The 112,883-nt window shown below is 67.3% G+C and carries 102 protein-coding genes, 1 tRNA gene, 1 pseudogene and 1 riboswitch; of the genes and pseudogenes, 41 read left to right on the top strand and 63 right to left on the bottom strand.

The genetic code is table 11. From position 1 onward, the window contains the following. Positions 1-80: 80 nt before the first annotated feature. The gene (ssuE, locus tag K0H49_RS16165) at positions 81-665 is read right to left on the bottom strand and encodes an NADPH-dependent FMN reductase (RefSeq protein ID WP_219214526.1); all 585 of its coding nucleotides are present in this window, start codon (positions 663-665) and stop codon (positions 81-83) included. Between the two features lie 28 nt (positions 666-693). Further along, positions 694-1,716: a sulfate ABC transporter substrate-binding protein gene (locus K0H49_RS16160; RefSeq protein WP_183026463.1), complete on the bottom strand. Its 1,023-nt coding sequence runs from the start codon at positions 1,714-1,716 to the stop codon at positions 694-696. 164 nt (positions 1,717-1,880) lie between these two features. On the opposite strand from K0H49_RS16160, the gene K0H49_RS16155 reads away from it, so the two are divergent. Further along, positions 1,881-2,153: an oxidative damage protection protein gene (locus K0H49_RS16155; RefSeq protein WP_219214524.1), complete on the top strand. Its 273-nt coding sequence runs from the start codon at positions 1,881-1,883 to the stop codon at positions 2,151-2,153. Positions 2,154-2,270: 117 nt separating this feature from the next. Then, a complete protein-coding gene (gene mnmC / locus K0H49_RS16150; protein ID WP_219214522.1) occupies positions 2,271-4,094 on the top strand; it encodes an FAD-dependent 5-carboxymethylaminomethyl-2-thiouridine(34) oxidoreductase MnmC in 1,824 nt (607 codons plus the stop codon). A 17-nt stretch (positions 4,095-4,111) separates the two neighbouring features. Here the strand turns inward: mnmC and K0H49_RS16145 are convergent, their stop codons facing one another. The 7 genes from K0H49_RS16145 to K0H49_RS16115 form a co-directional block, all read right to left on the bottom strand. After that, positions 4,112-5,107 carry an aliphatic sulfonate ABC transporter substrate-binding protein gene (locus K0H49_RS16145; protein WP_219214519.1) on the bottom strand — a complete coding sequence of 332 codons (996 nt, stop codon included), beginning with the start codon at positions 5,105-5,107 and terminating at the stop codon, positions 4,112-4,114. A gap of 61 nt (positions 5,108-5,168) precedes the next feature. Then, positions 5,169-6,077 carry an ABC transporter substrate-binding protein gene (locus K0H49_RS16140; RefSeq protein WP_219214517.1) on the bottom strand — a complete coding sequence of 303 codons (909 nt, stop codon included), beginning with the start codon at positions 6,075-6,077 and terminating at the stop codon, positions 5,169-5,171. Further along, positions 6,074-7,216, bottom strand: coding sequence for an LLM class flavin-dependent oxidoreductase (locus K0H49_RS16135; RefSeq protein ID WP_219214515.1), 1,143 nt, complete (start codon positions 7,214-7,216; stop codon positions 6,074-6,076). Before K0H49_RS16135 ends, K0H49_RS16140 begins: the two co-directional genes overlap by 4 nt. 47 nt (positions 7,217-7,263) lie before the next feature. Beyond that, on the bottom strand, positions 7,264-8,376 hold the full coding sequence (locus tag K0H49_RS16130) for an ABC transporter substrate-binding protein (RefSeq protein ID WP_219214469.1): 1,113 nt from the start codon (positions 8,374-8,376) through the stop codon (positions 7,264-7,266). Continuing rightward, positions 8,373-9,179, bottom strand: coding sequence for an ABC transporter ATP-binding protein (locus tag K0H49_RS16125; RefSeq protein ID WP_257624913.1), 807 nt, complete (start codon positions 9,177-9,179; stop codon positions 8,373-8,375). The genes K0H49_RS16130 and K0H49_RS16125 overlap by 4 nt, the downstream gene beginning before the upstream one ends. After that, a complete protein-coding gene (locus K0H49_RS16120) occupies positions 9,152-9,931 on the bottom strand; it encodes an ABC transporter permease (protein WP_219214463.1) in 780 nt (259 codons plus the stop codon). Before K0H49_RS16120 ends, K0H49_RS16125 begins: the two co-directional genes overlap by 28 nt. Positions 9,932-9,966: 35 nt before the next feature. Then, complete coding sequence (locus K0H49_RS16115; RefSeq protein WP_219214460.1) at positions 9,967-10,737, bottom strand: ABC transporter permease subunit; 771 nt, start codon at positions 10,735-10,737, stop codon at positions 9,967-9,969. A gap of 170 nt (positions 10,738-10,907) precedes the next feature. Between K0H49_RS16115 and K0H49_RS16110 the strand changes: the two genes are divergently transcribed. Further along, positions 10,908-11,597: an XRE family transcriptional regulator gene (locus tag K0H49_RS16110; protein WP_219214456.1), complete on the top strand. Its 690-nt coding sequence runs from the start codon at positions 10,908-10,910 to the stop codon at positions 11,595-11,597. A gap of 21 nt (positions 11,598-11,618) precedes the next feature. Here K0H49_RS16110 and K0H49_RS16105 read toward each other — a convergent pair whose 3' ends face one another. From K0H49_RS16105 to K0H49_RS16095, 3 genes are read right to left on the bottom strand one after another with little or no spacing between them, the layout of a single operon-like run. Next, positions 11,619-12,884, bottom strand: coding sequence for a class I SAM-dependent methyltransferase (locus K0H49_RS16105; protein WP_219214453.1), 1,266 nt, complete (start codon positions 12,882-12,884; stop codon positions 11,619-11,621). Continuing rightward, complete coding sequence (locus K0H49_RS16100; protein WP_374122367.1) at positions 12,881-13,705, bottom strand: DUF1365 domain-containing protein; 825 nt, start codon at positions 13,703-13,705, stop codon at positions 12,881-12,883. Before K0H49_RS16100 ends, K0H49_RS16105 begins: the two co-directional genes overlap by 4 nt. Further along, positions 13,702-15,075, bottom strand: a complete 1,374-nt coding sequence (locus tag K0H49_RS16095; protein WP_219214450.1) for an NAD(P)/FAD-dependent oxidoreductase — start codon at positions 15,073-15,075, stop codon at positions 13,702-13,704. Before K0H49_RS16095 ends, K0H49_RS16100 begins: the two co-directional genes overlap by 4 nt. A 205-nt stretch (positions 15,076-15,280) precedes the next feature. Between K0H49_RS16095 and K0H49_RS16090 the strand changes: the two genes are divergently transcribed. Together K0H49_RS16090 and K0H49_RS16085 are read left to right on the top strand one after the other, a co-directional pair. Continuing rightward, a complete protein-coding gene (locus tag K0H49_RS16090; protein ID WP_257624912.1) occupies positions 15,281-15,841 on the top strand; it encodes a sigma-70 family RNA polymerase sigma factor in 561 nt (186 codons plus the stop codon). Continuing rightward, positions 15,838-16,494 carry a ChrR family anti-sigma-E factor gene (locus K0H49_RS16085; RefSeq protein ID WP_219214446.1) on the top strand — a complete coding sequence of 219 codons (657 nt, stop codon included), beginning with the start codon at positions 15,838-15,840 and terminating at the stop codon, positions 16,492-16,494. The genes K0H49_RS16090 and K0H49_RS16085 overlap by 4 nt, the downstream gene beginning before the upstream one ends. A 36-nt stretch (positions 16,495-16,530) precedes the next feature. On the opposite strand, the gene K0H49_RS16080 is transcribed toward K0H49_RS16085, so the two are convergent. The 5 genes from K0H49_RS16080 to K0H49_RS16060 all read right to left on the bottom strand — a co-directional run bounded on the left by K0H49_RS16080 (position 16,531) and on the right by K0H49_RS16060 (position 20,086). Continuing rightward, complete coding sequence (locus K0H49_RS16080) at positions 16,531-16,944, bottom strand: DUF2177 family protein (RefSeq protein WP_219214444.1); 414 nt, start codon at positions 16,942-16,944, stop codon at positions 16,531-16,533. A gap of 76 nt (positions 16,945-17,020) precedes the next feature. After that, on the bottom strand, positions 17,021-17,650 hold the full coding sequence (locus K0H49_RS16075) for a DUF6134 family protein (protein WP_219214441.1): 630 nt from the start codon (positions 17,648-17,650) through the stop codon (positions 17,021-17,023). Further along, positions 17,647-18,447, bottom strand: coding sequence for a DUF1295 domain-containing protein (locus K0H49_RS16070; protein WP_219214438.1), 801 nt, complete (start codon positions 18,445-18,447; stop codon positions 17,647-17,649). The genes K0H49_RS16075 and K0H49_RS16070 overlap by 4 nt, the downstream gene beginning before the upstream one ends. Further along, positions 18,444-19,046 carry a DUF2878 domain-containing protein gene (locus K0H49_RS16065; RefSeq protein WP_219214435.1) on the bottom strand — a complete coding sequence of 201 codons (603 nt, stop codon included), beginning with the start codon at positions 19,044-19,046 and terminating at the stop codon, positions 18,444-18,446. The genes K0H49_RS16070 and K0H49_RS16065 overlap by 4 nt, the downstream gene beginning before the upstream one ends. Further along, positions 19,043-20,086: an SAM-dependent methyltransferase gene (locus tag K0H49_RS16060; protein ID WP_219214433.1), complete on the bottom strand. Its 1,044-nt coding sequence runs from the start codon at positions 20,084-20,086 to the stop codon at positions 19,043-19,045. Before K0H49_RS16060 ends, K0H49_RS16065 begins: the two co-directional genes overlap by 4 nt. Positions 20,087-20,191: 105 nt before the next feature. Here K0H49_RS16060 and K0H49_RS16055 point away from each other — a divergent pair, with 105 nt between their 5' ends. The 4 genes from K0H49_RS16055 (at position 20,192) to K0H49_RS16040 (ending at position 24,009) form a co-directional block, all read left to right on the top strand. Further along, positions 20,192-21,088, top strand: coding sequence for a transglutaminase family protein (locus K0H49_RS16055; protein ID WP_257624911.1), 897 nt, complete (start codon positions 20,192-20,194; stop codon positions 21,086-21,088). Positions 21,089-21,184: 96 nt separating this feature from the next. Further along, positions 21,185-21,565: a VOC family protein gene (locus tag K0H49_RS16050; protein ID WP_219214429.1), complete on the top strand. Its 381-nt coding sequence runs from the start codon at positions 21,185-21,187 to the stop codon at positions 21,563-21,565. 249 nt (positions 21,566-21,814) lie between these two features. After that, positions 21,815-23,608 carry a nitrite/sulfite reductase gene (locus K0H49_RS16045; RefSeq protein ID WP_219214426.1) on the top strand — a complete coding sequence of 598 codons (1,794 nt, stop codon included), beginning with the start codon at positions 21,815-21,817 and terminating at the stop codon, positions 23,606-23,608. Continuing rightward, positions 23,605-24,009: a DUF934 domain-containing protein gene (locus K0H49_RS16040; RefSeq protein WP_219214422.1), complete on the top strand. Its 405-nt coding sequence runs from the start codon at positions 23,605-23,607 to the stop codon at positions 24,007-24,009. The genes K0H49_RS16045 and K0H49_RS16040 overlap by 4 nt, the downstream gene beginning before the upstream one ends. A gap of 12 nt (positions 24,010-24,021) precedes the next feature. Here the strand turns inward: K0H49_RS16040 and K0H49_RS16035 are convergent, their stop codons facing one another. Further along, entirely contained in the window at positions 24,022-24,828 is an 807-nt protein-coding gene (locus K0H49_RS16035) for a DUF7822 domain-containing protein (protein WP_219214420.1), read from the bottom strand. Positions 24,829-25,027: 199 nt separating this feature from the next. Between K0H49_RS16035 and K0H49_RS16030 the strand changes: the two genes are divergently transcribed. The 5 genes from K0H49_RS16030 (at position 25,028) to K0H49_RS16010 (ending at position 29,408) form a co-directional block, all read left to right on the top strand. Then, positions 25,028-25,651 carry a phosphoadenosine phosphosulfate reductase domain-containing protein gene (locus K0H49_RS16030; protein WP_219214418.1) on the top strand — a complete coding sequence of 208 codons (624 nt, stop codon included), beginning with the start codon at positions 25,028-25,030 and terminating at the stop codon, positions 25,649-25,651. 25 nt (positions 25,652-25,676) lie between these two features. After that, a complete protein-coding gene (gene cysD / locus K0H49_RS16025) occupies positions 25,677-26,627 on the top strand; it encodes a sulfate adenylyltransferase subunit CysD (RefSeq protein ID WP_219214416.1) in 951 nt (316 codons plus the stop codon). Next, complete coding sequence (locus K0H49_RS16020) at positions 26,627-27,958, top strand: sulfate adenylyltransferase subunit 1 (protein WP_219214413.1); 1,332 nt, start codon at positions 26,627-26,629, stop codon at positions 27,956-27,958. Before cysD ends, K0H49_RS16020 begins: the two co-directional genes overlap by 1 nt. Before the next feature lie 75 nt (positions 27,959-28,033). After that, positions 28,034-28,363, top strand: a complete 330-nt coding sequence (gene fdxA, locus K0H49_RS16015; protein WP_183026442.1) for a ferredoxin FdxA — start codon at positions 28,034-28,036, stop codon at positions 28,361-28,363. A gap of 7 nt (positions 28,364-28,370) precedes the next feature. Further along, positions 28,371-29,408: an NAD(P)/FAD-dependent oxidoreductase gene (locus K0H49_RS16010; RefSeq protein WP_219214408.1), complete on the top strand. Its 1,038-nt coding sequence runs from the start codon at positions 28,371-28,373 to the stop codon at positions 29,406-29,408. 9 nt (positions 29,409-29,417) lie between these two features. On the opposite strand, the gene K0H49_RS16005 is transcribed toward K0H49_RS16010, so the two are convergent. Both K0H49_RS16005 and K0H49_RS16000 read right to left on the bottom strand, forming a co-directional pair. Next, positions 29,418-29,855, bottom strand: coding sequence for a GNAT family N-acetyltransferase (locus K0H49_RS16005; protein WP_219214405.1), 438 nt, complete (start codon positions 29,853-29,855; stop codon positions 29,418-29,420). A 61-nt stretch (positions 29,856-29,916) separates the two neighbouring features. Further along, positions 29,917-30,597, bottom strand: a complete 681-nt coding sequence (locus K0H49_RS16000; RefSeq protein WP_219214402.1) for a TetR/AcrR family transcriptional regulator — start codon at positions 30,595-30,597, stop codon at positions 29,917-29,919. Between the two features lie 102 nt (positions 30,598-30,699). Here K0H49_RS16000 and K0H49_RS15995 point away from each other — a divergent pair, with 102 nt between their 5' ends. Beyond that, positions 30,700-31,830: an FAD-dependent oxidoreductase gene (locus tag K0H49_RS15995; RefSeq protein WP_219214399.1), complete on the top strand. Its 1,131-nt coding sequence runs from the start codon at positions 30,700-30,702 to the stop codon at positions 31,828-31,830. Positions 31,831-31,873: 43 nt separating this feature from the next. On the opposite strand, the gene K0H49_RS15990 is transcribed toward K0H49_RS15995, so the two are convergent. Then, positions 31,874-33,232 carry a chloride channel protein gene (locus K0H49_RS15990; RefSeq protein WP_219214396.1) on the bottom strand — a complete coding sequence of 453 codons (1,359 nt, stop codon included), beginning with the start codon at positions 33,230-33,232 and terminating at the stop codon, positions 31,874-31,876. Positions 33,233-33,447: 215 nt separating this feature from the next. Continuing rightward, positions 33,448-34,443 (bottom strand): Bug family tripartite tricarboxylate transporter substrate binding protein, encoded by a 996-nt coding sequence (locus tag K0H49_RS15985; protein ID WP_219214393.1) that lies wholly within the window; start codon positions 34,441-34,443, stop codon positions 33,448-33,450. Positions 34,444-34,638: 195 nt separating this feature from the next. On the opposite strand from K0H49_RS15985, the gene K0H49_RS15980 reads away from it, so the two are divergent. From K0H49_RS15980 to K0H49_RS15970, 3 genes are all read left to right on the top strand, one after another. After that, complete coding sequence (locus K0H49_RS15980) at positions 34,639-36,432, top strand: IlvD/Edd family dehydratase (protein ID WP_219214390.1); 1,794 nt, start codon at positions 34,639-34,641, stop codon at positions 36,430-36,432. Positions 36,433-36,510: 78 nt separating this feature from the next. Beyond that, the gene (locus K0H49_RS15975; RefSeq protein WP_219214387.1) at positions 36,511-37,215 is read left to right on the top strand and encodes a GntR family transcriptional regulator; all 705 of its coding nucleotides are present in this window, start codon (positions 36,511-36,513) and stop codon (positions 37,213-37,215) included. Between the two features lie 161 nt (positions 37,216-37,376). Next, positions 37,377-37,479, top strand: a riboswitch (TPP riboswitch). A 94-nt stretch (positions 37,480-37,573) separates the two neighbouring features. Next, complete coding sequence (locus tag K0H49_RS15970) at positions 37,574-38,929, top strand: purine-cytosine permease family protein (protein ID WP_219214384.1); 1,356 nt, start codon at positions 37,574-37,576, stop codon at positions 38,927-38,929. On the opposite strand, the gene thiD is transcribed toward K0H49_RS15970, so the two are convergent. Beyond that, positions 38,868-39,740, bottom strand: a complete 873-nt coding sequence (thiD, locus tag K0H49_RS15965; protein WP_219214381.1) for a bifunctional hydroxymethylpyrimidine kinase/phosphomethylpyrimidine kinase — start codon at positions 39,738-39,740, stop codon at positions 38,868-38,870. The genes K0H49_RS15970 and thiD overlap by 62 nt on opposite strands. 47 nt (positions 39,741-39,787) lie before the next feature. On the opposite strand from thiD, the gene K0H49_RS15960 reads away from it, so the two are divergent. From K0H49_RS15960 to K0H49_RS15935, 6 genes are all read left to right on the top strand, one after another. Beyond that, positions 39,788-40,879, top strand: a complete 1,092-nt coding sequence (locus K0H49_RS15960) for an FAD-dependent oxidoreductase (RefSeq protein ID WP_219214379.1) — start codon at positions 39,788-39,790, stop codon at positions 40,877-40,879. Beyond that, the gene (gene thiS, locus K0H49_RS15955; protein WP_219214378.1) at positions 40,876-41,073 is read left to right on the top strand and encodes a sulfur carrier protein ThiS; all 198 of its coding nucleotides are present in this window, start codon (positions 40,876-40,878) and stop codon (positions 41,071-41,073) included. The genes K0H49_RS15960 and thiS overlap by 4 nt, the downstream gene beginning before the upstream one ends. A gap of 4 nt (positions 41,074-41,077) precedes the next feature. Continuing rightward, positions 41,078-41,896, top strand: a complete 819-nt coding sequence (locus tag K0H49_RS15950; RefSeq protein WP_219214376.1) for a thiazole synthase — start codon at positions 41,078-41,080, stop codon at positions 41,894-41,896. Positions 41,897-41,900: 4 nt separating this feature from the next. Then, positions 41,901-42,824, top strand: a complete 924-nt coding sequence (locus K0H49_RS15945; protein ID WP_219214374.1) for a thiamine phosphate synthase — start codon at positions 41,901-41,903, stop codon at positions 42,822-42,824. Positions 42,825-42,861: 37 nt separating this feature from the next. Beyond that, positions 42,862-45,012 carry a TonB-dependent siderophore receptor gene (locus K0H49_RS15940; protein WP_219214371.1) on the top strand — a complete coding sequence of 717 codons (2,151 nt, stop codon included), beginning with the start codon at positions 42,862-42,864 and terminating at the stop codon, positions 45,010-45,012. A gap of 81 nt (positions 45,013-45,093) precedes the next feature. Continuing rightward, positions 45,094-45,169 (top strand) — tRNA-Asn (locus K0H49_RS15935). A gap of 390 nt (positions 45,170-45,559) precedes the next feature. Here the strand turns inward: K0H49_RS15935 and K0H49_RS15930 are convergent. After that, a complete protein-coding gene (locus K0H49_RS15930) occupies positions 45,560-46,519 on the bottom strand; it encodes a quinone oxidoreductase family protein (protein WP_219214369.1) in 960 nt (319 codons plus the stop codon). A gap of 200 nt (positions 46,520-46,719) precedes the next feature. Next, complete coding sequence (locus tag K0H49_RS15925) at positions 46,720-47,589, bottom strand: enoyl-CoA hydratase/isomerase family protein (RefSeq protein WP_219214367.1); 870 nt, start codon at positions 47,587-47,589, stop codon at positions 46,720-46,722. 66 nt (positions 47,590-47,655) lie between these two features. On the opposite strand from K0H49_RS15925, the gene K0H49_RS15920 reads away from it, so the two are divergent. Further along, complete coding sequence (locus K0H49_RS15920) at positions 47,656-48,030, top strand: winged helix-turn-helix transcriptional regulator (protein ID WP_219214365.1); 375 nt, start codon at positions 47,656-47,658, stop codon at positions 48,028-48,030. 678 nt (positions 48,031-48,708) lie between these two features. Here K0H49_RS15920 and K0H49_RS15915 read toward each other — a convergent pair. After that, the gene (locus tag K0H49_RS15915) at positions 48,709-49,635 is read right to left on the bottom strand and encodes a LysR family transcriptional regulator (RefSeq protein ID WP_219214363.1); all 927 of its coding nucleotides are present in this window, start codon (positions 49,633-49,635) and stop codon (positions 48,709-48,711) included. 97 nt (positions 49,636-49,732) lie between these two features. Between K0H49_RS15915 and K0H49_RS15910 the strand changes: the two genes are divergently transcribed. Together K0H49_RS15910 and K0H49_RS15905 are read left to right on the top strand one after the other, a co-directional pair. Next, the gene (locus K0H49_RS15910; RefSeq protein ID WP_219214360.1) at positions 49,733-50,497 is read left to right on the top strand and encodes an SDR family NAD(P)-dependent oxidoreductase; all 765 of its coding nucleotides are present in this window, start codon (positions 49,733-49,735) and stop codon (positions 50,495-50,497) included. A 17-nt stretch (positions 50,498-50,514) separates the two neighbouring features. Further along, positions 50,515-51,222, top strand: a complete 708-nt coding sequence (locus K0H49_RS15905) for an SDR family NAD(P)-dependent oxidoreductase (protein WP_219214357.1) — start codon at positions 50,515-50,517, stop codon at positions 51,220-51,222. Between the two features lie 355 nt (positions 51,223-51,577). Here K0H49_RS15905 and K0H49_RS15900 read toward each other — a convergent pair. The 3 genes and pseudogenes from K0H49_RS15900 to K0H49_RS15890 all read right to left on the bottom strand — a co-directional run. Further along, positions 51,578-52,052, bottom strand: a pseudogene (locus tag K0H49_RS15900) (transposase); the annotation flags it as partial. Positions 52,053-52,173: 121 nt separating this feature from the next. Next, entirely contained in the window at positions 52,174-54,732 is a 2,559-nt protein-coding gene (locus tag K0H49_RS15895) for a penicillin acylase family protein (RefSeq protein WP_219214355.1), read from the bottom strand. Positions 54,733-54,821: 89 nt separating this feature from the next. Continuing rightward, positions 54,822-55,622: a helix-turn-helix domain-containing protein gene (locus K0H49_RS15890; protein WP_219214352.1), complete on the bottom strand. Its 801-nt coding sequence runs from the start codon at positions 55,620-55,622 to the stop codon at positions 54,822-54,824. A gap of 413 nt (positions 55,623-56,035) precedes the next feature. Between K0H49_RS15890 and K0H49_RS15885 the strand changes: the two genes are divergently transcribed. Then, on the top strand, positions 56,036-56,893 hold the full coding sequence (locus K0H49_RS15885) for a LysR family transcriptional regulator (protein ID WP_219214349.1): 858 nt from the start codon (positions 56,036-56,038) through the stop codon (positions 56,891-56,893). 19 nt (positions 56,894-56,912) lie between these two features. Here the strand turns inward: K0H49_RS15885 and K0H49_RS15880 are convergent, their stop codons facing one another. Then, positions 56,913-57,437: a TetR/AcrR family transcriptional regulator gene (locus tag K0H49_RS15880; RefSeq protein ID WP_257624910.1), complete on the bottom strand. Its 525-nt coding sequence runs from the start codon at positions 57,435-57,437 to the stop codon at positions 56,913-56,915. A gap of 467 nt (positions 57,438-57,904) precedes the next feature. Between K0H49_RS15880 and K0H49_RS15875 the strand changes: the two genes are divergently transcribed. From K0H49_RS15875 to K0H49_RS15855, 5 genes are all read left to right on the top strand, one after another. Next, positions 57,905-58,408, top strand: coding sequence for a 2,4'-dihydroxyacetophenone dioxygenase family protein (locus K0H49_RS15875; RefSeq protein ID WP_257624909.1), 504 nt, complete (start codon positions 57,905-57,907; stop codon positions 58,406-58,408). Between the two features lie 164 nt (positions 58,409-58,572). After that, entirely contained in the window at positions 58,573-59,574 is a 1,002-nt protein-coding gene (locus K0H49_RS15870) for an ABC transporter substrate-binding protein (RefSeq protein WP_219214344.1), read from the top strand. A 44-nt stretch (positions 59,575-59,618) separates the two neighbouring features. Then, on the top strand, positions 59,619-60,629 hold the full coding sequence (locus K0H49_RS15865) for a zinc-dependent alcohol dehydrogenase family protein (RefSeq protein WP_219214341.1): 1,011 nt from the start codon (positions 59,619-59,621) through the stop codon (positions 60,627-60,629). Between the two features lie 6 nt (positions 60,630-60,635). Then, entirely contained in the window at positions 60,636-61,802 is a 1,167-nt protein-coding gene (locus tag K0H49_RS15860) for an epoxide hydrolase family protein (RefSeq protein WP_219214339.1), read from the top strand. A 38-nt stretch (positions 61,803-61,840) separates the two neighbouring features. Next, positions 61,841-62,950, top strand: coding sequence for a glycerol dehydrogenase (locus K0H49_RS15855; RefSeq protein WP_219214336.1), 1,110 nt, complete (start codon positions 61,841-61,843; stop codon positions 62,948-62,950). Between the two features lie 132 nt (positions 62,951-63,082). On the opposite strand, the gene K0H49_RS15850 is transcribed toward K0H49_RS15855, so the two are convergent. The 3 genes from K0H49_RS15850 to K0H49_RS15840 form a co-directional block, all read right to left on the bottom strand. Next, the gene (locus K0H49_RS15850) at positions 63,083-64,165 is read right to left on the bottom strand and encodes an ABC transporter ATP-binding protein (protein WP_219214333.1); all 1,083 of its coding nucleotides are present in this window, start codon (positions 64,163-64,165) and stop codon (positions 63,083-63,085) included. A 12-nt stretch (positions 64,166-64,177) separates the two neighbouring features. Beyond that, positions 64,178-65,920 (bottom strand): ABC transporter permease, encoded by a 1,743-nt coding sequence (locus K0H49_RS15845; RefSeq protein WP_219214332.1) that lies wholly within the window; start codon positions 65,918-65,920, stop codon positions 64,178-64,180. Positions 65,921-66,145: 225 nt separating this feature from the next. Beyond that, positions 66,146-66,883 (bottom strand): SDR family NAD(P)-dependent oxidoreductase, encoded by a 738-nt coding sequence (locus K0H49_RS15840; protein ID WP_374122366.1) that lies wholly within the window; start codon positions 66,881-66,883, stop codon positions 66,146-66,148. A gap of 133 nt (positions 66,884-67,016) precedes the next feature. Between K0H49_RS15840 and K0H49_RS15835 the strand changes: the two genes are divergently transcribed. Continuing rightward, entirely contained in the window at positions 67,017-67,919 is a 903-nt protein-coding gene (locus K0H49_RS15835) for a LysR family transcriptional regulator (protein ID WP_219214328.1), read from the top strand. Between the two features lie 122 nt (positions 67,920-68,041). Beyond that, positions 68,042-69,025, top strand: coding sequence for a zinc-binding dehydrogenase (locus K0H49_RS15830; protein WP_219214325.1), 984 nt, complete (start codon positions 68,042-68,044; stop codon positions 69,023-69,025). A gap of 12 nt (positions 69,026-69,037) precedes the next feature. Here K0H49_RS15830 and K0H49_RS15825 read toward each other — a convergent pair whose 3' ends face one another. After that, the gene (locus K0H49_RS15825; RefSeq protein WP_257624908.1) at positions 69,038-69,904 is read right to left on the bottom strand and encodes a GlxA family transcriptional regulator; all 867 of its coding nucleotides are present in this window, start codon (positions 69,902-69,904) and stop codon (positions 69,038-69,040) included. Between the two features lie 76 nt (positions 69,905-69,980). Here K0H49_RS15825 and K0H49_RS15820 point away from each other — a divergent pair, with 76 nt between their 5' ends. Together K0H49_RS15820 and K0H49_RS15815 are read left to right on the top strand one after the other, a co-directional pair. Continuing rightward, positions 69,981-70,676, top strand: coding sequence for a DJ-1/PfpI family protein (locus K0H49_RS15820; protein ID WP_219214322.1), 696 nt, complete (start codon positions 69,981-69,983; stop codon positions 70,674-70,676). A gap of 14 nt (positions 70,677-70,690) precedes the next feature. Then, positions 70,691-71,665: a tripartite tricarboxylate transporter substrate-binding protein gene (locus K0H49_RS15815; RefSeq protein ID WP_219214320.1), complete on the top strand. Its 975-nt coding sequence runs from the start codon at positions 70,691-70,693 to the stop codon at positions 71,663-71,665. 32 nt (positions 71,666-71,697) lie between these two features. Here K0H49_RS15815 and K0H49_RS15810 read toward each other — a convergent pair whose 3' ends face one another. The 28 genes from K0H49_RS15810 to K0H49_RS15680 all read right to left on the bottom strand — a co-directional run bounded on the left by K0H49_RS15810 (position 71,698) and on the right by K0H49_RS15680 (position 108,239). Next, the gene (locus K0H49_RS15810; RefSeq protein WP_219214319.1) at positions 71,698-72,840 is read right to left on the bottom strand and encodes an epoxide hydrolase family protein; all 1,143 of its coding nucleotides are present in this window, start codon (positions 72,838-72,840) and stop codon (positions 71,698-71,700) included. Next, positions 72,837-73,916, bottom strand: a complete 1,080-nt coding sequence (locus K0H49_RS30980; RefSeq protein WP_219214316.1) for an ankyrin repeat domain-containing protein — start codon at positions 73,914-73,916, stop codon at positions 72,837-72,839. Before K0H49_RS30980 ends, K0H49_RS15810 begins: the two co-directional genes overlap by 4 nt. Then, the gene (locus K0H49_RS15800; RefSeq protein ID WP_219214314.1) at positions 73,913-74,824 is read right to left on the bottom strand and encodes an alpha/beta fold hydrolase; all 912 of its coding nucleotides are present in this window, start codon (positions 74,822-74,824) and stop codon (positions 73,913-73,915) included. Before K0H49_RS15800 ends, K0H49_RS30980 begins: the two co-directional genes overlap by 4 nt. A gap of 7 nt (positions 74,825-74,831) precedes the next feature. Beyond that, the gene (locus tag K0H49_RS15795; RefSeq protein WP_219214312.1) at positions 74,832-75,377 is read right to left on the bottom strand and encodes a LysE family translocator; all 546 of its coding nucleotides are present in this window, start codon (positions 75,375-75,377) and stop codon (positions 74,832-74,834) included. Between the two features lie 99 nt (positions 75,378-75,476). Next, positions 75,477-76,331: a DMT family transporter gene (locus K0H49_RS15790; protein WP_219214310.1), complete on the bottom strand. Its 855-nt coding sequence runs from the start codon at positions 76,329-76,331 to the stop codon at positions 75,477-75,479. 49 nt (positions 76,332-76,380) lie between these two features. Continuing rightward, positions 76,381-78,663, bottom strand: a complete 2,283-nt coding sequence (locus tag K0H49_RS15785) for a xanthine dehydrogenase family protein molybdopterin-binding subunit (protein ID WP_219214308.1) — start codon at positions 78,661-78,663, stop codon at positions 76,381-76,383. Next, positions 78,660-79,664, bottom strand: coding sequence for an FAD binding domain-containing protein (locus K0H49_RS15780; protein WP_219214306.1), 1,005 nt, complete (start codon positions 79,662-79,664; stop codon positions 78,660-78,662). Before K0H49_RS15780 ends, K0H49_RS15785 begins: the two co-directional genes overlap by 4 nt. Before the next feature lie 3 nt (positions 79,665-79,667). Further along, complete coding sequence (locus K0H49_RS15775) at positions 79,668-80,291, bottom strand: (2Fe-2S)-binding protein (RefSeq protein ID WP_219214304.1); 624 nt, start codon at positions 80,289-80,291, stop codon at positions 79,668-79,670. Between the two features lie 105 nt (positions 80,292-80,396). Beyond that, positions 80,397-81,143: an SDR family oxidoreductase gene (locus K0H49_RS15770; RefSeq protein ID WP_219214302.1), complete on the bottom strand. Its 747-nt coding sequence runs from the start codon at positions 81,141-81,143 to the stop codon at positions 80,397-80,399. 118 nt (positions 81,144-81,261) lie between these two features. After that, entirely contained in the window at positions 81,262-82,155 is an 894-nt protein-coding gene (locus K0H49_RS15765) for an AraC family transcriptional regulator (protein ID WP_219214299.1), read from the bottom strand. Between the two features lie 11 nt (positions 82,156-82,166). Then, positions 82,167-82,418: a hypothetical protein gene (locus K0H49_RS15760; RefSeq protein WP_219214296.1), complete on the bottom strand. Its 252-nt coding sequence runs from the start codon at positions 82,416-82,418 to the stop codon at positions 82,167-82,169. A gap of 71 nt (positions 82,419-82,489) precedes the next feature. Further along, on the bottom strand, positions 82,490-83,281 hold the full coding sequence (locus tag K0H49_RS15755; protein WP_219214295.1) for a hydroxypyruvate isomerase family protein: 792 nt from the start codon (positions 83,279-83,281) through the stop codon (positions 82,490-82,492). A 266-nt stretch (positions 83,282-83,547) separates the two neighbouring features. Beyond that, positions 83,548-84,300, bottom strand: a complete 753-nt coding sequence (locus tag K0H49_RS15750; protein WP_257624906.1) for an SDR family oxidoreductase — start codon at positions 84,298-84,300, stop codon at positions 83,548-83,550. Positions 84,301-84,325: 25 nt separating this feature from the next. Further along, the gene (locus K0H49_RS15745) at positions 84,326-84,817 is read right to left on the bottom strand and encodes a lipocalin-like domain-containing protein (protein WP_219214293.1); all 492 of its coding nucleotides are present in this window, start codon (positions 84,815-84,817) and stop codon (positions 84,326-84,328) included. After that, on the bottom strand, positions 84,814-85,608 hold the full coding sequence (locus K0H49_RS15740; protein ID WP_219214291.1) for a hydroxypyruvate isomerase family protein: 795 nt from the start codon (positions 85,606-85,608) through the stop codon (positions 84,814-84,816). Before K0H49_RS15740 ends, K0H49_RS15745 begins: the two co-directional genes overlap by 4 nt. 2 nt (positions 85,609-85,610) lie before the next feature. After that, complete coding sequence (locus tag K0H49_RS15735) at positions 85,611-86,495, bottom strand: Bug family tripartite tricarboxylate transporter substrate binding protein (protein ID WP_257624905.1); 885 nt, start codon at positions 86,493-86,495, stop codon at positions 85,611-85,613. Positions 86,496-86,688: 193 nt separating this feature from the next. Next, positions 86,689-88,236: an acetolactate synthase large subunit gene (locus tag K0H49_RS15730; RefSeq protein ID WP_219214287.1), complete on the bottom strand. Its 1,548-nt coding sequence runs from the start codon at positions 88,234-88,236 to the stop codon at positions 86,689-86,691. Positions 88,237-89,089: 853 nt separating this feature from the next. Continuing rightward, positions 89,090-89,281, bottom strand: a complete 192-nt coding sequence (locus K0H49_RS30640; RefSeq protein WP_257624904.1) for a hypothetical protein — start codon at positions 89,279-89,281, stop codon at positions 89,090-89,092. Positions 89,282-89,293: 12 nt separating this feature from the next. Further along, on the bottom strand, positions 89,294-89,746 hold the full coding sequence (locus K0H49_RS30635) for a filamentous haemagglutinin family protein (protein ID WP_257624951.1): 453 nt from the start codon (positions 89,744-89,746) through the stop codon (positions 89,294-89,296). Between the two features lie 1,685 nt (positions 89,747-91,431). Continuing rightward, positions 91,432-101,529, bottom strand: coding sequence for a two-partner secretion domain-containing protein (locus tag K0H49_RS15720; protein WP_219214284.1), 10,098 nt, complete (start codon positions 101,527-101,529; stop codon positions 91,432-91,434). Between the two features lie 206 nt (positions 101,530-101,735). Further along, a complete protein-coding gene (locus tag K0H49_RS15715; protein WP_257624903.1) occupies positions 101,736-102,728 on the bottom strand; it encodes a FecR family protein in 993 nt (330 codons plus the stop codon). A 35-nt stretch (positions 102,729-102,763) separates the two neighbouring features. Beyond that, complete coding sequence (locus tag K0H49_RS15710; protein WP_219214279.1) at positions 102,764-103,312, bottom strand: RNA polymerase sigma factor; 549 nt, start codon at positions 103,310-103,312, stop codon at positions 102,764-102,766. 7 nt (positions 103,313-103,319) lie between these two features. Further along, positions 103,320-103,994, bottom strand: a complete 675-nt coding sequence (locus K0H49_RS15705; protein ID WP_219214277.1) for an STN domain-containing protein — start codon at positions 103,992-103,994, stop codon at positions 103,320-103,322. A 763-nt stretch (positions 103,995-104,757) separates the two neighbouring features. After that, on the bottom strand, positions 104,758-104,931 hold the full coding sequence (locus K0H49_RS15700; RefSeq protein WP_219214275.1) for a hypothetical protein: 174 nt from the start codon (positions 104,929-104,931) through the stop codon (positions 104,758-104,760). 64 nt (positions 104,932-104,995) lie between these two features. Further along, entirely contained in the window at positions 104,996-105,313 is a 318-nt protein-coding gene (locus K0H49_RS15695) for a GAF domain-containing protein (RefSeq protein ID WP_219214273.1), read from the bottom strand. A 56-nt stretch (positions 105,314-105,369) separates the two neighbouring features. Continuing rightward, complete coding sequence (locus K0H49_RS15690; RefSeq protein WP_219214271.1) at positions 105,370-106,086, bottom strand: enoyl-CoA hydratase/isomerase family protein; 717 nt, start codon at positions 106,084-106,086, stop codon at positions 105,370-105,372. Then, positions 106,083-106,946: a MaoC/PaaZ C-terminal domain-containing protein gene (locus K0H49_RS15685; protein WP_219214269.1), complete on the bottom strand. Its 864-nt coding sequence runs from the start codon at positions 106,944-106,946 to the stop codon at positions 106,083-106,085. The genes K0H49_RS15690 and K0H49_RS15685 overlap by 4 nt, the downstream gene beginning before the upstream one ends. Before the next feature lie 54 nt (positions 106,947-107,000). Beyond that, on the bottom strand, positions 107,001-108,239 hold the full coding sequence (locus K0H49_RS15680; protein ID WP_219214267.1) for a thiolase family protein: 1,239 nt from the start codon (positions 108,237-108,239) through the stop codon (positions 107,001-107,003). 206 nt (positions 108,240-108,445) lie between these two features. Here K0H49_RS15680 and K0H49_RS15675 point away from each other — a divergent pair, with 206 nt between their 5' ends. Further along, positions 108,446-109,192 (top strand): SDR family NAD(P)-dependent oxidoreductase, encoded by a 747-nt coding sequence (locus K0H49_RS15675; RefSeq protein WP_219214265.1) that lies wholly within the window; start codon positions 108,446-108,448, stop codon positions 109,190-109,192. Positions 109,193-109,202: 10 nt separating this feature from the next. Here the strand turns inward: K0H49_RS15675 and K0H49_RS15670 are convergent, their stop codons facing one another. Next, a complete protein-coding gene (locus K0H49_RS15670) occupies positions 109,203-110,213 on the bottom strand; it encodes an IclR family transcriptional regulator (RefSeq protein WP_219214264.1) in 1,011 nt (336 codons plus the stop codon). Between the two features lie 95 nt (positions 110,214-110,308). Between K0H49_RS15670 and K0H49_RS15665 the strand changes: the two genes are divergently transcribed. The 3 genes from K0H49_RS15665 to K0H49_RS15655 form a co-directional block, all read left to right on the top strand. Next, on the top strand, positions 110,309-111,277 hold the full coding sequence (locus K0H49_RS15665) for a tripartite tricarboxylate transporter substrate binding protein (RefSeq protein WP_257624902.1): 969 nt from the start codon (positions 110,309-110,311) through the stop codon (positions 111,275-111,277). Positions 111,278-111,359: 82 nt separating this feature from the next. Next, on the top strand, positions 111,360-112,340 hold the full coding sequence (locus tag K0H49_RS15660) for an acyl-CoA dehydrogenase family protein (protein ID WP_219214260.1): 981 nt from the start codon (positions 111,360-111,362) through the stop codon (positions 112,338-112,340). Positions 112,341-112,421: 81 nt separating this feature from the next. Further along, a partial coding sequence (locus K0H49_RS15655; protein WP_257624901.1) for a leucine zipper domain-containing protein occupies positions 112,422-112,883 on the top strand: 462 nt, incomplete at its 3' end.

Genomic DNA, 112,883 nt, shown 5'->3' with positions numbered 1-112,883 from the left:
GCTGGTGTTGCCCCCTTGAGGGGGGAAAGCCAAGCGACACGAAGTGCGCGCCGGCTATCGGGGGTGGGTCACCTCGCGGGTCAGAAACTACATCGCACCTGCGAGAACGGCACCGGATCGAAGCCGCGCCGCGGCGGCAACTTCAGGCCTTCGGTGGCCAGCGCCTCGGCCGCGTCGTCGAGCCGGCGTGCCAGGTCCGGGTGCACCTGGTAGGCGCCCTCGGGCGTGAGCGTGACCTGGGCGTCGGTGGCATAGACACCCGGCAGGATCTGCCGCGCCGCCAGCGACTGCAGCACCGGGCGCAGCGCATAGTCCAGCGCGAGCATGTGGTGCGGGCTGCCGCCGGTGGCCAGCGGCAGCACCGTCTTGCCCTTGAGCGCGTCCTGCGCCAGCAGGTCCAGCAGCACCTTGAGCACGCCGCTGTACGCAGCCTTGTAGACCGGGGTCGCGACCACCACCACCTGGGCCTCGGCGACCTGCGCGATCACGCGCTGGACGGCCGGATGGTTCCAGTCGGCATGCAGCAGGGGCTGCGCCGGGAGCTCGCGCACCGCGATGCGATCGATGCGGGCGCCGCGGCCTTCGAGCCGCTGGCCCACCGCTTCGAGCAGCGCCGATGAACGCGAGGGGGCGGTCGGGCTGCCGGCAATCAACAAAACAGTCACACGTGCTTTCTTTGGTTTCTCGGATCGATCACTTGTTGGTGTAGATCTGGTCGAAGGAACCGCCATCGGCGAAGTGCGCCTTGTCCGCCTTCGTCCAGCCGCCGAAGGCGTCGTCGATGGTGAACAGCGTCAGCTTCGGGAACTGCTTGTCGTACTTGGCCTTGGCCTTTTCCGAGGTCGGGCGGTAGTAGTTGCGGCCGGCGATGTCCTGGCCTTCGTCCGAGTAGAGGTACTTCAGGTATTCCTCGGCCACGGCGCGCGTGCCCTTGCGGTCGACCACCTTGTCGACCACGGCCACGGTGGGCTCGGCCAGGATGCTGATCGAGGGCGCGACGATGTCGAACTTGTCCGGACCGAATTCCTTGAGCGCCAGGTAGGCCTCGTTCTCCCAGGCCAGCAGCACGTCGCCCACGCCGCGCTGGACGAAGGTGATGGTGGAGCCGCGCGCGCCCGTGTCGAGCACCGGCACGTTCTTGAACAGCTTGCCGACGAAGTCCTTGGCCTTGTCGTCGCCGCCGTACTTGCGCTTGGCGAATTCCCAGGCCGCGAGGTAGTTCCAGCGCGCGCCACCCGAGGTCTTCGGGTTGGGCGTGATCACCTGCACGCCGGGCTTGATCAGGTCGTCCCAGTCCTTCAGGCCCTTGGGATTGCCCTTCTTCACCAGGAACACGATGGTCGAGGTGTAGGGCGCCGAATTGTGCGGCAGGCGCTTCTGCCAGTCGGGCTTGACCAGACCGCCGTGCGTGACCAGCGCGTCGGTGTCGCCGGCCAGCGCCAGCGTGGCGACGTCGGCGTCGATGCCGTCGATGATCGAGCGGGCCTGCTTGCCCGAGCCGCCGTGCGACTGCTTGATCACCACGTCCTGGCCGGTCTTGCCCTTCCAGTAGGCGGCGAAGGCCTTGTTGTAGTCGACGTAGAGCTCGCGGGTCGGGTCGTAGGAGACGTTGAGCAGGTTCACCGTCTGGGCGAACGACGGCAGGGCCGTGAGGGCCATGCCGCTCGCCAGGACAGTGCCGATGGAAAGCTTGATAAAGTCGCGGCGAATGCTCATGGTGTTCTGCTCTCTGTTCAATGCAAGGGGCATATCAATGAAGCTGCCGATTCTGAATTCGGCATAAGGAACTTGGAACGACCGAGTTCTCAGTTCTAAATAGCGAAATCAACTAAGGGACCCGGTCACGGCCGTCCCGCAACCCACACGCAAAGGCAATCCAAATGGCTCGCATGGTCCAGTGCATCAAACTCGGCAAAGAAGCCGAGGGACTCGACTTCCCCCCCTACCCCGGTGACATGGGCAAGCGGCTCTGGGAAAACGTCAGCAAGGAAGCCTGGGCCGCCTGGCTCAAGCAACAGACGATGCTGGTCAACGAGAACCGGCTCAACCTGGCCGACCAGCGCGCCCGGGAATACCTCAAGCGCCAGATGGAGAAGCATTTCTTCGGCGACGGCGCCGACGTCGCGCAGGGCTACGTCCCGCCTTCGGCCTGACCTGTCTTCTCCTTCCCCCGCCGGGGGAAGGTCGGGATGGGGGCATGGCGTTGTCCATGGACACGCCGTCTGCCCTCACCCCCGCCCTCTCCCAAAGGGAGAGGGAGCAATACCCCCATGACCGAACCCGTCACCTGGCGTGCCGATGGCGTTCCGCTGAGCGAACGCTTCGGCGACATCTATCACACCGAAACCGGTGCGCTGGCGCAGTCGCGCCATGTGTTCCTGGGCGGCTGCGGGCTGCCCGGCGCCTGGGCCGACCAGGCGCAGTGGCGCATCCTCGAAACCGGCTTCGGCTTCGGCCTCAACTTCCTCGCGACCTGGCAGGCCTGGCGCGACGACCCGGCGCGCCCGTCGCTGCTGCACTTCGTGTCGATCGAGGCCTACCCCGTGGGCGCCGAGGACCTGCGCCGCGCCGCCGCCGCCTATCCCGAACTGCATCCGCTGGCCGAGGAACTGGCCGCGCAATGGCTGGAGCTGCTGCCCGGCTTCCACCGCCTGGCCTTCGACGGCGGCCGCGTGCTGCTCACCGTGTGCGTGGGCGACGTGCAGGCCATGCTCAAGGCCCAGCGCTTCGAGGCCGACAGCCTGTTCCTCGACGGCTTCAGCCCGGTGCAGAACCCCGACATGTGGTCGCCGGACACGCTCAAGGCCGTGTCGCGCTTCGCCCGGCGCGGCACCGGCCTCGCGACCTGGACCATCGCGCGCGCGGTGCGCGACACGCTCGCGCAGCTCGGCTTCCAGGTGCGCAAGGCGCCCGGCTTTCCACCCAAGCGTGACTGCCTGCGCGGCGTGTTCGATCCGGCGTGGACCCCGCGCCAGCGCAAGCCCGCGACCGCAGCGGCCACGCCTGGGCGCTGCGCCGTGATCGGCGCCGGGCTCGCGGGCGCCGCCGTGGCCGCGAGCCTGGCGCGGCGCGGCTGGCAGGTCGAGGTGCTCGAGCGCGCCGACCATGCGGCCGCGGGTGCCTCGGGCCTGCCGGTGGGGATGCTCGCGCCGCACGTCTCGTCCGACGACGCCCTGCTCTCGCGCCTCACGCGCGCCGGCATCCGCGCCACCTGGCAGCAGCTCGAAGACCTGCTCGTCGAGGGCCGCGACTGGCGCGCCAGCGGCGTGCTCGAACGCCGGCCGGCGGTGCCGCCGCCGCGGCTGCCGCCGGGCTGGACGCCCGCAGGCCCGAACCTCTCATGGCGGGCCGACGCACCACAACTGCTCGCGGCCGGCCTGCCCGCGGATGCCGCCGCGCTGTGGCACGGACGCGGGGGCTGGGTCAAGCCGGCCGCGCTGGTCGCAGCCTGGCTGGCGCAGCCCGGCATCCGGCTGCGCACGGCGGTCGACGTCGCGCGGCTCGCGCCCTCGGCGCAAGGCTGGCAGTTGTTCGATGCGGAAGATCGCCTGCTCACCGAAGCCGACCGGGTGGTCGTCGCCGCCGGCTTCGACAGCCTGCGCTTCGCGCCCGCGCTGCCACTGCAGCCGGTGCGCGGCCAGGTCGCCTGGGGCACATCGACCGAGGCCCTGGCCGACACCCCCGTCAACGGCGACGGCCACCTGATCCCCCGGGTGCCCGGCCCCGACGGCGCATGGCACTGGCTCAGCGGCGCGACCTACGAGCGCGGCAGCACCGACACCGCGCCGCGCGACGCCGACCACGCGGCCAACCGCGCGCAGCTCGAACGGCTGCACCCGGCCACCGCCGCGGCGCTGGGGCACGCGTTCGACCAGGCCACGCCCTGGGCCGGCATCCGCTGCGCCTCGGCCGACCGCCGGCCGCTGGTCGGCCCGCTGGAAGAACGACCGGGCCTCTGGGTCTGCACCGCGCTGGGCTCGCGCGGCCTGAGCTTTGCCGCGCTGTGTGCCGAACTGCTGGCCGCGCAGTGGCATGGCGAGCCACTGCCGCTGTCAAACGCGCTGGCGAAGGCGCTGTCGACGCAGCGGCGCTGAGAGCCCCGATCAGGCGCTCAGGGCGCCTTGTCGAGGTCCAGGATGAAGGGCTTGAAGTCGGGCTCGCGCGGGATCACTCGGTACTTGACGAACAGCTTGGCCGCGCTCTGCAGCGTCGGCAGGATCGCCGGCGTGACGGGCAGCACCTCGCGCGAAGCGGGCGGTACGAAGATCGGTGCGGTCTGGGCGTCGAGATTGCCCAGCTTCTGCCACAGCACCGCGGTCGCGGCCGGGTCCTTGGCCGATTGCGCGGCCGATTCACGCAGCGCCTCGAACACCGCCTTCAAGGCCTCCGGATGCTCGGCGGCGAACTGTTCGCGCGCGATGTAGATCAGCAGGTTCTCCGAGCCCACGTCGCGGCCGCTCACGAGCTTGACGCCATTGCCCTTGGCTTCGGCGGAGGCGCCGAAGGTGCGCCAGCTCGCCAGCGCATCGACCTGTCCGCCGTTGAACGCGGCCAGCGCATCGGCGGGATCGAAGTGGCTGATCTTCACGTCCTTGGGCGAGATGCCGGCCTTGTCGAGCGCCTTGAGCAGCACGTGATGGCCCGAGCCGCCCTTGTCCGTCGCGATCTTGCGGCCCTTGAGGTCGGCCAGGGCCTTGATGCCGGAGTCTTTCTTGACCCAGATGCCTTCGCCGTCGAGGTCGGGCGCCTGGTAGGCAAAGATCCTGAACTTCGCATTGCCGAGGATGGCCGGCGAGGCGTTGGTGGAGGTGGTGAAGGTCACGTCCACCTGCCCGGCACTCAGCGCCTCGAAGGGCGTGCCCGAATAGGGGCCGCGCCAGACCAGCGCGGTGCCGGCCTCGGCGAGCCGACGCTCGAGCGAGCCGTTCTCCTTGGCCAGATTGGAGGTGGTGAGGCCGCGGATCACGCCGTACTGCAGCTCAACGGGCTTCGCACCTTGGGCGGCGCTGACGCCTGCAAGCACCAGCAGGGCGCCGCCGGCAAGCACGCGGCGCAGTCCGAAGGCCAGGCGCCGCAGCGACGGGAGGGTGTTGGATCGATGGTTCATGAAAGGTCGTTCGTCAGCGAGAGGTTCAGGGAAATCGAAGAAAGAAGAGAAAGGCGCGGTGTCATGCGCCGAGCGCCGCCTCGCGGCGGGCCTCCTGCGCATGGGCCCACACGGCGGCGCTGCCGTTGTCCACGGCATCGCCGATGCGCACGCCCACGAGCACGCCCGCGGCGGCGAGCACGTCGGCCACGCGTTGCTGCTCCTGCGCGAAGGCTGCATCGGCCGGGCCCAGGCCCTCGGCGCCGCTCTGCTGCCGGATGCCTCGCTCCAGTGCATCGCGTGCCACCGGGCTGCCCTGCTCCAGCAAGGCCGCGGCCTCGGCGGGATGGCGGCCAAGCCAGCGGCCGGCGGCGTCGAGCGCGGCGACGAAGCGCCCCAGCACTTCGGGTGCCCGCGCCACGGTCTCGCGCCGCGCGAAGCTCACGCTGCGGTTGCTCCAGACATCGCCCACCGCGACGAGCGTGCGCAGTTCGGGCGCATCGATCTCCTCCGGCCGCGCCACCCATGCGTCGACGGCCGAGGGGTCCACGCGACCGGCGGAGTCGACGAAGCTCACCGGCGTGATGTCACGGAACGAGCGCCCGGCGCCGTCGAGCGCCAGCGCCACGAAGGCGGTGTGCCAGGAGCCGACCGCGAAGCCGATGCGCCGGCCCGCCAACTGCTCCAGCCGCTGCACCGGCGAGTCCTTGGGCACCACGATGGCACCGGAGCGCGGCCGCGGCTGTCCCACCGCGAGGTAGACGATGTCGGCACCGGCCGCCTGGATGGTGATGGGCGGCGTGGCGCCGGTCAGCGCCACGTCGATGGCGCCGCTGGCGAACTGGGCCGGCGTCATCGTGCCGTGCGCGTACCAGACCCACTCCACGTCGTCGGCCAGCGCCTGCCGTGCGGCCTCGAAGGCCGGCGCGCGCAGCAGCACCGGGCCCGCGGGCGACTGGGGATGGATGCCGATGCGGATCCGGCGGCTCATTTCGCCCCCACGCCGTTAAGCTGGTTGTTGAAGGTGCGCGCCTTGCGCTGCGCGGGCTCGCGCTGGCCCGGCACCGGGCTCAGCGGCAGCAGCGGCAACAGGTCGTCGGCCACGCGCATCGCCTCCTCCGGCAGCGGATGGTGCGACAGGATGAACTTGTCGACGCCGGCCTTGTGGTACTCGATCAGGCGGTCGGCCACCTGCCGCGGCGTGCCCACCAGCGTGATGCTGGAGCCGATGCGCAGCAGGCCGTAGCCGGTCCAGACGTTGGGCGAGATTTCGAGGTCTCGCGCATGGCGCGGCAGCTGTCCGCTGTGCAGCGACAGCGCGCGCTGCTGCCCCACCGATTGCCCGGCGCGCAGGCCGCGCTGCAGCGCATCGACCGAGCCCTGGTCGGCATGCTTGAGCATGCTGTCGATCTCGGCCCAGGCCTGCTCCTCGGTGTCGCGCACGACCACGTGGATGGTCATCGCGGTCTCGACCTCGCGGCCATAGCCGGCCGCGCGTTCGCGGAAGGCCGCGATGTGCGCGGCATGCTTTTCCAGCGGCTCGGCCCAGCTCGCATACACGTCGCCGTGCTTGGCCGCCAGGTCCATGGCGACGTCGGAGGAGCCGCCCACCCAGATCGGCGGATGCGGCGACTGGATGGCCGCGTCCAGCGGCTGGCCGCCGCGGATGTCCAGGTGCTTGCCCTTGAAGTCGATCGGGCCGGGGCCGCCGCCCACGATGCGCCGGTAGACCTCGAGGTACTCGTCGCCGTGCGCATAGCGGTCGTCGTGCGCGAGGTGCACGCCCGCCGCGCCCAGGCCGGCGTGGCCGTTGACGATGTTGATGTCGAGCCGCCCGCCCGACAGGTGATCGAAGGTGACGGCCTGCTTGGCCAGCAGCGTCGGCGACAGCAGCGAGGGGTGCACCGCAATCAGGAAGCGCATGCGCTCCGTGTGCGCGGCCAGCGTGGACGAGATGGCCCACGGGTCCCAGCCGCCGCCGGCGCCGGTCGCCACCAGCGCGCCGTGGAATCCCGAGGCGTCGATCGCCGAGCCCAGCGCCTTCAGGTAGCGCCGGTCCACATGCCGCGTCTTGCCGGCGTTCCAGGGGTACTGGCCGTCGACGTAGAAAACATACCAATAGACTTCCATTTCAAAGCTCTCTCGATTGCAGGGGTTGGGGGTGAACGGCTGGCGCTTCAGGCTGGTTCGGGTTGTGCGATTCGCTCCTCGGCATGCCGGGCCAGGGCCCGCGCGAGCGGGCGGCGATCGATCCACTGTTCGAGGTCGAAGGCCTGCCGGATGAAGCCGTGGTGCAGCAGGAAGTCGTGCTGCGACTGCAGCGCGGCGACGTTCTCCTCGCCCAGGTCGATGTTCAGCCCCTCGGTCAGGTCGGCGCCCCAGGCCTGGTCGACCAGCGCCTCCGAGGTCTTGAACTCCTGGGCCATGAGGCGCACCACCTCGGCCCGGTGGCCGCGTGCCCAGTCGCGTGCGCGCAGCAGTTGCAGCAGCACCCGCTCCACGACCTCGGGTCGCTGCTCGACCAGGCTCGCGCTCACCGTCAGCACGTCGGGCGTGTCGTTGTTCACGCGGTCCAGACGTTGCGGAGAGAGCGAGCGATCGAAGATCGTGCGCGCGCCGATGAGTCCTTCGAACTCGACGCCGTAGTGCGCCTGGGTGGCGATGGCGTCGACTTCGCCCCGCACCAGGGGCAGCAGCAGTTCGCGCCGGCGCGCCAGGCTGCGGTCGGTGGTCCAGAGCGAGCCGTCCGGCGACAGCGCGGCCGTGGCACCGCTCTGGGCCCCGACCTGCGAGCGCTGCTCCACCAGCACGACGTCGCGCAAGCCCAGGCCGGCGGACGCGAGCGCCGCCTCGTAGGTGCGCAGCGTGGAAGCGCGCCAGTAGTCGATCGACGCCGTGGGCTGGCGTTGGACCAGGATGCGCTTCCCCGCCAGGTCGGCCGGCGTGCGGATGCCGCTGTCGGGCAGTACCTGCACCTGCTGGCGCATCGTGACCCACGACACGCCGATCAGGCGCGTGTCTGCGCCCTCGGAGCGCGCCCACAGCGGCGGGATGTTGCCGCCGTGGCGGAACACGTCGGCTCGGGCATGCGTGAAGTGCGCGTTGCGGATCGCATCGTCGCGCGACTCGCCCAGCGAACGCCAGGGCAGCGGGTCGCGCCCGGGCGCGGCCTCGAAGGTCTCGTGCAGCCAGCCGAGCTTCAGCGCCACGGCAAAGGGCGTCGGGACCGGGCAGCGCGAGTACCACACGTCCTCCGGTGTCGATGGCGGGGAAAGGGCGACATGGCTCATAGGGGTTGAACTCCGGGGACAAGAGAGGGGGAAGAAACGGGAGGGCGCGGCGCGCGCGCCGCGTCGGGCGCCACCACGCCCAGTTCGGCCAGCAGCCGCTCGCGCAAAGCCTCGAAGCCGGGCGCGTTGCGGCGGCGCGGCCGCTCGAAATCGATCGGTAGGTCGACGGCGATCACGCCCTCGCGCATCACGAGCACGCGGTCGGCCAGCAGCAGTGCCTCGTCGACGTCGTGCGTGACCAGCAGCACGGCCGGGTCGTGGGCCTGCCACAGGTCCAGCACCATCTGCTGCATGCGCAGGCGGGTCAACGCATCGAGCGCCGCGAAGGGTTCGTCCAGCAGCAGCAGCTCGGGCTGCCGCACCAGGGCACGCGCCAGCGCCGCGCGCTGTGCCTCGCCGCCGGACAAAGTCCCCGGCCAGTCGCCGGCCCGGGCTGCCAGCCCCACCTCGGCCAGGGCCGCCTCCGCCAGCGCGCGGTTGCGCGGCAGCCCCAGCACGACGTTGCGCCACACATGCCGCCACGGCAGCAGCCGCGCATCCTGGAACACCACGCCGCGACGCGCGGGCACGTCGATCTGGCCGCCGTCGGGCCGGTCGAGCTCGGCCAGCAGCCGCAGCAGCGTGGTTTTGCCGCAGCCGCTGGGGCCGAGCAGCGCCACGAACTGCCCGGGCGGGATGTCCAGATCGACGTGCCGCAGCACGGTGCGTTCGCCGAAGCGGCGCAACGCACCGCGCACCGAGACCACCGCACGCAGCGGATGGCCTGAAGCGGGCGTCACTGCCCCGCGAATGTCCGACGCCATGCCAACAACCTCCATTCCAGCCAACGAACGAGCGCGTCGGCCGCCAGCCCCATCAGGGCGTAGACGACGACGCAGAGAAAGATCACATCGACCTGGACGAACTCGCGCGCCTGCGCAATCAGCGCGCCGATACCGGTGGGCGCGCCGATGATTTCGGCCGAGACCAGGGCCGCCAGCGCCCACGAGAAGGACAGCCGGGCCCCGACCAGCATCGAGGGCAGCGCGCCGGGCAGCGCGATCTCGCGCACCACGCCCCAGCCGCGCACGCCCACCGCGTGGGCCGACTCGGCCAGCCGCCGGTCGACCGCATGCACACCCGAGATGGTGTTGAGGTACATCGGGAACATCGCGCCGAAGGCCACCAGCGCGATGCGCGAGGCCTCGCCCGCGCCGAACCAGAGGCTGAACATCGGCGCCAGCGCCAGGAAGGGAATCGCGCGCAGCGCCTGCATCGTGCCGTCCAGCAGTTCCTCGCCGCGCGACCACAGCGCGACCAGCACGCCGAGGCCGACGCCCACGCCCGCGCCCAGCGCGAAGCCGGCCAGGAACCGGTAGAGCGAGATGCCCACGGCTTCGAACAACACGCCGTCGGCGCCGAGCCGCAGCGCGGCCGCCAGCACGGCCCACGGCGAGGGCAGGAAGGCCGGCGAAAGCCAGCCCGCCGCCGAGGCGAGCGACCACAGCACGAGCAGCATCAGCGGCACGACGGCACGTCGCCAGCGGGGCGTGAGCCGAAGGCCTGCGCGCGGCACGGCCCGCGCCGGCGCCCGGGGAGCGACCGCGGCCCTCATGACGCACGCACGCCGCTGCGCCAGGACAGCAGCCGCCACTCCAGCAGCCGCACCATCGCGTTGGTGGCCAGACCCAGCAACGCGTAGATCACCATGCACAGCGCCATCACGTCGGTCTGCACGAAGCGCCGCGCATCCAGCAGCAGCGCGCCGATGCCGGCGTCGGCATTGATCTGCTCGGCGATCACCAGCGAGATCACCGACAGCGCGAGCGAATAGCGCAGCCCGACCAGGATCGCGGGCAGCGCGCCCGGCAGCACCACCTCGCGCACCAGTGCCGCACGGCCCAGGCCCAGCGTGCGGCCGGCCTCCAGCAACCGGTTGTCGATGCCGCGGATGCCCGCGTAGGTGTTGATGTAGAGCGGGAACAGCGTGGCGAAGGCGACCAGCGCGATCTTGGCGCTCTCGTCGATGCCGAACCAGACGATGAACAGCGGCGCGAGTGCCACGAAGGGCACCGTGCGCAGCATCTGCATGCTGCCGTCGATCAGTTCCTCGCCCAGCTGCCAGAAGCCGGCCGCCAGGCCCAGCGTCAGTCCCAGCACGCCGCCCAGCGCAAAGCCGAGAGCGGCGCGCCGCAGCGAGACGCCCAGCGCCTCCTGCAACGTGCCGTCGACCGCGAGGGTCCAGGCCGCGCTCAGTGTGCTGCCCGGGGACGCCAGGGTGCCTGGCGGCAACCAGCCCGAAGCCGTTACCCACTGCCACAGGGCCAGCAGCAACAGGGGCACCGGCGCCCGACGTGCCATGGCCGATAATGAATCGCTCATTTCAAACTCAGCTATCGATCACTTTCGACAGCAAATAATTGACTTGAGCGAATGCTATTCATCCATCGCGAAGCTCATACGAAGAATTTCTTCGATGGATAAGCGTTTTTCTTCTCAACCGCGTGATTCAACTACTATAGATTGCGTCAATACTTACGGATAGCGAAAACATGAAGCCTGCTGTTGAACCTGACGCCCCGGTCGCGGACGCTGCGGACGAGGCCTTCATCGCGCGGCTGGGCGAACTGGTGTCTCTGGTCGGCAGCGCCAGCGCACTGGCGCGGCGGGCCGGCATCTCGCACAGCGGGCTGAGCCGCTATATGGCCGGCGGCGACCCTTCACGCCGCGTGCTCACGGCGCTGGCGCAGGCGGCCGAGGTGTCGCTCGCCTGGCTCGCATCGGGCGTCGGGCCGATGCGCACGCCGAGCGCGCCCGCGCTGCCGACGAGCACGCTGCGGCTCGTGCCCTACCTGTCGGAAACGCAGGGGATGTCAAGCCGCGACGAGGTCGGGCCCAGCGCGCGCAAGGATTTCACCGCACAGGCCTTCTGCTTTCGCTGGCTCAGCGACAACGGCCTCGACGACACCCGCCTGTCGGCGCTGGAAGTGCGCGGCGAAAGCATGGCGCCCACGCTGCGGCCGGGCAACATCGTGCTGATCGACACCGACGCGCGCGAGATCGAGGACGACCGCCTCTACCTGCTGCGCGACGACAGCCATCTGCTGATCCGGCGGCTGCAGCTCGAGATCGGCGGCACGGTGCGCGCGCTCGCGGACAACCCCGTGCACCGGGAGTTCTTCGCGCCGCGCGACTCACTCAAGCTGCTGGGCCGCGTGGTCTGGTGTGGGGCGCTGCTCTGAGGCACGCGCCCTCGTCTGTGCTCAGGCCGCGCCCGGCGCGTGCTTCAGGCTGAACAGCCCGACGTTGACCCGGCCCGACCGGAAGCCCGCCTCGCAGTAGCACAGGTAGTACTCCCAGAGGCGCTTGAACGCGTCGTCGAAGCCCAGCCGCTCGATGTCCGGCCAGGCCGCGAGGAAGCGGTGGCGCCACTCGGCCAGCGTCTGGGCATAGCTGAGGCCGAACAGTTCCTCGACCCGCAGCGTGAGGCCGGCACGCTCGGCCTGCGCCTGCATCGCCTCGATCGAGGGCAGCATGCCGCCCGGGAAGATGAAGCGCTGGATGAAATCCGGCGTCCGGCGGTAATGGTCGAAGTGCGCCTCGGCGATCGTGATCACCTGCACCACGGCCGTGCCGTCGGCCGACAGGCGCTCGCGCAGGGTGTCGAAGTAGACCGGCCAGTAACGCTCGCCCACGGCCTCGAGCATCTCGATGGAGACGATGCGGTCGTAGCGGCCGTCGACGTCGCGGTAGTCCTGCAGCCGCAGGTCGACCGCCGGCTCGCGCTGCTCGGCCTCCACGCGCTGCTGCGCATGCGCCAGCTGCTCGGTCGACAAGGTGAGGCCGGTGACCTGCGCGCCCTGCCTGGCGATGGCCAGCGCCAGCGCGCCCCAGCCGCAGCCGATCTCGAGCACCTTCGCGTCGGGCTTCAGATCCAGCAGCTCGACGATGCGCTGCAGCTTGGCGGCCTGCGCCTGCTCCAGCGTCTCGTCGCCCGAGGCGTAGAGCGCGCTCGAATAGACCATGTCCGGGTCCAGCCACTTCGCATAGAAGTCGTTGCCCATGTCGTAGTGGAAGGAGATGTTCTGGCGGCTGCCGCGGCGCGTGTTGGCGCGCGCGCGGTGCAGCAGACGGCCGGCCCAGCGCGCGGGCAGCGAGGCGTCGAACACGCGGCCCCAACCGGCCTCGTTGCGGATGCCGAATTCGAGCAGCGCCGTGAGGTCGGGTGTCGACCAGTCGCCGTCGCGGTAGGACTCGGCCAGCCCGATGTCGCCGCGCAGCAGCATGCGCGCCAGCGGACGCCAGCGGTGCAGCGTGATCGCCGCATGCGGCCCCGATGCCGCGCCACGGCCCTCGACGCGCTGGCCGTCGGGCAGTTCGACGACCAGCGTGCCGCAGGCCATGCCGCGCATCAGGCGCACCAGCAGGCGGCGCAGCGGGTGCCGCGTCCAGCCCGGGCGCAGTGCGGCCGCAGCCTGTTCGAGGGACTCGGCCTGCAGGCCGTTCGACGGAGTGGAGGAAGTGCTCATGAGTCTTTGGTTCCGGCGATGGTCACAGATTGGGCGGGTGCGGCGGGGCAGGCATGGAAGCGCGCGCCCTTGATCCACAGCCGCAGGGCTTCCCAGTGGATGGCGCCCACCACCTTGAGGGTCAGCAAGGGGTGGGAAAAGAAGACGGCGGCCAGCGCGGCATCGCCGAGCGCCCGGCGCTTGGCATCGAAGCGCGCGACCAGCACCGGGCCGGTGTCGTCGGCCACGGTGATGCCGATCGCCAGGCCGGGGCGTGCGGCATCGGGCGCCTGCATCCGGAAGTCGTAGCGCAGGTCGAGCCCGAGGAAGGGCGAGACATGGAACTGCTTGTCGCAGCGCTGGGCGATGTCGCGGCCGTCGCGCCCTGCGGCATCGACCGCGATCAGGTAGCTGTGACGCTGGCCGAAGGTGTTGTTGACCTCGTAGAGGATCGCCTGCAGCCCGCTGCCGTCGGGATGGTCGCAGTAGTAGACGCTCAGTGGATTGAAGGCATAGCCCAGGATGCGCGGCATGCTCAGCAGCCGGATCGCACCGCCCGCGCGCAGGCCGGCGGCGACCAGCTGGCGCTCCACGTAGGGCCGCAGCCCCCGGCCGTCGGCCGCCTCGCCGGCACCGTAATCGCGCTCGTGCAGGCTGAACAGGTTGAAGCGGTTGAGCGAGAACAGCCGCAGCCGGCGCGCCAGTGCGGGCAGCTCGTCGATGTCGAGCAGCAGCGAGAACACGCGGTAGCTGAGCCGGTGCTTCGCCGGCCGCAGCCGCTGGTGCATCACGCGCCCGGCGTAGAGCGCGGACGCGGTGACGGCGCTGGCGCCGGTGGTCACGCGGCGACCTCAGCGGCCGACTGGATGCGGATGCGGCCCGATTCGTTGGCCACGTTCCAGGGCCGGCGCACGCCGCCCAGGGCCTCGGCCACGGCCAGGCCGGCCTGCAGGCCGTCTTCATGGAAGCCGGAGCCGAAGTAGGCGCCGCAGAACCAGGTGCGGCGGCGGCCCTGCAGGCTCCAGAGCTCGTCCTGCGCGCGGATGGCCTTCATGTCGAAGATCGGGTGCTCGTAGATCTCGCTGCGGATCAGGTGCTCGCTGCGCGGCTCCAGCGTCGGGTTGAGCGTGAGGAACATCGGCGTCTGCTCGGGGATGGCCTGCAGCCGGTTCATCCAGTAGGTCACGCAGGGCGCCTCGGCGCGGCTGCGGTCGGCCGCGTAGTTCCAGCTCGACCAGACGGCACGGCGTTGCGGCATCAGTGCCGGGTCGCTGTGCAGAACCGCGCGGTTGCGGCTGTAGTCGAAGGCGCCCAGCACCCGCTTCTCGAGCGCCGTGGCATCGGGCATCAGCCGCAGCGCCTGGTCGGCATGGGTGGCGATCACCACCTGGTCGAAGCGCTGCGCTGCGGCCGCGCCTTCGGTGCGTACCCAGGCGCCTTCCGCGTCGCGCTTGACCTCGGTGACGGCCTGGTCCAGGCGCAGGCCCTGGCCCAGCGCGGCCGTCAGGCGCTCGACGTAGCGCGCGCTGCCGCCGGTGACGGTGCGCCAGGCCGGCCGGCCGCTGAGCTTGAGCAGGTGGTGGTTCTCGCAGAAACGCACGAAGGCTTCGGTCGGGTACTCGCCGACGCGGGCCGCCGAGGTCGACCAGATCGCCGCGGCCATCGGGTACAGGTGGTCCTCGCGGAAGGCCTTGCCGAAGCCGCGCGCATCGAGGTAGCTGTCGAGCGGGATCAGGCCGAAGCGCTCGGCGTCGGCCGGCGCCTGGCGGTAGAAGCGCACCAGGTCGCGCAGCATCGACCAGAAGCGCAGGCTCAGCAGGTTGCCGCGCTGGGCGAACAGGCCGCGCAGGTCGGTGCCCGAATACTCGAGCTGGCCACCGTCCAGGCTCACGGCGAAGGACATCTCGGTGGACTGCGTCGCCACCCCCAGATGGTCGAACAGCGCGCTCAGGTTGGGATAGGCCGGCTCGTTGTAGACGATGAAGCCGGTGTCGACCGGGACCGTGCCGGCGGCGGTCGGCGCGTCCACCGTGTTGCTGTGGCCGCCGGGCCGGTTGTCGGCTTCGAACAGCGTCACGCGGTGGTGCTGCGACAGCAGCCACGCGGCCGACAGGCCCGAAATGCCGCTGCCGACGACGGCGATGTCGAGTGCCGGCTGGTCGGAGCCGCGGTGGGTCGGCAGGGGGCCCTCGGGCGCGGTGGCGATCGTCATGCAGTGCTCCGAAAAGGTGTGTTGCTGCTTGTACGCAGGCTCGGGCGGTTTGGATTTGCCGCACAGACCCTGTGATCTAATTCCGCCGGCGGTGCGTAGGAGCAGCATGAACACCGCCCGACAATCCTCGGCCCCTCTTCCGCACGGGAGTTTGCGGCGCGCGCCCTGGCTGTCGATCGTGACACTGCATCAGAGCCGGAGCCCGATGCCCACAAGCGAGGAACTGAACGGATGGGCCCAGGCGGTCGCGCAAAGCGGCGACCGGCAGGCATTCGCCGCGCTGTTCAAGCATTTCGCGCCGCGCGTAAAGTCCTATCTGATGCGCCTGGGCACCTCCGAGGGCCTGGCCGAAGAGCTGGCCCAGGAAGCCATGGTCAACGTCTGGCGCAAGGCGCAGAGCTTCGACGCCGGGCGCGCCAGCGCCTCGACCTGGATCTTCACCATCGCGCGCAACCTGCGCGTCGACCATTTCCGCCGCCAGGGCAATCGGATGGCCGAAGCCAGCGACGACGAGGAGATCGACCAGCCCGACCCGCTGCCGCAGCCCGATGTGCTGCTGCTCGTGCGCCAGCGCGAAAGCGGCGTGCGGGAAGCCATGGCGCAGCTGTCGGCGGAGCAGGCGCAGGTGCTGCGCCTGTCGTTCTACGAGGACCAGCCCCATGCGCAGATCGCGCGGGAACTGGGCATTCCCCTGGGGACCGTCAAGTCGCGCGTGCGGCTGGCGGTACACCACCTGCGCCGCCTGCTGGGCGGGCTCGAACCATGACGATTCAACACCATCCGGACGACGACCTGCTGCTGGCCCACACGGCCGGCCGGCTGGCGCTCGGTCCTGCCGTGCTCGTCGCCACCCATCTCGAGGGCTGCGCCCAGTGTCGCGAACGCGCCCGGCTGCTCGAAGCCGTGGGCGGCGCCCTGATCGACGATCTGCCGCCCGAGACCCTGGCGCCCGAGGCCCTGGCCCGGACGCTGGCGGCCATCGACGCGCCCCCGAAGGCGCCCCCGCCCCGCCCCGTCGCGGGCCGTCACCCTGCCCTGCCCCCCGGCATGGCCTGGCCGCGTGCCCTGCGCCGCGCCAACGCCTCGCCCTGGCGCTGGCTCGGCCCGGGCATGCGCTGGAGCCGGGTGACCCTGCCCGGCGACCCGAAGGCCAACGTGTTCCTGCTGCGCATCGGCGCCGGCAAGCAGTTGCCCGTGCACACCCACAGCGACTGCGAACTCACGCAGGTGCTGTACGGCACCTTCCACGACGGCCGCGCACTGTTCGGCCCGGGCGACTTCGACGAGGCCGACGGCAGCTTCCACCATCAGCCGACGGTGCAGGCCGGCGGCGACTGCATCTGCCTGGCCTCGGTCGAGGGCAAGGTGCTGTTTCAGGGCGCGCTGGCGCGCATGCTGGGCTCGCTGGTCGGCATGTGAGGCGGATCGGGCCCGCGTGCGGCGGGCCCCTCGAACTCAGCGCCCGCCGAAAGCCATCGTGAGCCGCGCCGCGGCCGCCGCCGACACCGCCGTCACGAAGGTGCCCCAGCAGAGGTCGGCGATGGTCACCTGCCACGACCAGTCCTTGAGCGTGGCCTGGTTGGTCAGGTCGTAGGTCGCATAGGCCAGCAGTCCGAGCAGCGCGCCGAAACCCAGCGCCGTGGCCCAGCGTCCGCTGGCCAGTGCCGGCATCACCGCGAACACCACCACGCCCGCGACGTAGATCAGATAGAACAGCACGGCCGGCCCGACCGTGAAGGGTTCGCGCATCAGCTGGCCGATGGCCGGGCGGTAGAGCCGGTCGGCCATGGTCGTGAGCCAGACGGCGTCGAGCGCCAGGAAGACCACGGCCGTGGCCAGGTAGGCGACGGCGGTTTGCCGGAAGGTCATGCGAAGCTCCTGCGCGTTGGAAAGAAGACGAGGCGCGATGGCCTCGCGCTGCTTACGCATCGGCCTCCGCCCCAGATCACTTGAGCCGGTACGTCAGCAGCCGTCCGCCCTCGAGCGTCGAATCGAGCCCGACCCACTCGCCCTGGGCCGAATACCAGACGTCGATCGGCTGCGGGGGCCCCTCGATGCGCCAGCGCGTGGCCGTCAGCGACTGCCCGCGCACCTCGATCGGCCCGCTGCCGAGCCGGCTCACGCGCACCGCCTCGGCCTTGCCGGTCTGGGCGTTGAGCAGGCGGCTCTGGCTGCGCATGGCCGGGTTCCAGTAGGCGAAGCTCATCACGCAGCCGGGCAGCCCGCGCACAGCCTGCGCCGCCCCGGTCTCGGCCGTCACCGACAGGCCGTCGGCGGCCGGCTCGGTGCGCACGCGGCTGACGGTGCCATCGTCGTCGGTGCTGGCGCTCAGGCTGTCGAGGCAGTCGCCGCGCCAGCGCTCGGTGGCCTGGTGCCGGTAGCGGTAGACCGTGAGGCCCAGCAGCTTGACGTTGAAGCGCGCATCGCTCAGCACCTCGCGCGCCTCGGCCGGGCCGCCGACCACGAAGCGATGCTCGCCGATGGGCTTGCCGTCGAGGAAGGCGGCGAAGTTGGATTCGGCGGCCAGCGCGCTGCCACCGACCGCGCACAGGCCGAGCACCAGCAGCCGCCTCATGGCGCGGGCCTCTTCCCACCGCCGCGCACCGGACCGGGCACGAAGGCGTTGATGCGCGCGATGTAGTCGCGGTAGGCGGGCCGGCGCTCGGCGATGTCCTTCTCGAGCAGCTTCACGCCCGAGACCTTGAGCAGCAGCACCGTCATGAGCAGCGGCGACACGATGCTCCAGGCACCGGCCCAGCCCGCGCCGGCCAGCGCCGCCAGCCACAGGCCCCACCAGATGCAGGCCTCGCCGAAGTAGTTGGGATGGCGCGTGTAGCGCCACAGGCCGCGGTCCATCACCTGGCCCTTGTGGGCCGGGTCGGCCTTGAAACGCGCCATCTGCGCGTCGCCGATGGCCTCGAAGACGATGCCGAAGGCGGCCAGCGCGAAGCCGACGCAGTCCAGCACGTTCAACGGCGGCGCAGCCGCGACCCCCGGCAGGAACGGCGCCGACACCACCCACGCCAGCACGGCCTGCAGCAGGAACACCAGGTACAGGCTCTTGAAGCGGTAGCCCGGCTGGTTGCGTTCGCGGATCGCCTGGTAGCGCCGCTCCTCGCCATGGCCCCAGTTGCGCCAGGTGATGAACAGGGCCAGGCGCAGCGCCCAGGCGCTGCCCAGCGCCAGCATCCAGAAGCCCCGCGCGCCGACGTCCGGCGTGAGCAGCGCATAGACCCAGCCCGCGCCGACGATCAGCAGCGCCCAGACCCGGTCGACCAGGCTCACGTCGTCGTGCCGCAGGCTCGCGAGCCAGGTCAGCACGGCCAGCGCCACGGTCAGCGCCAGGCCGGCAAAGGCGGTCGATGCGCTCATGGCCTGGCGCCTTCGGCGCGGACGCCATCGAAATGCATCGACAGCCGCACCAGCAAGGGCAGCACCCCGCCCCACACCAGCGCCAGCGTGAGCAGCGCCGGCACCGTGTGGACGAAGGCCGCGCCGCCCAGCCGGACGCCCGAGGAAAACGCGATCGGCCCGACGATGGCGCCCAGCAGCGCCGCCAGCCACAGGCGGGGCCGCAGCCAGCGCAGGCTGACGTTGAGCGCGATCGCGAACAGCCCCCACAGCGCCACCATCCAGTAGGGCGCGAAGTGCGGATCGGGCTGGCCCGAGGGGTAACTCACATGGCCCTGCAGCGCCACCACCGTCTCGACCGCGAAGCCGATCGCGCAGGCCAGCGCCACCAGCAGCGCCTCGCGGCACGGCCGTGCCGACACCGACAGGTGCCAGCAGATCACCGCCACCACGCACAGCGTGCCGGCCGGCGCCATGTGATGGGCGGCGCCGAGCACCGCGGCGAACCAGCCCAGCTGCGAGAGCGCGACATTGGCCAGCAGCACCGTGCGCGTGGGCCGGCCGGCCATGGCCGCCGGCGAGGTCGGGGTCGCCGCCATGGGGGCCAGGGCGGCCGTCATGCGCGCCGCTCGAACAGGTAGTGGCTGACCCACCAGCGCTGGCCCTCGTCGTAGCCGAAGAGTTCGGCCACCGACATGAAGAACAGCCGCCAGCGCACCCACCACACGTCGGCGTCTTCGCCGTAGGTCTCGCGGAACAGCGGCATCAGCGTGGCGCGGTGCTGGTCCATGTTGCGCAGCCAGGCCTCGGAGGTGCGCTGGTAGTGGGTGCCGTCCCAGCGCCATTGCTGCAGCAGCCGCAGGTCGTCCTGGCAGCGCAGCGGCAGGTCGTCGCTGGGCATCATGCCGCCCGAGAAGAAGTGGCGGCTCATCCAGTCGCTGGCGTCGCGCTCGACGAAAGGATACGGTGCGCCGCGGTGCGCGAACACGTGCATGAAGAAGCGGCCGTCGGGCCGCAGCCAGCGCGCCACGTTGGCGAAGGCCTGCGGCCAGTTGCGCAGGTGCTCGAACATCTCGACCGACACCACGCGGTCGAAGCGGTCGGCGGTGTCGAACTGGTTGATGTCGCGGGTCAGCACGCGCACGTTGGCAAGCCCGCGGCGTTTCGCCTCGGCCTCGATGTACTCGCGCTGCGAATGCGAGTTCGACAGCGCCGTGATGCGACTGCGCGGGTAGTGCTCGGCCATCCAGAGCGTGAGCGAGCCCCAGCCGCAGCCGAGTTCGAGCACCACCTGGCCGTCGACCAGCCCGGCGCGTTCGCAGGTGGCGGCCAGCGCCGCCGCCTCGGCATCGGCCAGCGTCTCGACGCCCTCGGCCCAATGGCAGCTGCTGTATTTGCGGTGGGTGCCCAGCACCGCGCCGAAAAAGGCGGCCGGCACCTCGTAGTGCTGCTCGTTGGCCTTCTCGGGCAGCGGCGCCAGCGAGGCCGCCTGCAGCTCCTGCACGAAAGCCTGCTTGAGCGCGGCCGATGCTTCGGCGTCGTCGTCCTGCAGTTCGACCAGCCGCTGCGTCAGCAGGCGGCGAATGCCGATGCGCACCAGGCGATCGGGCACCAGGCCCCGTTCGACCGAACGGATGGCGACTTCAGTGGCTTGCGGCATGCGCGTGTCCTCGTTGGGTGGCACCTCGATGGGGTGCCGCTGTGGGCTATACGCAGCAAAGTCCCAACTGGATCAACGTCACGTGACACGCGCAGAATGCAGCGCATGCCCATCCGCTACGACATCACCCACACCACGGTCTACCGCTACAGCACGCCGGTCACCTTCGGCGAGCACCGCGTCATGTTCCGTCCGCGCGACAGCCACGACCTGCGGGTGCTGGCGACCGACCTGCAGGTCAGCCCCGAGGCGATCGTGCGGATGATCCAGGACCCGCATTCCAACTCGGTGGCGCTGGTCCAGCCGATCCAGCCGGCGCTGGAACTGCGGCTGGTGGCCTCGTTCACCATCGAGCGTGCCGACGTCACGCAGGACCTCTCCCTGCTCTCGCCCTCGGCCGAATTCCTGCCCTTCGCCTACTCGCTGCAGGACCGGCTCGACCTGGAGCACTACCTGCGCCCGCACCACGACGACCCCGAGGGCAAGCTGATCGCCTGGGCGCACCAGTTCTTCCGCCACGACGGCCCGACCGGCACGCGCGACCTGATGGGGCGCATGAACCAGCACATCAACCAGAACTTCCGCTACGAGACGCGGGAGGAGGAAGGCACGCAGACGCCGCTGCAGACCCTGGCGCTGGGGGGCGGCAGCTGCCGCGACTACGCGCTGCTGATGATGGAGGCCATGCGCCGCCTGGGCGTGGCGACGCGCTTCGTCTCGGGCTACCTCTACGACAGCGCGCTCGACGTCAACGCCCCCGGCAGCGACGGCGCCATGACCGGTGCCGGCGCCACCCACGCCTGGCTGCAGGCCTACCTGCCCGGCGCGGGCTGGGTGGCCTACGACCCGACCAACAACCTGCTGGGCGGCAGCCAGCTGATCCGCGTCGGCGTGGCACGCGACCCCGCCTTCGCCGCCCCCGTGTCGGGCAGCTGGTTCGGCGACGCAGACGCGTATGTCGGCCTCGAGGCCTCGGTGCAGGTCAAGCGGCACGCCAGCTGACCCGCCACGGGCAAACGCAACAGGGTGCCTGTCCTACGTCGGCGGCGCGCATTCGGCGCTGCAATCGCCTCCCGGAATTTCCGGAAGGAGACCGCCATGCTCGCCAACAAGGAAACCATTGCCAACCTCGCCGTCAAGGACATCGAGACGGCGCGCCGGTTCTACGAGGACACGCTGGGCCTGACGCAGGTCGCATCCGAATGCGAAGACGTGCTGACCTTCCAGAGCGGCGCCTCGCAGTTCTTCGTCTACCGCTCCGATTTCGCCGGCAGCAACCAGGCCACCGCCATGAGCTGGGCGGTCGGCGAGGAGATCGAACAGATCGCGAAGACGCTCGCCGCCAAGGGCGTCCGCTTCGAGCACTACCCGGACATGCCGGACACGCAGCTCGAGGGCGACGTCCACCACTCGCAAGGCATGCGCATCGCATGGTTCAAGGACCCGGACGGCAACATCCTGAGCCTGGTGAGCGGCTGAGCCGGCGCGCCCCCGCTTCGGGCGCCGTACGATCCTGCCCTGCAAACCGGCCCGGGTGCACCGGTCGGGCCACGAATTTTCCTTATCCAGAAACGGGCTTGAAAGGTCCGGAAACCCGCATGGGCGCTGGCGCATAAACTTATCCATATAAGCCGCGAACCAAAAAATAGTTGGTTTCCGTGCCGTGCCCTCCTACAGTCCCGGCTTCTTGGTGGCGCTGGACGCACCGCACTTCAAGACTTTCACACGATGTACCAATACACAGATTTCGATCGCCAGTTCGTGCACCTGCGCGCGGCGCAGTTTCGCGACCAGCTGGAACGCTGGCAGGCCGGCAAGCTTCCGGAGGACGATTTCCGTCCGCTGCGGCTGCAAAACGGCTGGTACGTCCAGCGCTATGCGCCGATGCTGCGCGTGGCCGTGCCCTACGGCGAGCTCTCGAGCCGCCAGCTGCGCGTGCTGGCCCGCATCGCCCGCGAATACGACGAGCCCGAGGCGGCCGTCTACCAGAAGGCGATCGAGACGCAGGGCAAGCTGGGCTCGCTCAAGCTGCCCACGCACTACGCGCACTTCACCACGCGCCAGAACGTCCAGTACAACTGGATCCCGCTGGCCAAGAGCGCCGACGTGATGGACCTGCTGGCCTCGGTCGACATGCACGGCATCCAGACCAGCGGGAACTGCATCCGCAACATCACCAGCGACGAGCGCGCCGGCGTGGCGGTCGACGAGGTGGCCGATCCGCGCCCCTTCGCCGAAATCATGCGCCAGTGGAGCACGCTGCACCCCGAATTCGCCTTCCTGCCGCGCAAGTTCAAGATCGCGATCACCGGCGCCACCGAAGACCGTGCCGCCACCGGCTGGCACGACGTGGGCCTCAAGCTGATCCACGACGAGGCCGGCGCACTGGGCTTCCGCGTGCAGGTCGGCGGCGGCATGGGCCGCACGCCGATCATCGGCACCGTGCTGCGCGAGTTCCTGCCCTGGAACCAGGTCATGAACTACCTCGAGGCGGTGGTGCGGGTCTACAACCGCTACGGCCGGCGCGACAACATCTACAAGGCCCGCATCAAGATCCTGGTCAAGGCCGAGGGCCAGCGCTACATCGACGACGTCGAGGCCGAGTACAAGCAGATCCTCGAACACGACGGCGCACCGCACACCATCACGCAGGCCGAGTACGACCGCGTGGCCGCCTCCTTCGTGCCGCCGACGCTGGCCACCCGCGTGCTGCAGAGCGCCGAGCAGACCGACGCCGCGCTGCGCCAGCAGGCCGCCGACGACGTGCAGTTCGCGCGCTGGCTGGCGCGCAACGTGGCGCCGCACCAGAACCCCGCGCTGCGCTCGGTGACGCTGTCGTTCAAGCGCCTCAAGCAGGCCCCGGGCGATGCCTCGGCCGACCAGCTCGACACCGCGGCGCAGCTGGCCGACCGCTTCAGCGCCGGCGAAGTGCGCGTGACGCACGACCAGAACCTGCTGCTGCCCTGGGTGCATGCCGAAGACCTGCATGCGCTGTGGCTGGCCGCGCGCGAGGCCGGCTTCGCCAGCGCCAACGTGCACCTGCTGACCGACATGATCGCCTGCCCCGGCGGCGACTTCTGCGCGCTGGCCAATGCGCGCTCGATCCCGATCGCCGAGGCCATCACCGAGCGCTACCAGGACCTCGACGAGCTCGACGACCTGGGCGAGATCGACCTGCACATCAGCGGCTGCATCAACTCCTGCGGCCACCACCACAGCGGCCACATCGGCATCCTGGGCGTCGACAAGGACGGCAAGGAGTGGTACCAGGTCACGCTGGCCGGCTCCGACGGCTCCGACCTCAGCGGCCCGGCCCAGGCCGGCAAGGCCGTCGGCCCCTCGTTCTCCGCCGCCGAAGTGCCCGAGGTGATCGAGGCCGTGCTCGGCGCCTACCGCGACAACCGCAAGGTCATCGACGGGAAGAGCGAGACCTTCATCGACACGCTGCGCCGCGTGGGCCACGACCCGTTCAAGGCCGCGGCCAACGGTGCGCGCTTCAAGGCCGAAGAGGTGGCAGCATGAGCCAGACCCTGAAACTTCTTGCCACCGAAGACCACGTCGACGACGGCGATCCGCGCGTGCTGCAACTGGCCAACGATGCCGACCCGCAGGCGATCGAGGTCTGCCTGCAGGACATCGACCGCATCGACCTGCACTTCCCGAAGTTCACCGACGGCCGCGCCTACAGCCAGGCCTTCCTGCTGCGCCGGCGCATGGGTTTCAAGGGCGACATCCGCGCCACCGGCGACGTGCTGATCGACCAGCTGGTGCAGATGGAGCGCACGGGCTTCACCAGCGCCGTGCTCAAGGAAGGCGTCGACGCCTCGGCGGCGCAACGCCAGTTCAAGCGCTTCTCGGCCTTCTACCAGGGCGATGCTGTGCATGTCGCGCCGCACTTCGCGGACGGCACCCAGGGCGCCTGAAAAAGCCCGCGTTCAGCCGCGCTGCGCCTCCTCGAAGGCGGCGCGGTCGAACAGCTCGAAATACAGCACGTCGGACCACTGCAGGCCCAGCGGGTCCTCGGTGGCGCCGCTGCGCGTGCTGTCGCAGTCGTCGTCCAGCCGCAGGCCGAAGAAGGCATCGAGCGGCGCGTCCTGTTCTTCCAGCAGCGCCGCCTGCAGGCGCCGCGCGGCCTGGGCGATGTCGTCCGGCAGCGCGTCGAGCGCCGCCCCCGCAGCGATGCAGCGGGCGATCTCTTCTTCCACGCAGCCGCGCAAGCCCTCTTCCGTTTCCTCGGACATGCAGTCGAGCTCGACGGTTTCCAGCAGCAGGCAGGCGTCGCGATGGGCTTCGAGGAAGGCCATCGTCTCGTCGAGTCCGGCCAGCAACTGCGCGGTCGCCACGGGCTGCGCGACCGCGGCGACCGGCGCCGCTTCGGCCTGCGGCGAGACGAAGCGCTTGAGGCGCTCCGCCAGCGTCGGCGCCTTCGGCACCGGGGGCGGCGCGGGCAGGGGCGGCAGCGTGACGAGATGGCGAACGATCGCGATGAAACGCTGCACGCGTGCAAAGCCCGCGTCGAAGCCGCTGCCGATTGCATGCAGCCGGATCTTCTCTTCGGGCGTGTCGCCTTCGAGGCCGTCGGAGATCAGCGAGGCACAGAGCTGCGGATCGCCGGACATCAGCAGCCGGTACATGAAGGGCACGTCGTAGGGCCACTCGGACAGGCCCGAGATCGTCTCCGGGCGGTCCGCGTAGGAGGCAGGACGGTTGCTCAGGCTGTAGAGATAGGAACGGTTGGCCATCGGGTGCGAGCGGTTGGATGCGGTGCTTTCATTCTAGGGAGCACCGCTGTGCGCCTTATCCGGATCGGCCGCCAAACCGCGCCGCAACCCGCATGGTTGTTGGGGCATTTGCTTATCCGCATGAAGCGCGAACAAAAAGATCGTTTGTTTTCATAAGGCCTCTGCCTAAAGTTCAGGCCTCCACCGACATCTTCGCCCTATGAGCAGCATCGACCTCGCACACGTCAACACCGAACTTGGCCGCAATGCGCCCGGCCTCGTGGACTGGGCCCTCGGCCTGGGCCAGCCCGCGATCATCACCACCAACTTCCGGCCCTTCGAGGCCGTGATCCTGCACCTGGTCACGCGTGCGAAGCGCGACGTGCCCGTGGTCTGGATGGACAACGGCTACAACACCGAGGCCACCTACCGTTTTGCCGACGAAGTGACGAAGCAGCTGGGCCTGGACCTGCACATCTACCTGCCGCGCCGCTCGCGTGCGCACCGCGAGGCCGCGGACGGCCCCACGCCCGCGCTCGACGACCCGCGCCATGCGGCCTTCACCGAAGAAGTGAAGCTCGAGCCCTTCGCCCGAGCGCTGCGCGAGACCGCGCCCAAGGTCTGGTTCACCGCGCTGCGCGCCACCGACACGGCCGTGCGCGCGCAGATGGACCCGGTGAGCATCAACCCCGATGGCCTGATCAAGGTCGCGCCGCTGCTGCACTGGTCGTCGAAGGAACTGTACGACTACTGCGAAGCGCACGGCCTGCCGAACAACTTCGACTACGTGGACCCGACCAAGGGCGAAGACAACCGCGAGTGCGGCCTGCACATCTCGCACTGACGACATCGCTCCCTCCGCTCCCACCATGAACGCCCGCACCGACATCGACATGCTGCAACCCACGCACACAGCCCCGCGCCTGTCCAACACGCACCTCGACGCGCTCGAGGAAGAAGCGATCTTCATCCTGCGCGAAGTGGCCGCGGCCTTCGAGCGCCCGACCCTGCTGTTCTCGGGCGGCAAGGATTCGCTGGTGCTGCTCAAGTGCGCCGAGAAGGCCTTCGGCACCGGCCGCATCCCCTACCCGCTGCTGATGATCGACACCGGCCACAACTTCCCCGAAGTGACCGACTTCCGCGACTTCCGTGCCAAGGAACTGGGCGCCGAGCTGATCGTGCGCAGCGTCGAGGACTCGATGGCGCGCGGCACCGTGCGCCTGGCCCACCCGGGCGAGTCGCGCAACGCGCACCAGTCGGTCACGCTGCTCGAAGCCATCGAGGAATTCCGCTTCGACGCGCTGATCGGCGGCGCGCGCCGCGACGAGGAGAAGGCGCGCGCCAAGGAGCGCATCTTCTCGCACCGCGACGCCTTCGGCCAATGGCAGCCCAAGGACCAGCGCCCCGAACTCTGGACGCTGTTCAACACGCGGCTGGCACCGGGCGAACACTTCCGCGTGTTCCCGATCTCCAACTGGACCGAGCTCGACGTCTGGCAGTACATCGAACGCGAGCAGGTCGCCCTGCCCTCGATCTACTACACGCACAAGCGCGAGGTGGTCGAGCGCCGCGGCCTGCTGGTGCCGGTGAGCCCGCTCACGCCGGCACGCGACGGCGAGACCGTCCAGACCCGCGACGTGCGCTTCCGCACCGTGGGCGACATCACCACCACCTGCCCGGTCGAGAGCCTGGCGGCCGATGCCGGCGACGTGGTGCTGGAGACGCTCACGGTCGACGTGAGCGAGCGCGGCGCGACGCGCATGGACGACATGACGTCCGAAGCCTCCATGGAAAAACGAAAGAAAGACGGTTACTTCTGATGAGCGCGACGATTGCTACCCCTGTGAATACCGACGTCCACGCCGACACCGGCGCCGCGCTGCGCTTCATCACCTGCGGCTCCGTCGACGACGGCAAGAGCACGCTGATCGGCCGCTTGCTGGTCGACAGCAAGACCGTGCTGCAGGACCAGCTGGCCGGCGTGCAGCGCGGCGGCGAGACCGACCTGGCGCTGCTCACCGACGGCCTGTCGGCCGAGCGCGAGCAGGGCATCACCATCGACGTGGCCTACCGCTACTTCGCCACGGCGAAGCGCAAGTTCATCATCGGCGACGCGCCGGGCCACGAGCAGTACACGCGCAACATGGTCACGGCCGCCTCGAGCGCCGATGCAGCCGTGGTGCTGGTCGACGCGACCAAGCTGGCCTGGGCCGCGGAAGTGGGCGACGGCGAAGTGGTCAAGGGCGAACTGCTCGCGCAGACGCGCCGCCATGCGCTGCTGTGCCACCTGCTGCGCGTGCAGTCGATCGTCTTCGCGGTCAACAAGCTCGACGCCATCGCCGATGCCGAACTGGCCTTCGAGCGCATCTCGAACGCACTCCACGCCTTCGCCGAGAACGCCGGCGTGCAGGTCGCGGCCATCGTGCCGATCTCCGCGCTCAAGGGCTGGAACGTGGTGTCGGCGCACCCCGACTGGTGCGGCTACCAGGGCCCGGCCCTGCTCGAGCTGCTCGAGGGCCTGCCGGTCACCGCGCAGGACGAGGACGTGCCCTTCGCCTTCCCGGTGCAATGGGTGGAGAAGTTCTCTTCTTCCGCCGACACCTCGCAGGGCCGCCGCGTGTTCTGGGGCCGGGTCGCGAGCGGCCACGTGGAGCCGGGCCAGCGCGTCACCGTGATGCCCAGCGGCCAGAGCGCGACCGTGGCGCAGGTGCTGGGCCACACGCGCCAGCCCAAGGCCGTGCATGCGGGCCACAGCGCGGGCATCGTGCTCGACCGCGAACTCGACGTGTCGCGCGGCGACTGGCTGCTGGCGCCCGACGCCTTCACGCCGGTGCGCGAGATCACCGCCACGGTCGCCTGGCTCGACGACGAGCCGCTGGTGCCGGGCCGTATCTACTGGGCACTGCAGGGCCACCGCTGGGTCAAGGCCAAGGTGGCGCGTATCGTCGACCGGGTCGACATCGCCACGCTCGAATCGAAGCCCGCGGCGCAGCTGGAAGCCAACGCCATCGGCGACGTGGTGCTCGCGCTGCAGCAGCCGCTGGCGGTGCTGCCGTTCACGCGTTCGCGCGCCCTGGGCTCGCTGGTTCTGGTCGACACGGCCAGCCACAAGACCTCGGCCGCGGTGCTGATTCGCCCTGCCCTCGGCTGATCCCCCCGCAACCCCCCTAAAATGCGGGGTTTCCCCCGATTTCAATTGACCGAGCACCCTCGGCAACAGACCCTCATGACCCACGTCGTCTCAGAAAACTGCATCCGCTGCAAATACACCGACTGCGTCGACGTGTGTCCCGTGGACTGTTTCCGCGAAGGCCCCAACATGCTGGTGATCGATCCGGACGAATGCATCGACTGCGCCGTCTGCATCCCCGAATGCCCAGCCAACGCGATCTTCGCCGAGGAAGACCTGCCGGCAGATCAGCTCGCCTTCATCAAGCTCAACGCCGAACTCGCCCTGGCCGACGGCTGGAAGAGCATCACCAAGCGCAAGGCGCCGCTGCCCGATGCCGACGAGTGGAAAGACAAGCCCAACAAGGTCGCCGAGCTGGTGAAGTAAGGCGTCGATGACGCCCGCCGCATCGGCCGTGCCGACCCCACCGATCGAGACCGACGCGCTGATCGTCGGCGCCGGCCCGGTCGGGCTGTTCCAGGCCTTCCAGCTGGGCCTGCTCGAGATCCGCAGCCACATCGTCGACACCCTGCCCCACGTGGGCGGCCAGTGCGTCGAGCTCTATGGCGACAAGCCCATCTACGACATCCCCGGCACGCCCGCGACCACCGGCCGCGGCTTGGCCGATGCGCTGCTCGCGCAGGTCGCGCCGCTGCAACCGGTGATGCACCTGGGCCAGCAGGTCGCGTCGTTGGCGCGCGAGCCCGATGGCCGCCTGCGGCTGGGCACCAGCACCGGCACCGAGTTCCTGGCCAAGACCGTGTTCATCGCGGCCGGCGTGGGCGCCTTCGTGCCGCGCCGCGTGACCATCGAGGGCATCGAAGCCTTCGAGGGCACCAAGCTTTTCTATCACCCCTCAGACCTGAGCCGTTTCACCAGCCAGTCGGTGGTGGTCCAGGGCGGCGACGATGCCGCGCTCGACACCGCCCTGGCCCTGGTCGATGTGGCTGCCGAGGTCACGCTGCTGCACCGCCGCGACGGCTTCCAGGCGGCCCCCGCCAAGGTCGCCGCGCTGCGTGCGCAGATCGCCGCCCGCGCGCTGCGCTTCGTGGTCGGCCAGCCTTCGGGCTTCGACGGCACCGAGCTGGAAGTGACCTTGCCCGACACGCAGGTGGTCGCGCGCCCCATCGACGCGCTGATCGCCTGCCTGGGCATCTCGCCGCGGCTGGGCCCGATCGCCGACTGGGGCCTGGAACTCGAACGCAAGCAGGTGCCGGTCGAGACCGTGGGCTACCAGACCCGCGAACCCGGCGTGTTTGCGGTGGGCGACATCAACACCTACCCGGGCAAGCGCAAGCTGATCGTCTGCGGCTTCCACGAGGCCACGCTGGCCGCCTGGGCCGCGACCGCCATCGTGTTCCCGGGCAAGGCCGTGCCGCTGCAGTACACCACCACCAGCACCCGGCTGCACGAGCTGCTGGGCGTCGGCTGAACGGCGCGCTCAGGCCCGCTTGACGAAGCGGACCTGGCCGTCGTCCTGGAGGCCGTCGTCGGTCCAGCCCAGGTGGCGATAGAAGCCGTTGGCCCGCACGGCCAGGTCGCTGTCGGTGACCAGCCAGAGCTCCTTGCAACCGCGCGCGAACAGCCATTGCTCGGCTTCGGCCATCAGCAGCCGGCCCAGCCCCCGGCCCTCGCAGCCGTCGCGCACGAACAGCGCAAAGACGGTCGCATCGGCCGCATCCGCCATCGCGAAGGCCAGCACCCGGCCTTCTTCCTCGGCCACCCAGCCGCGCCCGTCGCCTTCGAGCATGCCCGACAGCGTGTCGGGCGTGACGCCGATCTCGGCCAACTCGGCCATCGACATGTGGTTCTCGCGCACCCCGGTGCGGACTTCGAAGACGGCGGGGATGTCGGCGGGAAGGGCGTGGCGGATCTTCATGCGGCAAGGGCCTGGGTCGGGAACAAGGGACGCCGATCGTACGGGAACCCTCGCATCGGCCTCAGCGGCCGTGCGCTGAGGCAATGCCGTCGAGGATCACGTCGATGCCGGCCAGATAGTCGGCCCGGTCGTCGTGCGTCGCCAGGCGGGCGGCGAAGCTGCGCGTGAAGGCAAAGTCGTCCGGGTCGAGCGCCAGCCACCGGGCCGACGTCGCCGCGAGGAATTCGTCCCGGTCGACACCGCGCGTGCGAGCGAACTGCCCGTTGGCCGCGTTCTGGCTGCCCACGCCCAGGATGTAGTTCAGCAGCACCGACACCGTCGCCCACTGCGCCGCCTCCGGCACGCCCAGCGCGCGGACCTGCTGGCCGATGCGCTCGAGGATGCGCACCATCGGCAGCTGCCCCAGCGCCGCCGCCAGGGCCGAGCCGACCCAGGGATGCAGGTCGATCGCGTCGAACATGGCCAGCGCCAGGTGGCGGATCGAATCCCCGGGCGTTTCGCCGACGGTGCAGCCGGCCAGCGTGCGCGCGACGATGGCGTCGCAGGCCGCGTTCAGCAGGTCGTCCTTGTTCGCGACATGCCAGTAGAGCGCGCCCGGGCCGGTGGCGAGCCGCTCGGACAGGCTGCGGAAGGTCAGCCCGCCCTCGCCGCTGCTGTCGAGCAGTTCGATCGCTGCTTCGATGATGCGATCGCGCGAGAGCGATTCCTCCCGCCGCGGGGTGCTGGTTTTCTTGGGCGCCATGCCGCATCTTGACACAAATGGAATGTTGTTCCAATATTCATGGAATGACGTTCCATAGACCGATGGAGCGTCCCTTGAAACGCATTTCCCGAAGGAATCCCCATGCATCCCCCCATCGCGATCGTCGGCGCCGGCCTGGGCGGCCTGGCGCTGGCGCGCGTCCTCCACGTGCACGGCATCGCCGCCACGGTCTACGAAGCGGAGGCCTCGGCCGACGCGCGCACCCAGGGCGGCCTGCTCGACATCCACGAACACAACGGGCAGCTCGCGCTCAAGGCCGCGGGCCTCTACGAGCAATTCCTCGGCCTGGTCCTCCCCGGTGCCGACGCCAAGCGCGTGGTGGACCTGCACGGTCGCATCCTGATGGCGTGGCCGGGCAGCGGCACCCGGCCCGAGGTCGATCGCGGCGCATTGCGCCGGCTCCTGATCGACGCGCTGCCGCCCGGCACCATCCGCTGGGGCCAAAAGCTCAAGGCGGTCTCGCCGCTGGGCGAAGGGCGTCACCGGCTCGACTTCGCCGACGGCACCAGCATGCACACCGACCTGCTCGTGGGTGCCGACGGCGCCTGGTCCAGGGTGCGGCCGCTGTTGTCCGCCGTGCAGCCCGCCTATGTCGGCACCGCCTTCATCGAGACGCATCTGCTCGACAGCGACACGCGGCACCCCGCCAGCGCGCAAGCCGTCGGCGACGGCACCTTGATGGCGGTCGCGCCGGGCCAGGGCATCCTGGCGCACCACCATGCCAATGGCGCGCTGCAGACCTACGTGTCGTTGAACCGGTCCGAGGACTGGATCGCAGGCCTGGACTTCTCCGATCCGGCATCGGCACTGGCCCGCGTCGCTGGCGAGTTCGAGGGCTGGGCACCGGCGCTGAAGGCGCTGATCACCGACGGCGACACCGAGCCCGTGCTGCGTCTCATCCATGCGCTGCCGGTCGGCCACCGCTGGGATCGCGTGCCCGGTGTGACCTTGCTCGGCGACGCGGCCCACCTGATGTCGCCCTTTGCCGGCGAAGGCGCCAACCTCGCGCTCTACGATGGCGCCGAACTGGGCCAGGCCATCGCCGCCCATCCCGGCGACATCGAAGCGGCGCTCGCAGCCTATGAACGCGATCTCTTCCCCCGCAGCGCCGACGTTGCCGCCGAGACCGACCGGAACCTCCGGCTGTTCTTCGACGACAACGCGCCCGGGAGCGTGGTCGACCTGTTCACCCGGTACCGCTCCGGCCAGTAGCCGCCTCAGCGGGCACGGCGTCCTCGAACGCCGACGAATCCGTCTACGACGGCGTCGGGGCCGACGCGCTTCGCCGGGCCTGCGGATGCACGGACGCCATGGCGCGGCCGACCATGTGTTCGGCCAGCGTGTCGTACAAGGGGCGGCTGATCATGCGCGAGACCAGGCTGGCCAGCATGGCCGCGGCCATCAGGCTCAGCACCATGGCATGGCCGTCGACCATCTCCATCACGATGATGAAGGCGGTGAGCGGCGCCTGCGTCACCGCCGCCAGGAAGCCGGCCATGCCCATGGCGATCAGCGCCGGCCCCAGCTCGCCGCTGCTCAGGCGCGCCACGGCATCGCCGATGCCCGCACCGATCGACAGCGAGGGCGCGAAGATGCCGCCCGGCACGCCGCACCAGGCCGTGAGCCAGGTGGCCACAAACTTGAGCACCGTGTACAGCGGCGTCAGCGCATCGCTTCCTTGCAGCATCTGCTTGACCGCCTCGGACCCCGCACCGAAGGTGACGCCGCCCGTCACCAGGCCGATCACGGCCACCGCCAGCCCGCCCACGGCCGCGAAGCGCACCGGGAAGCGCGCGCGCCACCGGCCGAGGCGGCCCGGCGCGCCGGTGAGCGAGGCGATCAGCAGCCGGGCGAACAGGCCGCCGGCCGCACCGCTCAGCAGCGTGACCAACAGACCCGGCCCGAGCGCATCCCAGCCCAGGCGCGGCACATGGATCACGCCGAAGTAGCTCACATTGCCGAAGGCCGACACCGCCACCAGGCCGGCCAGCACGATGGCCGTGATGATCAGGCCGCTGGAGCGCGCCTCGAGCCGGCCCGACAGTTCCTCGATCGCGAACACCACGCCCGCCAGCGGCGCATTGAAGGCCGCCGCGATGCCGGCCGCGCCGCCGGCCACCAGCAGCGCCCGGCCATCGATGGTGGTGTTGGGCGAGAGCCAGCGGCGCGCGTGCTGCATGACACCGGCCGCCACCTGCACCGACGGACCCTCGCGCCCGATCGACAGGCCGGCGGCAAAGCCCGCCACGCCCAGGCCGATCTTGGCCACCGTGAGCCGCAGCGATGCGAACATCGAACGCCGTTCCTCGGGCAAGGCCGGATGGAGCGCCGCCTTGACCTGCGGAATGCCCGAGCCGCCCGCGCCGGGAAAGAAGCGCAGCGTGGCCCAGACGATGCCGGCCGTGATCAGCGGCGTGGTCAGCAGCACGGCCCAGGGCCAGGCGCGGTAGAAGCGGTGGAATGCACCGAAGACCCAGTCGCTGGCGAAGGTGAAGCCCACCACGAAGAGGCCGGCCGCAATGGCATAGCCCAGCACGATGGCGCGGTCGAGCCACACGCGGCCGCCACGCAACTCGGCGCGCAGATGTTCAAGGAAATCCGGCTCTCGGTTCATCGGGGCAGTGTACGCACGCCCCCTTCATCGCGGCCCAGCCGCTCATTCGATCTTGAAGACGAACGCCTGCGTGGCCAGGATCTCCGCGGCGCCGGTGGCCTGGCATTCGTACTTCATCGCGTCGGATTGCCCGTGCCTGGGGTTCACGGCGTGCGGCTGGATCGGGATCGCGATGATCAGCGGCGCCAGCCTCTCGTCAGCTGCGCACGCGCGGATCAATCCGCCTTGATGCCGGCGTCCTTGATGACCTTCGACCAGCGTGCGACCTCGGCCTGGATCTGCAGACGCGTCTCAGCAGGGGTGGTGTAGACCGGTGCGGCGCCTTGCGCGAGCAGCGAATCCCGCACTTCCTTCTTGTCCATGGCCTCTTTCAGCGCGGCGCTGAGCTTGGCCAGGATCGGCTCGGGCAGACCCGCAGGTCCCAGCACCCCGAACATCGACGTCACCTCGACCCCCTCCAGGCCCGCTTCGGCCACCGTGGGCACATCGGGAATCGCGGCTTGGCGCGTGGCAGTGGTCACCGCCAACGCGCGCAGCTTGCCGCCCTTGATGAAGGCCTGGGTGGCCGGCAGGGTGTCGAATACGACATCCACCTGGCCGCCCATCAGGTCGTTCAGTGCCGGTGGGCTGCCCTTGTAGGGGACGTGCGTGATCTGGACATCCGCCTGCCGCTTGAACAGTTCGGCCGCCAGGTGCTGCGGCGATCCGTTGCCGGACGAGCCGTAGTTCAGCCCACCCGGCTTGCTCCGGGCGAGCGAGATGAATTCCTTGAGCGTGCTGGCCTTCACCGAAGGGCCGACCACCACGACCAGCGGCACGCGGCCCACGACCGAAATCGGCGTGAAGCTGTTGTCCATGTCGAAGCCGGCCGTGGCGGGCTGCAGCACGCTGTTGATCGAATGGCTGGTCAAGGCGCCGAGGAGCAGCGTGTAGCCGTCGGGCTTCTCCCTGGCCACGGATGCGGCGCCCAGGTTCCCCGCGGCGCCCGCCCGGTTGTCCACGACGACAGGTTGGCCCAAGGCCTTGGCCAGTTGTAAGCCCACCACCCGTCCGATCACGTCCGTGGCACCCCCTGCGGTGTAGGGCACCACCAGCTTGATCGGGCGGTCGGGATAGGTCTGCGCCATGGCAGGCAACGCAGCAACCGTGAGCAGGCTGCTCAGCGCAAGCATCGCGCCACGGCGATGCATCGAGGGTTGGGACAGGGGCATGGGTCGGGTCACGGAAGCCTTCGGTTCTGGGATGGAAAAAAACGGGGTCTGGCGAAGGCCAGACTGGGCGCGACTATAGGCAATATAATTATTGATAATCTAGGCAATAACCCTGTTCAGGATTCGAGCGCGTGCTCTTAACCTGCAGCGCTCCCCGCACGAACGCGTTCACAACCTCCCTCTCCAAGCGCACACATGACCGACGCCCACAAGCCTGCAGCCGACGCCGCTGCCAGCCACGACATTGCCCCCGCGGATGCCGCCCAGGGGATCTCCAAAGGCCTGACGAACTACGGCGACCGTGGCTTCTCCCTCTTCTTGCGCAAGGCCTTCATCAAGGGCGCGGGCTACACCGACTCGGCGCTGGATCGACCGGTGGTCGGCATCGTCAACACCGGCAGTGCCTACAACCCCTGCCACGGCAACGCACCGCAGCTGATCGAGGCGGTCAAGCGCGGGGTCATGCTGGCTGGCGGCCTGCCGATGGACTTCCCGACCATCTCGATCCACGAGAGCTTTTCAGCGCCCACCAGCATGTATCTGCGCAACCTGATGTCGATGGACACGGAGGAAATGATCCGGGCGCAGCCGATGGATTCCGTGGTGCTCATCGGAGGCTGCGACAAGACCGTGCCGGCCCAGCTGATGGGTGCGGCATCCGCCGGCTTGCCTGCCATCCAGTTGATCACCGGCTCGATGCTCACCGGTTCGCACCGCAGCCAGCGAGTGGGCGCGTGCACGGATTGCCGGCGCTACTGGGGCAAGTTCCGCGCCGAAGAAATCGACGCGGAAGAGATTGCGGATGTGAACAACCAGCTGGTGGCCAGCGTGGGCACCTGCTCGGTCATGGGCACGGCCAGCACCATGGCCTGCATTGCGGAAGCGCTCGGCATGACCGTGCCCGGCGGCGCTTCGCCGCCCGCTGTGACGGCCGACCGCATCCGTGTGGCGGAGCGGACCGGCACCGAGGCCGTCCGCATCGCGCGCGAGCGGCTGACCATCGACAAGATCCTCACGCCCGCCGCCTTCGAGAACGCCATGCGCGTGCTCCTGGCCATCGGGGGCTCGACCAATGGCATCGTCCACCTGGCGGCCATCGCAGGTCGCATGGGCCTGGACATCGACCTCAAGGCGCTGGACCACATGGGCCGGGACACGCCCGTGCTGCTGGACCTGAAGCCCTCGGGCGATCACTACATGGAGGACTTCCACCATGCAGGCGGGATGGCGACGCTGTTCCGTGAGCTCAAGCCCCTGCTCAACCTCGACGCGTTGACAGTGACAGGCCGGACGCTCGGCGAGGAGATCGACGCCGCCGGCCCCGGCTTCGCGCAGACCGTGGTGCGCACGCGGGACAACCCCATCTATCCGCAGGGCGGCATTGCCGTCCTGCAAGGCAACCTGGCACCGGGCGGCGCCATCATCAAGCAGTCCGCCGCCCATCCCAAGCTGATGGAGCACGAAGGCCGCGCGGTGGTGTTCGAGAACGCGCAGGACCTCGCCAATCGCATCGACAGCGATGACCTGGATGTGACGGCCGACGACATCCTGGTGCTCAAGAACATCGGTCCCAAGGGGGCGCCCGGCATGCCGGAAGCGGGCTACATCCCGATTCCGCTCAAGCTCGCTCGCGCGGGCGTCAAGGACATCGTCCGGATCTCCGACGGCCGCATGAGCGGCACCGCCTTCGGCACGATCGTGCTCCATGTGACGCCGGAGTCGGCCGTCGGCGGCCCGCTGGCCTATGTCCGCAACGGTGATCGCATCACGCTGTCGGTGGCTCGACGGGAACTGACGCTGCATGTGTCGGACGCGGACCTGGCCCAGCGCGCCGTGGAAACGCCGGTCGTCGTTCCCACCGCGGACCGCGGCTACCGCAAGCTCTTCCTCACGACCGTGACGCAAGCCGACCAGGGCGTGGACTTCGATTTCCTGCGGGCCGCGCAGATGCATGGCAAGGTGCCGCGCTCCGGATCGGAGCCTGGCTGAGGGACGGATCGGCAACAATGGCAGGCGCCCCTCCTGTTTGATCGAGCGTCGGGCGTTTGCCCTACCGCCTCCCAACCCATGTCGTTGCCAGCCACCGTGTCCCCCTCCTCCAGTTTCCAGGGCCTCGATGCCGCCATCAACCCCGCCGATGCCTTGGCGTCCATGATCGCGGCCCTGGAAGAGGATGTGGTTTTCGGCCGGCTTCACCCGCGCGAGCGGCTGGTCGAAGACGAGTTGATGGAGCGCTTCCAGGTCAAGCGGCATGTGACGCGCGATGCCCTGGCGGCACTGGATCGCATGGGCCTGATCGAGCGTCGAAAGAACGTCGGCGCGGTGGTCCGGTCCTTCACCGCCCAGGAGGTTCGGGAGCTGTACGAGCTTCGCGGCCTGCTCGAGACCGAAGCGGCCCGGCGCGTCGTCATGCCCGTGCCGCCCGAGCGGCTGGACCGCCTGATCGCGATCCAGCGGCAACACGATGCGGCGGTCGCCGCGGGCGACGCCCGCACCGTGTTCCGGGTCAACCTCGCCTTTCACCAGGCGTTGTTCAGCCTGGGCAGCAGCGAAACGCTGCGCAAGGCGATCGACGAATACGCCCGACAGACCCATCCCATTCGGTTCGCGTCGCTGGTGTCTGCCGACTACCGCGAACAGGCCCGCCAGGATCACTGGAAGATGATCGAAGCGCTGCGTGCCGGGGATCGAGAGGCATTGGTTGCCTTGTGCGACGCGCACCTTTTGCCGTCGCGCGACGCGTACCTCAGCGCGCAACGACATCGCTTCTAGCCTGTTCGGGTGGCCGTGCTTCGGCGGCAGCAGGACGACCGATGCCGAGGTCCGCGCCAACCCATCGCGCTTGTGCAGCCGAGCCGCTCAAGGACTGCCTTGGGCCGGGTTCTTCCGTACGCAACCGGAGCCGCGGCGCCCGTGGAACAACGCCTAGAATGGCGGCTCGCTAGGGGTGTTGCGTCGGCTTGCCGACACGACTGAGAAAGTCCCTTTGAACCTGATTGAGGTAATCCTCGCGCAGGGAAGCCGGTCCGAAAACCGTCACGTCGTCACGCCCGCTCCTTCGAGTCCAGGTGCGTGCCATGCGCATTCGGGCCACGCCCACCTGCCAAAGAATTTGCACTGGAGCAAATGAATGGCAACGACTTCGACGACGACCTCTTCCGCCCCGCGGCGCGCCGTGCCTGGCGGCAACGAGGCGCTCACGCCCCTGCCCCTGTCCAGCCGCGTTTTCGGCTGGCACGACAATGCGGCGCTGTGGTTCAGCCTGGGCGTGGGCCTGCTGGTAATGCAGATCGGCGCCTACCTGGTGCCGGCCGTGGGCACGCGCGACGCAACGGTCGCGATCCTCGTGGGCTCGTGCCTCGGCGCGGCGCTGCTCGCCTGGACCGCGCGGCTGGGCTGCGAGAGCGGCCTCGCGAGCGCAGGGCTGATGCACGCGACCTACGGCAGCGCTTTCGCGCGGCTGCCGGTGCTGCTCAACATCGTGCAGCTGATCGGCTGGACCACCTTTGAACTCGTGGTGATGCGCGAAGGCACGCAGGCACTCGCGCAGCGCGCCTTCGGCCTCGATGCCGGCGGCCTGCTCGGCACGGCGCTGACCACGCTGCTCTGGGGCGGCGTGCTGCTGGCCCTGCTGGCCGGTTCGATGGTGACGCTGGTGCGCCGCTTCGTGAGCCGCTTCGGCCTGCCGCTGGTGGTGCTCTCGCTGCTGTGGCTGACCTGGCAGTTCGCGTCGCAGCTCCATGCCAGGGGCTTCGACGCCTTCTGGTCGCGCCCCGGCAACGGCAGCATGGGCATGTTCGGCGCGCTCGACCTGGTGATCGCGATGCCGGTGTCGTGGCTGCCGCTGGTGGCCGACTACGCACGGCACGGCCGGCGCGCGGGCCGCGGCCTGGGCGGCGCCTTCGGCGGCACCTGGCTGGGCTACGGCATCGCCAACGTCTGGTGCTATGCGCTGGGCGTGATGGTGGTCAGCGTGGCCGAGCCGGGCACCAACCTCGTGACCGCGCTGCTGCTCGCCCAGGGCGGCCTGCTCGCGCTCGGCCTGATCCTGATCGACGAACTGGACAACGCCTATGGCGACGTCTACTCGGGCTCGGTGTCGGCGCACAGCCTGCGCCCGCGCTGGAGCGTGCGGCGCTGGGGCCTGGTGCTGGCGGCCGTGTGCATCGCCTTTGCGCTGGTGCTGCCGATGCACACGCTCGAGCCCTTCCTGCTGATGCTGAGCTCGGTCTTCGTGCCGCTCTACGGCGTGATCCTGGGCCGGCTGGGCACGGGTGCATCGATCGCCACCACGCGCCGCATCGACCCGGTCGCGGCCGGGCTGTGGCTCGCGGGCATCGCGCTGTACCACGGCTGCGCGGCCTGGGCGCCGCAGTGGGGTTCGGCGCTGCCCACGCTGGCGTTGAGCTTCGTGCTGGCCTGGCTCACGCGGCCGCGGTCGCCCGCGCAAAGCGATGGGTCGGCACTGGTGCGAAGCCATGGTTGAGCGGGCCATGCCCCTCGCCCACCCCCACGTCGACACCGGCCGCCATGGCGCCGAGCACGTAGGCGCGCGAGCGCGCCACGGCCTCGGGCAACGCATGGCCCAGCGCCAGGTGCGCGGCGATGGCCGACGACAGCGTGCAGCCGGTGCCGTGCAGGTTGCGGCTGGCGATGCGCGCAGCGGCGTAGCGATGGCGTGCGCCGCCCTGCTGCAGCAGCACGTCGACCACCTCGTCGCCCGGCAGGTGGCCGCCCTTGAGCAGCACGGCGCGCGCGCCGAGCGCCAGCAGTTCGTCGCTCGCGGCGTCGAGCGCACCGATGCCGTCGATCGCATGGCCGATCAGCAACGCGGCCTCGTCGAGGTTGGGCGTCACGACCACCGCGCGCGGGAACAGCTCGCGCACCAGCACCTCGCTGGTGGCGGGTGCGATCAGGCGGTCGCCGCTGGTGGCGATCATCACGGGGTCGAGCACCACGTTGGGCAGCTTGTAGTGGTCGATGGCCCAGGCCACCACCTCGACCACTTCGGGCGCGTGCAGCATGCCCAGCTTGACCGCGTCGACGCCGATGTCCTCGACCACGGCCTGGATCTGCGCCTTGAGGAATGCCGGCGGCACGCCGTGGATGCCGCGCACCCCCCGCGTGTTCTGCGCGGTGAGCGCGGTGATGGCGGTCATGCCGTAGCAGCCCAGCGCCGCAAAGGTCTTGAGGTCGGCCTGGATGCCGGCGCCGCCGCCGCTGTCGGAGCCCGCGATGGAAAGCACGCGGGCGTAGCGCAACGTCGGCTGCGGCGCGGAAGTCGGTGGGTTTGTCATGCTGAAAATTATGGGCGATGGTGGCGCTGCACCGTCGAATCGATCCGATGAAAACACTGCCTTTCGATGCCGCAAGCGTCCTCGGCGCCGGCCTGATGGGCCGGCTGATGGCGCTCGCCCTGGCACGCGCCGGTTGCCAGGTTGCACTGTTCGACGCCGGCGGCCCGGAGGCCGATGGCGCCGCCGCGCGCGTGGCGGCCGCCATGCTCGCGCCCCTGGCCGAGTCGGCCATCGCGCCGCTGTCGGTGGTGCGCATGGGCCACCACGCACTGGGCCGTTGGCCGGCGCTGCTGGCCTCGCTGGCCACGCCGGTCTTCTTCCAGCGCGAAGGCACGCTGGTGCTGTGGCACCGGCAGGACGCGGCCGAGGCCACGCGCCTCGCACGGGTGCTCGAGCGCACCGGGGCGCAAGTGCCGGAGCTGCCGGCCATGCAGCGCGTCGACGCGGCCGGCATCGCCGCGCTCGAGCCCGCGCTCGGCACGCGCTTCGCGCAGGGCCTGTTCCTGCCGGAAGAAGGCCAGCTCGACAACCGCGCACTGCTGACCGCGCTGCGAGTCGAACTCGAGGCGCTGCCGAACGTGCAACTGCACTGGCATGCCCCCAGGGCACCCGGCGACTTCACACCGGGCGCGCACGAGCGCGTGATCGATTGCCGCGGCCTGGGCGCCCGCCCGCAATGGCCCGCGCTGCGCGGCGTGCGCGGCGAGGTGATCCGCGTGCATGCGCCCGAGGTGGGCCTGACACGGCCGACCCGGCTGGTGCACCCGCGCTATCCGCTGTACATCGCGCCCAAGCCCGGGGGCGTGTTCGTGATCGGTGCGACCGAGATCGAATCGAGCGACATGTCGCCCGCCAGCGTGCGCTCCACGCTCGAACTGCTGAGCGCGGCCTATGCGGTGCACAGCGGTTTCGGCGAAGCCCGCATTCTCGAGATCGCCACCCAGTGCCGCCCGACGCTGCCCGACAACCTGCCCGCCTTTCGCCACCCCACGTCGCGCGTGCTACAGATCAACGGTCTCTACAGGCACGGTTTCATGCTTGCCCCGGCGATACTCGACATGGCGATGGAATGGCTGGCCGACGGCCGTTCCGCGCTGGCGGAACGCCTTGGCCTCACGACGACGGAGACCCCCGCATGAACGTCCTGATCAACGACATCCCGCACGCGCTGAGCGCGCCGGCCACGGTGGCCGATGCGCTCCGCGCCATGAACGCCGTCCCGCCCTTCGCGGTCGCGGTCAACCGTGCCTTCGTGCCACGTTCGGCCTACGCCGCCCACCCCCTCCAGGACGACGACCGCATCGAGGTCATCCGCCCTGTCACCGGAGGCTGACGCCATGAGCCCCTCGATATCCGACGATCCCCTGGTCCTGTACGGCCAGACCTTCCACAGCCGCCTGCTGCTGGGCACGGCGCGCTATCCCTCGCCCGACGTGCTCGCAGCCGCGGTCGCGCGCGCGCGGCCCGCGATGCTCACCGCCTCGCTGCGCCGGCAGACCGCGGCGCAGGCACCCGGCGCCACCGACGACCACGGCTTCTGGGCCCTGCTGCGGCGGCTCGGCGTGCCGGTGCTGCCCAACACCGCCGGCTGCCACGGCGTGCAGGAGGTCATCGCCACCGCGCAGATGGCGCGCGAGCTGTTCGACACGCCCTGGATCAAGCTCGAGCTGATCGGCGACGACTACACGCTGCAGCCCGACACGCTGAACCTGGTCGAAGCGGCCTCCTACCTGATCCGCGACGGCTTCCAGGTGCTGCCCTACTGCACCGAGGACCTGGTGCTGTGCCAGCGGCTGGTCGACGTGGGCTGCCAGGCCGTGATGCCCTGGGCCGCACCCATCGGCACCGGCCGCGGGCCCGTCAACCCCTATGCGCTGCAGCTGCTGCGCGAGCGGCTCGACGTGCCCCTGCTGGTCGATGCCGGCCTGGGCCTGCCCTCGCATGCCTGCCAGGTGATGGAGTGGGGCTACGACGGCGTGCTGCTCAACACCGCGGTGGCACTCGCGCAAGACCCGGTCGCGATGGCCGGTGCCTTTGCCGATGCCGTGCAGGCCGGCCGCGCGGCGCACCGGGCCGGTGCCATGGCCGCGCAGAACGCGGCCCAACCCAGCACGCCGGTTCTCGGCACGCCCTTCTGGCACCACGAGGCGCAATGAACACATGAACCACGACGACACCCCTGCCCCAGCCACCGTCGCGACCTGCAGCGAACGCCTCGGCAATGCCGCGTTTGACACCCCCGCCGATGTCCATGGCGCGGAACACGCCTACCGCACCGCCAGGCAGAACTGCCTCAGGCTCGGCTTCATCGAGGTCGATGCCGAATGCCTGGCCCGCGCCTGGCAGGCCCAGACCGTGCGCACCGGACACTTCGACGACCAGGCCTGGCCCGAAGCGCCCGAAGACTTCGGCATGTCGCCCCTGCCGCCCGCACGGCGCGCCGATGCCTTCGCCCCCTGCCCCGAGCGGCTCGGTCTCTACGCCGTGCTGCCCGACGCCGCGTGGGTCGGCCGCATGGCGCGCGCGGGCGTGCCCACCGTGCAACTGCGCTTCAAGTCCGACGACGCGGCCGCCATCGCGGCCGAGACCCGCGCCGCCGTGGCCGCAGTGCAGGACACCGACGCGCTGCTGTTCATCAACGACCACTGGCAGGCCGCGATCGATGCCGGCGCCTATGGCGTGCACCTGGGCCAGGAAGACCTGGATGCGCTCGCGCCCGAACACCTGCAACGCATCCGCAGCGCGGGCCTGCGCCTGGGCGTGAGCACGCACGGCTATGCCGAGATGGTGCGCGCCGATGCCGTGAGCCCCAGCTACATCGCGATGGGCGCGGTGTTCCCGACCACGCTCAAGAAGATGGCCACTGCACCCCAGGGCCTGGCCCGGCTGGGCGCCTATGCGCGCCTGCTGCGCGGCCAGTCGCTGGTGGCCATCGGCGGCATCGATGCCGAGCGGCTGCCCGACGTGCTGGGCACCGGCGTGGGCTCGGTCGCGATGGTGCGCGCGCTGATCGCCGCCGACGACCCCGAAGCCACCGCCGCGGAACTGACCGCAGCGGTTGCGGCCGGCGCCAGCCTTCACTGAAATCCCCCTCACTTTTTCCAGACTGCTCCCTGCTTCCATGTCCGTCGCTCGCTCTCCTGCCTTCTCTCCCCTCGCCCTGGCCGTCACCGCCGCACTGCTCTCGATGGCCGCCGCCGCACAGGCGCAGCAGGAAGCCACGCTGGCCCCCGTCACCATCGACGCACGCAGCGCCCCGCCGCAGGCCGACATCGCCGGCTTCGGCGACCTGCCGTTGAAGGAGGTGCCGCTGTCGGCCACCATCGTCGACAGCCGGCAACTGCAGGCCAGCGGCGCACGCCGGCTGGCCGACCTCACGCAGTTCGACGCCTCGGTCACCGACGCCTACAACTCGGCCGGCTACTGGGACTACCTCACGGTGCGCGGCTTCGTGCTGGACAACCGCTTCAACTACCGGCGCGAGGGCCTGCCGATCAGCGCCGAGACCGCGATCGCGCTCGACAACAAGGAGCGCGTCGAGATCCTGCGCGGCACCAGCGGCATCCAGGCCGGCACCAGCGCGCCGGGCGGGCTGGTCAACTACGTGGTGAAGCGGCCCACAGAGAACGACCTGCGCGAAGTGCGCGCCGAAGTCTCGGGCCGCGGCAGCGTGCTGGGCGCGGTCGACCTGGGCGGGCGCTTCGGTGCCGAGCGCCAGTTCGGCTACCGGCTCAACGTGGCGGCCGAAGACCTGAAGCCCCGCACCTTCGCGCTCGACGGCCAGCGCCACATGGCTTCGCTGGCGGCCGACTGGCGCGTCACGCGCGACTCGCTGATCGAGGCCGAGATCGAATACAGCAAGAAGACGCAGCCCAGCCAGAACGGCTTCAGCCTGCTCGGCAACACGCTGCCCGCGCCGATGGACCCGCGCATCAACATCAACAACCAGCCCTGGTCGCAGCCCTCGGTCTTCGAAGGGCTCACCGGCACGCTGCGCTTCACGCAGGCCATCAATGCCGACTGGCGCTGGAGCGCGCAGATCGGCCAGCAGCGCCTCAAGAGCGACGACCGCCTGGCCTATGCCTTCGGCTGCAGCGCCGAAGGCAACTACGACCGCTACTGTTCCGACGGTACCTTCGACCTCTACGACTTCCGCAGCGAGAACGAGCGCCGCACGCAGACCGCGGGCAGCCTCAACCTCAAGGGCCAGGCCATGACCGGCAGCGTGCGGCACGACCTGTCGATCGGCCTGCTCGCGAGCCGCGTGCGCAACCGCTTCCAGGACCAGACCAACACTTTCCTCGGCACGCCCGGCAACATCTGGGGCACGGCCGTGGTGCCGCTGGAACCGGCGGTCTACGACCCCAACACCAACCGCGACGAGCGTTCGACCGAGCTCTCGCTGCAGGATGCGATCCGATGGAACACGCGGCTCACCACCTGGGTCGGCCTGCGCCACACCCGGCTCGACCGCGACAGCGTGCGCACCGACGGCTCGCGCCCGACCGGCTACAAGGACGGCATCACCACGCCCTGGGTCGCCATCAGCTATGCGCTGCAGCCGGGCCTGATGGCCTACGCGAGCTGGGGCGAAGGCGTCGAATCGCAGATCGTGCCGAACAAGGCCTCGCAATACGCCAATGCGGGCGAAGCGCTGCCGGCGCTGGTCTCCAGGCAATGGGAGGTCGGCTTCAAGGGCGGCCAGGAGAACTTCAATTGGCAGGCCGCGTGGTTCGACATCTCGCGACCCATGAGCAACATCGACGCCTGCAGCAACGCCGGTGCCGACTGCATCGGCCGCAACGACGGCAAGGCCGTGCACCGCGGCCTCGAGCTCAGCGCCGAAGGCCGCACCGGCCCGTGGCGCCTGGGCGGCAGCCTGACCCTGATCGATGCCAAGCGCGAGGGCAGCGAGTTCTCGCCTGCGATCAACGGCCAGCGTCCCACCAACGTGCCCAGGCAGGTGCTGCGTGCGCAGGCCGCCTATCGCATCGCGGCCGTGCCGGGGCTCGAGGTGCAAGGCCTGCTCTCGCATGAAGGCCGGCGCAACGTGCTGCCCGACGGGTCGATCACCCTGCCCGCCTGGACGCGCGTCGATGCGGCCCTGCGCTACGACACGCGCATGGGCGGCGTGGCCACGCGCTGGACCTTGGGCATCGAGAACATCGCCGACAAGCGCTACTGGAAGGAGTCGCCCTACCAGTACGGCCACGTCTACCTGTTCCCGGGTGCGCCGCGCACGCTGCGCCTGGGGGCGAACGTCACGCTGTGAGTCGTCGCCTCAGCCCGAAACGACATCACGAAGCTCCGTTTTTTGGAGAGCCCAAAAATCACGCTATAATCTAAGGCTTGTTCCTCGATAGCTCAGTTGGTAGAGCGCCGGACTGTTAATCCGTAGGTCCCTGGTTCGAGCCCAGGTCGAGGAGCCACTACAAGCCGCAAGGCCTCTGGAGAGCCCGCTATCTAAACGATAGCGGGCTTTTTTTTACCCAAGCGTTTCGTGAAGTCCTGTCACGATTCATGTCACGATCCAGCGAAGGCTGAAATTGTCTGCGCAGAACAACAATCAGGACCGCGCAAACCAATCTCACCCTTGTCGATGCCCTGCTGCGACAAGCCGTGGCTCGAAGATGTGGGCGTGAACAAAGTCGCAGCTCCTGGAGCGTTCGTGCCGCCGAGCTCGGCTGCGACAACTTTGCCTGCTGGTGGTGCGACTTGATCCAGTTTGATCGGGTCGCAACGCGACAACGCCCGGCAAAACGCATCGGCAGCGCGTCGCGCCGCATTCGCCCGCAGCGGTAACACCGACCGAACGTGCGTCACGGCTTCATGACGGTGCGGCCAAGCGGCTTGGCCGTCTCTGCGAATTGGTGCGCCGCGGCAGCTTCGGCCAAGGGGAACGTTCGCTCGATGACGGCCCGGATACGGCCGGTGGCGACAGCTTGTAGCAGGTCGTCTACGCTCGACCGAACAGTCGGCCTTTCGAAAAGAGGTCCCATGAACACGCCCAGAAGTGTCTGGTTGGACTGCATGGGTGGCCAAAGGTCGACGGTGAGGCTGCCACCGCCCGCATTGCCAACGAAGACGAGTCGTCCTTCCGGAGCGAGGGCGGCAAGCGACGCTGGCAGCGTCGTCCCTACTGGATCGATGACGACGTCGGCACCGACTCCGCCAGTGATCTGCAGGACGGCATCAAGGACGTTACTCGTCGCTCGATCGACGACATGGTCGGCGCCGAGTTCCATCAACCGATCGCTTCGTTGCGTGCCGCTTGTCACGGCGATGACCGTCGCGCCGGCTTGTGCCGCGAGCTGAACGGCAGCGAGACCCACGCCGCCGGCAGCGGCCTGGACGAGAACGGTTTCTCCCGGCCGGAGCGCGCCTCGCGTGAACAAGCAATGATGCGCGGTTCCAAAAGAGATTGGCAACACCGCCGCATCCGCCGCATCCACCCCATCTGGAATGAGCCACGTGCGACCCGCAGGCACCGCCCAGCGCTCCGCATGCGATCCCTGCATGTCAAAAGCTGCGACTCGATCCCCGACCTTACGGCTGCGAACGTTCGATCCGACTGCGATGACCGTGCCCGAGGCTGCGTAGCCGACGACCCAGCGAGGACGCGGTGGCGGTGTTGAGCGACGGTTGATCAGATCGCCCCCCTCGATCGAGATCGCCTCGACGGAAACCAGAACGTCGTCAGGCCCTGTCATTGGACTGGGGACGTCCCCATACTTCAAGACGCCGGGAGCACCTGCCGCGTCATAAACTGCTGCTTTCACAATTTCTCCTTTCTCTGGTCGGTGAATCTGGGATCGTCTAGTGGCAGATTCCGGCCTCGCACTTGACGCGGCGAAGGCTCTGCGCTGCATCTCACGAATCGCTGTCGAGAACTCGATCTGGCGCAATGGCATGGAAGGCTTGCGACGACTGGCAGGCTCGCAGGGCTCAGTTCCGAAAGCGGCTCGAGCTTCCAGCGACGCTACACCTTCAGCCCTCTGAGCAGGCCCTCTAGGTTCCTCTCGCCGGCCTTGGTCTGCGCGCCCGCCTTGAGCCCAGCGCGGATGAGTTTTTCAGCTGCCGGGCGCTCGAAGAGTCCCGCCCAGGCATCGTGCTCGCGGCGAAAACCTTCCCGCAGGTCTGCCATGGGCACGGCTTTCTTGGCCGCCGCGACGACACCCGCTGGCAAGGCCGCGATGTTGCGGGCCAAGCGATCGACGAAGCCGTCGAGTTCCGCCTCAGGCAGCGCCCGGTTGATCCATCCGTAGCGCTCCGCGGTTGTCGCATCCATGACATCGGCGCCGAGGATCACCTCCAGCGCGCGACCGCGCGTCATCCGGCCGGAGAGATACTGAGTGGCCCCGCCTCCCGGCGTGATACCCATCAATGCCTCGCACTGGGCCAGTCCCGCTCGGCCTTCTGCGGCGAAAACCATGTCGGCCGCCGAGATGAACTCCGCGCCTCCGCCACGCGCCAATCCAGCGAGCTTGACGATCGTGACTTGCGGCTGATGCCGCAAGAGTTCACCGAACGCCTGGAACGGGTTGAGCCCGGCGGGTGCTTCACGAACAAAATCATCGAAGGCATGCGGCTCGTCGATCAATGTCATGTCGACATGGGCGATGAAAAACTCCGGATCCGCGCTCTGGAAAACCAACACGCGAATGCTTTCATCGTCGCGAACGGAAAGAAGAAAGCGGCGTAACTCGCCCATCAGACGGACGTCGAGGACGTTTACCGGCGGGTTCTCAATCGTGATCTTCGCGACGCCATCCGTGCTGGAAATGCGAAGCCTGCTGAATTCCGTATCTGTCATCTCGGTTTCCTTGTCCAGGTGTGCTTGTTGACCCATGGTATTGCTTGGATACTTGGCGTCAATTACGCACTTGAAGCATCCCAAGGATGCCGGAGGATACCGATGGATGAACTTGACCCGATCTACCGTGCCGACTGTCCGAGTCGTGTGATCCTCGACCAGATTGCCGACAAATGGTCGATGATGGTGCTCGCAGTGTTGCGCGAGCCTCGCCGCTTCAATGGCATTAAAAGCCGCCTCGATGGCGTCACCCAGCGTGTGCTCACGCAGACGCTGCGCAAGCTGGAGCGCAACGGCATGCTGACGCGCAGGATTCTGGATGGGCGCGTGCTCGGCGTCGAGTACGCTTTGACGCCGCTCGGTCGATCGTTGCAAGAACCGTTTTCGATCCTGTTCGATTGGACAGTCGAAAACATGAACACAATTCAGGACTATCAGCGCAGCTATGACGCTCGCGAGAATCAAGTCACCTCGTGACGGTGGCGTCGACCGTGCGCAGCCGGGCCAGTTCGCTGTCCTTGAATGCGCTCAGGCAGATCCACGAAGCTGCGCACTTCGGGATCCATGTAGCGGCTCGACACGCCTACGGCATGGACAGGCGCCGGAACCGCTGCCCAGCCGGGAAGCACGCAAGACAGCGTGCCAGCAGCGACATAGGACATCCCCCTCTTCGACGACGTGGAGACGGCTTCGTTTCAACTCTGGAGCGTGTTCGAATGGACGCCACCGCTCGATCGACACCCAGCCGCAATGCCGCGCTCCACGACATCAGATTGACGCCATCCGATATGTCACGGCACAGGCGTTCGCACCAGGAGAAGGAATGACGGGCGAGAGCAGGAGCCACGCCGCGCAGACGATCGATGGCGCAAGAGCGAGCCGCCGGCGGGATGGCCTGCTGGTCATCGACATGATCGGCTGCTGGGGGAGTTTTCGGCGCTCAGCAGCCACTGTCCGGCGCCGCCGCGATCGCCCCCGCCATCGCAGCCTTCAGTGACCGCTGCCACCGTGCAGGCGTGTCGTGATCTATGCGAATAACGACCATCGGGCGATGGCAATCCGACCCCCACACGCTGATCGCCCAGTCGCCAAAGTGCCGCGAACAAACGGCAGTTTCACTGCACCTAGGAAGTAGCGCTTGTGTCGGTCCGTATCTCAACCCGCGGACGCGGGTGCGCGGATGGCGTCTATGAACGCGCGCAGGGCAGGTGACATTTGTCGCTGTGCCGGAAAGCAGAGATGAAAGCCCGGAAACGGTGCCGACCAGGACTGCAGCAAGGGAATCAACGTACCCGCAGCGATGTAGGGCTCGACCACTGCTTCGATCGCAAAGGCGATGCCGAGGCCTTCCGCGGCGGCGCGGACGCACAGGTCGCGGCTGTTCGCGATGAATGGCCCGGCCACCTCAACCTCCAGCGCCTTGCCGTAACGCTCGAATTCCCATCGATATGGCCTCGCCTTTCCGGGCCAGCGCCATCCGATGCAGGCGTGCGTAGCCAGATCGCGGGGCGTCATGGGCGCGCCACGCCGCGCGATGTAGGCAGGCGACGCGACGGCCAACTGGCGCAGCGGCGGCCCGAGCGGCACCGCGACCAAGTCTCGCGCGATCACTTCTCCCACGCGGATCGCCGCATCGAAGCCATCGGCCACGAAGTCGGCTACATGGTCGTCGATCTCAACGTCGAGGACGATGTCTGGATAGGCTTGGTGGAACGACGCCAGCATCGGCGTGATGAACTGATCCACGGCAACGCGGAAACTCTGGATCCGGATGATGCCGGCCGGCTGGCTGCGCTGGTGGCGCGCCAGTGCAACGGCGTCCGCCAGTTCGGCCAACGCGGGATGTACACGCGACAGAAGGTGGCTTCCCGCCAGCGTCAGCGTGACGCTGCGCGTCGTGCGGTTCAAGAGCCGGATGCCGAGGGATTTCTCGAGATTGCCGATGGTCTGGCTCAACGCGGACGAGGTTACGCCCAAGTGCATGGCCGCACGACTAAAGCTCAACAGACGGGCGACGACCTCGAACGCGCGCAACTGCGCGAGATCGGTGCTGCTCAGGGACGGTTCAGCTTGCGAGGTCATTCCGATTCAGTGATCCAACTTACGAGTTCGTTCAGTTTAGGTGGTATTCACTTTAGACGGCCGATCGGCGACAGTTGTCTTCCAAAGGACAACGCCCATGCAAATCACCCCTGAGAATTCTTTGGCCGCGCTAGGCCTAGAAGGACGCGTCGCCATCATCACGGGCGCCGCGCGTGGCCTCGGCCGCACGTGTGTCGCGGCGCTGCGAGCACGCGGCGCGGTGGTCGTCGCCAGCGACTGCAACCCGTCAGTGGGAGAACTGGAGAACGACGGAGTCGTTACCTTCATCGGCGACGTGTCGCTGGAGGAAACTGCCATCGCCACGCTGGCTCTCGCGATGCAGCGGTTCGGCCGCGTCGACATCCTCGTCAACAACGCCGGGCGCACGCTCAACAAGCCGTTGCTGGAGACAAGCGCCGACGAATGGGATGCGGTGATGGCTGTAAACGCGCGCGGCAGCTTCCTGCACGCGCGTGAGGCCGTGCGTGCCATGGTGTCGGGCGGCGGGGGTGTGATCGTCAATATCGCCTCGATCGCATCAACCGTCGCGCTGAAGGAGACGTCAGCCTACGCAGCTTCCAAAGGGGCGGTCGCCCAACTGACCAAAGTGATTGCAGTGGAGTACGGCGGGTTGGGCATTCGCGCGAACGCCGTCGCGCCAGGGGTGGTGGAGACGGACATCCTAGAGGGCATCGTGCCCGACAGCCGTGCAACGCTGGCCAGCTACGGCGCGGTGCATCCACTCGGGCGTGTCGGTCAGGTGCACGAGATCGCCGAGGTTGTCGCATTCCTCGCAAGTCCTGCTTCAAGCTTCATGACCGGCGCGATCGTCGCTGCCGACGGCGGTTACACCGCGCTTTGACCAAGGGAGTTTATTGGATGACCCGATCCATCCTGATCGTCGCCGCCGAGCGCGGCCTAGGCCTCGGACTGGCACGTCAATTTTTCGAGCGCGGCTGGCACGTGGTGGGCACGGCGCGGCGGGGAGCCGACGTTGCCGGACTGCGGGAGGTCGGCAACGCGGATTCGCGGCGGCTTACGGTGGCGACCATCGACGTTACTCGGCCCGACGAGATCCCTGCGTTCCTGCTGTCGCTGGGCTCACGCCGCTTCGACGTGGCCTTCCTCAACTCTGGCATCTGGGGCGCGATGCATCAGAGTGCCGCTGTGGCGACCAACCAGGAAGTCACAGACATCATGATGACCAACGCCTTCGGCCCGATACGGCTTGCGCATCATCTTGTCGACCGCTTGGTGTCCGACCGCCCTACCCTGGCCTTCATGACCTCACACCGAGGCAGCACGGCACTCAACGAGGAAGGCGGCCTCGAACTCTATCGGGCCAGCAAAGCCGTGCTCAACATGCTCGCTCGCGGCATGCATGCGCAAAACCGGGCGCTCGGCTTGACGGTGCTGAGCATCCACCCCGGCTGGGCAAGGACGGCCATGGGCACACTCGACGGCGCCGTCGAGCCGGAGATCGAGCTTGAGACCAGCGTTCGAGGAGTAGCCGACGTGGTGGAGAGACACATGGGTTCGGGGCTAAATCTTTACCTCGATTACCGCGATACATACATACCCTGGTGAGCTAAGCGCCAGTCCACTTTCGCGGCAACGAAAGCAGGTTTTATCCGACTCAAATGAATCGCGTGACACACGACGCGTTGGCCCTCAGGTCGCGGAAAACCAGCGGTCAAGTGGAAATTGCCCGCGCTGCCTAAAGAGATCCACCCTCGGGCGGAAGCGATTTGCGTGTCCGTGGATCACGTAGCATGAAGGCTTTTTCGCGGGGAACCCGGTCTAATCAGTGCGCGAACCGCCTCGTAGAAGCTTGCCAACTCTGCACCTGCACAGGTGCATAGCGGGCTCGTCGATCTTCAGGATGTCATCGCCGTCGTGCGCGCCCTCTGCGCGATATCGAACCACAGGGTGGTCCACGAAAAGCGCATAGAGCAGCGGCGCGGGCCGCCGATCCAAAGCGCCTGCCCGTCAGCGCCGGAACGAAGCACAGGTCCTTTTCCTGCAGAATGTCGTAGACCACCCGCAGCACGTCGACGGCCAGGTCTTGAACCTTCGACGGATGCGAAACCTCAGGATCGTGGTCTCGTCGGGCAAGCCGCTGACGCCGTCGCCCGACCTGCGAACTCCCGCTGCAGCGGCACGTCGCGCAGCGCCTCTTCCATTGCCGGTTCACTCGGTCCGAACCGCTGCTGCAAGCAATGAATGCGCAATGTCGTCTCGATCGCAAATGGCGAGCGGCGAGTCTTGGCTCGAGAGCTCTGCGGCTCGACGATCTGCACGAGCGTGCTCCATGGCGCCACCCAATCCATCTCATCAAGGACCTCGGGCTTGCGCGTCTGCTTCGTCGATCGGTTCAGGCCAAGCCGAACTGAGTCGCTGAAACATGTGTTTGGCAATCATGGAATCAGATCTTGCAAGGCTCGGGCCTGTTTTGCAGACCATCCTTAGACGGAGCGAAGGCAGGCACCGGCAGGAGCCGGAGCCGCATCCTCGCTGTTTGGCCGCTGCTCGCCCCACCTACTCGCTCAAATCCACGGTCTTGTACGCGGAGTCGGCAGTGATCTCCGCCTGCGTATAAGGAATGCGCAACCACCGCTTGGCGCTGTAGGCACGGGTGTAGTCGGCGTGGTGCGCCGAGGCCGGGTCGTCCGAGAGCGAGTAGGTCAGGAAGGTGTCGGCCTCAACCTTTCCAGCCGGAAAGCGAACGATCTGCATATAGCTGTTGGCAATGACCGAATCGCCGTCCAGGCTGTAGCCACCGCGATCGAGGCGATTGAAGGTGGCCGCGGTGGTGAAGACACCCGTGATGTCGCTCATTCCGCCAAACAGCGGGATCTTCTGGCCGTTGCGCGTGACGAACAGGTAGTCACCCCGCGGCGCATTCACCGGATAGGGGCTGGCCTTGATGCGCATCAACGCAGCGCCGAATGCCTGGCGCAATGCATCTGTCGCATTGCTCCTGATCTCGCGCGGCGTGTTCAGCGGATCTTCGGTGGAAAAAGGCACGGCATAGAGATCGTTCTTTGGGATCGCGTTCTCCACCCGCCCCCAGAACTCGTCCCAGACATGAGCGCCCCGCGCTTCGATGTTGTCGGTGTTATCCCAACCGCGCAGTGCGGCACAGGCCTCGGCGGTCTCGACAGTGCCTGCGGGGGTACCACCCAGATAAGGATCGTTGTAGGACGTCACATCGATGCTGGGGACCGCGCACACCAGGGCCAACGCTTGTGCCTTGAAGCGCTCCGCAGTGTAGACGCGGCTGTCGAGCACCATCTGCTGCACCGTCGTTACGGTGGCTGTCTTGCCCGCATAGCCGTCCGTGCCGCTCAGACGGCCCTGCGCCATCAGATGGCCGAGGCGAGAGCGGGTGGTGAACCCGGTTTCGACGCCGCCGAAGATGGCGGGATAGCCATTGAGCCGCTCATTCGGATTGGTGAGCCAAGCACTCGCGTTCATGTTGGCCACGTAGTCGTCGCGCAAAAGGCTCGGCATGCGCGAAGGTCCGACAGATCCTTTCTGTACTGAGTCGGGGTCGGTCTGCCAATCGCACTCGCTGCGCGATCCATCGAACACCGGTACGCGTTCCAGCGCTGCGGCAAGCAGCTTGCCCACGGGCGTAGTGCAGCGCTCGGTTTGCTGCGGCGAGACGTTCGGCACGGCTGTGATGTCCGCGTACCAGGCCTTGGCACTTCCGCGACCCACGGCAGTGGTGTTGACCCACGGAATCGCCGCCTCCTCGCGTTGGATGGCGATGAATTCTTCGAGCGACTTGGCCTGGTCCCAGCGCAGCCAGGTTCGGAAGGAGCGGAAGTTGTCGGCGTTGATGTCGCGGATTGCGAAAGCCGTACGTGAGTTCCAAGCCAGCGCGGGGCTCATGCTGGCGAGGTTGATGAGGGGGCCATACTCGCTCTTGTAGAGCGTGCGGGTTTGCGTGAGGCCACCCTTGACATCAACGGCGATGGTGCTGGGCTTCATTTTCACCGCCTTGCCGTCGCGCAGGTAGCTGGTCGGGTCGCCCTCGGCCAGCGTGAGTTCATAAAGGCCAAAGCGCCGCGCGGCCGATACGGTGTGACTCCAGGCGACGTTCTGGTTGAACCCGATCAGGATCACCGGGACGCCCAGAAAGGAAGCCCCGCTCACATCCAACTCGCCGGGAATGGTGAGTTGGGCCTGGTAGAAGCGGTCGGGGCCGCGCCAGTACCAGTGCGGGTTGCCGAACTGCAGCGCGCTATCGTCGCCCGTGCCCGCCGTGCCGAAGGCGAACATGTTGCTGCCTACGCCATGCTTGCCTCCCACTTCCAGTGCCGGCGTCTTCGGGGGCTGGGTGCGCAGCGCGGCGAGCTGCGTGTTCTGCGTGCGACGCAGCGCGCGTACCGATGTTTGCGCCGGGCCTGCCGGTGATGCTGGCGCGACCGCACTGGCGATCTGCGTCACGAAATTGCCGTAACCGGCCGTTAAGTTGGTCGCGTAGAGGCGACGCCAGATATCCCCTGCCGTGATGGGGACCACCCAGGCCTCGCCACGGCAAGCCTCGTGCGCGCCGGCTTCGCCACCGGCCTTTAGATCGCGCACGTAGCGGCTGTAGCCGGCCGCGAAGCCTTCGACCAGCTTCTTCAGCTTGTCGGGCTGGGCTTGCGCGAAAGCGTCGACCGTCTCGCTGGTCAGCACCTGCTTGTGGAAGAAATCGGATTCAATGTTCTTGGGCCGACCGATCGTTCCCGTGTACACGAGCAGCGTATCGGCACCGAAATTCTTCGACCGCTCGCCGCGGTAGGTGAGAAATGCGTCGGCCATGGTGCAGAGGTTGTCCTGCGCCTGTGCATAGCCATAGCCGTAGCCCACGCCGCCCCAGTCAGCCGCCTTAATGTGAGGCACGCCCATCGCTGTACGGCGGATCTCGACCTTGAAAGCGGTCGCGCCGCTGCCAGGAGGCGCCGGGTTGTCGGAAGCGGGCGGCGAAATGCCGGCAGAAGGCGAGCCGTTGTTGCCCCCTCCTCCGCCGCATGCGGCGAGCGCGGCTGCGATGGCCATCAGGCCCAAGTGCCTCGTGGCGCGCCAGAGTTGTCGTTGTTGCATTGTGTCTCCTGTGAACGGACTCCGCTGGGGAGTGCAGAAGAGCTTAGGGACGACTGGCGCGCGCCCGTTGTACGCACCGGCCGTCTTCCTCAGGGTGGACCCCACGTGTGCAACGCATCGAGATCGGAGCGCACCTTCACATGTGCGCCGTTGGCGAGGAATGAAGGCACCAGTCCAAAGCACCGCTGGTAGGTACGGCTCATGTGGGCCATGTCCGTAAATCCGCCCTTGTGCGCGATGTCCGCCAGCGGGCCGCCGCGACTCGCGAACTGCTGAACCGTACGCCGCACCTTGGTCCACAGCAGATAGCGCTTGATCGACAGCCCCAACTGTTGGCTAAACAGATGCGTTAGCCGATCGGGTGAGAGGCAGACCTCGGCCGACAAATCCCGCAGCGGCAGCGGTCCGACATGGGCTCGTGCTCGCTCCAGCACGCGCTGGATGCGCGGGTCCAGCGGCACGTGATGCAGGGGACGACCGGCCACGGCTTCGACCATGCGCGTGCTGAGTTCGCGCAGTTGGTCATTGCGCAGTTCGCCCTGCAGAGCGGCTTCGAAGCGCTCGCGCAGGTGTCCGAAGCAGTGGGCGTCGATGGTCTGGATGCCGCGATTGCCCTGCACGCCTTCCAGCATCCTCGCCACGCTGGAAGACGGCTCGGTGTTGAGCGACAGCAGGCCGCATCCGTCGACATCGAGCCGGCGCGGCACGTGCGGCGACACAAGCGCCGCTGTACAGCGTACCCGAGTGCCGTCCAGCCCTGCAAGTTCGAAGGGTCGACCGCTGGCCGACACCAGGAGCGTGGCCGAGGGGCGAGCCGTCAGACCCGAGTGAATGGACGGCGTAATGTAGAGAAAGCGGTCATCCCACAAATGGAGGTAGTTGTTCTGCATACCGTAGAACGAGGTGGGCCGGTCTACCGGCGAATGTGGCGTGCGCGGTGGCCTGCTTCAGCAGCCTCGTGCCGAACTCGGCCTCAGCGTCGCTCGCTCTCGGGGTCAAATCAACGCGGGCGCCCCCTGCCGGCCCTGCAGCACGACAGCATCCAGGTATAGGCCCTGCGTTGCACATACGTACTGGATCAAACGCCGACGGAATTTTTCCCAGAAGACGGAATCGCCGCCGCAAGACATGAAGGACGCGCTCCGTTTGAGGCTGTGAAGTCTAGAAACACGTGGTGCGTGCGCCAAGTGAATTTTTCTTATTCCAGCTATCAGCGCCGATGGCGGCAACGAGCTCTCAGACCACTGTGTTTGCAATCAGACCAAATCGATAGGAAAATAGAGCGCCCCAAAAAAGCCATGCTTTGAGCCGCCATCTCGACATCGACCTGCTGCGCACCTTCGTGGCGATTGCACAGGCGCGCACCCTTGGGCGCGCCGCGGCCAGGATCGGCCGCACACAGGCAGCGGTAAGCATGCAGGTCAAGAAGCTCGAAGAGACGTTGAACCAGCCGCTTCTGCATCGCACCGGTCGCGGCGTCGTGCTTACGCTGCACGGGGAGCGCTTGCTGAGCCATGCACGCACGATCCTGCAGCACCACGATGCGGCGCTGGCCGAGATCTCAGGCGAGATGCTGTCGGGAACGCTGCGCTTCGGCTGCCCAGAGGACTACGCCGTCGCGTTCCTGCCGCAGATCCTGCGCGGCTTCGCGGACCTGTATCCCCAGGTCCGCGTAGAAGTGTTCTGCGCGCCGACCGCCCGGCTCGACGAGCAGTTGAAAAAACACGCGCTCGACCTCGCGCTCGTCTCCACGATCGGGGTGGGCGGCAAGCAACCAGCGATTCGCCACGAACCGCTGGTGTGGGTGGGCTTGCGGCACGACGTCGTGGCGGCGTGCGAGCCGCTGCAACTTGCGCTGTCCGACCCCGACACGCTGGACCACCGCGCGGCGCGCGAGCGGCTCGACATTGCCCGACGCAGCTACCGACTGGCTTACGCCAGCGCCAGCATCTCGGGCTTGCTCGCCATCGTGCGTTCAGGCCGGGCCATCGCGGTCCTCACTCGATCCGCCGTACCATCGGATCTCCAGATCCTGCCGGCCGGTGATGTGCTACCCATGCTACCCATGGTCGGCCTGACTATCGAGTTCAGCCTTGAACCCCCGACGGTCATGGCGGCTGCATTCGCCGATCACTTGCAGTCGATACTGCCGACGCTCTAGCGATCTTGCCGCGCCGTGCTCAGTGGACCAGCGCCTTCATCGCCGATTCAATGATGTCGCTGCGCCATTCTTTTTGCTGCCCCAGGCGGACGGCGGCCATCGCCGCGATGCCTAGGCCGGAGAACGCGACCGTGATGCGGACGATCCGCTGCGTCTTGGCCTTTTGCGGGTCGGTTCCAAGCGCCTTGTAGATGAGCAAGGCGATTTCCATGAGCCTCGGTTCGGTGCTCTCTTCTGTGCCCGATAGCCGATTGGCGAAAGCCGACACGCCTGGCCATTCGAAGGTGAAGTCGACATAGGAGGCAATGACAGTGCGGTCGCGCCGGATCCCGGGACGCATCCCTTCGACGCTGGCCAGCAGCGCCGTGACATGGTCGAGTCCAGCCTGGAAACCCGCTTCGTAGATCGCCGCCTTGCTTGGGAAGCGATAGAGCAGCCCCGTCTTCGAATACCCGATCGCGTCCGCGATCTGCTGAAGCGACGTGTTATCGAACCCGTGCTTGGCAAACAGCCCAGCGGCGCGGTCGACGATCTGGGCGTTCATCTGGGACTTGGTCGGCCTAAGCATCGAGGCAGTCTAGCGCAGGATCCGACCGAAGTAGCCTGTTTCCGTCTGCATCGGCACAGCCTCGCAGTCGACCTGCGCACCCAGCCCGTGCCGAGCGCGATACCGGTGCCTTCCACCTGCATGCCAGAGCGCCATAAGAGTAGTTTATCGATCGAGCTCAGATCCGTATTGGACTTCTCGATGTTGCACTCTTCTAATTCATGACGGCATTACAGCAATCGCTGTGCTTCTCAGCCCTCGATTCCAACCAAAAGCGGAGACATCAACTTGCTTTCTCACATTGTCAAGGCCGACCCCCGGTGGTCGTCCTCCCTCACGCGGGCTGCCGGGTCGGCAGCTTCCTCAACTGCACTGACAGCTGTCAGGGCGACCGGCGTCTCTGAAAGTCCGGAGGTTTCTTTCCCATCGATCTCCATCCGACGGGGGTGCCAAGGATGAACAGCATGCCGACCCTCGCGGCCTTCCAATCCTCTGCGCATATGGTGCGCGAAATCGTCGAGTTGGCGCAGCCCGCGGACGAACGCGAGTGGGTTCCCCAAGGCGAACAGATCTGGTTTCGCCCCCTGATGCTGGATCGCACCACGGGCACGGTGGCCAACCTGCTGCGCGTGCGCCGAGGAGGCAACCTGGGGCGCCACATCCACAACGCGCCCGTCTTCGGCTACGTGATCAAGGGTTCGTGGCGCTATCTGGAGCACGACTGGGTGGCTAGCCAGGGCAGCTTTGTCTACGAGCCACCTGGCGAGGTCCACACACTGGTGGTGGACGCGCAGGGCGAGCACGACGAGATGATCACCTTCTTCATCGTGCAGGGCGGCCTGATCAAGGTGGACGACGACGGCAAGCCCGTGGGCTACGACAACTCGCTCACCAAGATTGCGCTGTGCGAGCGCTGGTACGCGCAATGCGGACTGGGCATCGACCACGTTCAGAGATTCGTCCGGTGAACCGGCAGGTACGCACGGTGCACATCACGGGTGGTCCCAGCGACACCAGGCCGGCGATCGGGCGCCCTGTCGCTCTTCGCCATATTGAAAAGCTGTGAGCAGGAACCCAGCCCGGTTCCCGACCGTCGCCGACAAGAAAACCTGTCCATTCCATGGAGACAAAAATGATCCGTTCACTGGCATTCAGCATCGTTGCGATCGCCGCAACGGTCGCAACCGCGTCCGCATCGGCCGACGATCTCGACAACCTGGCCAAGAAGGCCGTCGGGGAGCCGGCCGCGCTTTGGGTGTCCACCGGCACGCAGAATGAAACATCACCCGTGATCAAGGCTTTCACAACGAGGTTCCCGGCCCTCAAGATCGAGCATCTGACGCTCCTGGGTGCAGAGATGGCAACGCGGTTTGCCCAGGAGGCACGGGCTGGACAGGCACCCGACATTGCAACGGTCCCTGCCGACCAGGCCGCCGCATTGGCGGGCCGCGGTCTGCTGGCCGAATTCGACGCCAAGACCTATGGGGTCTCCAAGACGTTCGTGCCCGCGCCCTATGCTGTCATCACGGCAGTCTCGGTGTATTCGCTGGTCTCTCGCAAGAGCGTGCCGGAGGCCGAAAAGCCGCGCACATGGGACGATCTCCTGAATCCCAAATACAAGGGGAAGATAGGCCTTCCCGTGTTTTCCCATCCGCTTGCGCAGCTACCCGCCGACTGGGGCGGAGACAAGGCGACGGCCTACGTGGAAAAGCTCGTCGCACAGCAGCCGATCCTGAACACCAGCACCGCCTCGCTCGCTCAAAACGTCGCTTCAGGCGAAGTGTCCGTTGCGCTGGGCAACTATCACACTGCCGTCTTTGCCCAAAAGGCCGGAGCACCCATCGAGATCATCATGCTCAACCCGACGCCGACGACGACGAACTACAGCGTCATCAACAAGAAGGCTCCCGCCCCGAAGACCGCAGCGTTGTTCGTTGCATGGCTCACGACCGAAGAAGGTGCGAAGGCCTATGAGGACTCGACCGGCCGGGGCAATGCCTACCTTCCCTCGACGGCGACCGCGAAGCTGCTCGCAGGGCGGAAGGTCGCGGAGTATCCGATCGGCGACGTGGCGACGATGGCCGGCTGGATCTCTCGCTACAACGAACTGCTGAAACGCGCCTCCGCGAAATAGGCAGCACTGTTCTCTTCATTTGGAAACCCACAGGAAGACTTTCGATGAAAGCAATGGTTCTGAGGAAACCCGGCGGGCTCGACCGGATCGAACAGGTGGAGCGCCCGGCGCCGGGACAGCCTGCCGCCAGCGAAATCAGGGTGCGGGTCCAGGCGAGTTCGCTGAACTACCACGACCTGGGTGTCGCCATCGGTCGCTCGCCGGTGAGCGACGGCCGCATCCTCCTGGGAGACGGGGCCGGGATCGTCGAAGCCGTGGGAAGCGACATCACCGACTTTGCCCCGGGCGACCTGGTGGTGGGGTCCGCGTTTCCGCAATGGCGGTCCGGACCACCGTTCGTCAGCAGCTTTGCCGAGACCCCGGGTGACGGCGTCGACGGATTTGCCTGCTCGTTCATGACGGCCCCAGCGCGTGGTTTCACCCACGCCCCCGCAGGCTACAGCGCGGCGGAAGCTGGCACCGTTACCACGGCCGGCGTGACCGCGTGGAGGGCACTGCAAGTCCATGGACCGTTGAAGCCCGGCGAGACGGTACTGGTCCAAGGCTCTGGCGGCGTTTCCGTCTATGCCCTGCAGATTGCCAAAGCGGCGGGCGCCACAGTCATAGCCACCTCGTCATCCGACGACAAGCTCGACGTACTGGCCAGGCTGGGCGCGGACCATCTGATCAACTACAGGACCCGGCCCGACTGGGGCCAGGCCGCACTGGACTGGACGGACGGGAAAGGTGTCGATCACGTCCTTGACGTCGGTGGTCCGGCGACCATTGGGCAGTCGATCACAGCCGTCCGCGTGGGTGGGCACATTGCCGTCATCGGAGTCCTCGGCGGTCTGTCCGGCGAGCTATCTTTCATCCCTGTTCTCGCCAAACAGATCCGGATGCAGGGGTGCCTGAACGGCAACTACCAGGACCAGGTCGACCTGATCGCCTTTCTCGAAGAACACCGCATCCGGCCCGTGCTGGACAAGCGGACGTTCAAGGTCGAGCAGTTGGCGGAAGCCTTCGCATACCAGCAATCTGGCGCCCACTTCGGGAAGATCGTCCTCGAGATCTGACGCCCAATGCAAGCGCCATCCACGCGCCAGCGCACGCTGTCGATCGAGCCCTTTGCGATCGCCGTGGCCGATCAACGCCTGTCGACGGTTCAGCAGCGGGTTGCAGAGTTCGACTGGTCAATGCTTCCCGATGCAGGAGGCTGGAGTTCGGGCGTCGGGCTCGCCGATCTCGGCAGGCTGGTCGATCACTGGCGGAGAAGATTCGACTGGCGCGCGCAAGAAGCCAGACTCAACCGGATGTGGCCGCAGTACATCGCGGACATCGGCGGCCAACGGCTGCATTTCGTTCATGTCCGCGGCAATGGGTCGCGGTCGCCCGTCATGCTCATTCACGGCTGGCCGAGCTCATTCATCGAGTTCGAACAGGTGATCGCGCCACTTGTGGCCGACGGTCATGATGTCGTGGTCCCCTCACCGCCGGGCTTTGCCTTCTCAGGTCGCCCTGCGTCACCGCTGGGACCGCGGCAGATCGCAGAGCAGTTCCATCAGCTGATGGTGGCCTTGTTCGGTTCGCGCGCCTACCTGGTGCACGGCGGCGACTGGGGCTGTGCCATTGGGGCATGGATGGCCCATGCCCACCCGGAAGCCGTTGCGGCATTGCATCTGAGCATGGTGTTGGTCGACGCCGCCGACGCGGTGCCCATCGGGCCGGAGGAAGTCGCCTGGATGGACAGACGCGCCGGCCTCGCAGCGGAAGAGAGAGGCTATACCCACCAGCAGAGCAGCCGGCCTCAAACACTGGGGATCGCGATGAGCGACAGCCCCGTCGGTGTCGCGGCCTGGATCCTGGAGAAATTCGGTGCCTGGCTCGATGTTCCGCTGTCCGCCGATGGCAGCCCGAATCTTTGGCAGGTCATGAGCGAAGACCAGCTGCTGACAAACATCATGTGCTACGTGGCGCCCGGGTCCTTTGTCACGTCCACGTGGATATACCGGGGCACGGTCTTCGAAGGGTCGGACAAATTCCCGGCTGGCAGCCGCGTCCGCGTCCCCACCGGCGTCGCGGCATTTCCCGACCGGGTCTTTCCGTGTCGGCCGCGCAGCTTTGTGCAGAAAAGCTATGACGTCGTTCATTGGTCAACCATGGCGCGGGGCGGGCATTTCCCGGGCTTCGAGGAGCCGGGTCTGCTCGTTGAGGACATGCGCTGCTTCTTCGCCGCGCAGATGTCGTAGGCCAAACCGATCCACACCTTTCCAGGCCTTGCACCCCAATGTCCAACAGCACGCATCCGATCATCTTTGGCTCGCCTCGTCTCTACATTCAGGGTGTCGGGGTCCTCAGCCGGCTCCCGGAAGCCGTTGGCAGCCTCGGCACCACGCCTTTTGTTGTTGTCGATGCGGTGGTGCACGAGCGACTCGCGACCCAACTGCACTTGCTAGGCATCAGAGAGGCCGATATCGAGATCTTCAATGGCGAATGCACGGCCGCAGAGATCGATCGTCTCGCCAGTCGGCAGCATGGAGACGTCATCGTCGGGCTCGGCGGGGGCAAGGCGATCGACGCGGCGAAGGGTGTGGCGATGGCCAGGCGCCTGCCGATCATTGTGGTTCCGACCGCGGCATCCAACGACGCTCCCACCAGCCGTGTCGTGGTGGTCTACGACGACCAGCATCGACTTTCAGAAGGCCGCTTCCTTCCGTTCAACCCGGATGTCCTTTTGGTGGACACCGGCATTGTCGCCAAGGCACCACCGCGGCTTTTCGCGGCAGGGATCGGCGATGCCATCTCCAAGAAATTCGAGGTCGAGCTGTCCGTGAAGGGTCACGGCGTGAACATGTTCGGCGGCAGGCCGTCTCATACCGCGATGGCACTTGCGGATGCCTGCTACCGACAGTTGCGCGAACACGGACAGGCGGCCACCGAGGCCGTGCGCAAGGGTTGCGTGACGGACGAGGTCGAACGCGTTGTCGAAGCGAACATCCTGCTCAGCGGGCTCGCTTTCGAAAGCGGCGGCCTCGCCATCGCGCATTCCTTGACGCGGGGATTTGCCGCCCTCCCCGAAACCGTCGGCACGTTGCATGGCGAGGTGGTTGCGTTCGGACTGTTGACGCAGCTGATCCTCGAGGGTCGACCCGACGCGGAAGTGCAGGACCTCATCGGGTTCTATCGCTCGGTCAGCCTTCCTTCGACGTTCAGGGGTGTCGGCCTCACCGACCCCGATTCCGTGACTCTGCGAGGGATCGCAACGCACAGTCTGACCGCCCAGTACATTCAGCGAAGCTCCAATGTGTTCAGCGCCGCTTCCATCGTCGACGCAATGATCCGGGCGGACACCATGGGTCGTGCCCCTGGATTCGATCAGACCGTGCCTGTCCACTGACTGTTGCCACCAACCGGTCATCGCACAGTGGTGCTCGAGATCGCCTGAAGTCGAGGTTGCGCGGCGGCCGCAAGGCGGCCGGGCCGTCCATTCCAGCTGTTTGCGTGCAACGTTGCCGCTGCCCTCGGTGCGCTACAGCGTGACAACGACGCAATGCGCCGGCGGGAGGCGCAAGGTCACTGCATCGCCGGTGCTGAAACGCACACCCGAAACGGTTTGGACATGCAGCGTTTCACTGCGCAGGGCAACCTGATATTCGAACATCCGGCCAAGGAACGTCACCTTCCTGATCACACCTGCGAAGGTGTTCTCGCCGTCGAGCTCTCGGGGCGCGGAGATGTCAATGTGCTCCGGGCGCACCAGCAGAGCGATCGGGCCTTCCGTCTGATGGTCCGGCGCACTGCCTGCCGTCACCGGCCCGAATGCGGTCTCGATCTCGACCTGGTTGCCAAGCCTTCTTTTCAACGTGGCGTTGATCAGACCCGACTGCCCCACAAAGCGGGCCGTGAACGCGTGCCGTGGCCGGAAGTAGAGGTTTTCTGGCGTATCCAGTTCAACGATATTTCCATCCAGCATGACGGCAACACGGTCCGACAGACTCATTGCTTCTTCCTGATCATGTGTGACATAAATCGCCGTGACGCCCAGGCGACGCTGGAGATCTCGAATCTCGGCCCGCATCTGGACCCGAAGCTCCACGTCAAGGTTCGACAGGGGCTCGTCAAGGAGCAGGAGCTTGGATCCTTTGACTACAGCACGAGCGAGAGCCACGCGCTGTTGCTGCCCGCCGGACAGTTGGCTGGCCGATCGGTCCCTGAAGCTTGCAAGTCCGACCATCTCGAGAGCTTCCTCCATTCGCTTGCGCCCACGAGCGCGCGGCTCGCCCTGGGCATCCAGCACAAACATCAGGTTCTCGCCCACGGTCATATGCGGCCAGATCGCATAGGACTGAAACACCATGGCAATATTTCGCTTGTTTGCAGGAACTCGGACAGCATCCACGCTTGAGAACAGGAGTTGATCATGCAACCGGATCTCGCCCGTGTCGGGTGTTTCAAGACCCGCGAGCGATCGAAGGAGCGTGGTCTTGCCGCAGCCGGACGGTCCGAGTAACGTGAAGAACTCCCCCGAGGCGACCGTAAAGCTGGTGCCTTTGAGAACATAGGGGGCATCGACGCCCTCGTACCGTTTGGTGATTTGCGTGACGTCGAGCATGGTGGGTGTCCCCTATGAGAGTTGATTTTTGCGGCCAAGGAACTGCGAAAACCCGAGAAGCAAGGCCAGGGCAGCGATGAGCCAGACGCTGATGGCTGCTGCGCCTGTGGCGCCGCCGTTTGTCCAGTAGTCCCAGATCAGAGTTGAGACGACCGTGTTGTAGCGGCCGTGAAGAATCAGCGCGGTAGAGAGCTCTCGAACCACATGGGCGAGAACCCAGATCCAGATGGCAACAAATGCCGGCATGGTGAGGCGGAGCGTGATGCGCCAGAAAATGCGCAGTCGACTGGCCCCTGCCATTTCGGCCGCCTCCTCCAGTTCCCTGTGAAGTTGGAACATGACGCCCTGCGCTGAGCGGCTGCCAAAAGCCAGATAAGAAGTGATGTAGGCAATCACCAGGATCCAAATCGTCCCGTAGATTGGCACGATCTGCACAGTGAGGTAGACGTACATCAGCGCGACACCCATCATGATCCCAGGCACTGCGATGGGGAGAAAGGACAGGATGTCGATCACGCGGCGCCCCGGCACCGTCGATCGCACCACCAGCCAACCGATGACCACTGACAGCATCGCAACGACCGTCGCAGAAATGACCGCGACTACCAGAGAATTGAACACGGCCTTGAGCGTCGAGGGATTGCTCAGGAACTCCCGGTGATTGGACAGGGTTGCGCTTGAGGCCATGTCCCAGCTGACCGGCCCCTGGTAGGGCATCAGGCTGGTCCATACCAGGATGCCGAGCGGCAGGATGATGGCAAGCAGAAAATAGATCCCCACAAACAGCATCCCGATCCATCGCGAACGCCCCAGAACAAAACGGCGCGGCCGGAAACTCTTGCCGGTGATCGTGACGAAGCGGTGCGACTGGCTGGTCAGGCGCTGATAGACGAGCGCCAGCGAGACGAGCATCACCAGGAACAACGTCGCGATCGCACTGACCTGTCCATAGGCCGGAACGCCGGCGGGGCTGGAACCGATCAGGTAGTAGATCTGGGAACTCAGCACAAACACTCGCACTGGCATGCCCAACGTGCCCGGGATGTCGAAGACCACGAAGCCGACGATCGCGAGGAACACCGTGGACGCCAGCAGCGTTGGGCGAAGGATCGGCAGCATGATCCGGCGGACGATGGTCCACGTGCTCGCCCCTGCCATCAGCGCGGCTTCCTCGAGGCTTGGATCGACGCGCCGGAACGCCGGCGCCATCATGAGAAAGACCGTCGGGACGAGCGCGAGCGCCTCGACGAAGATCATTCCTCCCATCGAGGAGATATTGAGCGGCGCCGTCTCCAGGCCGAACAGGCTCATGAGCCATTGGTTCAGCACACCGCTGCGCGGGCTGAGCAGCATGAGCCAGGCGATGGCCAGAAGAAGCGGTGGCGTGGCGAGCGGAAGGATGATGAAGATCCGGATCACGTTGCCGTAGGGCAGGTCGGTGCGCTCCACCAGCCACGCAAGGCCAGTCCCGAGAACAAGAGCAGCCGCTGTCGAGCCCACGACGAAAACGCATGTCTGCCACAGGATCCCCCAGAATTCGGCATCGAGGTACACCGTCGCGTAGTTCGCCAGCGTGAACCCATCTTCTGTCAGCGAGCCGTCTGGCTTGAAGCTGGACAACAGCAGGAAGCCGACAGGCACCAGTACGAGGAGAACCAGAAGCGACACGACCGCCACCGTTGGGGACCATCTGGATATCGCCGGCATCCATTTAGAGTGGGAATCTGCGAAGCTGCCGTGGTGAATCGAGGTCATGGTTGTAACTTCTTTGAATATTTGCATGAAGTCGTCCGTTGGCGACGCTTGAAGGGTGGCGAGAAGTTTTGGGGGCTTCTTCCATGCGGACCACGTGCCGAAGGCCTTTGCTTCAGATCGCGCTGTGTGCGTCCGGGACCCTGCGGCAATGGCGCGGTGCATCGCCTGCCCGCCATGCGGACGCGAGCTGCAATGTCACCCAGGGCATTTCGTCGGCGCGCCACCTCATGCGACGCTGTAACCGCCATCGACAGTCAGCACGGCGCCAGTGATGAAAGCGGCGGATGCGGATGCAAGGAACAGCACCGGCCCTGCCAGATCTGCGGGCTCGCCCCAGCGCGCCATCGGGGTACGCGCCAGGATGGCAGCAACACGGGCAGCGTCCTCACGCAATGGCGCAGTGAGAGGCGTGGCGACCCAGCCGGGCGCCACCGCGTTGACGCGGATGCCGCGCACTGACCACGCCACAGCCAGCGAGCGCGTGAGCTGCACCACCCCGCCTTTGCTGGCCGCGTAACCGGGTGTGGTGGCACTCCCGAACTGGCTGAGCATGGACGCCATATTGACAACGCAGCCGCTGCGCGCCATCAGCGCGTCGGCAAACGCAAAGCACATGCGCATGGTGCCGTGCAGATTGACATCGACCGTGCGCCTGAATCCTTCGGGCGCGTGTTCGGTCGGCCAGGGCTGCGCGACGCCTGCACAGTTGACCAGCACGTCAAGTGCCGGGAACCGGGCAGCAAACCGCTCTACGGCGCTCTCGTCCGTGACGTCCAGTACGGCGCAGGTGAAAGAGTCGTCTGTGTCGGAGGACGCCAGACGATCGATCTCTGTCTGCGACACGGCCGTGGCGACGACATGATCCCCAGCGGCCAGAAAGGCGCGTGCGATCGCCAGCCCGATGCCACTCGTTCCGCCTGTGATCAGAATCTCACGCATGCCGCGACGGATGAAACGTTGCACTGGCCATGTGTCTTGGTTCGAATGAAGTCATTTCTTTCGTCTCGTCTTGTTTTGTCTCCGGCTGGCATTGAAACCCCTCACCTCAGGCTCGTCCAATACTGTTATTCTGTTGACCGATATGTTTATCTGATCAATGGATCTCCGTCGACTCAAATACTTCGTCACTCTCACCGAGGAGCTTCACTTCGGCAGAGCAGCGACGCGCCTGCATATCGCACAGCCGGGTCTGACGCAGAACATCAAGCAAATGGAGTCGATGCTTGGCATCGAGCTCTTCGTGAGGTCCAGCCGAAGCGTCGAGCTCACCGAAGGCGGGCGCGTGTTGCTGGAAGAAGCGAAGCGACTTCTCCTGCAGGCATCGCTTCTCGAAGAGCGCATGCGGGCCTTCAAGTTGGGGCGCACCGCGCGGCTGCGGCTCAGCTATTCACGGTCGGCTTCGGGAGGGGTTTCCAGCGCCATCGTCGACTCGCTCCGTGCCGCGGAGCCTGAGCTGCGGCTGGAAATCAATTCGCAGCCCACGGCGCGGAGCATCGAGCAATTGCTGGAAGGTCAGCTTGAGGCGGCCTTCATCCGCTCACCGCTCGACCTCGAAACACACGCACACAGGCGCCTGCGCACCATCCTGATCGATACCGAGCCTTTGGTGATCGGTCTGCCACGCGACCACCCCCTCGCGCGGCGTCGGAGAATTCGCAAGGAGGCGTTGTTCGACGAGCCCCTGGTCACCGGGTCGTCGAAGCGTGCCCCTGGCTTTTATCGATCGATGTTCGAGCAGATCTGGGGGGAGCAGCAGCCTCGCATCGTGCTCAGAGAAGCGGACGAGGAGCACATGCTCCGAGCCGTTTCGGCCGGCGTCGGCTTGACCATACTCCCGCAGTCGCGGGCCGAACTCATCCACGTGCCCGGTGTCGTCATCCGCCACTTCTACACGCCGGAGCCGCAAGCGGAATTGTCCATCGCCTGGGTGGACGGCAATCCATCACCGGGGCTGTCGAGCCTCGTGGCCATCGCTTCCACCTTTGCGCGAAACACCTGAGACATCTGGCGATCGCGACCCGTGGGATCGATGGAATGCTCTTATCGATCAGGCGATGAACAGTATTGGACTTGCGCGGCACTGCGCTTTCAAATCCGGCCTCTGTCATTGGAGACTTGAAAATGAGAGCAGTCCTTATCGCGCAGGATGGCCAGCCGCTGGCCCAACCGCAACTCAGAGAGATCGATGATCCGGCGGTGACAGGCCGCCAAGTCCTTGTGCAGGTGCGCGCGGCGGGAATGAACCGCGCCGACCTCAGTCTCAAGACCGGCCATTTCCGCGCCGTCCCCAGCACGGTCGACCCAGGCGTCGCGGGCATGGAGATGGCGGGAGAGGTGCTTGAATGTGGCCCGGACGCTCGGTCGTTCAAGACCGGTGACCGCGTCATGGCGATGTGCGCCGGCGCCCAGGCAGAGCGTGTGTCCCTCGACGAGCGGCTTCTCATTCCGATGCCAGTGGGCATGAGCTTCGTGGAGGCGGCATGCCTGCCGGCGGCGATGATGACGGCTCACGACGCCCTTGTGACGAACGGCCGATTTGAACGCGGAGACAATGTGCTGGTGCAAGTGGCGAGTTCGGCCATCGGCATCGCCGCCATTCAGATGGCGCGACTGCTCGGCGCGCGCGAAGTGATCGGCACCACGTCATCGCCTGAGAAGCGCGTACGACTTGAAGCGCTCGGCCTCGACCATGCGCTGTTGGGCGGGCCAGACGTCGGCGCCGACGTCGAAGGGATCACCTCGGGCCATGGCGCGGATGTGGTCATCGACCACCTGGGTGCGCCCGCTTTGCCGGACAACATGGCCTGTGCCGCGATCGGCGCCCGCATCGTCAGCGTGGGAAGGATGGGTGGGCTGCGGGGCGACATCGACATGGACTTGCTGTCGCTCAAGCGCCTGTCTCTCGTCGGTGTCACGTTCCGGACCCGGACGATCGACGACTTCGCGCTGCTGATCGCTCGCATGCGGGCCGATGTCGAACCCCTGTTTTCCGCCCGAACATTCACGATGCCACTCGACCGCGTGTTTGCCCTGGCGGACGTGCGCGAGGCGCACGAGCGGATGCGCGCGCGCCAGCAGTTCGGCAAGGTCGTGCTCGAACTTTGAGCCGTGCGGCGGTCACCGCTCATGGTCGACTTCTTTCTTGGTGAGCCGCCCGGCGCTGGACAGGATCAGCTCTCGCTCGCTTCGCACGATCCTCAGCACGTCGATCGGGCCCATTCCGAAGCTCTGCTTGAACTTTCGCTGGAACGTGCGGCGCGACATGTCGCATTCCATCGCCATGTCGTCCACCGTCCAGCGCAGCAACGGGCGCGCCTCGATCTTGTCGATCAGCTTGCCGAAGGGCGCACCTGCCCGGTCTTGCAGCCGCAGTGTCTGGCTGTACTGCCGCTGGTCCCCGCTCCGGCGAAGATGGACGACGAGACGCCGGGCCACGCGCTGCGCCAGGATGACGCCGTGATCGCGCTCGATGAGGGCCAGTGCCAGATCGATGCTCGCAGTGACGCCGGCGGTGGTCCAGTACTTGTCGCTCGTGTTGAAGATCCGCTCGTCCACCACGTCGAGCTGCGGATAGCGCTGGCGCAATCTCTCGGCGGTACGCCAGTGCGTCGTGACCTGGTGCCCATTCAGCAGCCCGCACGCCGCCAGCAGGAAGGCGCCAGTGCACACACTGCAAGTCCGCTGCGTGACGCGGTCTAGCGCGCGCAGGATTTCCAGCAACGCCGGATCTTCCGCGGCAGCGTGCACGCCCTCGCCTCCAGGCACTATGAGTGTGTGCGGCCGCGATGCGAGCGACTCCTCCAAGGTATGGCCGACGACGACGCGCAACCCTCCGTCGCTCGTGGACGCCGTGGCTTGCGGGCCGAAGGTCGAGAGTTCGTACGCCACATGTCCGAGCTCTTCGTTCGCTGTGGTGAATGCCTGCCACGGACCGCTCAGGTCGATGGGCTGGAAGTGCGGGAACACCAGAAACGCCACGCGCATTGGCGCAATGTCCCCCGCGATTGGCACACCTCGACCCTGCCCGGCCTCTAAATTTTGGGTTTCAAGGAGTCTCATCATGCAAGTCAACTTTCTACTGTTTCCGGCACTCACACAACTCGACCTCACTGGTCCTTTCGAAGTGTTGGCCCGAGCGCCGGGCTTCAAGATCGACTTCGTTTCGCCGAGCATGGACCCGGTCCACTCCGACAGGGGCCTGACCCTGTTGCCAACCGCGACCTTCGCTACGTCGTTGCCCTGCGACATCCTGGTCGTTCCGGGCGGTCCTGGTACCGACGATGCGCTTGTCGATCCCGCGTGGGTCGAGTTCACGGCCCGGCAGGCGGCCGGCGCGCAATTCGTCATGGGCGTATGCACCGGTTCTCTGCTGCTGGGCGCGGCGGGATTGCTCCGTGGCAAGCGCGCCGCTTGCCACTGGCAGGCCCTGGAGTTTCTACCCGCGTTCGGTGCGATTCCTGACGAATCGCGCATCTGCATCGACGGTAACCTCTTCACCTCTGGCGGAGTGACCTCGGGGATCGACATGGCGCTGAAGGCGGTGTCGCTCATCCTGGACGAAGACGCTGCCCGACAGATTCAATTGCAGATCGAGTATGACCCCGAGCCGCCTTTCGAGGGCGGCACGCCGCGCACGTCGCCCGAACACATCGTCGAGCGTTGCCTCAAGGCGACACGCGAACGCTTCGCCTTGCGCAGCCAGGCAGTGACGCAGGCCGTGTCCGCGATGGGCGGTGCCGCCGCAGGAAGAAGCTGAAGCGGGCACATCAGATGAAGCGCATTCTTCAACTCCTGTGGACGTTGGCCTTGGCACCGACGCTTTACATCGGCAGCGCCCATGCGACCTTTCCCGACAAGCCGGTCACGATCGTCGTGCCCTACGCGGCGGGCGGGCCGATGGACAGGCTCGCGCGCCAGATCGCGGCGCAGACCAGCGCTCTTCTGGGTCAACCCGTGATCGTTCAAAACCAGGGCGGCGCGGGCGGAAACATCGGGGTGGCCGCTGTCAAGCGCGCCGCGCCCGACGGCTATACCCTGCTGCTGGACCATGTGCACATGGCGACGGCACCGGCGCTCTTTCGCAAGCTCGATTTCGCGCCGGAAACCGACTTCGAGCCCTTGGGCGTGATGGCGGAATCTCCCTTGGTCCTCATCTCCAGACCCGAGATTCCAGGAGGTGACGAGCTGCTGCGATGGATGGCACGGCAATCGCGAGTCACTTTTGCCAACGCAGGCATCGGTTCAGCGTCTCATCTGTGTGGGCTGTTGCTGCAATCATCCTTGAAACTGCGCCTGACGACCGTCCCATACAAGGGCACCGGCCCGGCGATGATCGACCTGATGAGCGGTCACGTCGACCTGATGTGCGACCTGACGTCCAACGCGATGCCGCAGATCCAGGCGCGCAAAGTGCTTCCGATCGCGGTGACCGTGCGCGAGCCTATCGAAGGTACCCCGCTGCAAGCCGTCCCTTCCATGGAAAAGATGGGCCTTGCGCAGGCGCCCCTCACCATCTGGTACGGCCTGTATGCGCCCCGGGCAACCCCGACGCCGGTTGTCGAGCGACTCAATTCCGCACTGGTGACGATCGCGAACAGCGACTCTTTTGGCAAGCAGCAGACCGACGCCGGGTTGAAAGTCGTGACCGACGAAAGGCTGACGCGGGACGGGCATCGCAAGCACCTGCGCGACGAGCTACGACGCTGGGCCGGACCGATCAAGGCGGCCGGCCAATACGCGGATTGAACGTTGATCGACGAGGGTGCGCTCTGTCCGCTTCATGACTTCGCACGACGGGACTTCCGAAAGCTCGAACGAAGTTCTTCGACGAAGAGTTCATGTTGCTCCCACGCTGGCCAATGCCCCCCTCTCGGCGGCTGCCCGTAATGGACCAGGGTGGGATAGCGTTGCTGCACCCAGCGCTGGCTCGCCAGATGAAGGTCTCGGGGAAACTGGCTGAAGCCGACCGGTATGTCGATGCGTTGCTCTTCGAAGGTGCGCATGCTTTCCCAATAGATGCGCGCCGACGAGGCTGCGGTCTCCGTCAGCCAGTACAGCGTGATGGCGTCCAGCATGTCGTCCCGGCTCAACGCCTGCTCCGGATCACCTTCGTGATCGGTCCAGCGTTCGAACAACTCGTAGAACCACGCCGCCTGGCCCACGGGCGAATCGGTCAGCGCATAGCCGATCGTCTGCGGGCTTTGAATCTGTTCGATCTGGTAGCCCGACTTGTTCTCCTGAAAGTCGCGCAGCCGCTGAAGGCCGCGCTCCTCCTGCTCGTCCGCGGCCTCCATCGTTTCAAAGACCGGAAACATGTTGAAGTGCACGGCCTCGACCGTAGGCGCGCCGATCGCGCCCAACGCATTGGTGATCGCGTAGCCCCAGTCTCCGCCTTGAGCCACGAAGCGGTTGTAGCCAAGCCTGCGCATGAGCTCGACCCAGGCACCTGCGATGCGCGCCGGGGTCCACCCAGGCTGCTTCGGCTTGCCCGAGAGACCGAAACCCGGCATCGAAGGTACGACGACGTGGAAGGCATCGTCGGGTCCGCCTCCGTGCGCGCGCGGGTCGGCGAGGAGCGGCATGGCCTTGGCGAATTCAAAGGGGGATCCCGACCAGCCATGCGTAATGAGCAGCGGGGTCGCGTTCCGCTCCGGTGAACGTGCGTGCAGGAAGTGGATGTCCAACCCGTCGATGCACGTCATCGACGGATCGAACGCGTTCAATCGGGCTTCGCCGGCGCGCCAGTCGTATCCTTCGCGCCAGTACGCAGCGAGTGCTTGGATTCTTGCCAGCGGCACCCCCTGGCTCGCGTCGTCCACCGTCTCCTTGTCCGGCCAACGCGTGCGCGCCAGGCGCTCTCGTAAATCAGCGAGCGCTGCATCCGGGAAGGCGAAAGGACACGAGCGAATGGTTTCGATCATTGATAGTCACCTGATTCTGAAGCAAGAAGCCGTGGCTCGATCCCGGCAAGAAACTCGACAATCTCGTCGTAGCCGTAGAGGCGCGCCAGTTCGCGGGGCGTCAGCCCCGCATTCGTCCTGAGGTCGAGACGAGCGCCCGCGCCGACCAACACCCTCGCGGCCTCCAGATGTCCGTGCCAGACCGCGTCATGGAGCGCGGACAAGCCGTTGTAAGGTCCTTGCGCATCGATTTCAGGTATCGATGCGCCGGAGCGCTCCCGCACGGCGACGAGCTCCTGAACCAGCTCGGCATGCCCGAAATATGCGGCTTCATGCAGCGCCGTGCCCTTCATCAGACCGATCATCCGCGATGGGTCGGCGCCTGCACCGAGAAGAGCGCGGGCGATCGCGCGCTGCCCTTCACGCGCCGCGATACCCAGGGCAGTGTAGTTGTCGTCGGGCCCTCCCACCACCGGCACCTGCTCGTCGACCACCGCACCGGCCGCGATGAGACGCTCGACTTCCGCAAGATCGCCTGCCTTCGTGGCCGAAACCAAGGACATGGCGCCGACGCGTTCGGCGTCGGCCGCGATCCTCGCTTCGATCAGGCGCGCGATCGCTTCGAGCCGATCGACTCGCGCGAGGTCGAGCGCCGATTGCTGCCAGTGATTCCTGATCGTCGTCCGCGCGCCGCGATCCAGAAGACATTGAACGGCGCTTCGATGCTTGTGAAGCACTGCATCCATCAGTGCCGTGTTTCCAAGGACGGGGGATTGCTGATCAATGAACGCCCCATGATTCAGGAGCGCGGCGATGACATCGACATTGCCCGTCTGCGCGGCCTTGTGCAGCGCAGTCGCCCCCATGCGAGGGTCTATCGCAAGAACGTCCGCGTGCGCGACCAACAGCATCTCCGCCATGTACGGCTGCCCCAGGGCGCAGGCAAGCATGAGCGGCGTGAATCCATCGGTATCGCGCCGATTCGCGTCCACACCCAGGCGGAGAAGCTCGCAAACGCTGGGGAGGTCGCCTTCCCTGATCGCGGCGTGAAGCCTCCCGGCCGGCCGACGGTTGCAATCCACGGGCTGATCGCTCACTTCACGTTCTCCTCGAGAAAAGCGCGGATCACCGCTCCGATCTCGACACCGTGTGTCTCGAGGGCCAAATGGCCCGTATCGTAGAAACGCACGTCCGCATCGGGGATGTCGCGCTTCCAGGCCTGCGCGCCCGCAGGCAGGAAAAACGGGTCGTTCCGGCCCCAGACGGCCAGCAGCGGGGGCCGGTGTTCTCGAAAGTAGGCCTGAAACTCTGGATACTTCGCGACGTTGGTTGCGTAGTCCAGGAGCAGGTCCAGCTGGATGTCCGCATTGCCGGGTCGAGACACCAGCCAGCCTTCGAGGGCGATGGCATCCGGGGCCACCCGGTCCCTGTCGACGACGCCTTCCAGGTACTGCCACTCGACGGAGGTCGCCGTCGGAAATTCATGCAGTGCATCGCGATTCGCCTGCGATGGCTCTGCCCAGTATTTTTGAATGGGAGCCCACCCGGGACCCAGCCCCTCCTCGTAGGCGTTTCCGTTCTGCGAGACGATGGCCGTGATGCGTGAAGGATGGGCCAGTGCGAGGCGCCACCCTACGGGGGCACCGTAGTCGAACACCTGCATGGCATAGCGCTCGAGCCCGAGCTGTACGGTGAACTGGTCGATGGTCTCGGCAAGTTGGTCGAAGGTGTAGGCGTAGTCGCCACGCTTCGCCGCCTCCGTGAAGCCGAAGCCTGGCAGGTCGGGCGCGATCACGTGATACCGGTCCGAGAGCGTCGGGATCAGATGGCGGTACATGAACGAGGACGCCGCGAAGCCGTGCAGCAGGAGTACGGCGGGCGCACGGGGGTCACCTGCTTCGCGGTAGAACACTTTCACATCGCCCACCTGCTCGAAACGATGGCGAGTCTGTTGTGTCGCTGCGGCGGCGGTATCGGGGGGCTGGACCGGGGCGGGAGAAATCATGGTCGTGTCACCTGCTGAAGATTCGCTGAAAACCCAGAAGCACCAGTGCGCTCCCTGCGACTCGATCGACAAGGGGTTCGATCCGCACGTAGCCCGCCCTCAGTCTTCGCGTTCCGAAAACGCGCACGATGCCAAGGTGCCATGCGAGTGAAAGGATGCCGACGAGCACGGTCGTTGCCAGCAGGAACCCGTTCGGTGCATCGGGCGGCATCAAGGTCGCGAACGCGCTGGTCCAGAAGGCCGCGCCCTTGGGGTTGGTGACGCTCGTCACGATGCCGCTGCGGAACGCGCCCCGGCGCACCGATGGATCGCCGGCGGGCCTCGGCGTCTCGCGCATCCGGGGCCGCCGGCTTGCACGGATCAGCTTGATCCCATACCCGATCAAATAGGCCGAGCCGGCCCACCGCATCGAACTGCTCAGCCAAGGGTGGCGATCCAGCAGCGCCGATACGCCGGTGAGCGCAATGATCACCCAGAAGATCGAGCCCGCGGTGAGGCCGAGCACGACCCACCGCGCTTCGCGCTGACGCCCGCTCAGCGCGAGGTCGCTCAAGATTAGAAAGTTCGGTCCCGGGCTCGCCAGAACCGCGAGGTAGACCACAGAGAGAAGGCCCAGCGAGCAAGCGTAGTCCATTGGAAAACGACTCGTCCGTCACTTGAGGATCAGCACGACGCCCACGAGCGCGACCGCAGCGGATGCCAGCTTCGCGGCCGTGACCGTCTCGCCCAGGAACGCCGCCCCGAGCCCCATGGCGATGACCGGCGTGACATAGTTGAAGGTGTTCGCGATCGTGCTCGACACGTTCAGGTTGAGCCAGTTGAAGGCCATGAAGGCGGCGATCGCCATGGCCACCAGGTAGGCCATGCCGGCCCAGGCTGTCCCGGACAACTGCAGGAGCCCGGCGGCGCCATGACCGTCCAGAGCCATCAGCGGCGACGCCACCAGCGCCCCGACGAGCAGTTGGACATTGAGCGTGACGACAGCGTCGGACGGCATAGCCGCACTTCGACCGTAGAGCGAACCGATCGCCCACGCGAAGGCCGCCACCAGCAGCGCCGCGACGCCGGCGAGCACGATCTCTCCGTCGGGTGCCGTCATCGTCAGGGCCGCGATGCCGCCAAAACCCAGCAGCACGCCCAGAAGCTGTCGCGCCGGCAGCGGCTCCCGCAGGAAAACGGTCGACAGAATCGCAATGAACAGCGGCGTCGCGGAAGTGATCACCGCACCAACACCGGCGGACATGCTCGCGACCCCAACGGCGATGCCAACCTGCCCTATGGCGAACAGCAGCACGCCCGTCAAGGCCGCCCCACGCAGCTGCGGCGCGGTGGGCCAGGCACCGCGCGTGCGCAGGCGCCAGACCGTGATCGGCGCCAGGATCAGGGCCGCGACCAGCAGCCTGACGACCGTCAAGGCCACCGGCGAGAGTTCATGCGACACCAGCTTCATCGCCAGAAAGGTCGTGCCCGTTCCGACATAGATGAAGGCCAGCGTCAGTGGGACCATCGCGCGACGACGCCCTGCGGTTCTGTTGTCAACTGCGTCGGCCTTACCGTCAGAGACCATCCAGCACGTCCTCTATGGTGATCGGCAGGTGCCGTACACGCCGCCCGGTCGCGTGGAAGACAGCGTTCGCGACGGCAGCACCGGTGCCGACGACACCTAGTTCTCCGACACCCTTCATGCCTGAGGGATTGACGTCGCGGCCGCGGTCCTCTTCCGGCAGCATTTCAACCTGGACCGAGCCTATATCGGCGGACACGGGGATCGGGTACTCAGCCAAGTTGGCGTTGACGTAGCGCCCGTAGCGGTGATCGACATGCGTCGCTTCGAGCAATCCTGAGGAAAGGCCCCAGATCATTCCGCCCATAAGCTGACTGTGTGCAGTGCGCACGTTGGCGATGCGTCCCGCCCCGAAGACCCCGACGGCGCGGGGCACTCTCAGCGTGCCGGTGAGGCGATGTACCCTCACTTCGACGAACTGCGCACCGAACGAATACATGGCCCAGTGCTTCGCGACGAGCGGGCCCATGGCGCCTTCGCCACCACCGTAGATTCCCGCCAATTTATCGGTCGCTAGGCCCGCCGGGACAAAGTCGCCGGTCTCGTCAATGGCCGCCCGCGGGACGCGCTTGAGAATATCCTCGATCGATTCCGAAAGAACGTTCTCGGTTGTCGCGGACACCACCCGCCCCTCGCGGATGACGAGGCGTTCGACTTGCAGCCCTGCGAGCCGCCCGTCGGGTTGCGTTGCCGCAGCGAACAAGCGCTCGCGCACGCGCTCTGCCGCCCGCAGCACGGCAGGCATCACGCTGGCCGTGCTGCGTGAGCCGGCTGCCATAGAGCCGAACGGAAGATCGCTGTCGCCCATCTCGACGCGCACGTGTTCGATCGGTACACCAAGCGTCTCCGCGGCCGCACCGGCGACGACCGTGTAGAGGCCGGTCCCGAGGTCCTGACCGGCAAGCTGCACAAGCACTCGCCCTTTCCCCGAGAGGCGTATGCGGACCGATGAAGGACCAACATAAACCGGGTAAAGCGATGCTGCGCAACCCCAGCCGACCAGCCAGTCTCCATCTCGCAGAGAACGAGGTGCGATCGGTCTGCGGGACCAACCGAACAACTCTGCGCCCCGACGCCAGCACGCGGCGAGCGAGCGACTCGAGAACGGTAGCCCCGACACGGGATCGCGCTCGCCGGCATCGTTCTTCAGACGCAATTCGACCGGGTCGATGCCGACCAAATGGGCCAATTCGTCCATCGCGCTTTCGAGCGCGAAGACGCTGGGCATCTCGGCCGGCGCGCGCATCGGCCCCGGATGGTTCGCATCGAGGTCCACGAAACGGTCGCGGCCGCGGATCGCGGGACACGCGTAGATGACCGCCGGCGACTCGACGCCTGGAACCCCGCTCAGGTCGGAGCGGGACGACGACGTGGTGTAGTCGTGCATATAGGAGCGCAGGAGGCCCTCCTTGGATGCGCCGAGCCGCACGCGACTGACCGACGGCGGACGGTATGCACCCACGGTGAACATCTGCGGGCGCGACACCACGAGCTTCACCGGCCGGCCGAGTCGTCGGGCCGCCATCGCCGTGAAGGCACTGTGGGGCATGGACAGCGCCTTGCTGCCGAAACCTCCACCGACAAACGGAGAGATGATGCGCACCTGGTCTTGATCGATTCCGAAACGCTCTGCAAGATAGGCGCGCAAGCCGCTCAACCATTGACTCGGTTCATGGACGACCAGCCGGCCGTCTATCCACTCGGCGATCGTGGAATAGAGCTCGATCGCGTTGTGGTGCTCGGTCGCGGTTGTGTAGACCGCGTCGATCCTGATGTCGGCCGCATCGAAAGCAGCATCGGCGTCACCCTTCTCGATGTCCTTGCCGCCTTCTGCCTTTCGCGCTCGACCAAGATGCTCGACGAGATCCGTCTGCGGCGCTTCAGCAGCATAGGTCACGCCAACGAGCGACGCGGCGAGGTCGGCCGCCTCCGGAGTGTCTGCGACGACGAGCGCGACAGCCTGCCCTGCATAGCGCACTTCGTCGGATTGCAACGGCAGGTATCGGGTCTGCGCCTGGCCCACGGGATAGGCGGCCTTGACCGGCGCCAGTCGGTCGGCGTTCAGATGCGAAAGCACGAGCCTGGCCCCGGCGGCCTCGGCCGCTGCTGAATCGATGCCTGTCACGCGTCCGCGCCCAATCGCCGCGGTGACCAGGCGAGCGTGCGCCATGTTCGAATAAGTGTGCTCCGCAGCGTAGCGCGCACGACCTGTGACCTTCGCCAGCCCATCCACACGTGGCAACGGACTCCCCATCAAGTTCAATGGCGCGCTCATGAAATCGACTCCGCGCGGGCAAGCTGCAGCAAGGCATCGACCACGGTCCGATGCATGAGCTCCACCTTGAAGGCGTTTCCCTTGCGTGCAACGGCGCCCTCCATCGCGCGCCGTCCCGCCTCGAATGCCGTCGCCTCGTCGATCCGGTGACCGACAAGAAATTTTTCGGCGGCCAGTGCCCGCCAGGGTTTGGTGGCGACGCCTCCCAAGCCCAGCCGCACGTCGCGAACCGAGCCATCGGGTTCTAGGTCGAGCCCGGCCGCGACAGACGTCAAGGCGAACTGGTAAGACTGGCGGTCTCGCACTTTCAAGTAGAGCGAGCGTCTTGCGGCCGCGCTGCCGGGAACGACGACAGCGGTGACGAGCTCGCCCGGCCTTAAGGCGTTCTCGACATGGGGACGGTCGCCGGGCAGGAGATGAAGGGCGTCGAAGGGGAGCACGCGCGGACCGTCGCGCGACAAGGTTTCTACGCGTGCGTCAAGTGCGGTGAGCGCCACGCACAGGTCGGACGGATGGAGGGCGATGCAGTTCGAAGACGTGCCGAGCAAGGCGTTTTCACGGTTGTGACCGTCCATCGCGTCGCAGCCTGAACCCGGCACGCGCTTGTTGCAATGCGCGAAAGCGGTGTCGCGGAAATACGGGCATCGCGTGCGCTGCAGCAGGTTGCCGCCGATCGACGCCATGTTGCGCAACTGAGCCGATGCGGCCTTCCACAGCGCCTGCGACACCATCGGCCAGCCGGCTTTGACGCGGGGATCGTCCGCGACCTGGCTCATCCGCGCCAGTGCACCGATGCGGAGGCTGCCATCACGCACCACTTCGATGGCGCCGAGGCCGGGCATGTCGTCGACGTAGACAAGCGTGGTCGGCTTCTCGACGCCGAGCTTCATCAGATCGATGAGCGTCGTGCCACCGGCAAGGTATCGCGCGTTGTCGTGGGCGGACAGTGCATCGACGGCACCCTGCGGGCTGGAAGCGTTGCGGATCGAAAAGGGCGTCATGGCTCAGGGCCTCATCAGGCGCGCGCCATCGGTCACGGCGGCAACGATTTTCGGATAGGCAGCACAGCGGCACAGGTTGCCGCTCATGTACTCCTTGACTTCGTCGTCCGACCCCAGGCGACCTTCCTTCACGAGTGCAATCGCCGACATGATCTGGCCCGGCGTGCAGTAGCCGCATTGAAAGGCATCGTGGTCGATGAAAGCCTGCTGCATGGGATGCAGGCTTCCGTCTGCCGACGCAACGCCTTCGATCGTTGTGATCGCCTTGCCTTCGCAGACGGCCGCGAGGGTCAGGCAGGCCAGCACTCGCCGCCCGTCCACGTGCACGGTGCAGGCGCCGCATTGCCCGTGGTTGCAGCCGATCTTGGTTCCGGTGAGCCCGAGCCGCTCACGCAAGGCGTCGGCCAAGGTCACCATCGGCGCGATTTCCAAGGCATGCGCTTGGCCGTTGATCCGCAGATGCACCGCGACGGATCCCGCGTCCGGCTGCATGGCCTGGCCCGCCGCGCCGGGTTCGGGCAGCGCGCACGCAGGCAGCAAGGCGGCACTTCCCATGCTGGCTGTCAAGCCAAACAAGCCTCGGCGGGTCACCGCCCCGCCCTCACCCTTTTTCGGCGTCATCTTCATACGGGTTGCGCTCCATTCGTCGTCGCAGGCTGCGACGAACGATCCTAGTCAGAGCCCTGGCGACTTAACAGGGGCGTTCTTGCTAAAGATGCGGATCCTGCTGATTCACCAGGGTTGTGTGGTCGGCAATACGAAGATCTCGGCGACGTTGACGCGCTGCGGCGCCATCAGCGCGAACAAGACCGTGTCGGCGATGTCCTCGGCCTTGAGGAAGGTCATCTCGTTCTTCAGTTGCTCCATCTGCTCGCGGTATTTCTTGTCTGAGATGTGTTCGAACAACTCGGATTCAACCGCGCCCGGCTGGATACAGGTGACGCGGATGTTGTACTTGGCCGCGACATCGAGCCGCAGCCCCTCGGAGAACGCGGTCACTGCGTGCTTGCTGGCGCAGTAGACCGACATGCCCGGAAACACCTTGCGACCCGCGATGGACGACGTGTTGACAATGTGTCCACCACCCTGCCTCTTCATGTAGGGAATGACTTCCGCCGTCGTGTTCAGCAAACCCTTGACGTTGACATCCATCATGCGATGCCATTCGTTCGTCTTCAAACTCTCGACGTTCGAAATGGGCATCAGGCCCGCATTGTTGAATGCGATGTCGATCGCGCCGTAGGCGTCGAACAGTTTCTTCGCCCCGGCAGCAACTTGCGCAGCGTCGGTGACGTCCATCGCGATCGCCACGGCCTCTCCACCTGCGGCGTGGATCTCTGCAACGACTTGCTCGAGACGGTCGAGACGGCGGGCTGCAGCACCCACTTTCACGCCGTGGGCCGCCAGCTTGCGCGCAGTCGCGGCACCAATGCCGCTCGAGGCGCCGGAAACCAACGCGACTTTTCCCTTGAGTTCCATCACAGTTCCTTTTCCTTTCGCATCGCTTGCAGTCGACACAGACTGATGGAGACGATCGTAGGAAGAGGTGGAGTGGATGCACAGGTTGGTTCTTGCGAAAAATGCGGATCCTGCGGGTCTAACTGAAACGGCCGCGTCGGAATCGCGACGGCGTCATCCCGTGCTCCTGAATGAATGCGCGCCGGAACGCGCTCGGATCCTGATAGCCAACCGCTGCGGTGATGTCCTCGATGCCCAGGCCGGTGCCGACCAACAGCCTGCTGGCCTCCTTCATGCGCCGCATCCGAATGAACCGGCCCGGGCTGAATCCAGTCTCACGCTTGAATTGGCGGGAGAAGTGAAAGGGGCTCATGTCGCAAAGCGCGGCCAGATCCGACAGACGCAGCTCACAGGCCAGATGGGCATCCACATGCTCGGAAATCTTTCTGACCGTGTGCTGCGTCAAGGCCCGTGCAGCGTGGGCATCGGGACGTTCTCCGGCTTTGAGCAGCAGGTGCATGGCCATCGTCGAGGCGACCTCGTCCATGAAGACCCACGGCGGGTCCGGGCGCTGTGCCAGCTCGTCGAGTCGTTCGCCGAGTTGCCAGAGAAACGGATCGAGGCCACCGATGTTCAGAGCCACCGATGCCTGGGCCAGATCGCGCTTGAACAGGTCCGCTGCGCACTGCGCAACGAAGCCTGTCGACAAGGCGATGATCGTGAGCGCGCAGCGGGCGTCCCAGGCCGACCGGTGTGCGGCGTGCGCCGGCCTCACGTGCACGAGGCCCTTGCGCATCGTCGTTGGCGCGAGGGCCTTGCGCTCGTGCCAAGAATGCAACAGAGGCGCGCCGGCGCGATGCAATGTCACGTGATGATCGAGCCTCGTGATCTCCCCGGTCTCACCCGGGCTCACGACGATCCGTTGGACAGCACCGATGTCAGGAAGCGCGACGAGAGACGAATCTTCAACGTTGAGCAACCCACTGATCGACTGCGGCTCGGCATCGGGATTGGCGCCAACCAGAAATTGCATGCCGGACGCTTTCAACCGCCGAGCCCGCACAGGGCCTGAACGACTCCGGTGCGGGCTTGCCCGACCACCATGCCGCGCCACTTCGATACCTCATCCTTGCGAGCTGCCGACCCGAGATGGATGCCGAACCGGACGCCTTCACGTCGGTCGATATCGTCCCCGCGCAGTGTGTCGCTGATCCGCAGGAACGCGCCCGTTCCGAACTCCGGTGCGATGGTCGCGCTGAGCGCAACGGGACACTTGTCGGCGAAGATGCTGATCATCAGACCTCGAACCTATGCAAGATCGAATCGTCGCGGGATGCGAGACAGGCCGCATTATGGCCGAGCGCGCCTCAGTCGTTGACGCGAATGCCATACGGCTTCGCCCAACCCAGGCTCGACAGCGTCGACACGGAGGGTGTGTACTCGCATCCAATCCAACCCGTGTAACCCAACGCATCAATGCGGTCTAGAAGGAATGGAAAGTTCACCTCGCCCACTCCTGGCTCGGTTCTCCCAGGCGCATTGGCGATCTGGAAATGCAGGATGCGGCTCAGGTGACGCCGGATCGTCTCGATCAGATCGCCCTCCTCCCTCTGCGCATGGTGAAAGTCATAGACGATGCCGACGTTCGCATGCCCGAGTTCAGCGATGATCGCGGCTGCCTCGGCAGTGCGTTTGACCAAAGCCCTCGGATAGCTCTGACGACACAAGGGCTCGATCGCGATCCGGACGCCACTCGCGCGAGCGCGCCGTGCTGCGCGTTCCAGGTTCTCCATCAGCACTTCGCGGCATTGCAAGGGCTCGCCATCCGCCGGCACAAGGCCAATCGTGGTGTGAACGAGATCGCAATCGAAGGCATGCGCGTAATCCAGGGCCAGGTCGAAGCCGTCTTGAAACTCGCGTTCGCGACCGGGTACGCAGGCGATGCCGCGCTCGCCAGCCTCCCAATCACCGGAGGGCGATACGAGATAGCAGTACCTCAGGCCGTGCGCGTCGAGCTGTTGCCTGATGGCGTGCTTCGGATAGATGTACGGAAGGCTGAACTCGACGCCCGAAAAACCGGCTCGCGCAGCAGCAGCGAAGCGGTCCATGAACGGTACTTCGTTGAACAGCCATTTCAGGTTTGCATCAAGCCTGATCATGATGCGTCCTCTCCGAAACTTCGCAAGATCAATCCACTCTTTGGATGACAGCTCGCCAGCGCACCCCCTCTTCGCGCGCAAGCCTCCGGCTCGGGATTCGTTACCGGCAGGGCGGCGATAGGAGGCATAGCGAAACGAGGATGCGTGGGCTGGAGCGCGGACGTTACAGCAATTCGATCAGGTCGAAACTCGGCCTCGTCACGATGGTGGCGCCAGCCCACACAACCGAATGTCCGTTCAACGGCTCGAGATACTCCTCGTCCTGCTCACCCGAACACACGGTTGTGCGTCGGGCTGATCAGTATCTCGTTGACGCATACGCGCTCGGGCATGTCGGCGACGAACGCAATGGTCCGACCGAGGTCCTCTTCCTGCAGCATGCGCGCTCGTTCATCCGCCGGAACGGGAACGGGCCGCATGTCGAGGATCGGCGTGTCGGTCTCCCCCGGCATCAGCACACAGGCCCGCAAGCCGTTGCGGCCCTCTTCCATGTTGAACGAATGCGTCAGTGCCACCACGGCGTGCTTGGTGGCGTTGTATCCGGGACCCACGAGTGACGAGGCATGGCGGCCGGCCCAGGATGCGATATTGATGACGACCCCTCGCCGCCGCGAGCGCATCAAGGGCAGCACGGCATGGATGCAGAGGAAGGTCCCGGTCAAGTTCACATCGACGAGCCGGCTCCAGCTTTCGACGCTGACTTGCGACCATGATCTTTCCGTGACGTTCATCCCTGCGCTGTTCACCAGCACATGGATCTCGCCGATCCGGCGCTCGATGTCCTCGACCGTCCCGGCGACGGCAGGGGCATCCGTGACATCCAGGGCGAAGACGTGGGCCTTGCCTCCAGCAAATTCGATGCGTTGCGCGACCGCCTGCAGCGGCTCGATCCGTCGACCCGCCAGTGCGACCGTATAGCCTGCACTGGCAAGGGCCAAGGCAGCGGCTTTGCCGATTCCCGTGCCCGCGCCCGTAACCCAGGCGATCCGCTCGCCCGATGCTGGGTTCATCTCTTCCATGGTGTGGGGTGCTTGCGCGAGGCGTCTAGGCATGGTTGTCGACATTGAAGGTATCCGACTCGCGAAAGAACTTCAATTCATTCTTCGCCTGTCGTCCGTTGATCATGAGCGGTGCCGACGACAGCGTCAGTCGCTGGCGATCTGCGCCGTCTTCGAAGCACCAGAAGCGTTCGAGCGTGCGGCCTTCCCAATCCGGCAGGTGGCAAGCGATCACAGAATGCGTGACCTTGCGCTGGACCGGGTCCGCATTGAAGCGACAAAAGTACGAAAAATACCCGTTGAAGGCGGCGATGATCTCTTCGGTCGAGCCAATTCCCGTCTCCGCAACGGAGCTGCGCACCGCAGAGAATCGAGGTCTGCCCCGCTGCATCAGCACACCTGACATGAAGCCGGCCGGGGTGTAGACGATCAGCCCTTCGGCATCCGAACCCATCGGAAAGACGAGCTCTCCGTCGTCGTAGTGGATACGGAACGAGTCAAGGCGCCAGGTACCGATCAATTGCTGGACTTCGTTCATGGAATGCCCTTCGGAAGCAAGCCGAGAGACCGCGCCCAGTGGAGTGAATCGGATGTGTTTCTGCTCGGCACATACTCGAGCCCGACCCAGCCATCCCAGCCGCGCCGATCGAGCGCCTCGAGAAAATTGGGCAGGTCGAGCGTGCCTTCCCCGGGCTCGTGCCGGCCCGGCGCATTGCCGATCTGGACATGGCCGATGTGCGGCCACACCCTGTCGAGTTCCTCGAGCAGGTCCTGTTTCTCCATCGCGACGTGAAAGGTGTCGAAGCAGAGCTTGACGTTGTCGCGTCCGATGGACTCGATCAACGCGACCGTCTCTGCGTTGGAGTGCAGCAGAAACTCGGGAAGCCTGGCTTTGCAGCAGGCCTCGATGATGATGGTGAGATCGTGCTGTGCGGCGAGGTCTGCGGCAGCGCGAAGATTCTCCCTGGCCGTGTCGAGGCAAGTCGCATGCACATCGTGCGCCGCCGGATTTCCGAGCGCGGCGTGGATCAACGGGCGGCCGCAGTTCACGGCATAGTCCACCGCGGTTTCGATCGTGGCCATGAAGTCGTCCTCCCGCCCGGGCACCGCTGCCAGGCCCCGCTCCCCGCCCTCCCAATTCATCGGAGAGAGGATCTGGACGAGCGCGAGGCCCGACCTGTCGAGTTCTGCGCGGTAGTCCGACGCGGCCACGTCGTACGGGAAAGCGACTTCGACACCTTTGAAGCCATCCGCCGCCGCCGCGGCGGCACGGTCCACCATCGGCAGCTCGGTGTAGAGCCATCGGAGATTGGGGTCGAGTCTGAGCATGGTCAGCCCTCCACCTCGATCCGGGCTGTCTTGACGACATTCGCCCAGCGCGCGTGGTCGCGTGCCTGGTAGGCGGCCAGCTCCTGCGGCGAACTCGGCAGGGGCCGTGCATTCACCGCGTGGAACCGTTCCTTGACCTGTGGCTGTTCGAGGGCCTTGCGCACCACTGCGTTGAGCCGGGTCACCAGGGCCGGGTCCATCCGACGCGGCGCATACAACGCGCCCCACGAGACGGCGATCACCGCTGGATAGCCGGCCTCGGCGGTGGTCGGCACCTGCGGCAGGAACGGCGACCTTTGACTGCTGCTGACCGCCAGCGGGCGCAGTCGCCCAGATTTGATGTGTGGCATGGACGATGCGAGCGTGACGAAGGCGCAGTGCAACTGGCCTCCCATCAAAGCCACGTCGAGATCGGTCGCGGTCTTGTACGGCACATGAACGATGTCTACACCCGCGGCCATCTTGAAGAGCTCCGCGGCCAGATGCGTGATGCTGCCGGTTCCGAAAGACCCATAGGACAGCTTGCCGGGGTTCGCTTTGGCGTAGGCCACCAATTCACCGAGCGACTGGGCCGGAACGGCAGGGTTCACCACCAGCGCGTTCTCGACTTCGGCGACCAGCGAGATGGGCGTGAAGTCGGACACCGGATCGAACGGCAGCTTCGCCCGGACGTTCGGCAATACCGACTGGGTGGAAGAGGAGCCGAAGAAGAGTGTCGTACCGTCCGCCGCGGCGCGTGCTGCTGCCGCCGCGCCGATGGCACCGGAGGCGCCCGGCCGGTTGTCCATGACGACCGGCACGTTCAGTTCCTCCGCCATGGCGACACCCAGCGCCCGCGCGAGGACGTCGACGGAACCGCCAGGACCGAACGGCAGGATCATCGTCATGGGTCGCGTCAAGGCCTGGGGCTGGGCGCCCGTGCGCGCGCTTACGCTCGCGGCGGCCAACCCGAGGCCCGCTGCCAACAGACCGCGCCGTCGAATCGGTGGACCGGGCAAAGTGCGTGAGTATGTTTCGGTCATGAAGGTCCCAAGGTCGTTGCGTGTGATGGACATGGCGGGCTCTCTACTCTGATAGCCGTCACACCATCAGCTCGATGAGAAACGGGCCGCTCTTCGAGAAGCTGCGGCGCATGAGGTCGGCACACTGTTCCAGCGTGGTCGCCCGGCACGCTTCAACGCCCATTCCCTCGGCCAACCGGACCCAGTCGAGGGAAGGATTTCCGAGATCCAGCATGCTCATCGCGTTCTCGCCTGGCGTCGCGCCCGCGCCGACCTTCTTGTATTCGCCAAGGAGGATGTCGTAGCGGCCGTTGTTGAGGAGGATGGTCGTCACCGGCAGTTGCTCTCGGGCCTGGGTCCACAGGGATTGCAAGGAGTACATGGCCGAGCCGTCGGCTTGGAGGTTGATCACACGACGCTGCTTGCGAGCGGCGATCGCTGCGCCCGTCGCGACAGGCATCCCGTCACCAATGGCACCACCGGCCAGGTGCAGCCAGTCGTGGGCGGGCGCACCATGCGTGAACCGATAGAAGTGCTTTCCGTAGGTGACGCTCTCTTCCGAGACGATGGCGTTCTCCGGCATCAGGGCACCCAGCGTCTGCGCCAAGCCTTCAGGCGAAGGTACACCGCTCGCGGGCTCGGGCCGCGGACCTGCATCGGGGATCTCCGCGTCGGGAGCATCGAGCAGCGTGGCCAGCGCGCGCAGGGCCTCGACCGGATCTTGGTCGGGCCTCGAGAGCACGTGAAACTGTGTATCGGATTCGTAATGGATCGAAGGCACGTCGGGGTATGCGAAAAAGGCAACCGGTGGCCGCGCATTGACCAGGATCACGTGTCTGAATTTGCCGATCGCTTCGATCGCCTCCGCCCTGGTGTACGGCACCCGCTCGATCTGCAGCCGACCTCGGCCGCGCGCGAGATGGGGATTGACGAAGTCGGCCATCAGCTTCGCGCCTGTCGCGCGGGCGATGCGCCATGCGAAATGCTGCGCTTCGGCCAGTACGCCATGCCCGGCGAGCAGAATCAAGACATCGCGACGGTCACGCAGCATCTTTGCGGCGCCATCGACCGCTCCGCTGTCGATGGGCGGCGGTTGACCCGGAACTGTGGGCGTGCCTACCACACCGCCTTCTCCCCACGAGACGTCCGCCGGCAGAATCAGCGTGGCGATCTGTCCGGGAAAAGTACGCGCTGCACTCACTGCTTCCACAGCATCCCTGCCGAGATCCGACGCGCGGGCGCTGGTCCGCACCCAAGCCGAGACCGTCTGCGCCATGCCGGTCGTGTCGGATGTCAGCGGTGGATCAAAGGGGCGATGAAAGGTCGCCTGGTCACCAACGATGTTCACGATACCGCTGCGAGCGCGGCGTGCGTTGTGCAGGTTGGCCATACCGTTCGCAAAGCCCGGACCGCAGTGGAGCAACGTGCAGGCAGGTTTTCGTGCGATCCGGAAATAGCCATCCGCCATACCGGTGACAACGTTTTCCTGCAAACCGAGGACACACTTCATCCCCGGGATCTCGTCAAGTGCCGCAACGAAGTGCATTTCGCTGGTTCCGGGATTTGCGAAGCAGGTATCCACACCAGATGCCAGCAGCGTGCTGACCAAAGTTTTCGCGCCGTTCAACTTTTGTCTCCTTGATGCGTTGGTCGCATTAGGAAGACGTTAGTCGAATGCGTCCAATACAGTTATTCTCGTGATTCATAAGATTCTGTGATCAGTGATCTCCCGAGCCTCTCCTCTCTAGGGATGGTCTGCAGAACGCGATCTGCGATCACGGCTGAAAGAATAGGGTGATGGCGAGCTAAGTAGATGCTTCGATCGAGCAGTCTGAGCATCGATCTGCTGCACCAGGACCCGAACAACAGGACTTGAGTGCTTGAGGAGAACAAGCTCGATACCTCCGCCCGACCCCGCAAACGCGATTGACACGTGCCTGACATGGCCACTGACCCGAATTGCGCCACTGCCCGAGATGCAGGCATGGTGCTGGGTGCCACACCTTGGCCAGGCAGATGCAGCGCTATCTTCTGCTGACAACCCGGCCACACCGCTTCCGCAATCCATCCCGCAGCCATAGCTGGCCTGGGCAACGGCTGCATGCCGCTTCCTTCCATTTCGACCGCTTGACTCGAACGAGCTGGAGCGCTCCGGGACGTCCTCACGAATTTCGTGATCATTCTGGATGTGTCCGTCACGGTACAGGTGCCAGGCTGGCGCGGTCAACCCAATATGGCCCTATAGACCTTTCCGGACGCCGCCGCTCTCTACGATGCGGAAGAACATGCGCGGATCGCAGTTCAGATGTTGTACTTACTTCGCCGACATCTCGAGTTGCTCATCAACCTGCCTGGTACCACGCAGGACAGGGCCGCGCTTTGATCGACATCAGGGATCTGGTGCACTTGAAGTAAATCGCTATGCGAGGCTCGGTGTAAGAAGCCGGTACGAGCCCTGGCGGCGCAGCACCGGTGCCTCATCACGGCCGCCAGTTGCGCCGCTCGGCCGCCGTCAGCATGGCCTTCTGCGCCTCGCCCAGCGGGCCGCGCCCGAGCACCTGCACGGGGCTGCGGGCGTCGTAAGCGCCGCCTGCATCGGCCCCGCGGGAATCAGGGGCCGCCGCGCCCCCCAGCGGCTCGTTGCCGAAGCCCAGCACCCGCACCGTGAACACCGAGGGCAGCGCCTAGCGCGCGGCCACGCGTTCGCGCTGCAGCACCTCCTGGGCCGCCGCCGAGGCCTGAGAGGCCGCGGCGCTGGCGTTGGTCAGCGCCCCCACGTTCACCGACGCCACCAGCGGCAAGCCCGCGGATTCACCCTTGACCTGGATGTTGGCGGCGTTCACCACCTGCAAGGCGGAGAGGTTCACGTTGCCCGACACGCGGATTCCCGCCTCGCCCGCATCGATGGTGCCCAAGGGCGCGATCAGGTCCACGTCGCCCGGCGGCACCTCGGGAATCGGATCGAGCGTGGCGATGCCCGCGCCCGTGCTCGGCACGTTCGGCGAGAGCTTCACGTTGCCCAGCGTGTCGTACTCGCGCTTGGGCGGCGTGTAGACCAGCGTGGTCTTCGAGCCGCGCCCGGCATTGATGTCTCCCTCGGCCGACCAGCCGAGGATGTCGCCGCCGAAGGTGGTCATGATGCGCGACAGGCCCAGCAGGATGCTGCCCTGGCTGTAGATGTCGATGCTGCCCTCGCCCTGGGTGATGAGGCCGGCGGGACTCACGCTCCCCACGCTCGCCGGGGTCACGCCCTCCACGCCGACGATGGTGCTGCCGCCCGGCGTCAGGGTCTGGATGTCGCCGCCCACCACGGTGCGGATGCCGGCGTTTCCGTTGCTGCCCTGGTAGAGCGTGAGGCCGCCCGCGCGCGCGATCGGCTGCTCGTTCGCGTCGCGCTCGGGGAACAGCGCCGCGATCGCATTGCGCCCGCGCAGGTAGCTGCCGTAGCGCTTGCTGTCGGGGTCGTTGTATTCGCGCCCGCCGGCCGTGAGCTCGGCATAGAACACCGCGCGCACGAAAACGCGCTGCTGCTCGGGCGGCAGGGCCTGGAAATGCGCCAGCGCATCGGCCGGCGACGAAGCCGCGTAGCCTAAGCGCTCGCGCAGCCATTGCGCGAGCTCGGCGTCGTAGGTCTTCACCACCTTGCCGGGCTGGTCGGCCAGCGCCGCCGAGGCGTCGATCGCGCGGGCCGGGTCCAGGTACTGCGCCGCGAAGCCCGCAAAGTCGCTCGCACCCTGCCCGCGCAGGCCGGCACCCAGGCCGGCCTGCACCACGATGTCGGCACCGGGGCGCCGATCGCCGAGCGCGATGGCGCCCAGGCTGGTCAGGCTGGCACGGTTGCCCTGGTAGATCTGCCCGCCCGCCGACACCTCTAGCGTGCCGGGGCCGGCGATGCTGAAGTTGGTGTAGAGGATGTCGCCGCCGGCCGCGATCATCGAGATCTCGGCCGGGTCGCTCTGCACGATCAGGCCGCTGCTGTTGACGATGTCGCCGCCGGCGAGGATGCGCAGCGGCTTGGAAGCCTGGTAGGCCGGGATCGGCGCCTCGCCGTTGCCCAGGCTCACGTTCTGCAGGTTGCCGATCTGCACCGCCAGCACGTCGCCGTTGACCGCGTAGATGTGCGAGGCCACGCCGGTGCCGGCCATGCTGGCGTCGCTCACGGTGTTGAGCCCGAAGTTGAACAGCGTGCCGCCTGTGCCGACATGCGCGGGGATGTAGTCGGCGAAGCCGTTCTGGTACATCGCGTCCGACTCGTAGGGCTGCAGCTTGCCGGCGTTCCAGTAGTTGGTGGCGGCCAGCGGGTTGCCGGGGTTGTCGCGCAGCATGCGCCAGCCCGGGCGCAGCGGCGTGACCATGCTCGACAGCGCCGTGCCCAGCGGCCCGATCGGGTTGTGCCCGAAGCTGATGGAATTGGTCGCGTCGCCGCTCACGAGATCGCGCGCCAGCAGGTCCAGGTGGCCGACTGGCGACGGCATCATCTGGCCGGCGGCGAGGCCATCGGTCGCGTAGTAGATGCTGCCGCCGGCCGCCACCGCGCTCAGGGTGGCCGGCATGATGTTCGTGCTGCTGCTCACGTCCTGGTTGTTGGTCACGGGATCCATGTTCGGCATGCCGAAGGGCGAGACGTTGCCGCCCGCGGAGAACAGGTCCAGCGCGGTGCGGTCGGTCCACAGCGTGAACCAACTGGCGGTCGGGCCGCTGAGGCTGCCGCTGCGGGCCTGCGTCTCGACGCGCTCGCCCGCGCGGCCCGCGTCCACCACCGCGCCGATCGCGAGGTCGCCCAGCGTCTCGATGCGCAGCACGCCGTCGCCCGGCGCGAAGTTCACGACGCCGTCGCGCTGCCCGCTGTAGGGCGTGTGCGGATCGACCGCGCGCGGGTCCTGGTTGTTGGGCGTGGCGAAGTTCTTGAGCACCACGCTGCCCACGTCGGCGGCCGCCATGCGCGTGTCGCCGCGCAGGTTGGCATACAGGCCGGTGCGGATCTGCCCGCCGGCCGAGACGTCGAGGTTGCCGCCGCCGGTCTGCGCCAGCACGCCGCCGTCCGCGACGCGGCCGGTGCTGCCCACCGCGACCAGCAGGCCGCGCGTGAAGGAGCCCGTGGTGCCGATGTTGCCGCCAGCGTGCACGCTGGCATTGCCCCGCCGAGCGTGCCCATGCCGGCGAAACCGCCGAAGCCCAGCCGCGACTGCGCGAGGGTCGGCCAGCCGTCGATGGCATAGCTGCCGAAGTTCAGGCCCCAGGCCGTGCGCTCGCCGATCTCGGCGCCGCCCTGGCGCCACAGCCACTCGCCGGTCGACAGGGTCTCGGGCTGCAGGTAGCCGAGGATGTCGCCCTGCGCCGAGAGCGTGAAGTCGCCGCCGTTCTCAGTGAACCACAGGCGTTGCGCGGGCAGCGTGCGCTCGTAGTCCGCGTTGCCCGCGCCGAGCACGCTGCCGTCGGGCAGCCTGGCGCGCGGCGCGTTGTAGCCCGAGTCGTTGCCGGTGCCGGCCACCGAGGTGCCCGCCGTGTACACGCCGAACAGCGACTCCTGCCGGTAGCTGCCGCCGGCGTAGAGCTCGAGGTCGCCGGTGCCGGTGCGCACCACGCTCGGCGCCTGCACGGTGAACTGCGTGGTCGTTCCGGCCAGATGCAGGTCGTCGAGCACCAGGTTGCCGCGGCCGGCCAGTTGCGCGGCACCCTGCAGCCGGCGCGTGTCGGCGGCGCCGAGGTCGGCACCGCTCACTAGCCGGATCGAGGCCGACAGGCTGCCCGCGGCCAGCATCTGCGACGCGGCCCACAGGCGGCCGGGCTCGGCGCGCGGGCCGCTGAGCAGGATGTCGGCGCCCCCCGGCGCGACCGTGGTCAGCACCGTGCCGGCCGCGACCGTGATGGTGCCGGCCAGGAAGCCGTTGTAGATCGTGTCGCCCGGTCCGTAGGTGCCGTAGTCGTCGCTGATCGAGCCGGACACCACGACCGGGTAGTCGCCCGAGAAGATGCCGGGGAACACGTACCAGAAATCGCCCCAGGTGGCGTTGAAGGGCACGCTGACCGTGACGTCCTTCGGCGCCGGCTGGTTGGTGAACAGCACCTGCACGCGGGTCTGCCAGCCGCTGTCGTCGGGCGTGGCCGGCGGCGGCGCGAAGCCGTCGTTGATGCTGCCGTGGATGTTCAGGTCGCCGCCCGCGCGCAGTCCCAGCGACATCGGCTCGCCCGCGCCGTAGCGCGCCGAGGCCAGGTCGCGGTCGGCCGCGGGGCCATAGCGGTAGCCCGACAGGTCGAGGTCGCCCTTGACCGTGAGGTTGCCGGTGGGCGTGCCGCTGGCGATCTCCACGCCGGGGCGCAGATGGAAGGCCTCGCCATAGGCCGTGAGCCCGGCCATGCGCGCGCGCAGGTCGGCGTTGCCTCGCGCGGCGGTGTCGAAGGCGCGGCTGTCGCTGTCGATGCGATCCAGGTAGTCCTGGTCGACGACCTGGCCGTTGGCGTCGTCGGGGTCGGGCCGCGCATTGGTGTAGCGCGCCACGCCGTTCAGCGCGATGGCCTGCGCGCCCTTGATGTGGAGCGGGCCCGCGGCCGCGATCGCGATGTCGCCGCCGGTGGCGTTGGCCGGCGCATCGGGACCGGTGGCGCTGGTGCCGGTGCTGCCCAGGCGCGGCGCGTCGATGTCGACGTGGCCGCGCGCGACGCCGTCGGGCGAGCGCAGGTCCAGGGTCGCGCCCGGTTCGAGGCGCACCGTGCCGCCGGTGCTGCCCAGCGAGATCTTCGCCCGGTTCGACGCCTCGACGGGCACCCCGTAGCTGTCGGTGACCCGTGTGGTGGCATGGGTGTCGAGCACCGCGCCCGCCGCCAGCGTCAGGTCGCCGCTGGCGTTCAGGCGAATGCTGCCGGGCGTGGCGCCCGAGGCGTCGATGGTGCCGGTGACCGTGAGGCGGCCCGCGTCGGTGGCGATGCTCACCTGCCGCGCGCGCACGCCCTCGCCCACGTTCAGGTCGCCCTGCTTCACGACGAAGCCGCGCGCGCCGAAGAAGGCAGCCTCGTTCAGGCGCGCATTGAGCGCCGCGAAGTCCGCATCGGAGATGCCGCGGGTGCTCAGGTCGAACTTGCCGTCGGCGAAGCCGGCGCCGCCGCCCGCTGCGAACAGCGCGCCGGCCAGCGTCACCGTGCCCGCCTTGGCGTCGAGCGTCAGCGAGCCCGCGTTCTCGTGCGCGGCCGACACGTCGATGCGCGAACCCGCGGCCTGCGCGATGCTGCCGTGGGTGCTCGCCAGCGTCGCGCCGCCGCCCCAGCTGTGCTTGGTGATGTCGTAGAACTGCACGGCGCGGCCGGACAGGTCGATGCGCGCGTTCTCGCCCAGCGCGATGTCGCCGTCGGCCAGCAGCCGGAGCATGCCGGTGGGCAGCGCCACCGTCGTGTCGAGCGACACGCGCCGGCCCTGCAGGCTCAGCGAGGCGCCGAGTTCGGCGATGGCATCGGGGTCGGGCGCGGCCGCGCCCGCGGGGGCCGACACCTCGATGTCGCCACCCGCCAGGTAGCGCATCGCCGACCCGGCCCGGCCCGTGAGCAGCGGCGTCGCGATCGACAGCGACCCGCCCTGCAGCGTGCCGTCCGCGTCGCGCGAGCGCCCCACCAGCAGCGCGGCCTTGTTGTTGGCCGTGACGCGGTCGGCCGCCTGGATCTTCACCGCGCCGAAGCCCAGCGCCAGGCGCTCGAGTTCGGCCTGGCGCTGCGGCTGGCTCAGCGCGTCGTAGCCGAACTGCACGGTGCGCGCATCGATCACCAGCGTGCCGCTGCCCGTGCCCGGGCCGCCGGGCTGCACCGCCACCGGGGCCGCGCCCGCGTACGGCGTGGTGGTGCCGTTGCCCGTGGCGATGCCGTTCCAGACGAAGTCGCGCGTGGCGATGCGCACCGTGTCGCCGTCGCCGCCCAGGCCGTAGAAGGCCGGCGTGTTGAACACCAGCTGCACCGGCGAATCGCCGGTGTCCAGCGTCAGCGCGCCATAGAAGTTGAAGGCGCCGCCGGCCGTGAGGCTCAGCCGCTCGAGCGCCGGCACGCCGGTGCTGGCCGAGGGGCGCAGCAGGCGGTCGAGCGTGCCCTGCGTCAGCTGCCAGCCCGGCTGCATGGCACCGGCGGCCTGCGCGGCCGCCAGGCTGGCGGCGGTGCCGATGTGGATCTGGTCCTGCGCCACCGTGAGGTAGCGCGCGCCCAGGTTCACGTCGCCCAGCGCCAGGCCGCCCGGCGCGGCGAAGGCGATGGTGCCTTCGCTGAGCACCGTGGCGCCGTCGCGCACCGTGATCCGGCCCGTGCCGATCGCCGGCAGGAAATCCAGCCAGCCGTTGCTCACGGCGAACACCGCCGGCGAGTACGGGGCGCTCGACACGCCGGGGCCGTTGGCATAGAGGAAGCCCAGATCGGAGTCGACGCCGGGCCGGCCCATGCCGCGGGTGTCGAGCACCGCCCCGCCCTCGACCTCGACCTGGTTGCCGATCAGGAAGATCTGGCCCGCGCGCACGGTGGCGCCGCTGCGCACGTTCACCAGGCCCGCGCCCAGGCCGTTGGAGAAGTACACGCGCGCGCTGTCGCCCGACGAGTCCAGGCCGTTGAAGAAGGTGTAGATGCCGCCGATCGCCAGCGTGTCGGCGCGAAAGGCATTGAGCATGTCGGCCGACACCTCGATGGCGCCCACCTTGGGCTGCGCGGTGCCACCGACGATGTCGATCGGCTTGTCGCCCAGCAGGCCGACTTGGCCGCGCAGCCCGCCCGGGGCGGCGTCCAGCAGCACCCGGCCCTCGAACTGCAGCGGTGCCACCGCATCGTTCTGGGCGAAGCTGAAGCGCAGCACCTTGCCGTCGGCCGGCAGCAACGGCCGCACGTTGCCGAACAGGGCCGCCTGCGCCTTCGCGAAGTCGGCGTAGCGGGTCTCGTTGTATTGCGAGAAGCGGCGCACCGTCTGCGCCGGCGTCAGCAGCAGCTGGCTCGGCAGGCTGTCGCGGATGCCGGTGTCGGCGATGCCCAGCGTGCCGGTGGTGGCCCACGAGCCGCTGCCATCCGCCAGCGCGCCGGCGGCGGCCGCGCTGCCCGACAGGGCCCCCATGCGCGCACCCACCTCCACGCGGAAGGCGCCCGGCATCAGCGCATAGCTGGCCGGCAGCAGCGTGTAGGTGCCGGCGGGCAGGCCCGGCACCCCCGCGCCGACGGTGAGCTGGCGGCCCACCGCCGGATCGCCGGCGCCCTTGTCGCGCACCACCGGCGCATAGGCCGAGGCGTAGCCGGGCACGATCGCATAGACCGCGCTGCCCTGCGCGGCGGCCGCATAGGCCGCGGGGTTGGCATTCGCCAGCGCCGTCGTCAGCACGTCCACCGAGCCGCCGCGGCCGGTGATGAAGCCCGCGCCGCGCAGGTCGCCGCCGCCCGAGAGATCGAGCACCGAGCCCGGCTCGGCCACCACCGAGCCGCCGCCGATCGAGATGCCCTGCGCCAGCACGTAGGAATCGCTCGGCGAATTCGAATTGAGCCGCTGCGTGAAATTGCCGCCAAGGCTGAACAGCGTGCCGTCGGTGCCGCGGTACGTCAGGCCGTCCTGCGTGCCGCCGTAGGGCATGGTCAGGCCCGCGGCGCTCACCGAACTCAGGCTGCCGTCGCGCAGCACCAGCTTCATCCAGGGCAGCACCTCGGGATTGGCGATGACGCTGTTCATCCAGGCCGGGCCGTAGAGCTGGCCGCCGATGTCGTTGAGGCCGATCGTGCCCAGCGGCGCGCGCACCACGCCGCCCTGGTCCAGCGTCGGGCCCATCAGCACCAGCTGGCCGAACACCGAATCGGGCACCGGCGCGGCGTGGCCGTTCGAGCGGATCACCAGGCTGCGCGACTGGTCCCAGGCATTGGAGGCATTCGGCAGGCTGGCCTGGCCCGCGATCACCACGCCGCGCTGCCCGCTCAGCGGATAGAGCTGCGCCGCCTCGATCAGCAGGTCGCCGGTGACGACGAAGGCGGCATTGCCGAGCCGGATGTCGCTCTCGCTGCGCAGCGTGACGGCCGCGAAGCCGTCGGCCTCGACGATGCGGCTGGCGCTCGGCCCGTTCGGCGTCACGGAGCCGTCGCCGTAGCCGGCGACGACACCCGACTGCATGCGGCCGTAGATGTCGATCAGGCCCGCGTCGAGCGTCAGCGCGCTGTTGCCATGCGCCGGACGGCCCACGGCCCGGCCGCCGATGATGATGCCGGGGCTGAAATAGCCCGAGGCGCCGTCCCAGCTGCCGCCGTCGAGCCGGATGTAGGGCGCGGCCAGCCGCACCTTCGCATCGGGCGTGGCGTCGGCCACCGCCAGGAAGCCGTTGCGCAGATTGAGGCTGCGGCCGAGCTGGAGGTCGATGTCGCCGTCGAACAGCAGCAGGTCGTGCGCCGACAGCGTCAGCGCATCGAAGCCGCCCGCGCCCACCCGGTCCGCCGAGAGCACCGCCGCGCCGTACTTCAGGGCCGCGTCGGCCTGGCCCGGCGCGAGGCCGACGGCCAGGCCGCCGGGGCGGTAGTGCTGGGTCAGCGTGACGTCATGCATGGTCTGCACGGCATCGGGGATGTTCTCCGCGCCCGCGAGGTAGCGCCGGTTGGCCATCTCCAGGGTCAGCGAGCCACCGGCCGCGCCGGCGCCGCCCGCGCGCGCGACCAGCGAGCCGTCGATGACCATGCCGACGTACGAATGCAGCCCGATGCTGCCGCCGGCACCGGCCAGCGCGAGCGGCCGCGCGGGCACGCCGGCGGCGCTGCCGGCCGAGCCATCGACCTCGGCGTAGGCGCCCGAGGCGTCGAGCACGGCGCCCGTTCGGATCACGAGGAAGGAGTCGGACAGGCCGAGTTCGATCGAGCCGCCACCGGGCGCGATGCCATAGGCACGGCCCTGCGCATCGCGCGCCACGTAGGCGCGCGCGGCCGCGTCGAGCACCGCGTCGTCGCCGATCCAGACCGAGCGCGTGGTCGAGGCCTGGTAGCGGAACTGCGAGGTCGGCTGCGAGGCGATCGAGATGGAACCGCCCCAGGCGTCGAGCCGGCCGTCCACCGTCAACTGGCCGCCGTTGCTCCACAGCGTGATGGCCTGGCCCGGATCGACCGCGATGTGCGCATCGGTGCTCACCGTCAGCGGCGCGAGCAGGCCCGGGCCACCGAGCCTCGAACCCGCGTCGAACTCGATGCTCGCGCCGCCGCGCTGCGCGAGCCTGGCGTGCTGCGCATCCTCCTGGTAGAGCGGCGGCGTCCACACCGGCAGCGCGGCGGCGAGCCGGCTGCCGCCGGGCAGCGCCTGCAGGCCGTCGACGTCGGTGCGCAGCACCGGCATGGCGACTTCGATGCGCGTGCCCGGCGCGATCGCGAGGCCGTCGGCTGCCGTCACCACGTAGTGCGAGAAGCCGGTCTGGAACAGCGCGGGCGACAGCGTGCCCGTGGGCGCCACCGCGACGGACCGCGCCAGCACCGCGCCGGCGGCGAGCGAGCTGCCGGCCGCCAGCGTGAACGGCATGTCGAGCACGCTGCCGGCGTTGTAGCGCACCAGCGTCGGCGCGATCGGTATCCCGTCCGGGAACACGTCGGCGGGAATGGTGACGCCGACCGGCAGGTAGAAGCCCTGGGTCACCATGGTGCCCGCGAGCACGGTGCTGCCGATGCGATGGAGGACCCCGTTCGAATCGAAGAGGTTGAACGGCACCACCCAGTCCGCCTTCAGCACCAGCGGCGCATTGCCCGGGATCCGGATCTCGATCTGCTGGCCCGTCACCGTGTAGCCGGCCGGCCGGCGGGTCAGCGTCACCGAGAGGTCGATCGGCGCGATGTCGCCCGCGACCAGCTGGTAGTCCTGCAGCAACCGCAGGTTGACCGGCGCGGCCTGCCCGGCCGCGAGCAGGCCTTCGGTGTCGAGCGCCTGACCGCCGATGCCGACGGCGGTGCCCGAACGCACGTCGAGCGTGCCGCCGCCCTTCACGCCGTAGGCGCGCAGTTCGCCGGCCAGCGTGAGCAGTGCGAGCGGATCGGGCGCCGCATTGGCATCGACCACATGGCCGGCGGCCAGCGTCACGTCGCCGCCATGGCCGCCGCGCAGCGCGCCGTTGCGCAGCAGCGCCGCACCCGAGGACACATCGATCACGGCCCCCCCGGCCAGCATCACATCGCCGGTGCCGCGCACCGACACGCTGCCGCCGTCGATGTAGGGCAGGCGCGCGGTGTCGTTCGCGTCGGCGAGCAGGTTGGTCCACAGGCCGCTGGCGTCGAGCGTCGCGCCCGCCGCCACGACGGTCCGCGCCCTGGTGCCGGCGGTGGGCGACAGCGCGATGCTGAGCGGGGTGCCCGAGCCCGCGACCGAAGGCAGCACGTTGCCCACGGCGATCTCGCCGCCATGCGCCGTGAGGCTGGCGTTGACGTCCATCTGCGGCGCGTAGAGCGCGATACCGCCACCGGGCGCCACCGCAAGCGGTGCATCGACCGTGACGCTCTTCGCGCCACCGGCCGTCAGGCCGCCGAGGCCCCAGCCGTTGAGCCTATCGCTGTCGACGTACAGCACCTCCTTGCGCGCTGGCGGCAGCGGGCCGCCCAGCGCGATGCCGTCGCCCCGTTCCGGCGAGTCGGTGCCGAACACGACCTGCGCGAAGGTCGGCAGGAAGTTCTGGAACACGCCGATGGGGCCGTTCTTCGCCTCGGTGTTGAAGGCCGTGGTGTAGCTGCCCAGCACCAGCTGCGCGGCCAGCGGCGCCGCGTCGTGCGACTGCGCGTAGCCCTCCACCCCGCCGTCCCGCCTGGTCGTCTGACGCGGGCCCTGGTAGACGGTCGACGTGACGTCGCCTTCCAGCACCGCGGCATGGGTCGAGACAATGAGCTGCCCCGCGTCACGCCCCACCGTGTACCCGCTCTCCAGCCGCCGCTGCGGCCCGATCAGGGGGCTGTAGAAGTAGCCGGTGGTCTTGTCGCCCCAGCGCTTGTGCGTGTCCTCGAAGCCCCGGTACAGGTCCGTGTACACCACGTCCGCCGGCGCGCTCGACACTTCGTACAACCGGCCGTCCGCCCCCTTGAGCCAGCTCTGGCGGATCGTGCCCGTCTGCACATCGAGCGTACCGCCCGTGAGGTTGATGCTCGAGCCCTGTTGCGTGACCAGCTCGTTGCCCGCGAAGACAAGGCTGCCGCCCTGCGCGGACCACTGGTCCACGGTGCGTCCCTGCAGGCCCAGGTAGCCGCCCACTTCCAGCAGACCGCCGGCCGTGTACCAGCGCTCCTTGTCGTAGCCGCCCACGCCCGCGGCCACATGCACCAGCTTGCGCCGGTCGATCCACACGTTGCTGCTGTTGAGCGCCGTGGTGTCGCGGTTCAGCGGCGCGTCGCGCTGCTCGTTGCCCTGGATGTTGACCTCCACGTTGTTCGACGCCATGCCCACCTGCACCCCCACGGTGCCCGACACATCGAGCCGCGCGCCGTGGCTCACCGTGCTGCGGCCCGTCGAAGCGCTCACCGCGATCTGGCCGCCGGTGGCCAGCGTGCTGGAGCCGCCCTCGAACACCACGTCGCCGCCCGAGACGATCTCGATGCGCGAGCGGTCGCGCCGGTCGTCCAGCCGCGCGAGGTTGTCGAAGATGTCCGCCGCCGCGTTGCGCCGCGCCAGATCCTGCACGGCCGAGTCGGCGATCAGCGCGTCGCGCTGGCTGTCCAGCGCCGTGCGGCCGTCCTGCGTGTCCAGCAGCACGGCGTTCAAGGCCCGGCCGGAGACGGTCACGCTGCCGAGCTTGTCGCTCGCGGCGTTCAGCAAATGGATGGTGCCGCGCGTGTCGACCGTGGTGGTGGCCAGCGCCACGCCGTCCTGCACGACCCTGCGGCCCGCCAGCGTGACGTCACCCTCCGGGGCCTGCAGCAGCCCGGTATTGACGACCGTGCCTGCGTTGCTGTCGGCCTCGAGTTGCGGCGCGACCTCGTTGCCACGCGTGGTGGCGTACCGGTTGAGGGTGCTGCTCTGGCCGGGGCGCACGATGAAGAAGTCGCCGGCCGCCATCTGCACCTGCCCGCGCGGCGTGGTGACGGTGCCGGCGTTGCGCACCTCCTGGCCCAGCAGCAGCACGTAGCCGCCGCCCTGGGTCACGCTGGCCGGTCGGCGCGTGGCGATCTGCGCGCCGGCCTGCACTTCGACCTTGCCGCCGGCCTCGGTAAAGGCGGGCGTGTACTGGCCGCTTTCCTGGGCGCTGTAGATGCCGCGTGCCTTGAACTGCGCGTCGCCGATCTTCGCGGCCACCGCCACGAGGTTGCGCGTATCGACCTGGCTGCTGCCGCTGAACACCACGCCGTTGCGGTTGGCCACGAGCACCGTGCCCTCGGCCTTGATCTGGCCCTGGATCTGCGAGGGCCGCGCCTGCGGGTCGTTCACGCGGTTGAGCACGGCCCAGTCGGCCTGCTGCCCGAACTCCACGGTGGTGTTCCGGCCGACGTTGAAGCTCTCCCAGTTGAGGATGGCCCGGTCGCCGGTCTGCTGGATCGCCACGTGGGTGCGGCCATCGGCCTGCTGCGACTGCACCGGTGCGCCGGCGTTGAGCCAACCCGCCGTGAGGCTGTGGGTGTCGACCTTCAGGCCGCCCTCGGCCAGGCCGTCGGGCACCGAGGGATCGCGCTGCGCGGCGGCGCGCGCGGCCGCCTGGGCCGCCTGCTGCGCCGCGATGGCCTGCGCCGCCAGGTTCAGGTTCTGCACCGACTGCTGCAACTGCGCATCGGCCTGCTGCCGTTGTTGCTGCGGATTCGTGAGCCTCGACACAGGCATGCCGTTCGGCAGATAGCCGGTGGCCGCGGCCGTGCTCTGCGTGATGTTCTTCTGCGCCATCCATGCGGCGCTGAAGGCGCGCTGTGCCTGTGCCTGGCCGGCCAGGCCGGCAGCGGCCCATGCGATGACGACCGCATGCGCGACCGGCGCGCGGCGGAAGGTCTTTTTTCTCATGTCGTACCTCGGTGGAAAAACCGTTCGCGTTATTGCCCCGCACGACACCCCGGTGCCGTGCTCTGCCTAAGAGACAGCGCTCGCCGGAGGCGACCGACACGGCATTTGCAAAAGACGGGGAAAATTTTCGGAACGACGGGAGCGGCGGTTTTTTTCACAGCCATGTCACGCGACGCATGCAGACGCGCGAATGCCCGGGAGGCGGCCTACCCGAGCAGCACGATGCCGGCCGGCAGCATCGTCACTCTGGCGCCGTAGCTGGCACCGATCAATGTCTCGACGCGCGCGAGCTGCTCCAGCCGCAGCCGGGCCTGCACCCTGCGGCGCCCCAGCTCGGCATTGGTCACGATCAGGCGGCCGGGGCGGTAGCGGTTGATCTCGTCGACCATCTCGGCCAGCGGCATGTCGTTGAACACCAGCACGCGCTCGCGCCAGGCGTCGACGGCCGCGATGTCACGCGCACGCGCCAGCTCGGCGCCGTGGCGGCCGTAGTTCAGCTGCTGCGCTTCGCGCGCGACCAGCGTGCGGCCGCCATGCCGCAGCGTGACCGCGCCGGCCATGCAGGTCACGCACACCTCGGCGCCGGTGGCGCGCACATTGAAGCGGCTGCCTGCCTCCGCCATCAACTGGCCGCCGCTCGCGCTGACGTTCAGCGGCGTGCTGCGGGTGGCGGGCAAGCGCACCTGCACCTCGCCGTCGAGCAGTTCGAGCGCGACCGGCTCGCCATCGGCGCCGCGCCGCAGGTTCAGGCTGGTCTGCGTGTTCATCTCGACCACCACCGCATCCGCCAGCACCACTTGGCGCTGCTCGCCGGTGCCCGTGCGGTAGTCGGCCGTCATGTCGGACAGGGCGGGCCACAGCCGCGCCGGCGGGCGCACGAGCACGAAGGCCGTCGCACCCGCTGCCAGCGCGGCACCGAGGAAGCGCCGCCGCCCGGCCCGCGGCCAAGCGGCGGGGGCCGTGCGGCGCGCGGGCTCGTCGGCACGCATGCGCTGCGCCAGCGCCTGCGCGGCCGGCCGGGTCGCGTCCCAGAGCCGCGTGGTTTCGGCCATCACCTGCGCGTGCAGCGGGCTCTGGCCGCACCAGCGCTTGAAGTCCTGGGCGTCCACGCTGGTGGCGCGGCCGGAGCTCAGGCGCACGAGCCAATCCCGCGCCTGGTCTTCCAGGGCGCGTTTGTCGGGCGGGGTGTTGGCGGCCATCATGCTCGTGCGCTTCGCTTTGCTTTCTTGCTCTGCTACTCAGACTGTCTTCCGGCGCCGGGACCGAAACGCTGGATCACGTCGCGCTCCAGCCGGCCGGCGCAATGCACCAGCGCCGCCTTGACCTCGCGCTCGACGATGCGCACCGACACGCCGTGGCGCAGCGCGATGTCCTTGTGCGGCGTCTCGTCCACGCGCGAGGCGATGAAGATCTCGCGGCGGCGGCGTGGCAGCTCCGCCAGCGCCCGCTCCAATGCGTGCACCTCGCTGCGCGATTCGCTGATGCGGGCCGGGTCGTGGCTCTCGTCGGCGAAGTGCAGCAGTTCCTCGACTTCGACGAAGTCGAGCAGCCGCCCGCTCGCGACCCGGCGATCTTCCGCCACATTGGCCGCGATGCGCAGCAGGTAGGCCACCGGGCTCTGCAGCGGCCCGGGATCGGCCATGCGGCGCACGCGCAGCCAGGTCTCGTGCAGCACGTCGTCGGCCATCTCGTCGGAACCGAACTTGCGTTTGAGCCGGCCGCGAAACTCCTGATAGCGGCTCACGAGCAAGCCGCGCAGGAAACCGGGCGTGTCCTGGTCCATCGCGGCTTCAGGACGCGGGCTCGCCGCAAACGTCCGTGCTGTCCGCGCTGCGCGGGCGCAGCAGGATGGTGAGCGGCTGCTCGGCCTCGCTCGCGGGCGGCGCCAGCACCAACGTTTCCATGGCCGCGCGCAAGGCCGCATCACGCGGCGGCAGGCCGGTGGACGCCAGCATCCGCGTGCGCTGCACATGGCCCGCCGGGCCGATCCACAGCTGGATCACCGCCCGGTAGCCGCCCGGCTGCACCTGCGGCCAGCGGCACAGCGCGCGCTCGAGCGCGCGCTGCACGGCGCGCGCGTTGCCTTCGGCCGGCGGCAGGGCCGCAGGCACGGGCGGCTCGGATGCCACGGCCGGGGGGGAGCCCGAAGCGGAGAGATCCTCGGCCAGCGTCAGCGTGGTGTCCGCGGTGAAGCGCGCCACGAGGCCCGAGCCTTCGAGCAGGCGCTGCAGTGCATCTTGCGGCGTGAACTCACCCTGCACCGCCATCGAATGGCGGCTCGCGGTGAGCTGGCCGTCGAAGAACACCGACAGGCCGGTAGCCTGCGCATAGGCCTGAAGTGCGTCGCCCAGGGGCTGGGCGGGGATGTCGAAGGCCATGCGTTGCGACGTCGTCGGCATGACCGACCTGGCTGTCGCGTCGGTCATGCACAAGGCCGCGGACAGCAGGGGAATGAGCAGGGTCAAGACCCGCGCCGGGCGCAACCGAGCGAATCGAAACATGCGGGATCCTGTCAGCGGAAAGGAAGATCGATGGCCCGGAGGGCCAGGCGATACCGTGCGGCGAGCCGATGCTAGTGGCGGTTTGTGACAGTTTGAATGCAGGAAGCCCTCGCACGGGGCAGCATGCCAAAGACAAGCGTGGACGTTTACAAACGAGTTTAGACAAGAAAGCGTCAAACTGGTCAAGCCGCCCTGGGATTTTAGACAACCCAAAGCTGGTTGAATGCAACTGCGGGGATCATCTCCAACTGAAGCGCTCCCGGCCGCCGATGAGCCAACGGCGACACGCACACCGCGTGCTACGGTGCGCCAGGCGACAACCAACAGGTCAAGGTGCGCCTGGCCGAGATCGATGCCCTGGAGAAGGCCCGGCCGTTCGGTGAGCGCAGCCGGCATGCACTGGCGTCCATGCGCGCGGGCGAGCAAACGGTGCTGCGGCCGACGACTACCGACCGCTAAGGCTGCATGGCCGCGCGCGTGGGGTGCCGCGGCAAGGAGCAAGCGCCGCGCTGGCGCGAACGGGCATAGCCTGGGCGTACACCCGGTATCAAACCGATCCGCAGTTGCAGCAACTCGAGCGTCAGGCGTGCGCGCGGGTGTGGTTGGTACTGGACACTGCGGCCGAGCCGGTGCCACAGTGGGAATGGTGTAAGGCCAAGCGCGGGAGCTGAGCCGGTCGCAGTGCGCCCGCCCGTGGAGCTTTTCACATTTGCATCTGGCTGAGTTGCTAAATAGCCGCGCGCACGTTTAGGAGCACGACCGTGTCTGCTTCGTAGGTGTCGTTGTACGTGTCGAGGTGGTCCATAACCGCCGCCAGCGCAGCCAACTCCTTATCCATCGGCATCGCGCCGCCAGCCTCTGCCCACTCAGCAATTCGGGCAATCGTTTGTATCTGCTTCATGGCGGCACTTTGCACACGAGCCAAGGCACGTGCAAGACACCGGGTCCGTAGCGCCATCCGTTAGTCACCCTCTGATCATGGCGGGCCGGATCAGCTTGGCCACTTGCTGAAGAAGCCCAAATTCTGCTGGGTCCAAGAACTGGGAGCAGACATCAAAATGACAGAGGCTTCCGACGATCTCACCGCCTTCAAAAAACTCTGTGATCGGAACACCTATGTACGAAACCATCACGCCTTGATAGGGATGGCAAATGATTGCAAAGGCGATGTGCTCTGGAACTTCGAGCAATTTCTGGTGAGCCGCCATGGAGACGTAGTGGCATGATTCGCGCCGGATGTGACGGCAGACGACCTGCGCCTGCTGACGGTCATCGAGGCTCAACTCGCACTCCGCTGATTGAATGTATCTCGATCTTTCGATCTGGAGAGGCTCTGGGTTCAAGCTCGCTTCGTCGCCACCTGAATGGCCATCCGTTCGATGTCCACTGCGGCGCTGATCGGGAGATGTGCACCAAGCTGCGTACTGCGCTTCATCAGCCGTGCGGTGGGAGCATCGACGTAAGCGAACTCCGCAGCCAATGCTGTGCTGGCCTGACTCAATTCGCTCGCCCTCACGATGCGAGTGATCAGACCCATCGATTGAGCCTCGCGCGCATCGATGCGACGGCAGGTGAAAAGCAGATCGCGTGCAAGGGCCGACCCCACCACGCGCGGGAGACGCTGGGTGGCACCCGGCGCGCCCAGTGCGGCCTCGGGCCAGCGAAACGTGGCGTCGTCGGAGGCCACCGCGAAGTCGCAGCTCAGCATGAGCTCGCAGCCCGCACCGACGACCGGCCCATGGACGATGGCAGCCACAGGCATGGGCGCCCGCTCAATAGCCAGATAGGTGTCGAGGCCTTCGTTGCGGCGCATGAGCTGCCAATCGGCGGATTGCGTACCAAACTCCTTGACATCGATGCCGGCGCAGAAAGACGAGCCTTCCCCTTCCAGGATGACGGCATCGGTCTCCTCGTCGTGACGCAACCCCTCGAAGAGCGTGCGCAACTCGATGCACATGGCGAGATTCATTGCATTGCGTACCTGCCGTCGATCGAGGCGCACCCGCAGCACGCGCTCCGTGCGCGAAAGGGAGAGCGTGTGGAATTCGACGTTCATTGTGTACCTCCACCAAAGCGCCTCATGCAGCCGTTGTCGACGACCACCACGCCGCGCTCCGGCACCTTGACGCGAAAGCTGCCGTCCTTCCAGATCTCCACGCGCAAGGTTTCGCCAGGAAAGACGGGCGTCGTGAACCGCATGCCCATCGAGCGGATCGCGCGCGGATCGTAGTTCTGCAGCGTGCGCAGCAAGGCATGGCAAGCAAAGCCGTAGGTACACATTCCGTGAAGTATCGGCCGCTCGAAGCCCGCCGCCCGGGCCGCTGAAGGGTCAGCGTGGATACGGTTCTCGTCGCCGTTGAGCCGGTAGTAGAGCGCCTGTTCCGGCCTGGTCGCTAGCTCACACACGAAGTCTGGTGCGTCGCCCGGCATCGGGTGCGGGGCATCGACGGGTCCCGCGGGTCCGCCGAAGCCGCCTTCGCCGCGCAGCAGCATCGTGGCGCGCGTGAGCGCCAGCGGCTCGCCGGTACGAGCATCGAGCAGGGTCCTGCGCGAATACAGCAGCGCGCCCTTGCCTATCCCTCTGTCGATGATGCGCGTGATCTCGGTCCTGCCGACGATCTCGCCTTCGGCAGGCAGCGGCCGCATCAACTCGACGTGCTGTTCGCCATGCACCACGCGACTGGCGTCAACGCCGGTATCGGGGCGCGCGAGCCAGAAGCCGGGATAGCCCAGCACCAGCGCGAACGAGGGCGTGGTGAGCATGTCGTCGCGCAGATCGACGAATCGCAGTTGGCGTTCGTCCATCGGGTCCTGGGCGAAGCCCACGGACAGCGCATAGAGCGCCGCATCCCGGCGCGTGTAGCGCTGGCGCACTTCGGGGACGGGGTAGTGAAGAAGTCGTTCGTAGTCCAGCATGTCTGTTTTTTTCGATCGGTTGTACGGGCATTGCAGAAGAGCCGCAGCATCGGCTCAGCGCTCCAGAATGGTCACGACGCAGGCGGCCTCCTCGAGACCGTAGAAACCACCGCCGTTCTCGGCCAGCGCCAGGCGCGCGCCTTCGACCTGCCGCGCTCCGGCTTCGCCGCGCAGTTGCGTCACCAACTCGTGAATCTGGATGGCACCGGTGGCACCGATGGGATGCCCCTTCGACAGCAGGCCACCCGACACGTTGATCGGACGGCGTCCGCCCAGGCGGCTCTCGCCGCTCTCGACCAGGGCGCCACCCTCGCCGTAGTCGCAGAAGCGCACGTTCTCCGAGTGGATGATTTCCGCGATCGCGGAGGCGTCGTGCAGTTCGGCGACCGAGATGTCCTGCGGCCCGACCCCGGCCATCTCGTAGGCCCTGTCGGCCGCGATGCGGGTGAGATGGCGGTCGTATTGTTCGGGCGTGCGCTGCGTGCCGCTGCTCAGGGCGATGCCGCGGATGCGCACGGCGCGGTGGCGATCCAGCTTCGCGAGCGCCCGCTCGGAGGCCAGTACCAGCGCACCGGAACCGTCGCTCATCGGCGCGCACATCGACCGGGTCATGGGCCAGGCGATCAGCTTGTCGGCCAGCACCTCCTCGACGGACATCGGCGTGCGGTACTGCGCGTCCGGATTGAACTGCGAATGCCAGTGGTTCTTCGATGCGACGGCGGCGATCTGCCGCTGGGTGGTGCCGAATGTCCGCATGTGGAAGCGCGCCTGCGCGGCGTAGATGTCCATGAACACGCTGCGCTCGCCTGTCGCGAGCGCGGCCTCGGGCGGCAGCGGCATGCCTTCGCCCATGGCGAGCAGCGCCGCGAGATGCTGGTCGGCCAGTTCCCTGTCCCAGCTGCCCTTGAAGGCCTCGAACATCTCGGCGCGCTTCTCGGGAAAGTTCATCTTCTCGGTGCCCACCACGAGCGCGATGTCGTACAGGCCCGACGCGATGCCCGCATAGCCCTGGATCAGGCCCGAGCTCGAGCTGGCGCAGGCGTTGTCGGTGTTGGCGATCGCGATGTTCTCGAAGCCGTAGGCGCGCAGTGCGCACTGTCCGCGAATGCCGTGCTGCCCCTCGAGCGCGCCCTGGCGCGTGTTGCAGAACCAAGCGGCTTCGATCGCCTCCTTCTGCAGCCCTGCATCGGCGAGAGCGGCGTCGACGGACGCGCGCGTCAACTGCTTGACCGACTTGTCCAAGTGCTTGCCCAGGGGGGTGATGGCGGTACCCACGATGTAGACGTTCGTCATGTTTTCCTTCGTTGCGATTGATGAAGCGGTGCGGTCCGCCTGCGTGGCGCCGAGGCCGCCGCGATGCCGGACCGGTGCGCTCATGATATTGCGAAAATCGTTTTCGCAGATTGACATAAACGCCGTACGCTGCTTCAATCAACCTCGTTCTAGCGATCGCGGCATGGCACCAAGCCCTGGCGATCCCACCCACGAAAAGGAGACAAATGGATTTGAACATCGAAGGAAAGGTGGCCATCGTCACCGGCGCAGGCTCCGGCATTGGCGCGTGCGTGGCCCGCACCCTCGCCCGCGAAGGCGCGTCGGTGGCGGTGGTCGAAGTGGATGCGGCGAAAGCCCAGGCGGTGGTCGCCGAGCTTCAGGCGGCGGGACACAGGGCCCTGGCCGTGGCGGTCGATGTCACGGATCCGCAATCCGTCCAGGCCATGGCCGCGCAGGTCATCGAACGCCTGGGCGGCATCCACATCCTGGTGAACAACGCCGGCTTCACCCGCGACATGCACTTGGTCAAGATGAGTGAGCAGGCCTGGGATTCGGTGGTCGACGTGATCATGAAGGGGGCCTTCCTCTGCACCCGCGCCGTGATGCCGTGGATGATCGAGAATCAGGGCGGGCGCGTCATCAACATCTCGTCGCGTGCGCACCTGGGCAATCCGGGCCAGGCCAACTACTCGGCCGCCAAGGCCGGCCTGCTGGGATTCACGCGTGCGCTGGCTCTCGAGGAGGGTCGCTACAACATCACGGTCAATGCTGTGGCGCCGGGCATCATCGACACCGAAGCCGTGCGCTCACTGCCGCATTTCGAGAAACTGCGCGCCGCGGCCGAGAAGACGACGCCGATCCCGCGCATCGGTGACACCTCCGACGTCGCCGATGCCGTGGCATTCCTGGCTTCGGCCCGTGCGTCGTACATCACCGGAGAAGTCCTCCATGTCACCGGCGGCCGCTACTAGGGCCGCGCGGTCAGCGGCGCGCTGGCAGATGCAGAGTGGTGGAAATCTGCTTGGCAATGTCGCCCAGCCGGGGGCCCAGTTCGCCGAAGATCCTGTCTCGCGAAAGCAGGTAGGAAGGACCGCCGAGGTTGAGGGCGAAGGCGCGCTGCCCTGGTGGCGCCGCCACCGGAACCGCTACGCCATGGATGTCCGCATGCCAATCGCCGAGGCTCGTACAAAAGCCGTGCAAACGGAACTCCTCGCGCGCCGCGTCGAATTTGGCCAGCAACTCGTCCCACTCGCTACCGTGATGGCGCTGCAGGTCCAGCAGCAGCGCGTCGCGCTCGTGGGGCTCCAGGCCCAGCAGGTAGGCACGACCCATGGCCGAGGTCATGATCGGCACGCGCGAGCCCGGCCGCAACGCAAGATGGATCGGGCCTTTGCCTTCGCAGGTGACGGTGTAGACCATGGCCTGCCGGTCGGGCATGCCCAGTCCGACGTTGAAGCTGCTGTCGTCCGCCAGCGCCTGCATGAGCGGCCTGGCCGCCGCCGCAACGTCGATGCTCGCGATGGCGGCATAGGCAAAGGCCAGCGCGCGGCCACCCAGCTCATAGGTCGACTGGCGCGGGTTGTAGCTAAGGAAGCCCAGGCGCGTCAGCGTGTGGGCCAGCCGCGAGACGGTCGGCTTGGTGAGCCCGGTCCGTTCGGCCAGTTCTTGGTTGCCCAGCGGCCCTTCCTTGGCGCGAAAGGCGCTCAGGACCTCCAGGCCCCGGGCCAGCGACGCCACGAACTGTCCGTCGGCCGTGTCTTCGTCGGGCAATGGCGCATCGGCACGGGGACGTCGGGTGGCATGCCCCGCACGCTTTTTTGCCGGTACGGCAGCGACCACGGACTTGGCCTTCGAGGCGCTACCGTCGCCAGATTTGGTATTTTTTTGAGCCATTTTCAACCGGAATGATCGAATGAATTCAATTCTTCTTTGCAGCAAAAACGCGAACATTTTCAAATGAAATCGCATCCAGACGCAGGCGACTCCTTTCATGGGAGCTGCCGAACGTTGACGCATCATACACCGCCAATACTTTAAACAACCATTCATCGCGTCGGATTGAGATATCCAACCAGAGGAGACATATCATGAGAAAAATCATTCAAGGACTCTTGGCTGCAATGCTGTTTTCTTCTGCAGCTCAGACATTGATGGCAGAAGAAAAATATCCAGCCCGCCCGGTCACGGTCATGGTCGGATTCGCGGCCGGCGGCGGCACCGATCAGATGGCACGGATGTACGCCAAGAAGCTCGGCGACAGGTTGGGCAAGAGTTTTGTGACCTTGAACCGCGAGGGCGCGGGCGGCAACATCGCCATCCAGACGCTGGCCAAGAGCCCGGCCGACGGCTACACCCTGGCCTTGGGCTCGGACTACATCGCGAGCAACGTCGCGCTCAAGCGCAACCCCTACGACTGGCAGGCCGAACTGGCACCCATCGCCGCGATCGCACAGCTTCCCAACGTGATCATCGTTCCACCCGACTCGAAGATCAACACGGTCAAAGAGCTCATCGATGCAGCGCGACAGCCTGGTGCGCACCTGACCTACGGTTCCGCGGGCGTCGGGTCGTCGCAGCACCTGTCCGGCGAGATGTTCAACGCCATGGCCGGAACCAAGCTCGTGCACGTGCCGTACCGCGGTGCGGCATTGGCCGAATCGGACCTGATGGCCGGGCAGACGGACCTGATGTTCGACTCGGTCGCCACTGCGATCGGCCTGGCCAAGGGCGGACGGGTCAAGGTCATCGCCGTGACCTCCCTCAAGCGCCATCCCGAACTGCCGAACGTGCCGACCGTGGACGAAAGCGGCCTCAGGGGATTCGACGTCAGCCCAGGCTACTATTTTCTGGCCCCCGCCAAAACGCCCAAACCGGTGGTGAGCGACCTCTCGGCGGCCGTTCTTTCCATTTCCAAGGACCCGGAAGTCCAGAAGTTCATGGCCACGCTGAATACATTGCCGCTTCACCTGGATGCCGCACAAACCGGCGCGCACATGAAGAGCGAAGTGGAAAAATGGGGGAAGATCGTGGAAAGCAGCGGCCTGAAGGTTGATTGAAATTCCAGCTCCCAATTCATATCATTCAAATTAAAATTCGACTGCGCCGCGCCAGACAATGAGCGGCACTCGAATTCAATCCATGAGCAACAATTCAACTCAATCCAACAGCCGGGAAAATCTCTTTTCGCCCGAGCACGAACTCTTTCGCCAAACCGTCCGGCGTTTTCTCGAAAAGGAGGTGCTGCCCTTCCACGCCGACTGGGAACGCGAAGGCCGCGCCCCGCGCGAGATCTGGACCCGGGCGGGTGCCGCCGGGCTGCTGCTGCCCGACCTGCCCGCCGAATACGGCGGCGGCGGCGGCGACTTCCTGCACTTCGCGGTGCTGGTGGAGGAGATCGCGACGGCGCTGGCATCGGGCGTTTCGGGGTTCACGACGCATTCGGGCGTGGTGGCGCCCTACCTGTTGCATTTCGGCACCGAGGAACAGAAACACCAGTGGCTGCCCAGGCTGGCCAGCGGCGAGGTGATCGCGGCCATCGCCATGACCGAGCCGTCTGCGGGCAGCGACGTCAAGGCCATCCGCACGACAGCGGCGAAAGTGCCGGGCGGCTACCGGCTCAAGGGCCAGAAGACCTTCATCACCAACGGTTGGAACGCCGATCGCGTCCTGGTCGCGGCCAAGACCGCGCCCGAAGCGGGGCGCCACGGCATCAGCCTGCTCTGGGTGGACGCCCATGCCGAAGGCTTCAGCAAGGGCGCACCGCTGGACAAGCTGGGCCAGAAGGCGCAAGACACCACGGAGCTGTTCTTCGACGACGTCTTCGTGCCCGCGCACGACCGGCTCGGCGAAGAGAACCAGGCCTTCACCTACCTGATGCGCGGGCTGATCCAGGAACGCCTCATGGTCGCGATGCGGTGCGCCTCGCTGCTCGAGGCCTCGCTGGGCTGGACGGTGGACTATGCCAAGGAACGCCAGACCTTCGGCAAGGCACTGATCGAACACCAGCACCTGCGCTTCCAGCTCGCCGAGGTGAAGACGCTCGCCTACACGACGCGGGTCCTCGTGGACCACTGCCTGGTCGAGCACATGAAGGGCGCGCTAGGTGTGAAGGCCCAATAGGTTGTTTCGGGTGTTCACCCGGAGAAGTTTTGAGAGACTGGAAATCGCCAAACGCCCAATCCACTCAAAACCCCGAACCGGATGAACACCCATAAGAATGCCCGATTGACGTACCTGCGCCGCCTGGAGATGGTTCACGACATCACTGAGCGTGGCGTCAGCGCATCAGATGCGGCTCTCGCACATGGTGTCAGCGCCGTCACTGCCCGCAAGTGGCTGGCCCGTTACCTGGTCGATGGCGCGGCGGGCCTGCTGGACAAGTCCTCTCGTCCCGAGAAGTCGCCTCGCTCCATCGAGCCTCATGTGGCCCTGGCCATCGTGGAGTTGCGCCGCAAGCTCTTCCTGCAGGCACGCATCGCCTCTTACATGGGCGTGTCCAGGGCGACCGTCAGCCGCGTGCTGCGTCGTGCCGGGCTGTCTCGACTGAGCGACCTGCGCCCGGACGAGCCGGTGCAACGCTACGAGCGCGACAACCCTGGCGAACTGCTGCACATCGACATCAAAAAGTTGGGGCGCTTCGACAAGGTCGGCCACCGCATCACT

The organism is Variovorax boronicumulans (genome assembly GCF_019352895.1).
GTDB lineage: Bacteria > Pseudomonadota > Gammaproteobacteria > Burkholderiales > Burkholderiaceae_C > Variovorax > Variovorax boronicumulans_A.
Note: the sequence above shows the minus strand (reverse complement) of the source record. Positions and strands in the feature narration are given on the sequence as shown.

Bases quoted from the DNA above. Each gene is read 5' to 3' on its own strand.
- K0H49_RS16160 (WP_183026463.1), bottom strand. From the start codon at position 1,716: ATGAGCATTCGCCGCGACTTTATCAAGCTTTCCATCGGCACTGTCCTG.
- K0H49_RS16155 (WP_219214524.1), top strand. From the start codon at position 1,881: ATGGCTCGCATGGTCCAGTGCATCAAACTCGGCAAAGAAGCCGAGGGA.
- mnmC (WP_219214522.1), top strand. From the start codon at position 2,271: ATGACCGAACCCGTCACCTGGCGTGCCGATGGCGTTCCGCTGAGCGAA.
- K0H49_RS16145 (WP_219214519.1), bottom strand. From the start codon at position 5,107: ATGAACCATCGATCCAACACCCTCCCGTCGCTGCGGCGCCTGGCCTTC.
- K0H49_RS16140 (WP_219214517.1), bottom strand. From the start codon at position 6,077: ATGAGCCGCCGGATCCGCATCGGCATCCATCCCCAGTCGCCCGCGGGC.
- K0H49_RS16135 (WP_219214515.1), bottom strand. From the start codon at position 7,216: ATGGAAGTCTATTGGTATGTTTTCTACGTCGACGGCCAGTACCCCTGG.
- K0H49_RS16130 (WP_219214469.1), bottom strand. From the start codon at position 8,376: ATGAGCCATGTCGCCCTTTCCCCGCCATCGACACCGGAGGACGTGTGG.
- K0H49_RS16125 (WP_257624913.1), bottom strand. From the start codon at position 9,179: ATGGCGTCGGACATTCGCGGGGCAGTGACGCCCGCTTCAGGCCATCCG.
- K0H49_RS16115 (WP_219214460.1), bottom strand. From the start codon at position 10,737: ATGAGCGATTCATTATCGGCCATGGCACGTCGGGCGCCGGTGCCCCTG.
- K0H49_RS16110 (WP_219214456.1), top strand. From the start codon at position 10,908: ATGAAGCCTGCTGTTGAACCTGACGCCCCGGTCGCGGACGCTGCGGAC.
- K0H49_RS16105 (WP_219214453.1), bottom strand. From the start codon at position 12,884: ATGAGCACTTCCTCCACTCCGTCGAACGGCCTGCAGGCCGAGTCCCTC.
- K0H49_RS16095 (WP_219214450.1), bottom strand. From the start codon at position 15,075: ATGACGATCGCCACCGCGCCCGAGGGCCCCCTGCCGACCCACCGCGGC.
- K0H49_RS16090 (WP_257624912.1), top strand. From the start codon at position 15,281: ATGCCCACAAGCGAGGAACTGAACGGATGGGCCCAGGCGGTCGCGCAA.
- K0H49_RS16085 (WP_219214446.1), top strand. From the start codon at position 15,838: ATGACGATTCAACACCATCCGGACGACGACCTGCTGCTGGCCCACACG.
- K0H49_RS16080 (WP_219214444.1), bottom strand. From the start codon at position 16,944: ATGACCTTCCGGCAAACCGCCGTCGCCTACCTGGCCACGGCCGTGGTC.
- K0H49_RS16075 (WP_219214441.1), bottom strand. From the start codon at position 17,650: ATGAGGCGGCTGCTGGTGCTCGGCCTGTGCGCGGTCGGTGGCAGCGCG.
- K0H49_RS16070 (WP_219214438.1), bottom strand. From the start codon at position 18,447: ATGAGCGCATCGACCGCCTTTGCCGGCCTGGCGCTGACCGTGGCGCTG.
- K0H49_RS16065 (WP_219214435.1), bottom strand. From the start codon at position 19,046: ATGACGGCCGCCCTGGCCCCCATGGCGGCGACCCCGACCTCGCCGGCG.
- K0H49_RS16060 (WP_219214433.1), bottom strand. From the start codon at position 20,086: ATGCCGCAAGCCACTGAAGTCGCCATCCGTTCGGTCGAACGGGGCCTG.
- K0H49_RS16055 (WP_257624911.1), top strand. From the start codon at position 20,192: ATGCCCATCCGCTACGACATCACCCACACCACGGTCTACCGCTACAGC.
- K0H49_RS16050 (WP_219214429.1), top strand. From the start codon at position 21,185: ATGCTCGCCAACAAGGAAACCATTGCCAACCTCGCCGTCAAGGACATC.
- K0H49_RS16045 (WP_219214426.1), top strand. From the start codon at position 21,815: ATGTACCAATACACAGATTTCGATCGCCAGTTCGTGCACCTGCGCGCG.
- K0H49_RS16040 (WP_219214422.1), top strand. From the start codon at position 23,605: ATGAGCCAGACCCTGAAACTTCTTGCCACCGAAGACCACGTCGACGAC.
- K0H49_RS16035 (WP_219214420.1), bottom strand. From the start codon at position 24,828: ATGGCCAACCGTTCCTATCTCTACAGCCTGAGCAACCGTCCTGCCTCC.
- K0H49_RS16030 (WP_219214418.1), top strand. From the start codon at position 25,028: ATGAGCAGCATCGACCTCGCACACGTCAACACCGAACTTGGCCGCAAT.
- cysD (WP_219214416.1), top strand. From the start codon at position 25,677: ATGAACGCCCGCACCGACATCGACATGCTGCAACCCACGCACACAGCC.
- K0H49_RS16020 (WP_219214413.1), top strand. From the start codon at position 26,627: ATGAGCGCGACGATTGCTACCCCTGTGAATACCGACGTCCACGCCGAC.
- fdxA (WP_183026442.1), top strand. From the start codon at position 28,034: ATGACCCACGTCGTCTCAGAAAACTGCATCCGCTGCAAATACACCGAC.
- K0H49_RS16010 (WP_219214408.1), top strand. From the start codon at position 28,371: ATGACGCCCGCCGCATCGGCCGTGCCGACCCCACCGATCGAGACCGAC.
- K0H49_RS16005 (WP_219214405.1), bottom strand. From the start codon at position 29,855: ATGAAGATCCGCCACGCCCTTCCCGCCGACATCCCCGCCGTCTTCGAA.
- K0H49_RS16000 (WP_219214402.1), bottom strand. From the start codon at position 30,597: ATGGCGCCCAAGAAAACCAGCACCCCGCGGCGGGAGGAATCGCTCTCG.
- K0H49_RS15995 (WP_219214399.1), top strand. From the start codon at position 30,700: ATGCATCCCCCCATCGCGATCGTCGGCGCCGGCCTGGGCGGCCTGGCG.
- K0H49_RS15990 (WP_219214396.1), bottom strand. From the start codon at position 33,232: ATGAACCGAGAGCCGGATTTCCTTGAACATCTGCGCGCCGAGTTGCGT.
- K0H49_RS15985 (WP_219214393.1), bottom strand. From the start codon at position 34,443: ATGCCCCTGTCCCAACCCTCGATGCATCGCCGTGGCGCGATGCTTGCG.
- K0H49_RS15980 (WP_219214390.1), top strand. From the start codon at position 34,639: ATGACCGACGCCCACAAGCCTGCAGCCGACGCCGCTGCCAGCCACGAC.
- K0H49_RS15975 (WP_219214387.1), top strand. From the start codon at position 36,511: ATGTCGTTGCCAGCCACCGTGTCCCCCTCCTCCAGTTTCCAGGGCCTC.
- K0H49_RS15970 (WP_219214384.1), top strand. From the start codon at position 37,574: ATGGCAACGACTTCGACGACGACCTCTTCCGCCCCGCGGCGCGCCGTG.
- thiD (WP_219214381.1), bottom strand. From the start codon at position 39,740: ATGACAAACCCACCGACTTCCGCGCCGCAGCCGACGTTGCGCTACGCC.
- K0H49_RS15960 (WP_219214379.1), top strand. From the start codon at position 39,788: ATGAAAACACTGCCTTTCGATGCCGCAAGCGTCCTCGGCGCCGGCCTG.
- thiS (WP_219214378.1), top strand. From the start codon at position 40,876: ATGAACGTCCTGATCAACGACATCCCGCACGCGCTGAGCGCGCCGGCC.
- K0H49_RS15950 (WP_219214376.1), top strand. From the start codon at position 41,078: ATGAGCCCCTCGATATCCGACGATCCCCTGGTCCTGTACGGCCAGACC.
- K0H49_RS15945 (WP_219214374.1), top strand. From the start codon at position 41,901: ATGAACCACGACGACACCCCTGCCCCAGCCACCGTCGCGACCTGCAGC.
- K0H49_RS15940 (WP_219214371.1), top strand. From the start codon at position 42,862: ATGTCCGTCGCTCGCTCTCCTGCCTTCTCTCCCCTCGCCCTGGCCGTC.
- K0H49_RS15925 (WP_219214367.1), bottom strand. From the start codon at position 47,589: ATGGGTCAACAAGCACACCTGGACAAGGAAACCGAGATGACAGATACG.
- K0H49_RS15920 (WP_219214365.1), top strand. From the start codon at position 47,656: ATGGATGAACTTGACCCGATCTACCGTGCCGACTGTCCGAGTCGTGTG.
- K0H49_RS15915 (WP_219214363.1), bottom strand. From the start codon at position 49,635: ATGACCTCGCAAGCTGAACCGTCCCTGAGCAGCACCGATCTCGCGCAG.
- K0H49_RS15910 (WP_219214360.1), top strand. From the start codon at position 49,733: ATGCAAATCACCCCTGAGAATTCTTTGGCCGCGCTAGGCCTAGAAGGA.
- K0H49_RS15905 (WP_219214357.1), top strand. From the start codon at position 50,515: ATGACCCGATCCATCCTGATCGTCGCCGCCGAGCGCGGCCTAGGCCTC.
- K0H49_RS15895 (WP_219214355.1), bottom strand. From the start codon at position 54,732: ATGCAACAACGACAACTCTGGCGCGCCACGAGGCACTTGGGCCTGATG.
- K0H49_RS15890 (WP_219214352.1), bottom strand. From the start codon at position 55,622: ATGCAGAACAACTACCTCCATTTGTGGGATGACCGCTTTCTCTACATT.
- K0H49_RS15880 (WP_257624910.1), bottom strand. From the start codon at position 57,437: ATGAACGCCCAGATCGTCGACCGCGCCGCTGGGCTGTTTGCCAAGCAC.
- K0H49_RS15875 (WP_257624909.1), top strand. From the start codon at position 57,905: ATGCCGACCCTCGCGGCCTTCCAATCCTCTGCGCATATGGTGCGCGAA.
- K0H49_RS15870 (WP_219214344.1), top strand. From the start codon at position 58,573: ATGATCCGTTCACTGGCATTCAGCATCGTTGCGATCGCCGCAACGGTC.
- K0H49_RS15865 (WP_219214341.1), top strand. From the start codon at position 59,619: ATGAAAGCAATGGTTCTGAGGAAACCCGGCGGGCTCGACCGGATCGAA.
- K0H49_RS15860 (WP_219214339.1), top strand. From the start codon at position 60,636: ATGCAAGCGCCATCCACGCGCCAGCGCACGCTGTCGATCGAGCCCTTT.
- K0H49_RS15855 (WP_219214336.1), top strand. From the start codon at position 61,841: ATGTCCAACAGCACGCATCCGATCATCTTTGGCTCGCCTCGTCTCTAC.
- K0H49_RS15850 (WP_219214333.1), bottom strand. From the start codon at position 64,165: ATGCTCGACGTCACGCAAATCACCAAACGGTACGAGGGCGTCGATGCC.
- K0H49_RS15845 (WP_219214332.1), bottom strand. From the start codon at position 65,920: ATGACCTCGATTCACCACGGCAGCTTCGCAGATTCCCACTCTAAATGG.
- K0H49_RS15835 (WP_219214328.1), top strand. From the start codon at position 67,017: ATGGATCTCCGTCGACTCAAATACTTCGTCACTCTCACCGAGGAGCTT.
- K0H49_RS15830 (WP_219214325.1), top strand. From the start codon at position 68,042: ATGAGAGCAGTCCTTATCGCGCAGGATGGCCAGCCGCTGGCCCAACCG.
- K0H49_RS15825 (WP_257624908.1), bottom strand. From the start codon at position 69,904: ATGCGCGTGGCGTTTCTGGTGTTCCCGCACTTCCAGCCCATCGACCTG.
- K0H49_RS15820 (WP_219214322.1), top strand. From the start codon at position 69,981: ATGCAAGTCAACTTTCTACTGTTTCCGGCACTCACACAACTCGACCTC.
- K0H49_RS15815 (WP_219214320.1), top strand. From the start codon at position 70,691: ATGAAGCGCATTCTTCAACTCCTGTGGACGTTGGCCTTGGCACCGACG.
- K0H49_RS15810 (WP_219214319.1), bottom strand. From the start codon at position 72,840: ATGATCGAAACCATTCGCTCGTGTCCTTTCGCCTTCCCGGATGCAGCG.
- K0H49_RS15800 (WP_219214314.1), bottom strand. From the start codon at position 74,824: ATGATTTCTCCCGCCCCGGTCCAGCCCCCCGATACCGCCGCCGCAGCG.
- K0H49_RS15790 (WP_219214310.1), bottom strand. From the start codon at position 76,331: ATGGTCCCACTGACGCTGGCCTTCATCTATGTCGGAACGGGCACGACC.
- K0H49_RS15785 (WP_219214308.1), bottom strand. From the start codon at position 78,663: ATGAGCGCGCCATTGAACTTGATGGGGAGTCCGTTGCCACGTGTGGAT.
- K0H49_RS15780 (WP_219214306.1), bottom strand. From the start codon at position 79,664: ATGACGCCCTTTTCGATCCGCAACGCTTCCAGCCCGCAGGGTGCCGTC.
- K0H49_RS15775 (WP_219214304.1), bottom strand. From the start codon at position 80,291: ATGAAGATGACGCCGAAAAAGGGTGAGGGCGGGGCGGTGACCCGCCGA.
- K0H49_RS15770 (WP_219214302.1), bottom strand. From the start codon at position 81,143: ATGGAACTCAAGGGAAAAGTCGCGTTGGTTTCCGGCGCCTCGAGCGGC.
- K0H49_RS15765 (WP_219214299.1), bottom strand. From the start codon at position 82,155: ATGCAATTTCTGGTTGGCGCCAATCCCGATGCCGAGCCGCAGTCGATC.
- K0H49_RS15760 (WP_219214296.1), bottom strand. From the start codon at position 82,418: ATGATCAGCATCTTCGCCGACAAGTGTCCCGTTGCGCTCAGCGCGACC.
- K0H49_RS15755 (WP_219214295.1), bottom strand. From the start codon at position 83,281: ATGATCAGGCTTGATGCAAACCTGAAATGGCTGTTCAACGAAGTACCG.
- K0H49_RS15750 (WP_257624906.1), bottom strand. From the start codon at position 84,300: ATGGAAGAGATGAACCCAGCATCGGGCGAGCGGATCGCCTGGGTTACG.
- K0H49_RS15745 (WP_219214293.1), bottom strand. From the start codon at position 84,817: ATGAACGAAGTCCAGCAATTGATCGGTACCTGGCGCCTTGACTCGTTC.
- K0H49_RS15740 (WP_219214291.1), bottom strand. From the start codon at position 85,608: ATGCTCAGACTCGACCCCAATCTCCGATGGCTCTACACCGAGCTGCCG.
- K0H49_RS15735 (WP_257624905.1), bottom strand. From the start codon at position 86,495: ATGACGATGATCCTGCCGTTCGGTCCTGGCGGTTCCGTCGACGTCCTC.
- K0H49_RS30635 (WP_257624951.1), bottom strand. From the start codon at position 89,746: ATGACCACCTTCGGCGGCGACATCCTCGGCTGGTCGGCCGAGGGAGAC.
- K0H49_RS15720 (WP_219214284.1), bottom strand. From the start codon at position 101,529: ATGAGAAAAAAGACCTTCCGCCGCGCGCCGGTCGCGCATGCGGTCGTC.
- K0H49_RS15715 (WP_257624903.1), bottom strand. From the start codon at position 102,728: ATGGCCGCCAACACCCCGCCCGACAAACGCGCCCTGGAAGACCAGGCG.
- K0H49_RS15710 (WP_219214279.1), bottom strand. From the start codon at position 103,312: ATGGACCAGGACACGCCCGGTTTCCTGCGCGGCTTGCTCGTGAGCCGC.
- K0H49_RS15700 (WP_219214275.1), bottom strand. From the start codon at position 104,931: ATGAAGCAGATACAAACGATTGCCCGAATTGCTGAGTGGGCAGAGGCT.
- K0H49_RS15690 (WP_219214271.1), bottom strand. From the start codon at position 106,086: ATGAACGTCGAATTCCACACGCTCTCCCTTTCGCGCACGGAGCGCGTG.
- K0H49_RS15685 (WP_219214269.1), bottom strand. From the start codon at position 106,946: ATGCTGGACTACGAACGACTTCTTCACTACCCCGTCCCCGAAGTGCGC.
- K0H49_RS15680 (WP_219214267.1), bottom strand. From the start codon at position 108,239: ATGACGAACGTCTACATCGTGGGTACCGCCATCACCCCCCTGGGCAAG.
- K0H49_RS15675 (WP_219214265.1), top strand. From the start codon at position 108,446: ATGGATTTGAACATCGAAGGAAAGGTGGCCATCGTCACCGGCGCAGGC.
- K0H49_RS15670 (WP_219214264.1), bottom strand. From the start codon at position 110,213: ATGAAAGGAGTCGCCTGCGTCTGGATGCGATTTCATTTGAAAATGTTC.
- K0H49_RS15665 (WP_257624902.1), top strand. From the start codon at position 110,309: ATGAGAAAAATCATTCAAGGACTCTTGGCTGCAATGCTGTTTTCTTCT.
- K0H49_RS15660 (WP_219214260.1), top strand. From the start codon at position 111,360: ATGAGCAACAATTCAACTCAATCCAACAGCCGGGAAAATCTCTTTTCG.